Here is a 115,343-nt window from a genome sequence, read left to right as displayed (position 1 = left end):
ATCCTCTTCTGAAGGCAGAGGCTTTGAGGTTGGTTAAGAAGATGCCTAGATGGGAACCTGGCAGGCATCAAGGCGAGTTGAAACGGGTTAGTGTTGTAATTCCGGTAAATTTTACTCGGGAAATGTTGGATAGCTTACAAAATAAAAATGGTATTTTTTGCTATGTAACAGAGGAAATGCCAGTTTTTCCTCATAAATCTCTTCAGGAGTATATTGCGGAGAGAATTGAGTATCCGATAGAGGCTAGAGAGCAAAAAATTGAAGGAAAGGTATTTGTTTCTTTTGTGGTTGATACATCAGGTTTAGTTGATAACGTGAAGGTTATGAAGAGTGTTCATCCTTTGCTTGATGCAGAGGCGATCCGGATCATTCAGGCCTTACCTCGTTGGGAACCAGGTAAAATGAGAGGTGAAAAGGCACGTGTGCATTATGTCGTTCCTGTAAATTTTACATTAGAAAAATAAATTTTGAAATGATTTCTTGTTAATGTGGTCGTATGTCAATGATAATCATGTGTTATAAATTTGATAGATTAATTTATAAAAACAATTGATTTGATTTATAATATTACTTATTCTATATTTGTATCAGAAAAATAAGGAGAATAGTAATTAATAAAAATCAAATAATATGAAAACACTAAATTTAATCGGATTAGACAAAGAGAAATCAAAAGAGTTAGTAAACCATTTGAATGATTTGTTGGCAAATTACCAAATATTTTACCAGAATTTGAGAGGATTCCACTGGAACGTGAAAGGAAGTAACTTCTTCGAGTTGCATGCTAAGTTTGAAGAGTACTATAATGATGCTATCGAGAAGGTGGACGAGATTGCTGAACGCGTACTTACGTTGGAGGGTACCCCGTTACATTCGTATTCCGCTTACATGAAACAGGCTGAGATTAAAGAGGTAACGGGGGTTTCCGACGGGAATCGTTGCGTAAAGGAGATTGTGGGGAATTTGGGGATATTGATCCGAAAAGAACGTGAAATATTGGCTTTGGCCGCAGAAATCGGTGATGATGGAACTCAAGATATGATTAATCCTTACATTTCCGAGCAAGAGAAGAATTTATGGATGCTACGTGCATATTTAAGTGAATAAGTTTAAGTTTTAATTTGTACCTAGAAAGCCGTGCTGATGTCAGCACGGCTTTTTAATTCGATCATGGTGCGATAAAGGGATTGTTTGGTAATTTATTATTGTTATATTTGCAATATATTGCGTAAAAATTAAATCTGATTGCCATGTGGGGATATGTTATAGCTGGAGTAGTGATTTTGGGAAATCTCATCTTCTTTTTTTCTCGTAGGAGAAAAATCTTTATTCCACGAGAGAATATGGAAAATATTATGGCAGAAAAGGTTATTGCCTCTGTCCCCGACATGATTTTCATGGTAGATAACCAGTTTAATATACAAAAAATTTATAATGCAGATCCTGTGAAACTTTCTTTACCGGTGGAGGCATTGATTGGTCGGAATTTGAAGGATTGTGTTGATCCCCCGTTTGTAGACATCGTGATATCCAATTTGCGGGAAGCGTTGATTTCGGATAAAGTGTACGAGGTGGAGTATACCGTGTCGGTTCATGGTAAGATAACCTATTACGAGGGGCGGTTCAAGCGTGTACAGGAAAATTTGGTGGCTTGTTTTGAACGGGATATTACGGGACGGAAAAAGAACGAAGTTGCGATAAAACAGAATCAGCGATTATTGAATGCGGTGCTGGACAATATGCCAATGCCTCTGATCATAAAGGATATAGATGATGATTTGAAGTATGTTTTCTGGAATAAGCAGTGTGAGTTACAGGGTGGATATTCTCGGGAAGAAATTATCGGTAAGACTGATATAGAGGTGTATGGAAAGGAACGAGGCGAGCATTACCGGGATGTCGATTTTAAAATTATTGAAGAAGGAAGTTCTTATCAAGTGCAAGAAGTATACGAGACTCCTGACGGCGAGAGACACGTTTCTATCGTGAATAAAAATGTGGTGTCCAACGATATACACCATTGGTTACTGGCCACTCGCTGGGATATAACAGATCTTATTCGTATACAAGAACAACTTCAAGAGGTGAATCAGCAATTGCGGATGGCTTTCTCGGTTACGAACACGGTTCCGATGATCTGGGATTTGGAAGATGATCTTATCCGGTTTAAATATCCCGAGTTTAAAGTTGAAAATAAAGGTTTTTGTAAAGAACGGGATGGTCTGTCCTCGCTGGAGGCTGTTGATTACATGCATCCGGACGATCGGGAGGTCATGTCCCGGCTTTTCGCAGATATAAAGAATGGACGGATAGATAATTTGCACCGGGAGATTCGTTATGATGTTCTGGGGGTGTATGCAGATTATTATGATTTGTATTTGACGATCGAGAAAAAAGATATTACAGGGAAACCCCTGCGGGTTGTCGGGACGTTACGTAATATAACCGAGAGTAAGTTATACGAGAAAACCTTGATGGAGGCGAAACAGAATGTGGAAAAGATTCAGGAGATCAACCAGCTTATTCTTGATCACTCGAATAATGGATTAGTGTATCTTCACCCGAATTACATGATCGAGTGGGAAAACTTGGCCCAGTATTCCGAGCATCCGCTGGCCGGTAGGTATAAGGCCGGGTTGTGTTGCTACAAAAGCGTGATGCATCGGGATTCTCCTTGTCCGGGGTGCGTGATGCAGAAAGCGTTGGAGACGGGAAAACGGGAAATGAAGGAAGTTACTTTTGATGACGGGTTTACGGTGGAGATCACGGCCACGCCTGTTTATGATATAAAGAACGAGAGGCAGATTCGGGGAGTTGTATTGAAATACGAGGATGTTTCCGAACGCACCCGGGTTGCCAATGAATGGAAACGGGCGAAGGAAGCGGCTGAGATGTCCGATCGGTTGAAGTCGATGTTCCTGTCCAATATGAGTCACGAGATTCGTACCCCCCTGAATGCTATCGTGGGGTTCAGTGAATTACTGGTTAACACGGATGATCCGAAGGATAAAGAGGAGTACATGGCTATTATTAATCGAAATAATGAGTTACTGTTGCAGTTGATTAGTGACATTCTGGATTTATCAAAGATCGAGGCGGGAACGTTGGAGTTTATTTATGATATGGTTGATATAAACGAGATGTTGCGGGGATTGGAAATGAGTTATCGCCAGAAGAATATAGAACATCCTAATATTGATATTTCTTTTACTTCCCATATGGATAAATGTGTTATTTACACGGAAAAGAACCGGGTGATGCAGGTGATTTCGAATTTCCTGAATAATGCGCTTAAATTTACCGACGAGGGACATATCCATTTTGGTTACGAGGAGCGGGAGAATGGGTTGCGTTTCTTTGTTTCCGACACGGGGAAAGGAATTCCTGCGGAAAAGCAAGATGAAATCTTCAAACGTTTTGTCAAATTGGATAGTTTTACAAACGGAACTGGGTTGGGATTAGCCATTTGTCAGACGATTGTCCATAAGTTGGGGGGAGAGATCGGGGTGATTTCCGAGGAAAATCAAGGAAGTACTTTTTGGTTTACCTTGCCTGTTAAACCGGGACAATAGTTCATGCTGACATTCCAAGAGTGTCCTACTTGCTTTCTTGCCCGTGGGTAATTTTTCTTTTATCATCCGAGTAAATAAAAATTGTTAGAGACAAAAGTAGCATTAAAAAAAGGTTTTGTTTTAGATTTTATTATTTTTGAGAAATCAATTCAATGGATGCGATAGGTGGTTTTTAGGTGGTGAATATTTTGTATTGTTGGGTTAATACGATGGAAGATAGTCAGAAATATTATGAAATAGAAATATTGACTAGAGAGTTAAAAGAAGGAAAAGAAGCTGCCTTTGATTACCTTTTCAGAACTCGCTACAAAAACCTGTGTCGTTTTGCAGCCACGTTTGTCGTGCAGTTTGACGTGGCGGAAGACATTGTGCAGGAAGTTTTTGAAAAGATCTGGAAAAAAAGTACTCGGATTGACGAGAGGGCGTCTATTGATAGTTATTTGTTTGTTGCCGTGCGTAATGCTTGTTTTACGTTTTTGAAGAATAAACGGGAACGTGTTGATCTGGAGGATGTGAAACAAAATTTAAAGGTTTCGGAAGAAGTCGTAGAATTTGAAACGCCGGAATTGAACCGTTTGTGGGGAGAGATTGAGAATTTGCCTTTACAATGTAAAGTTGTTTTTAAACTGGTGATTCTGGAAGATATGAAATACAAGGACGTGGCTGACTCGTTGGGAATTTCGGTCAACACGGTAAAAACACAAATGAAAATCGCTTACAAGACCTTGCGGGAAAAATTGAAACAGGAACAATTCTCGTTATTACTATTTCTTTTTGGGATAAAAGAAGATTAAAATCTTTTTTTCAAAAAATCTGTTTTTTCTTCACCCTGTTTTTCATTTTTGAAGTACTCTATGTAAAAATATGAAGATGAAAATAGATGATCGAATATATGAGTTGATTTCCGGAAAGTTGGATGATCACCTGTCACCAATGGAGGAAGCCGAGCTTTCAAGTTGGTTGGCAGAAGATGTGGGACATGAGGAAGTGTATGCCGAGATAAAGAAAATACGTGATCAGGTAAAACTTTTACATCGGGATTTTGCTCCTGATACGGAGAATGTATTAAAACGAGTGAAACGGGGAAGAGGAAGGCAAATAGGTTTCCGTTATTGGTGGAAATATGCGGCTCTCTTTATTTTGCCGTTAGGCGTGGCTTTGGTTTTGTGGCAGGGTATGAAGAATGAGCCGGTGGGGGTACATCGTCAATTTAGTGCAGTTTCTCGTCCGGGGGGAGAACGAGCAATATTGAAGTTGTATGATGGAAAAACGGTTATGCTGGATAGTACAATGAAGAGTTCATTGATCGCTCACGAGGCAAATGTCCGGATAGAGATGGATTCTAATCATCTGTTACGTTATTCTTCACACGATTCTATCGGGATGGCTAATGTCAATAAAAATAATGAATTAATTATTCCTAAGGGTGGAGAGTACCAAGTCATGTTAGCCGACGGGACAAAGGTTTGGTTGAATTCGGCATCACGATTGATATATCCTCAATCTTTCATGGGAAAAGAGAGACGGGTTGTATTGTCCGGGGAGGCTTTTTTTGACGTGGCACATGATGCAGAAAGGCCTTTTATCGTGGAAACATCCCGGATGAACGTGAAGGTGTTGGGTACTCGTTTTAACGTGAATGATTACGATGATAATGAGGAGGTTTCTACCACGCTGGTAAATGGTAGCGTGGAAATTGTTTCAGGTGGTCAGCAAGCGTTTCGACTGGTTCCGGGGGAACAGGCTTATGGGAAAGAAAACGAGTTAGAGAAACGGGAAGTCAATGTTCGTCTTTACACGTCTTGGATCGACGGGAAGTTCTTGTTTAATAACACGGAACTGGAAGAGATTGCCAAGCAGATTTCCCGCTGGTATGACGTGGAAATATTTTTTAGTAATGAAAGCGTGAAAAAGGTGCGGTTCACGGGGGCGATCGTGAAGTTTAAGCCTTTGGATGATTTGGTTCGGATGATCGAGAGTACAAGTCAAGTCCGGTTTAGCGTGAAAGGGAAAACAATTGTAATTTCAGAGTAAATTAAAAATACCGGAAAAGTATAGCGACTTCTCCGGCATTTATAAAAGTTAGCAGTCTTGCCCGACATTTGGCGATAGAGGACAAGACTCATTGTAAACCTTTAAAAAACAAATGTATGAAAAAAAATTGTGATTTGGGGCTTTATCCCCCCAGATGGCTAAAAAATTTTCTTAAGGTTATGCGAATAACAGGGATTTTATGTTTGGTGTGCGTGATGCATTTGTCGGCCGCGGTACATTCGCAGACGGCTCGTATCAACTTGAAAATGAAGGATGCCACGATCGAGCAGGTGTTGAATAAGATTTCAGAATCCACACAGTTGGACTTCTTTTACAGCAACTCTAAGATCGACGTGTCAAAACGGGTGAACGTGGATTTTCTGGATGCCACGATTGAACAGGCGTTACAATTGATCTTCAAAGGGTATGACGTGAAGTTCGAGATTAACGATAACTTCGTGGTAATCCACTACGTGAGGGCGTTGGCTGTAACAGATTCGTTGAAAAAGATTACCGTGAGGGGAACCGTGAAAGATGTGGACGGGATGACGTTACCCGGAGTGACGATTCAAGTGAAAGGAACAACTATCGGTTTCACGACAAATGAAGAGGGCAAATTTGATTTTGATTTGCCGAAGCGAGATACTCTCGTGTTGATTTTTTCATTCGTGGGGTACCAGAAACAGGAGGTTCGATTGAAAAAAGATAATAAACCTTTGAATATCGTGATGAAAAACGATATGGCGGAGATTGATGAGGTGGTCGTGACCGGTATTTTCAACAAGCCGAAGGAGAGTTTCACGGGAGCGGTAACGCATATCACGAAAGAGGATATTATGGCATATGGTAACCGGAATCTGTTACAAACGCTAAACAATATTGACCCGGCTTTCGTAATTCGTGAGAATAACACGTATGGTTCCAACCCGAACGTGTTGCCGGAGATTCAGATTCGTGGTATTTCCGGGTTACCGGATATAACAAACTTACAGACGTATGCCCGGGCAGAGTTGAACCAGCCATTATTCGTGTTGGATGGCTTCGAGGTGACGTTGGAACGGGTGATGGACTTGAATCCATCGGATGTGGAGTCTGTAACGATTTTGAAAGATGCAAGTTCCACGGCTCTTTATGGTTCGCGGGGGGCCAATGGTGTTGTTGTGATTACTTCTTCAAAACCTCGTCAAGGAAAATTACGAGTCTCTTTCTCCGGTGGGATAAATTTGGAGATTCCCGATTTGTCTAGTTATGATTTGTTGGATGCCAAGGAAAAATTAGACTTGGAGGAACGTGCAGGATTGTACAATAGTCCAGCACGTATGGTCCTGTATCGGCAAAATGTGAAATCCATAGCAGAGGGGGTGGATACTTACTGGATTGGTGAACCGGTACGTACAGGTGTAGGGCAGAACTATATGCTGGATTTAGGTGGTGGTGACGAACAATTTCGTTACTCGATGAATTTATCTTACAATTGCGTGGCTGGTGCCATGAAAGGCTCTTTTCGGAATAATTTTAATGGAACATTGGGAATCAGTTATTTACTTAAACAGATTCGTTTCATGAATACGTTCTCTTTAGGATTGAATAATTCGGAAGATAGCCCATACGGGTCTTTTGGTGAGTATGTAACCATGAATCCGTATTGGTATCCTTATGATGAGAATGGGCGTATTGTGAAATCTTTTAATACGTTTGGTTCAACCACGGGGGTGGATGTGATTGCAAATCCTTTGTGGGAGGCTTCTATCAATAAATTTGATAAAAGTAAATACACGAATATCCGAAATACATTCAGGATCGAGTGGGATGTCGTGAAAGGGTTAAAGTTATCCACGAATGTCGGTTATACCACTCAAACAGATAGAAGTGATCGTTTCTCTCCCAAATCCAGTAATGATTTTAATAACACATCAGATCCGGATGCTATGGGTAGTTACACGTGGGAATATCGTGAAATGCGTTCTTGGCAATGGAGTTTTAATGCTAGTTACGGGAACACTTTCGGTCGGCACAGCGTGTTTGCAGGGGTAGATGGGAGCTTGTATGAAACGAAAAATCTAGGGTATATACTATGGTTACGAGGGTTTGCTAATGATAATTTGACAGATATTTCTAACGCTGCCGGTTTTGCTAATGAACGTCCCAGTTCTACGGATACACATTCCAGACAAGCGGGATTCACCGTGACCGGGAATTACAATTACGATAGTCGTTATTTCTTTGATTTTTCTTATCGGTTGGATGGATCTTCATCCTTTGGTTCTCAGAATCGTTTTGCTCCATTCTGGTCTATCGGTTTTGGGTATACGGTTAGTCAGGAAAATTTTGTACTGGAAAATCTTCCTTGGATGAATTTACTTCGTCTACGTTACTCTTACGGGGTGAACAGTGCTTTGCCGAGTAATCCATATCAAGCTTTGACAACCTACGAATATGACCGTGATCAACGTTATAACGGGGATATGGGAGCTTATCTGATGGGACTTGGTAATGATAAATTGCGCTGGCAGGATACCTATCAGCATAATATAGGGGTCGATCTGACATTGTTTAATGAGATATTATCGGTTCAAGGTAACTATTACCGTAAAGAAACGAAAAATTATATTTCTTCATTGGGATTATCCTATTCTCATGGATTCCCAAAATATATGGAGAATATCGGGACTCTTCGGAACGTGGGAGGAGAGTTGAATGTATCTGTAAATTTGTTGCGGAACCAGAATATTATGTGGTCGGTGAGGGGTGCGATGTCTTGGAACAAGAATACGATCGTGACCCTTTCGGATGAAATGAAACGGCAGAACGAGGAAACCGTGAATAATCAGACCGGGGCGTTTGTTTATTTGCAATATAAAGAGGGAGAATCCATGGACGCTATTTACACGTTCATTTCTCCGGGTGTGGATGCTGCCACGGGAGAGGTGCTTTATATGGATCGAAACGGACGGGTTTCTTCTGATATTGATATGTATGCAAAGGTTAAGGTCGGGAATGAGGTTCCGAAGGTAAACGGACGTTTCAGCACGATGTTCCGTTATAAATCTTTCTCTTTGAATACTGGTTTCGAGTTACGGTTGGGAGGACAGAAATTGAATCAGACTTTATTGAACAAGGTGGAAAATGCTTATCCGAAGGTGAATGTTGACAAACGTGTGTTGAGTGAGCGTTGGGAGAAACCGGGTGACGTGACTCGATATAAAGGGTTGAATAATGATAAGAATACGGTTGCTAATAACCGTTTCGTGGCAGATGAATCAACCTTTATCTGGAGAAATATTAATATCCAGTATGATTTCCCGCGTCGGATTTGTAAATATATGCGAATGGAGAGATTGAGTTTGTCTGCTAGCATGATGGATTTGTTGTATATGTCCACGATAGAGCAAGAAAGAGGAACTGATTATCCATTTTCCGTGAAACCGTCGTTTTCAATATCATGTACTTTCTAATTAATTTGAACGTGTTATGAAAAATATGAAGAATTTATTATTGATGTCTTGCTTGATATTCTGCTTGGCGGGTTGTCAGGATTGGTTGACGATTCAGCCGGAAACACAAGTGACAAAAGAAGATATGTTCAAGACACAGGGGGGATTTTATGATGCCTTGATCGGTTGTTATACTTTGATGCGGGATAATTATTCTCCGGATGCGAGTATGGTTGTCGGGGGAGTGGAGTATATGGCCAATCTTTGGATAACGGCTACGGATGGGGGAACGGCTTATGATTTTGCGTCTCATGATTATCGGGCAGACTTGGTTGAGATGAATTTGTCCCAGCTATTTTTGAAACAATACGAGATTATTGCAAACGTGAATACTTTGTTGGAGTATATTGATATTCAGAATAACGTATTGACGGAAGATGAAGAAGACCTGTATAAAGGGGAAGCTTTAGGTTTACGGGCTTTTATCCATTTTGATTTGATTCGTTTGTGGGGACCAATGCCAACTGGGATTGATGGAAATCGGGACTATCTACCTTATGTGACTACGGTTCAATTGGAGAATTATCCGTATTCTAATTATCAGGAATACATGACCCAACTTTGTACAGATTTGGATTCGGCTGAATTGTTATTGCAACGAGTGGACTTGATCGTGGCAAATGATAAGTCAGTATCATATCGGCAAAATCGGATGAATTATTATGCTGTGCTTGGTTTACAGGCTCGGGTACATTTGTGGCTGGGAGAGCATGATGAGGCTTTACGTTACGCCCGATTAGTAAAAGAAGCTACGGTTGCAGGTGAGAAAAAACAGTTTGCTTTGGGGGTTGAAAATGATTTTTTGCGTTATGACAGAGTGTTGTATAGTTGTGAGCAATTGTTTGGAATAAGTCTTGAAGAATTTAATGATAACATGATTGCAGACGGTTCTTATGCTGCTTTTGAACAAAAAAGTACTAATCTGAGTGAATTGTATGCGGCGGAAGATATTCGTTTCCGGTATTTATGGTATACTGATGATGGTGGGGGCCTTCGTTCTTCAAATAAATATGGTAATATGGCGTCATTTGACACCGAGAACCCGGCACCGACTAAAAGTGTTCCTTTGATTCGTTTGTCTGAGATGTATTTGATTATTGCAGAATGTGCCGGTTTGACAGAAGCGAATATGGTATATACTGAATTTTTAGCTTCTCGGGGATTGACGACAACCGAATTGACGGAAAATAATAGACAGGAAATTATTCTACAGGAGTATTTAAAGGAGTTTTATGCGGAGGGACAGATGTTTTTCGTGTACAAACGTTTGGGAACTGTAAATATGCGTTGGTCTTCCAGAATGTGTGGAGAGGACGTTTACGTGTTACCGCTACCGTTACGGGAATTAAGTACGACTGAAAATTATTAAAAGAGAAGAATTATGATACGTAAATTAATATTGTCTTTATGCGTGGGCTTTTGTTGTTTGGCTTGCGAGGAGGCGTTGCCCGATTATAATACAACTTGGAGTGGGGTTCAGTTTGTTTTAGGTCAAACCCTAAATCCCGAAAGATTCAGTTATTCTTTTATTGGGAAAGAAGATACGAGGATGATGGATACACTTTGGTTTACCGTACGACCGCAAGGACTGCTACCGGAAAGAAGTAGCCGGATTAGATTGGAGCAATATGAAGGAAAGGAATGGAAATATATTTATGGGGAGGATGGTGCGATTGCGGATTCTGTATTACGAGTTTTTCCCCATCAGGCAGAAGCGGGAGTACACTATGTAGCTTTTGATGATGAACGAATGGCGGAGCATTTGACTTTGGAGCCCGGAGAGTTGGAGGCTCAAATTCCGGTAATTGTTATGCGGGATAGATCTTTACAAGATACGACATATACTCTCTTTTTCCATATTGTGGATTCGGAAGATTTGAAAGCAGGGGATGAAAAGTATTGTAATATCCAGTTGGGAATAGCCGATTGTCTGACTCGGCCAGCTGCTTGGAATAATTGGTTTTTTGCGGGAACTTGGAGTCAAACTCGTCATGAGTTCATGATTAAGGTGACTGGAGAGGACTGGGATGATGAATTTATAAATACACTTGATCTAGACCAAAAGAACTATTATTTGTATGTGTTCAACCGAGAACTAAAGAAAGAAAATGCGGCACGAGCTGAAGATGGATTACCTCCTCTGAGAGATGATCCTAATGATCCGAACACGGATATTATTTTCCCAACAGTTGCAAATTTTTAAAATGATAAAAGTGAAAGGTATGAAACATATATATTATCTCGTGATAATTTTGATTGTAGGGGTGATGTTTGTCGCCTGTTACGATAAAGATAATACCATTCATCGCATTCCGGATTTAGTAATTGAGAATGTGACTGGTGGTTCCGTGAAAACGGGAGAATTAATTGAGATTACTCCCAAATGCATAATGGGTGGAGAGGAGGTTGAATGTACTTATAATTGGTATCGTTATCGTGATACCGTGCTGGAGTTGATTTCAGAGGATACTCACTTGGAATGGAGAGTAGATACCGTAGGTTCCGTGACATTGGAGTTGGAGGCAACTCATGTTGAAACCGGAATACAAGCTATTCTCACTTTTCAATATGCGATAGTTCCCCGTATCAATAACGGTTGGTTGATTTTGAAAGAGACTATGGATGGAAATACAGACATGGACGTTTCCTTACTTCAAACAAACGGGATTGAATTTGCAGAAGATCAATTATCATTGGCATTGGGTGGGCCCATGAAGGGGAAGCCTGTTTCGCTACTTTCTACACAAAATTACCAGTGGTATAATCCAGAAACAGGAGGACGAGAAGAAAGACAAAACTGTTTAATTCCTGTGAGCGAGAAGGATATTTTGATGTATCGGGTATCTGATGAGAAAGTCTTGGTACAGACCGAAGACTTGTTCTACGAGACTCCAGATTTTACATCAGGTAATATTGAGGCGTTTATGAAATTAGATTATTCTGCCAGTTTGATTTTTGATGGTAAAGTTTATTTGTTATCTTCGGCTGCTTTTATGCCTGCTCTTTTAGGAGATTATCATCTTGCACCTTATATAGTTTGTTGGGGGTATAGTAATCCTATGTTGGTATATGATGAATTAAGTTCTTCTTTTGGACTTATTAAAGCATCAAATATAATGAATACGACAATGGAGATCAAATATTTTGATAATGCTTTTCAGGCGGATGATGATTTACGAATTTCTCCTAGTCAAATGAATGCGGATCTGGTTTATCTTGGACAAACGGATAGGAGTATTCTTACTGATAAGCCTGGATCCGGTACTGCATATGCTTTAATGAAAAAGAAAGGAGATGCCGATAATTTATTGTTATATGGATTAACAGCAGCGGAATGGCCTAATGCGACCTATGGCCCGATCCGTTTTACAAGAACAATTCCCATATCGCGTTGTGAAGCTTTTGCAACAGCTGATTTTTATACAATGCACCAGACTAATAATTTGATTTATTTTATAAAGGATAATCGGCTTTCTTATTACGATATTGATAAAGATGAATTTGTAATGGATATTCATACCTTTGATGGAGAGGTGACTTATTGTAAATATATAGGTAATAATTATGATTACAATGACTCTTCTTGGAATCCTCCACTGTATGATAATCAGTTCGAACGACTTATGGTGGCTACAACTTCGGGAACAAGTTACACGATACATTCTTTTGGCTGGTCAATAAATGAGGGATTGACGCTTTTGCCAGATCAGGAGATAAATGGTGAAGGAAAAGTACGATTTATGTTTTGGTATACCTCTAGTTGGAGGCTTTTTAATAGTATTTATAGATATAGTTAATCATAATGGAGGCGGTTCCCTTTGGTGCGTGCGGGAACCGTTTTATTAAAATTTCTACAGGGATGAATAAAATATTGTATGTTTTTGTAGCATTTTTTATGCTACAAATGGGGGCTTTTGCCCAAACGAATTTCGAGGAATTGACGTTGGCTAAGGCCTTGGAGAAAGCAAAGGCTGAAAATAAATTGGTGTTTGTAGACACGTATACATCGTGGTGTATGCCGTGCAAGTACATGGCGAATACGATATTTCCGAAACCGGAGATGGGAGCGTATTTGAATCCCCGTTTTGTTTGCGTGAAGTATAACACAGAAGAAGGGGAAGGTGCTGAAATTATGAAACGGTATGAGATTTCAGCTTTTCCGACATTTTTGATTTTGAATACAAAGGGGGAGGTACAGCATAGGATTGTAGGAGGGAGTGAGACTGTGGAGGATTTTATCAAACGGGTTGCCGAGGGATTAGATGAGGATAAGGCGATCGGGATTCTTGCGGTGAAATATGAAAAAGGTGATCGGGACGTGAAATTATTAGTGAAATATGCCCGTGCCTTGTTGGCCGTGGATGATCCTTTAACCGTACAAGTTGCGAACGAGTTAATATCTAAATTAAATGATTCGCAACGGGTAGATTCGGCCTACTGGTTTATCTACGAACATCCTGTTCTGACACAAGTCGGATCTCCTAATATGGAGTATTTGCTGGCGAATGCGGAACGTTTTCAGAAAAGTATTGGGGCTGAGCGAGTGAACGAGAAAATTGCGACAGCTTTTGATCTTCAATTGACCAACATGATTACCGGTCGTGACCGCCAGAGTGGCATGGAGGCAATAGATAAGGTCGAGAAAGAGATGGAGAAATACGAGTTTCCGAGTAAATCTCGTTTAAAATTGTTTGTTGAGATTGCCCGTACCCAAAAAAGTGGGGACGTGGAAAAGCTTTTGCAGGTTTGTGAGAAGAATATACCCCAGATTGAACACGAGCATTTATTGGCGATGTTCTTCCCGTTGTCTTTGACGATTAAGCGTAATGGGAATGAAGACCAACAACAAAGAATATTGAAATTGGCTAAGAAACTTCTGGCTGAGACCACAAATGATAAGTTTAAATTCTCGTTAGGGCAGTTCATTCCTTACGCTTTAGAGAAGTAATTTATTATGGAATTATTTAATTAAAAATAATTATGAAGAAGTATTTTATAGTATTGTATGTGTGTTTATTTTCGGCTTGTGTGAATAATAGTAATTTGAGTGATAGGTCGATAGTTTTGTCTCCAGAACAATGTGATAGTATTTTGGTTAAATATTTAGTTGTTGAGGATGATTTGTATAATTTGTCAATTTCAACGGCAGAGGCGGTGGAATTAGGAATTTCTATTGATGCATATGAAAAATTTTGTAAATTAATATGTGATGTTAACGGTACATTAGCAGATGCTAAAAAACGAGGAGTTCCAATTTATCGGATGGATGCTAGAGATTCCGTGTTATCTCGAGTTCCGAGTCAATACCCTGGATACGAGATGCCTTTATGTCAGATGCAACTTCCTGATGGACATAGTACAACTTGTGCTTTTCGAGGTTCTGGTTCGATTGTTGTCGTTGGAGGAGCAGATTCTCCAGTGTGGAGTATAGGTTTTAAAGATTTATTAAATAATAATCGTCAATTTATTCTTACTGGAAGTTATTTCGGGGCAGTTCAAGAGAGAGAGGTCGGATATAATACTATAGATTGTAATATTAAATGGGAATGGGAGGTTACCAAGCTAGCTGGAGATAATTGTAATGCATTCGCTTCTTTTTGGGGAATAAATTGCCTTGGTATAGAAGGTGTCTTACCAGCCGGGATTATATTGGAAGCATATAAGTTTGATCCGACAGGTTATTCTATTCGACTAAAAAATGATTCTTATTATAGTACTTTTCGTTGGGAGATTTATCGTGGGGGAGCGAAGGTTAGTGGTCCAGGAGAGTTAACCATTGGGCAGGAACTTCTTATGTCGAATTGTTCGTATAAACAAAGATATACATTAAGAATTTTGAATTACAATGGGTTGGAGATTGCAAGTGTCATTTTTTATATGTATATATACGGATTTTAGTCTTAACGTTTAATGAAATTATTATGAGTAAGATTATTGCTGTGTGCTTGTTGATAGGTGGAATATTGGGTGGATGTTCTACCGTAAATAGACAACAATTGTCTCCTAAAAAACTTTTTGTAGTGCATATTGGAGAACAATTAACAATAGAACAACAGGGAGAGCGATTAAGATATGGGCGATTGTTAAAACCGGAGGTAAAGGGGGATTCTTTGCAGGTCCCAATTGTACTGGACGTCCCTAAAGAATACATGGATTATGTTACTGGATTTGTTCGATTGGTAAATAGATATCTTCAAAAACTGGAAGAAAATGAAAAAATGATTGTGTTGAATGAATTACGAGCGAGGACTGTTGATAATGCCGTGCTGGGTTCTTGGATTGATAAAAAAAATGGTCGTTATGTGTTGAAAATGAATCGGGAAAATGCTTTGAAAATAGGAATTACAGGAGAAAAATATGATCAAGTGGCGGACAAAGTAAAACAAGTGAATAATCTGATCGGTGAAGAAAAAAGAATTGGAATAGTTGCGAATGAAGTATTGTATCCATCGGTGAGTGTATTTTTTAATCATGGTATTTTTGTTATGATGAAAAAGTCAAATTTGGATAAAACTTTTATGGAAGATCTTGAATCATTGAATTTTTAAGAATACGAGCGTATTGTGTACGTGAAGTTAGTGGGTAACCGAGATACTTGATACTGTGAGTGAAGGATGAGTTTTGTCGGGATTCAGTTGCACGGCTGAGGTATGGTGGTTTTAGAAAGTATAATTCGGGATGTGGTTGTATGTAGGCAAAAGAAAAGATTGAATGTAGTATCAAGGTAAAGCTTTAAATATGAATTATTATGAGCGTTAGGAAAGAATTATTTATTTGGTGTTTATGTTTCCTGTCGGTGTCTTCGTTGGTGTACGGAAGTCCTGTAGATACGACGGGGGTGAGAGTTGGAGACAAATGTCCCGCTTTCACGTTTGAAGATATGAAAGGACAATCTAGGTCGTTAGAAGAGTTTAAAGGAAAATATGTTTTTATTGACGTGTGGGCGTCATGGTGCTATCCTTGTCGAAAGGAATTCCCTCATTTGCAAGAATTGGAAAAGAAATTTGAAGGACAAAATATCGTGTTCGTGGGTATTTCCAGTGATCATGTCGTGTGGCGGTGGAAGGGAGCTGTGGAAAATGGAAAGATGTCGGGAGAGCAATGGTGGGTTGGTAATGATACTTCTTTCATAACGGCTTTTCGAGTAGATCGGATTCCTCGTTTTATCCTGTTGGACCGGAAAGGGTGGGTGTCGCGTTTGGAGATGACACGTCCTTCTGATCCCCGAACGGAAACAATGTTACGACAATTGAAAGGAATAGAAAATGGTCCGTCTGCCCCACGAAAAGCAAAGAAGATTGTCGCCTTGCGGGAGACCGCCTTCGAATTTCAAATGCCGGAGGATGACACCCGGGAAGTCGCGTTGGAAACTTGCGATGGGGGGAGAATGAAGTTGGAACTTGATGGTTCAAACAAGGCCGTTTGGAAAATGGCCCTGTCGGGAGGTGAGTACGGACGCCTTTGGGTGGGGGATAAAAAGTACACGGTATGGGTGGAACCCGGTAAGCCTTGGCAGGCTAAATCCGAGTTGAATGAATTACATTTCGAAGGGGAAGGTGCAGGTATTAATAATTATCTGAACAAGAGGCTTTACCGGGATATTCAATGGCGGGAATACGAACTAGAGGAAGAACCCTTCCGGGTTAGATTGCAAGAGATGGTGGAAGAGCGGGAGGAAGCGTTATTAACAGCCGGGTTAGATGTGAATTTCACAAAACGAGAGAGGGAACGTATTCTCCATGAGCGCAATTACCAGTTGGCTTTTTGGGTAATTATGGGGCATGGTGGGAAACAGGTGTCGGAAAAATCCCGCTCAGAATTAAGGCGTGTGGTCGTTGAGAAAAAAGAAGCTTGGGGAATCTTCGAGTATCCGGAATCCATTAGAAGAGCTTTATTTGCTTTCCACAATCTGGATGGACAAACGGGGGATGCTTATATCTTGCTAATGGATGTGTTGAAAGAGGCGGAAAAGTACAGGGATAAGCGGTTGGTGGAAAATTTAGTGGTGAAGAGTGTCATGGAATACGTGAGAATACATGGTATGGAAAATGCGGAAGGAATGGATCGAATTTTTCGAAAGAGGGTTCATAGACCGGATTATGTTGCGGAATATCAGCGTGTGTATGATGCAAATAAGGTTTTGTTCAAGGGACAACCTGCCGTACCGTTTACTTTTAAGGATATAACAGGAAAAGAAGTGAGTTTGTCGGATTTGAAAGGAAAATACGTGTATATTGATGTATGGGCCACGTGGTGCGGGCCGTGTAATGCCGAGATCCCTCATCTGAAAAAGTTGGAAGAGGAATTTGAGGGGCGCAACATCTGTTTTGTCAGTATTTCTTGTGATGATAGTCAGAAAGCGTGGGAAAGATTTGTTCAAGCGAAACAATTGGGAGGAATCCAGTTACACATGGGAGGCGACAAGAGTTTCATGGAGGCTATTCGTTGCAAGGGGATTCCCCGGTTCCTACTGATAGATCAAGATGGTAAATTTTTAAATGCGAATATGCCACGACCTTCTGATGGGAAAACATTGGAAATATTGAATACTTTGCCCGGATTATAGATTAAATGCGTGTGCTTTATGAACCTGGAATTCTTTGCGTGTAGGAATTCTGGGTTTTGTTTGCGCGGGAATACTTTTTCTTATACTTTTGGATAAAGTCTTATAACACGTTTATGATCACAAAAGAACAGATTGAAATTTTTGTGGCTCAAGCCCATCGGTACGGGGAGGCTCGGCTGATGCTTTGCAGTAGTGGTAATTTATCTTGGCGAGTGGGAGACAAGATGCTCGTTTCCGGCACGGGTTCGTGGTTACCGGTTTTGACCCCGGAGAAAGTCGCCGTGTGTGATATTATGTCCGGGCAAGTGGAAAACGGGGTACGTCCTTCTATGGAAAGTGTTTTTCATTTAGGGATATTGCGGGAGCGCCCGGAAGTAAACGTGGTGTTACACTTCCAGTCGGAATATGCTACGGTGGTGGCTTGTATGAAAAATAAGCCGTCAAATTTTAACGTGACGTTGGAAGTTCCTTATCATGTGGGCGAAGTGGCAGTTGTTCCCTATTATCGTCCCGGCTCCCTTGAATTGGCGAATGCCGTGATCGAGGCGATGAAGGATCATGATGCCGTTTTGTTAAGTAATCACGGACAGGTGGTGTGTGGTCGTGATTTTGATGAAGTGCTTGAACGGGCTCTTTTTTTCGAGATGGCTTGTCGGGTTATCGTTCAGAGCCGGATGGATTACACGGTACTTTCCCGGAAAGATGTGGAAGATTTATGGGAACATCTTTAGAGAAAGGTCGATGAATTTGTAGTTATAAAGTTTTATTTGCATCTTTGTATTAAGTGATGTTCAAAACGGGAGATGCATAACTTTATGGATACAGGTCGATTCATCGAAAGTATTAACAAAAAGCGGGAGAGTGCATGGCAGGAAATGTACCGAAAGTATTATCCTGCGATGTGTAACTATGCATCGAAAATTGTGAAAGACGATATTTCCGCCGAAGATATTGTTCAAGATTGCTTTATTAAGATATGGGATTCCGGAACGCAATTTCCTGATGTGCCTTCGCTGGTCGGTTATCTGTACCGGACAATTTACACACGAGCATTGAATTCCATTCGGGATAAGGGAATTGCACAAGCTTTATATGAAAAATGGGGAGATGCCGTTTTAGATGGGCAAGATGACGAAGTGATTCTGGAACTTGCCGTTGAAGAGGATGTTGTGAATAAATTCTACGAGGCGATAGATAAATTGTCGGAACAGCAACGGCAAGTATTGTTTATGAGTATGGAGGGGGCGAAAGTGAAGGATATTGCGGAGCAACTTGGGATTAGCGAGAATTCCGTGAAAACCCAGAAGAAACGGGCCTATGCGTTTGTTCGCAATGAATTAGGAGAGAGTTTGGCGATGTTGATTTTCATTTTATTCTCGTGAGTGAACGTGATTATTCGATTTTCTTACATAAATTTGTCCATACAATTTAGATGTACTCATGGATGCAGAAGAGGATTTGATTTTAGCTCGTATAAAAAAGCGCGATAAAGAGGCGTTTCGATACCTCTATGAGTATTATTTTGCCAAAATGGTCCTGTTTGCAGAGAGTTATTTATATGATGAAGAAGAGGCAAGGGATTTAGTGCAGGACCTATTCTTCCATTTATGGAATCATGCCGGGACATTACAAGTGGCTACTTCCGTGAAAGCTTACTTGTTCACCTCGGTGCGGAATCGTTGTTTAAATGCGATACGGGATCGGAAGATCAGGGATGAGCATAACAATAAATTGTTTGAGGCACAGCTTTTCTCCGGAACCGAGGATATGGTTATAGACGAGGATGTGCATCGACGCCTTCAAGAAGCTTTGGATGCGTTACCCGATAAGTGTCGGGAGATTATTTTATTAAAAGTGGTGGAAGGAAAGAAGAACAAAGAGATTGCCGAACAATTAAATATTGCCGAGACAACAGTGAAAACTCAGGTACAGCGAGCGTATCGTATGTTGCGTGAGAGGTTGGTTCCCATTTTCCTACTCGTTGAATACTTACAACAAGGTTTCTAAAGATTTTTGAAGAAAATCATATTTCTTGTACTCCGTTTTTCAAATGGATGTGTCTTGTACGTGAATAATTAATTGAAAGTATCATGACAGATGATAGAAGGCACATAAATTGGGATATGATCGTGAGACATCTCATGGATGTTGCTACAGACGAAGAGAGGGAAGAGGTCGAGAGATGGCTGGCAGAAGATGAGGGTAACCGGGAATATTACCGTAAGGCAAAACGATATTTTGAAACCTATTACACGGGGGAAGAAACTCGCGTGGTGGATTCCAAGGGAGCGTGGGATGAATTTGTCGTTTATGCGGATAAATCCCGGAAAACACATATCTGGAGAATGATTGTTAAATATGCGGCAATTCTGTTGTTCCCTCTATGTGTGGGACTTGGTTACTGGTTTCTGGGAAATGATACCCCCCAAACGACCTTCGTCTCGGGGGGCATATCCATTGAGCCGGGAACGACAAAGGCCGTGTTGGTCTTTAATTCCGGTCAACGGGTAAAATTAACGGATTCTATTGCCTTTGAACAAGCGATAGAAAAATTCAAACCTAATGGTCAGGTTGACAAAGCGATAGAATATAATAAAATTATCGTACCTAGAGGCGGTGAGTATAATTTGGTGTTGGCGGATGGCACGAGCGTGATGATAAACTCCGATTCAAAATTAAGTGTTCCGGATCGTTTCGAGGGGAAAGAACGACGTGTTCGTTTGGAGGGAGAGGCATTATTCCACGTGGCTCAAGATGTGGAACATCCTTTTATTGTTGAAACGGATGGCGGTGATGTCACGGTTTTGGGAACCGTATTTAATGTAAATGCTTATTCGGGTGAAGATTATGTACAAACCACCTTGGTAGAAGGGCGTGTCGCTTTTCAAGGAAAAGGGATGACGGAGGCAAGGACAATAGCTCCCGGAGAACAGATTACCTATGATGTCCAGACAAATAGCGTGAACGTGGAAAAAGTGGATACGAGGATATACACGGCATGGACCGAAGGAAAGTGGATAATAGAGGGGGAGCGTTTGGATGAGATCATGAAACAATTGGCTCGATGGTATGATGTTACTGTATTTTATCAAAATGCGGAGGCTAAAGACCTTGTGTTCACCGGGGATTTGGAGAAGTATAGTAATTGTAATGTAATCTTGGATATTATATCCATGACTACGAATGTTGAATTTGAACTGAAAGATAGAGTGATTATTGTGAAAATGAAATAAGAAAAACCGGTAGGTGTTGGTACCACCTAGCCGGTTGCTGTGTCAATTAAATTTAGTAATCTTTACATTAACAAGACAAATGTATGAAAAAAAAACGAGATGATGGCATCCCTGTTAGGGAGGCGTGTGTAAAAAAATGGTTTCTGGTTATGAGATTAATATGTGTTTTTACGCTGTTTCTATTGTTGAAGGTTTCCGGGAATGGATTCTCCCAAAAGAAGATAAATTTAGATCTGGAGCGAGTGAGTATGTTGGAGATTATTCAGGAATTGAGACAACAAACGGGTTACAAGTTTTTTTTCAATCACAATGAATTGAAAAAAGTGAAAGACGTGTCCGCGAAATTTGTTGATGAAGATTTGGAACGGGTGTTGGATGCGGTTTTGGGCAAGGTGAATTTATCTTATCGGATAGAACAAGGAGTTATTATTATTGTTCCGGGAGAGGTGAAAGAGGGGGAAAAAGAGGTTCGCATTGTTGGGAGCGTGACGGATGAGAAGAAACATCCTCTGCCCGGGGTAACGGTTATCGTGAAAGGCTTAACCTTGGGTACGTCAACAGATGTAAAGGGAAGGTTTTCGTTGACACTGCCTAAGATGCAGAATGTGTCGTTACTTTTCTCATTTATAGGAATGGAAACGCAAGAGGTGCAATATACGGGACAGGATTCGCTTCACGTGGTTCTGAAAGAGTCTGCAGAACAACTGGAAGAAGTGGTTGTGAGAACCGGGTATCAGAATATTGATAAACGGAAATTGACAAGTGCCGTGCAAACGATTAGAATGGACGATATAAAAGTGTCGGGAGTAAACACGATTGACCAAATGTTGGAAGGACGTATACCCGGTATGATTTTTATGCAGAATTCCGGACAGGTTGGTGCCGCTCCGAAATTAAGAATACGAGGAACTTCGACCGTTTTGGGTAGTCGAGAACCGCTATGGGTGTTAGATGGGGTGGTTTTGACCGATCCGGTGAATGTTGATCCTGCTCAGATTAACGATTTGGACTTCGTGAACTTGCTGGGTAATGCGATTTCGGGTTTGAACCCGGATGACATCGAACAGATTGACGTGTTGAAAGATGCTTCTGCAACAGCTCTTTACGGGGCAAAAGCGGGTAATGGCGTTATCGTGATCACGACGAAAAAAGGGAAAGCCGGTCCGCCTAGTGTTACTTATTCTGGAACAGCTTCCTATACGAGAAGACCTCGTTACAGCGACCGGGCTATTTACTTGATGAATTCGAAAGAGCGGGTGGATGTTTCGCGGGAGTTGGTAGAACGGGGAGTTTATTACAATAATGTTGATAGTTGGACCGGATACGAGGCCGCGATACAGGATTATTACAATGGGGCAATCGATTATAAAGAGTTCAATCGTTTGGTTGGATATTACGAAACATTGAACACGGACTGGTTTGATGTCGTTTGTCAGGATGTGTTTTCACATAACCACACGTTGAGCTTGTCGGGAGGTTCGGCCAATATCCGTTATTATGCCTCTCTCGGAATGAGCGATGAGAAAGGTGCGATAAAGGGTGAGAGCAATAGACGATATTCGACAACATTAAATTTATCAGCGAATTACGAGCGTTTTGCCGCACGGTTCCAGCTTCAAGGGAATGTATCGAAGCGTGATTACAATCCCTCGGAATTAGGTGTGTTGGACTACGCCTATAATATGAACCGTGCCATTCCGGCTTTTAATCCCGATGGATTTCGTTACCTCTATCAACGAGCATCAAGTGGTTCGATGCCGATGTATGCTTTCAACGTGTTGAACGAAATGGATAATTCCGGGGATGAAACCAACGGAAACGCAATTAATATGCAGGCGCATGTTAGTTACAATGTCATAGATGATTTGAAATTGGAAGGAACTTTGTCTTACGGGGTAAGTAACACAAATCAAGAGATTTATTTTACGGAAGACTCCTATTACGTGCATCAGTTGCGTGCCGAACAGACGGTGCAGAATGATATGTGTCCCATTGGTGGAGAATTACGGAAGAGTGAAGTTCGCAATACTAATTGGATGGCACGTGTGCAAGCGAATTACGCCAAGGATGTGGGAAGAGAAGGTAAGCATAATGTGAGTGGTTCTGCCGGGTTAGAATTGAATTCTCAAAGATACGATGGTTTTAATATTACACGACGGGGGTATCATCGAGATCGGGGTAAATTGTTTTCTTCTATTCCCACGACTTACACGAAATATCATAGTCAATTTATGATTTCCCCAAATGCTTTAGGTGTTATTACGGAAAATTTAACCAATTCGGTGGCATGGTACGCGATGGCCGGGTACGATTATGACAATCGTTATATGTTGAATCTGCATATTCGAGGGGAGGCTTCCAACTTATTCGGATCACGGGCGAATGATCGAATGATGCCGATTTGGGCTTTGTCCGGTCGTTGGAATGTAAAACGGGATATTTTGGAATCTGTTGATTGGGTGGATGATTTGGCATTAAGGGGATCTTTTGGTTATCAGGGGAATATGCTGAGCAACCAGACTCCTAATATGATTATCACGCAAGGAGTTGATTACACTGGGAAATATGGTGAATTTAATTCGAAAGTTGCTCATTACCCGAATCCGGACTTAAGGTGGGAAAAGACGGCATCCACGAATGTGACCTTGGATTTCTCGTTTTTAAAGAATAAGATTAACGGCTCGTTTTCTTGGTATTATAAAAAGACTCGGGATGCATTTCTGACAAAGACTATTTCTGAAATTAACGGTATCAAACAATATGTGGTGAATAGCGGAACGCTTGTAAACAAAGGTATTGAGGTGAGTTTAAATTTCACCCCGATCAACCGTGTCGGTCTTGATGGAGGAAAGAGAGGATTTGTTTGGCGAATTGATCCCCAGTTGGGACAAGTGTTGAACGAATTGGTGAACAGTGCGATAAATAACCGGAATAATGTCTTGCGGGATGAGATTGAGTATGACGATATGTTGACTGGGGACGTGGAGATTGCTGGGGAACCTTTGAATACGTTCTATTCATACCGTTTTAAAGGATTAAGCTCTGTGGACGGTTCCCCCATTTTTTACGGAGCAGAGGATGAATTGCAAGAGGAGTTGTCTAAAAAATACAACGGAATGGAACGAGAAGATGTCTTTCTAGAAGTGATGGAAAGATCGGGACGGCGTGAACCTTATCTTCAAGGAGGAATTTCGAACTATTTAGGGTATCGTAATTTTAGTTTATCGTTTAATTTGACTTATAGTTTGGGGAATAAAATCCGGTTACTGAAATTGTGTACTGAATACGGAACAACCAATCCTAACCCGCATAGTAACTTGCGACGGGAATTTGTGAATCGTTGGAGAAAGCCGGGTGATGAGGAACATACCAATATTCCCGGGTTGAATACCGTTGCAGGAACTCACTCCAACCCGTGGTGGACTAGTGGAACGAATATGACACATCGAATCGCGAATAATATTTACGAGATGTATGACAATTCGGATATTCGGGTGGTGAGTGGAAATTATCTGCGGTTGTCTTCCCTCTCTTTCCGCTACAATGTTGATGAGCGATTCTGTAAGAAGTTAGGTCTCAAGTCGGCTTATATCAACCTGACCGGAACGAACCTGTTTACCATTGCCCATAAAAAGTTACGGGGACAAGATCCTACTCAGTCAGGATCGTCACCGAATGTCAATCTTTCGGTGCGTCCTACTTACTCATGTAATCTTAGTATCACTTTCTAAAATTTGAGCGATGAAAAAAAGAGTTTTAATCTATATTTTAAGTGTATTCACCCTTGGTTGTGTTTCTTGCGGTGATTTTTTGGATGAGTATTCGCAGAATCAACGTTACGCCGAGACTGCACAGGATTTGGACGAGTTACTTAGAGGGGAGTGTTTTATGGCATTTCAGAGTAGTTATTATGTAAGTAGCCAGGAGACGATGAGTTACAGTAGCGGGCTTACGATGAATTATCCTTGGCTACATGTCATGGATGATGATGCGGAAGAATTTGTATCCGGGGGATTACCTTACACGGATAGTTATCCGCGTAACGTGTTGGGTTCTTTTTATCATTGGGGAGCCGACCCGTTTCTGACATTAGAGAACACTCAGTACAAGGATAATGATTGGGAAAAATTTTACAAAAATATAGGTGTGTTGAACTCAATCATTTATATGGCAAATGACTTCCGTTCGAAAGAGGAGGATATTGAGCTATTGAACAGGGTGGAAGGGGAAGCGCGTTTTCTCCGGGCCGGTTACTACTTTTTGTTGGTGAATATTTATGGCATGCCTTATTGCAAGGCCACGGCATCAAAAGATGCCGGAGTCCCTTTGAAAACTTCCGAGCATGTGGAAGATAAATATTTTAGCCGTAGCTCGGTAGAGGCGGTATATTCGCTGATTATCGAGGATCTTCAACGGGCTGCCGTTTGTTTGAAAGGGATCACTCCTTCTTCAACATTGCGAGTAGGAGAAACTGCCGCTAATGCATTACTGTCTAGAGTTTACTTGTACATGGAAAACTACGAGGCTTGTATTGCGGCAGCCAATGAGGCTATGGGCGGAGCTTATTCGGTGATGGATTTGAATAATTGGACAAGCGGGCAAAATGTGGTCTCTTGGACATCACCCGAAACAATTTTCACTCAAGGAGGAAATTCAATGATCCTGACTTTCTTGAGTTATACATCAGGTTGGAGTGGTTCTACCCCGGTTAATCAAGCATTTTCATTTCAAGCGTCAGAAGATTTGTTGGAATGTTATGCTGCAGGGGATTTGCGTAGAACAGCATTCTTTAAGAGTTCTTTACATGCAGCGATACCCGATAAATATAAGACTTGGGTAGACTACAGTGATACGGATGAGGTCGGTATGGATTTTCTGATTCGTTTGCCTGAGGTGATTTTAAATAAGGCGGAGGCGTTGGCGATGTTAAATCGGGAAGGGGAAGCGAAAACCGAGTTGGAAAAACTTCTTTCTAAACGATTTGCTGTTGCACCGTCGGTGACAGAAACGGGGGAGGCATTGATTGATTTTATTCGTGATGAACGCCGTCGTGAACTTTGTTTCGAGGGACATCGTTGGTTTGACCTGCGCCGTTATGCTGTAAATAGCATTCGTCCTCTTCCGGAGAATTTCCGTATTCGTCATCAGAATAATGATTACGAGGCGAATTCAATGACTTGGTATGAAAACGGTTACTATGAATTAAATGCTTACACTCAGGATCATGCCGCTTGGATAGTGCCAATTCCAAATTATGCAATTGAATTTAACAGGGGAGAACTTCAAAATGAGATTCGTCCGAATAGAGAACTTATAAGAAATTGAGTATGAAAAAGAATAATTTCCTTTATATATTATTTTTATCCGTCTTGTTCACGGCTTGTGATAAGGAAGATCATTTGACACCGTCCAATGTTGGTCGAGATTGGTTCACGATAGAGGATTCAAATGATCCGGTAGATCATGCGATTTATCAATTTTACACGGAGACAGGTATTCCCGTGTTTTATAATGATACGATTGGAGAAGAAACTCGTTTTGATCATTGGGGGAATTCTTATACACATTATGAAATCCTGCAATTTGGAAGTTCTTCTCTCGGTGGAACAGAAACACCCAATCCTTTCAGTTCTTACGAGTTGTGTCCGAAAGAGGACGTTGTCGATGGGTTAGAATTCTTACGCGAGGAGATAGTGCCTGTTTTACCTGAGAGTATCAAGATTACTAGTTTCTTGTTGCTGAAATCTTTGACTCCTTGGAACCCGGCGGTGGTAAGTAATGAGGCTTTTAAAGGATTGAATACGGTGCTTATTTCCCGTGTTTCAGAGTTAAAAGATATGAGCGATGCGGAACGTCTGAATATGAAGGGTGCCATTTTTAATGCCGTTCTTGCCACGCCTGTTTCCGGTTATACGGAAGAGTTGGCTGCATTTTATCAGGCAACCCGCAGTTGTTACACGGAGAATTTATACGGTTGTGCCGGTTGGTATTTTTACAATAGGTATGGATTCTCTGACCCGAGAGCCGTTGGCTTCTTGAAGGATCCGAATCCTAGTGATTATGGTAGTATGCCCACGGAGGTTCAAGATGTAGGTATGTATATCAAGGCGATGTTTATTTACACGCCGGAAGAATTTGAAGCGTTGTACGGGACGTTTAGTGTCGTGATGACGAAATATGAAATTATGAAAACGGTATTGCGGGATATCGGGGTCTCTATATAGGTTATCAACTTATTTATAGGATATTACTACTAACTGAGGTTGACTAAAAAGTCCCGATTGTCGTTCAATGAACTCCTCCGGCCTTCGGCCACCTCCTCTATAAACAGAGGAGGAGCTGGTATTTTTTCCCGAAAATGGTGAGTAATCTAGCTCTCCCTCTGTTTATAGAGGGAGTACCCCGAAGGGGGGAGGGAGTTTAAAAAAGGCTTTTTATACAACCTCATGGAAAAAGTGTAGCGCCTTATTGGCAGGAAAAGGATGTTTTGTATTGTATCATTTAGAAAGAACTGAAATGAAAAAATTGTTATTGATTTATGTCGGGATTTTTTGTTCTGTGCTGGCTTTCGGACAGACAAATTTCCAGAAATTGACATTAGATGAGGCTTGTACGAAAGCAAGAGCGGAGAAAAAGCTGATTTTCGTGGATCTTTACACCTCTTGGTGTGCCCCGTGTAAGATGATGGCGGACAAGGTGTTCCCAGATGTAAAGTTAGGAGCGTTTATGAACGAGCGTTTCGTGTGTGTGAAATATGACACGGGAGCTGATAAGGATGGTTCGGAATTGGCGAAGATGTTTAATGTTCAGGCCTATCCCACGTTTTTGATCTTGAACGTGGATAAGGGATTGGAAAACCAGATTGTTGGGGCAACCCTTGAACCATCGGATTTCATGAACCAAGTCGAGGCGGCGCTGAAAGCTTCGCTTGCCAGTTTGGGACAGCAATACGAGAACGGGAATAGAGACGTTTCGTTCCTTACCGATTATTTAAAAGCGTTGTTAACGGCCTCCATGAACGAGAAAGCTCAAGAGGTGTGTGTGGCATTATTTAAGGTATTGCCTGATACAGAAAAATCAAATCGGGAGTATTGGTTTATTTTTAAAGATCAGGCTTTATCTCCGGTGGGTTCTCCTTTCATGGATTTCTTGTTTTCCCATTTTGAACAATTTACCCGGAGCATGGGAGAAGAAAAAGTGTTGAACCGGATCGCTGAAGCCTTCGAGATTAAACTACGTGACATGATCCGTGGACGTGAGCCTATGGATGATTTGGATAAGGTTGCCAAACAGATGGCCCCGCATCATTTTAACTCACGGGAGCGTATGGATACGTATGTCGCTTTGGGGAAAGCTTTGTGTGAGGCCAGAAAGGATAATAGCGAAAAAGGGGTGGAGAAATTACTGGAATTATGCGAGAATGAATTTCCCAAGATTGACGGGGAACATCTGGTGTATTTTTATTTTCCCGTGACAATTTACATTGCCAATGTTGGGACGGAGGCGCAGTATAAACGGGTATGTAAACTTCACGAGTACGTGTATGAACATACCGAGCATAATCCTTTGAAGATAGGCTTGGGAAATATGCTTTCTGGGACGAAGAAAAACAAGTAAGATTAATTTTATAAAAAGAAGGAAATGAAAAAATTATTATCGGTGTTTGTGGGACTATTATGCTCCGTCGCTGTTTTTGCTCAAACAGATTTTCAAGAGTTGTCTTTAGAGGAAGCTTGCAAGAAGGCAAAAACGGAAAATAAACCTATATTCTTGGATTGTTATACCTCTTGGTGTGGCCCGTGTAAAATGATGGCAAATGAGGTCTTCACGCTGAAAGAGGCCGGTGATTATTTTAATAAGAACTTTGTCTGTGTGAAAACGGACATGGAAAAAGGAGGCGGACCGGCTATTGGTAAGCAATACGGTGTTGATGCGTATCCGACCTTTTTGATTATCAATGCGAATGGTAAGTTAATGCATAAAGTGGTTGGAGCGATGCCTCTTGAAAAGTTAATAGAGAGTGTAGAGATCGGCTTAAAAGCCAGTAGTCTTGCTGAATACGAGGCATTATACCAAGCCGGGAAACTGGATTTGACAGAACAAATGGCGTACTGGAAATTACTTTCTGTTTCAGGTGATGTTGTCAAGGCTCAAAGTGTAGGTGATAATCTTTGGGGAAAGCTTACGGAGAAAGATAAATTGAGTGCCGCTTATTGGCCTTTGTTACAATCAAGAGCGACCTCTTTGGAGAGTGAGGAACTGAAATTTGTTTGTGCCAACCGGGGGCATTTTGAAAAGGAGATAGGAAAAGAAGAGGTCGGAGATTTGATTTATAATTCTTTTATGTCGGAATTAAACTTGATGATCGTGTACCAATTGCCCGCAAAGAAATATGATAAGATTCCGGGTATTCGAGATTTACTTGAGAATAACGACGTACCTCGTAAGGATGCACTTTTTAAAATGATAGACTTGGCGGAAGCCCGGGGAAAATATGATGCAACCGGCTTTATGGATGCTCTTGATACAAATTTGGATGTATTGAATGATTCCGAAAAAAGTTGGGTATTTGAAGGTGCAAATCTGTTTATTTCGATGTTCAAAGATAAAGCACAACTGAAGAGACTGGGAGAGATCGCTATTCGTGAAAAAGAATTGATCAGAGACGAGGTCGCTAAAAGCAAGGTTACTAAAATAGCTTTTAACTTTAGACGTGCGGGCAATGATGGGGTATATTGGGAGAATTTGAAGACATTAAGAGAGGTTCTGGCACAAGCTGAAGTGGAAGACAAGTATGTATTTTTGGATTGTCACAACAATGGGCAGACCACAAAGGCGATTGATGATCAACTCTTTACGCAGAAAGAAGTAGAGGATTTACTGAATAAATTTTTTATAAATTACAGGGTGAATCTTGAGGAAGGAGAAGGGGCCAAGGTTATCAGAAGATACGGTATAAATATTCCTAATGTAATGCTTGTGCTTGATAAGGAAGGGAATGTTCGACACATGATATCTAATGTCATGAATGGTAATTTTATCGAACGCGTACAGGAGACTTTCGATGATAATAAAGCTTTTGGTGTTCTTGAGGCTAGGTACGTTAGTGGAGATCGCTCTCCGGAGTTTATGGTCCAATATTTAACGGCATTGAGTAAGGTGGCTAATAGTTCTAAGATGGCCCTTGTTGCCGTAGAGTTATTTGCCTCGTTAAATGACGAACAGAGAACCTCTCCTGAATTTTGGATGTTGTATAATCCTCAATTTTCTGGGATAAGTTCTGAAATGAAGAATTATTTATTTTCTCATCTTCAAGAATTCAGAGAGAAAATAGGTACAGAAAAGGTGGATCAAACTGTTGTCAATCAAATCTATTCTGATCTTTCCAGCGTTCTTTATACTCAGGGATCAAGATATACTGTTGATGATATTAATAATATCATACAATTTATTAAACGTCATGATATACAGGATTCGCAGCAATTACTCTGTATTGCAAATATTACCAAGCTATTTAAGAGTAAGGTTCATAGTGTTAAGGATTATAAGAGAGCATGCAAAGGGTTGAAACCGGAAAATATTCCGTTTGCTGATTTATATGCGAATATTCTTGCCGTGGAGCCGGAAAGAACGGATGAGTGGAACGCATGGGGAAAAGAGATTGTAGAGTCTCTGACAGATCCCGGATATATACAATGGTATAAGCAATTCCTTCAACTCTAAAGAATGTGTGTAGTTGTATGTCAAGCGGATTTTATCGGGAGTTCTATAAATAATTTTGTATTATAACGTGATCACTACCTGATGACAACCGTAAGTAACATTCTCGTTAAACTATTAATATACTTTATGAACCTTATTTTATATAAGGTTCATATAAGGCTTCTATAAGGTATCTATAAGGTTTATGACGGTAGTGTTCAGGTAGTGATCATGTTATAATTATCTTTTTGGGATAGAATCGGCAATAACTTATGACTTATTATAGAATCAATTACGATTGATCCGGGTAAAAAATTGAAATTCCCATCCTCGAGAGTCTTTGTAAAGGGCAAACGGGATGGGAATAAATATTTATTTATTTTTTTCAAAAATATTTGTCACCCGTTTTTTGGGGTCATGTGTTCTATTTATGAAAGACACATGAAAAAAATGAAAAGATGGAGTCAAATATATGAATGGTCCAAAAGAGTCAGGACTTATTTGGAGGAAGATTTTTCCTCTTCGTCTCTTGATGAGGAAAATATTATCGTTCGCCGTGTTACGGAACGATTGTCTGATCCGGATTATCTGCGGGGGAAAGGACTGGAACAAGGGCGTTTCGATGCGGAGGCGGCTTTTAGGAAATTACGACGGAGAAATTCACGTCGGGTTATGATTCGAGTGGGAAGCGTTGCCGCTGTTTTGGTATTGATCGTGGGGATCGTTGTTTTATATAAGGGAAATCTTTCTCAGAAGAAGAACGTACCGGACTTGACACTAGGAGTAATTTCGGCTCTTCAACCGGGAACAAACAAGGCGATTTTGCATTTGGCGGATGGTCGGGAGCTTGTTTTGAATGATGCTTTGCGGGCGAAAATCGAGACAAAAGAGGGCGTGGTGGAAGTGGATTCGATGGGGGTAGTTTATGGAATAAAAGTGGATTCCGTGGCAACGGAAAAGGTGCAGGAATATCACGTTATGACGATACCACGCGGGGGTGAATTTCATTTGACTTTGGCCGATGGAACTCAAGTGTGGCTGAATTCAGAGACGGAATTACGTTTCCCGGTTCATTTTGCGGGGGGAGAGCGAAAAGTGTATCTGAAAGGGGAGGCTTATTTTGACGTGACCGAGGATGCCGCTCATCCTTTCGTGGTGGAGACTTCGATGGGTGATATAAAAGTGTTGGGAACAGCGTTTAATGTTTCGGTTTATGATGAGCGAACGATGGCGGCGACGCTGGAAAAGGGGAGTATTTGTTATTTGAAAGATTCTCGAAAGGGGGTGCTGATCAAGCCGGGAGAACAGTTGGTTTGTACGGAAGGTTCCGATTTACCCGTGGTTCGAAAGGTGAATACCCGGTTGTACACGGCTTGGAAAGATAATCTGTTCTGTTTCGAGGAACAGTATTTGGATCAGATCATGTTGACGTTGGCCCGTTGGTACGATTTTCAGGTGAAGTTTGAATCCGAGGAATTGAAAAAACTGGAGTTATCGGGAACATTGGATAAATATTCGGATATACAGCCTTTATTGCGGTTGTTTGAATTGGGTACGGATGTAAAATTTGAAATTCAAAATAAAGTTATTTATGTGCGGAAAGTAAAATAAAAGGATTCGATTCGCCAGCGACCAAACTATAGAATCAAATCCTTTGTATTTAGAGTTTATAAACCCTTTAAACTGAAACAAAGTTATGAAAAAAAATCCACCTAACGTGTGGGTACGACCACATTGTGTCAGAAAAATGTTACAAGTCATGAAACTAGCTTTACTTTTTGTGGTGTTGTTTTTCACCTCGGCGAGTGCGTTTACCCAACGGGTGAGCCTTTCGGTGAAAGCGGAAACGACGTTGAACGAGGTGCTAAAACAAGTGAAGGATCAAACGGGAGTTCGGATTTTGTATGATGCCGGGAAGATGAAACGTGTGCCGTGTCGGGAGATGAAGATTACCGATATGGAGATCGCGGAGGCATTGAAGCAAATTTTGAAAGATACCCGTTTTGAGTTTTTCGAGGAAGGTGGGGTGTTTATCGTGCGGGAGGCTTCATTACAACAGGCGAAAGTGATTCGTCTTGTAGGAAAGGTGACGGACGAGAAGAAACAACCGCTACCGGGAGTGACCGTTCAGTTGAAAGGATTTTCAGTTGGAACAGCGACAAACGGGGAGGGAAGGTATCAATTGTCTATTCCGAATGCCCCGGAGAAGTTTTCTTTAGTTTTTTCTTTTGTTGGGATGGTTTCACAAGAGATCGTTTATGCTGGGAAAGACACGATCGACGTGGTGATGAAGGAGGACGTGGAGACGTTGGACGACGTGGTTGTCACCGGTTACATGACCTTGGACAAGAGTAAGTACGTGGGAGCGATTAACAAGGTGTATGCGAGAGATATTATGATCCCGGGGGAAAGTACAATTGACCAGATGTTGCAGGGGGTGATTCCGGGAATGGCGGTACGGATAACTTCCGGAATGGTCGGTTCGACTCCTAAGATCAGAATCCGGGGAACATCAACGTTGTTAGGTAGTCAGGACCCGGTATGGGTGGTGGATGGGGTCATCCAGCGAGACCCGCTTCCGATCAGCGAGACGGATGCCTCTCTTTCCAGTGATTTGGATAACCTACGGGATATTGCCGCTAATGCGATTTCTTGGTTGAATCCCTCGGATATAGAGTCGTTGACCGTGTTGAAGGATGCGTCGGCAACTGTCATCTACGGTTCGAAGGCGGCGAACGGCGTGATCGTGATCAACACGAAAAAGGCGCAGTCAGGGTCCGCATCCTTTTCCTATTCGGGAAGTTTCAGTATTGGTCAGCGTCCGCGTTACGGGTTATACAACCAGATGAATTCACGGGAATTGATGGAGTTTTCCAAGGAGATGTACGAGGATCGGGTGCGCTATCCCAGTGCCATATTGCCTATCGGGTATGCCGGGTTGGTTCAGAAGCTGACGAACAAGGAGATTACTCACGAGCAGTTGGAGACGGAGTATAACAAGATGGCAAACAATAACACGGATTGGTTTGATCTTTTGTTTCGTAATTCTTTTAATCACAAGCATAATTTGAGTATTACCGGGGGATCGGAGAAAATAGCCAGTCGAGCTTCTATCGGTATTACCGAGGAAAAAGGCGAGGCCAAGGGAAATGAAGGGAAGACGTTTACCGGTAGTTCGAACACGGTGTTACAGTTGATCCCGAACCTGAGGATTAGCTTGAACCTGAACGGTAGTTACCGGGAGATGTTCGGTTTCGCTTACGGCGTGAGCCCGTTTAGTTACGCGTATAACACGGCGCGGACGATTCCGCTACGTAACGAGGATGGCACGTTGTACTATCACGAGAAATGGGGAGGTTCCAGTACGGCTATTTCTGGGAAGAGCTGGTACGGGTATAATATCTTGAATGAGATAAATAACACGGGGAACGAGAACCGGTCGAAGATGGTGTCTTCGAGTCTTGATGTTTCGTGGAAGATTTTGCCTTATTTGGAGTATCAAGGGTTGGTTTCTTACACGGTGAGTTCCTCGGAGGTGAAGTCGTATGCCACGGAATATTCCAATTATATTACCTCTCTTCGGGGTTACGAGGTGGGTGAGGTGACGGCGAATAGTAATGAAGAGAAGATGACGCAGTTACCTTTTGGTGGTTTACTGGTGACAGAAAATGCCACGACAAACACGTGGTCGGTCCGGAATAGTCTGGTATTTAATAAATTATTCAAGGAAGTGCATAGCGTGACGTTACAGGTGGGATTTGAAGTTTCTTCCAACACGGCGACCGGTTCGAGAAATACACGTTATGGTTATTTGCGTTACCGGGGAGAGGCTTTCGCGTCGGTCCCGACGACCTATACCACGGTGTATAATGCCGTGGCACAACAGAATCCTCTTTTGAATACCATGAGGACCGCGTCATCCGTGACGAACCGGGAGAATAATTATGTCAGCGAGTTTCTGACGGCGGTATATTCTTTTGATAACCGGTATGTCGTGAATTTTAATGCCCGTTTGGATGCGTCCAATCGTTTCGGACAGGATAAGAACGATCGTTTCGAACCGACTTGGTCTATCGGGGCGAAGTGGAGAGTGGGTAGCGAGTCGTTTGCCCGGAACTGGAATTGGATGGAATCTTTGGATATATCCGGGTCTTACGGTTACCAAGGAAATTCGGTGGAGGAGGTGTCTCCTTATTTGATCGCCAGTGACGGTGGATTGAGTCAATTTTATAACCAGTATACGTTGAATATAAAGTATTTGCCTTACGAGAAGCTGGGTTGGGAGAAAACGAAATCTTGGAATGCCAGCGTGGATCTTTCTTTTTTGAAGGGGCGGATGAACGTGGTGTTCAATGCTTACGGGAAAAAGAGTGATGTTATCGCTTCCCGGCAGGTTCCGGGGGAGAACGGGATGTTGAATTCCAGAATTTTCGGAACGGAAATGGATAACAAGGGGTACGAGGTGACGGTTAATTTTATTCCAGTTCGCACACAAGATTGGACTTGGTCATTCTCCGTGAACACGGGAAAAGTGACGAATGAGATTTCGGATAATGAACGAGTGAACAAGTTGGAAGATTTCTTGGACGGTTCGGCGGTCTTGAATGGAAAGTCGTATAATTCATTCTATTCTTTCCGATATAAGGAGTTAAGTCAGGAGAATGGTGAACCTTTGTTCCATAACATGGATATTGAGAAGACGAATGATTTCACGGAGTTCTTGGTGCGTAGCGGGAATTTTGATTCTGATTTCACGGGAGGTTTCAACACGCAGGTGAGGTATAAACGCTTGTCGTTTACCATGCAGTTTGCGATGCAGTTTGGAGGGCAGGATCGCTTGCCAGAGTTGTATACCGGTACGTTGAAAGGTGTTCCGGGGCCGCAGGAGAATGTTTCGCGCCAGTTGAAGAAACGTTGGCGGAAGGCGGGAGATCAGACGAATATCCCGGCGGTACCGAATTATAATAGTGCAAGTTCGTTTGGCTATGTTATGTTACCCGTGTTGTCGGGAACGAGTTCGATGACTCCTTATGCCATGTACAGCCAGTCGGATTTGCGAGTGGCCGACACGGATTTGATCCGTTGCCGTCAAATATCGCTTACGTATAGCGTGGGTGAAAGTATTTTAAGGGTTCTTCACTTGAAGTACGCGAGTATCAGTTGGAGCATGAGTAACCCGTTTATGATTGCTTTTGATAAGGCATGGAAGGGGTTGGACCCGGAGACGAAGGATTGGCCTGCACGACGGACGACGTCTCTTTCTTTGAACGTGACCTTTTAACGAGTGAAACCGATAAACGATATGAAAATGAAAGAAAGAATTTTATTGATAATATGTGCGTTGGGAATCCTGACGACGTCTTGTTCCGATTTTTTGGACTCCAAGTCTCAGGATGAGGTGATTCCTAAAACAACAAAAGATTTTAGTGAATTGTTGTTGGGATCGGGTTATCCTTCTCCCATTAATTCCCATCCCTTGGCCCTGACCGGATATATGGATGATGATGTTGACTCGGATTTGAGAAATAGTATGGCCGGTAGCGATTTGGCTAAAGGGGTTTTTCCGGTTTTCACGTGGCAGAGTGATGCGGAAAGGTACGAGGGATCGATTATGAGCCCGGAACTGGCGTCTACTCCTTATTATTTGATGTATGAGCGGATCAAGGGGTGTAATGCCGTGTTGGATTATATCGATGAGGCTATCGGGACGCAACAGGAGATAAATCATATAAAAGCGGAGGCTTTGTCGGTGAGGGCGTTGTTGTATTTCTGGTTGGTGAATCTTTATGGAGAGCCTTACACGGAGAACCCACAGGCGGCAGGTGTTCCTTTGAAACTCTCTTCTTCGGTGGAAGAGGTTAGCGTGCCCCGTGTAACGGTGGAGCGAGTGTACGAGCGGATTTTGGACGATTTGACGGAAGCGGCGGATTTGTTCGGGACGGAGAGTCGTGTGACCACGGATTTCAGAATTAACCGACCGACGGTGGAGATACTTCTTTCACGGGTGTATCTTTACACGGGAAAATGGAAAGAGGCGGTTGAATCGGCCACGGAAGCGATCCGGATTGGTGGAAAGTTGGCAGATTTGACGGCGATCGAGAAGAATGGTGCTTTTGCTTGTGTCAGGTATTCTTCGCCGGAGGTGACTTGGATGTATGGTGGAGAGGGTATGGGTTTTTATGTTGAGAATGGTTTGAATATGGCAAAAGAGTTGGAGGAAGGTTATGGTGCTAACGACCGACGGGTGGATCTTTATTATGCATATGATGAACTTAGAGGGCATTATTATCTTCAAAAAACGGGGACTTCTGCATCGGGGGACCTTGGGGATGCTCCAAAACAGGCGATACGTCTTTCGGAGGCTTACTTGAACCGGGCAGAGGCTTACGTGTTGTGGGACAATAAGGTGACGGAGGCATTGAAGGATTTGAACGAGTTGCGTCGGAATCGTATCGAGGGGTATTCGGATGTATCGATTAGTGACCCCGTGTTGTTGTTGGAGGAAATTCGCAAGGAACGTCGTTTGGAGTTGGCTAGAGAAGGCCATCGTTGGTTGGATTTGCGTCGTTACGGGATGCCTTCTATTAAGCATACGTGGTTGCCGGGAGAAGGGCTGACTTTGCAGACTTTCGTGTTGAAGGCGAAGGACCCGATGTACACGCTACCATTGCCGGAATCCGTATTGGGTGTGAACCCGGCTTTGACTCAGAATGCTTCGGCGAATACCCCGGAGCGTAAAGCAGAATGATGTATAGGAACGATTAAAAGAATTCATGATGAAAAAAAGATATGTAATAGGTATGTTTATCGGGAGTGTTCTCTTTTGCTCGTGTGCTAAGGACTCGGCACTGGGACCGGATGTTGCACTTGAACGGGATTATGTGTTACCCCAAGGGAAATCCCCGCAGGCAGATGGTAGGATCGTGGATTTGTACGAGAAGTATGGTTCTTATTTCTTGTATGATTTTACCCTGTTGGATTTGAATTGGAATCAGGTGGCTAATTCGACTAGCTATAAGCTGGCTTTGGGTGATCCGGCTTATGCGGGAGATATGTTGGATTTGCTGGGCGAGGTGTGGTTGCAGTTTTACCCGGAAGAGTTCCTGAAAAAGAATTTGCCGTACCGGGTTTTTATGGCAGACACGATTTATCAGGTGTTGAGCTATATGGATCGCCCGATAGAATGTGCGAAAACGGGTGATAATTCGTTGGCTTTCGGTTATATGAATGCGGACACGAAGAAGAAGACGGCTGCCGAGAAGTTGGCGTTGAAGAACACGGTGCAGATGTTGTTTTTTGATTTGTTGCAGGTGCGGAAGGCTGTATCGATACCGGAGGAGTTTTACAAAATCAGCGATTATTCAACGAAAGCAAGCTCTGATCCCAATGATGATGATTACGCACGTAAACGAGGATTCGTGGCAAACCCTCAATACGGGAATGAATGGTGTACCTACGTTAATTGGCAGACAAAGACGTTGTTGCAGTCGGATGATTTGACGTATTTTTTGGCAAGTATTCTTTGCCGGACGTCCACCCAGTGGGCCAGTGATTTGACTTACCCGTTGGTGAAGGAGAAGTATGATATTTTGGTGAATCATTTCAAGAAAGAGTATAATATTGATTTGGCGAAGATAGGTAACAAGACTTACTAGTATCAAGAATTTATAAAGTCCATAAAGTTTGTAAAGTTTATCAAGTGACGGGAACCCTGTAAACGAGGTTTTTGGAGCTTGTAAACTTTATAAACAGGGGGAGTGTTGTCTTTACATTAAGGGAATAGATGTTTGAATTATAAAATTATTGTATGGAAAAATCAGTTGTAAGAGTAGAAAATCTGTCTCATCGTTACAATGTGCAGTGGGCTATCCGGGATATTAATTTCGAGATAGATCAGCGGGGGGTTGTGGGATTGCTGGGATCGAACGGGGCTGGGAAGTCCACCACGATGAATATTATTTGCGGGGTGTTGAAACAAACGCAGGGGGAGGTTTACGTTGACGGTATTAATTTTAGGGAGAATCCGGTGGAGGCTAAAAGGAATATTGGTTTCTTGCCCCAGAAACCACCCTTGTACATGGATTTTACTGTGGATGAGTATCTCACGTATTGTGCGGATCTGCGAATGGTGGATAAGATGGATGTGAAAAAGGCGGTTGACGAGGCGAAAGCCCGGTGCGGGATTTCACATTTCAGCAGTCGGCTGGTACGGAATTTATCGGGAGGGTATCAACAGCGTGTGGGAATCGCGCAGGCGATCGTGCATAATCCCAAGTTCGTGGTGCTGGACGAGCCGACGAATGGACTGGACCCGAACCAGATCGTGGAGGTGCGGCATTTGATTAAAGAGATTGCCGAGGAGCGTTCCGTGCTTTTGTCCACGCATATCCTTTCAGAGGTACAGGCTACCTGTGAAGAAATTAAGATGATAGAACAAGGTCAGCTGGTCTTTTCGGGTACGTTGGATCAGTTTGATAATTATATACAGCCGAACACGATCATGGTAACGTTGGCAAATCCCCCCGCTGAGGCAAGCCTTATTTGGGAGGGAGTGAGTAACGTGGAGAGGGTTACGGATCACCGGTTCCGTTTGCGTTATGACGGATGCCGGGAGACGGCGAGAAGGGTGGCGGAGCAGAGCGTGAACCGGGGCTGGGGATTGGAAGAGTTGGTGGTGGAGAAGAGTTCCATGGACGAGGTGTTTGCTAAATTATCCGGCAAGGCGAATGGTGAAGGGAAAAGATAAGATATAGGTCAAAAGAAATTAAGTATATTATGAGAAGAATATTGAAAATAGCGAAAGCAGAGTTATTTACTTTGTTTTATTCCCCGGTAGCTTGGCTGATCCTTGTGGCCTTTACCGTTCAAGTCGGATTGAAGTTCACGGGGTTGATGGCGGATTTCGTTTACCGGGAAGATATGGGGTTCGGGAATGGATTTTTGACGGCGAATTTGTTGGGGGGTATGTTCGGGTTGTATAACACGGTACAGCAGTATTTGTACCTTTATATGCCTTTACTGACCATGGGGTTGATGAGCCGGGAGTTTAGTAGCGGGTCGATCAAGTTGCTGTATTCTTCACCGGTGACCTCGTCTCAGATTGTCATGGGTAAGTTCTTGGCGATGATGGCTTACGGGTTGGTGTTGTTGGGAACGTTAATCCTGTATATCGGTTACGCGGCTTGCGTGGTGGATAATTTTGCTTTTGCTGAGGCGTTATCCGGTTTGCTGGGGTTGTATTTGTTGTTATGTGCTTACGCGGCTATCGGACTTTTTGTTTCGTGCCTAACTTCCTATCAGGTGGTTGCGGCTATCGGGACGTTGATTATTCTGGCCGTACTGAATTACATGAATCAAGTGTGGCAGGATATAGCGTTTGTTCGGGACATCACGTATTGGTTGTGTCTTTCCGGGCGTACGAACGAGATGATCAGCGGTTTGTTGTGTAGTGAAGATATTTTGTATTTCGTGATCGTGATTTCCATGTTCCTGTTGTTGAGTATCTTGAAATTGCAGTCCACGAGACAGCGGGTTTCTTTTTCCATGGTTTGGGGAAAGTATCTTGGCGTGGTGGTGATTGCGATGTTGTTGGGATTCGTGACGTCTCGTCCCGTGATGATGTGCTATTATGATGCGACGGAGACGAAACGGAATACCTTGACGCCTAACAGTCAGGAGGTCATGAGCAAGTTGGAAGGAGGAATGACGATTACCACGTATGTCAATTTTTTGGATCGGGATTATTATATCGGGATGCCCAATATGGTAAATTCGGATTTGGAGAGGTTTAAGCAGTATTTGCGGTTTAAGCCGGAGATCAAGATGAAGTACGTGTATTATTACGATTCGGTTTCTAATAATCCTTGGTTGGACGTGCGATTTCCGAATACGACGGCAAAGGAGAAAGCAGAGCAATTGGCGGATATGCGTGATTTGAATTTTAAGATGTTTATGGCACCCGAAGAGTTGAAGAAGAAGGTGGATTTGTCGGACGAGGGGAATCGTTTTGTGCGAATCGTAGAACGGGAGAATGGGCAAAAGGCTTTCCTGCGTCTGTTTGATGATATGATGAAGTTCCCGAGTGAGGCGGAGATGGCCGTGACATTTAAACGGTTTACCATGAAATTACCGAAAGTCGGGTTCTTGACCGGACATGGAGAACGTTCGATTGATTCGGACCGGGCGAAGGATTATCTTTTCTTTTCGCAATTGAAGAATTTCCGTTATTCTTTGATTAATCAAGGGTTTGACGTGGAGAATGTTTCTCTTGCCGGAAGTTCGGATATTCCGGATGATATTGAGATCGTGGTGATTGCCGATCTGACAAAGCCTTTGGAGCCGGGGGAACAGGAAAAGTTAGATAGGTATATCGCCCGTGGAGGGAATTTGGTGATTGCCGGAGAGGTGGGAAGACAGGATGTTATGAATCCTCTTGTGGAGCAGTTCGGGGTTCGTTTTTTGCCGGGAGTTTTGGTACAGGTGAAACAGGATATTCAACCGGATTTGATGATCGTGAATGCCACGCCGGAGGCGGGAGAGATGTCTTATTTCTTTCAGGAGATGTTGATCGGCCGGAATGCGAAGATCGTGATGAACGGGGCCGCGGGATTGGCCTACACGGAAGATCGGGGATTTAAGGTGACGGAGATTTTGCGGACAGATACGACCGGATGCTGGAACGAGATGGAGACGAGGGATTTCGTGAATGATAGCGTGATTCTTAATACGGCGGCCGGAGAGGTGGAGGCGATGTACCCGGTGGCACTGGCTCTTTCCCGGAAGGTGGGCGATCGTGAGCAAAGGATTATGATTCTTGGGGATGCGGATTGTATCAGTAATGAAGAGTTTTCTATCCGTAGGAATTTACGGGTGATGACGGCCAATTATACTTTGGTTACAGGTACGTTCTATTGGCTCTCTGATGAAGAGGCGCCTATTGATGTTCGTCGCCCCATGGGAACGGATAATAAGATACACTTGAGCCGGAAAGCGATGCCTTATTTGAAGACAGCGTGTATGGGAATTGTACCCGCTATATTGCTGATTTGGGGCGTGGTGTTGTGGATGAGGAGAAAGCGGAAATAAGTAGTATGGAATTGTCAAGATGTTGTGTGAACCCCCCAAAGTTCGATAAGAGCTTTTGGGGGTGTTTTGTGTTTCTTTGAATTTATGATATATTTTTTGTTTTTTTTGATTGAAAAATCATAGCTTTGTCATAAAATAATGTGGGCAAACAATTATTAGAGATACATGGGTATGCAACCAGAAGAGTTTATAGACCAGATAAATAGAAAGCAAATGCCGGCTTTCCGTGAGTTGTTTGGTTCATTCTATCGCTATCTGGTATTATATGCTATGCGTTATGTGAGACAGCAGGAAGTGTCGGAAGATATTGTGCAGGAGGTTTTTATTGCTATTTGGGAGAGTGATAAAAAGTATAATTCATATCATGGATTCCGGGCATTTTTGTATGATTCGGTCAAAAATCGTTGCTTGAATTATTTAAAGCACCAAGAGGTTGAACGGCGGCATGCAGAGATTTTATTGCAGGAGCAGGATGAAGAGGACGAAGATTATCGGTTAATGCGTGAGGAGATGTACCGGGCGTTGCATCGGGCCGTGGATGAATTGCCGGAGCGTTGTCGGCAGGTGTTCAAATTGCATTTGGAAGGTAAGAAAAATGAGGAAATTGCTCAAGTATTGGAACTTTCCGTGGAAACGGTGAAAACACAGAAAAAGAAAGCGATGTATTTTCTGCGTGAACGATTAGGTAAGTCGTATTGTTTGTTAATTGTATTGAATATCATATCTTTATAAGATGTCGTGCATCTTTTTTGATTATTTTTCAAAAAAAGATGAATTTAGGGTACCTCGTTTTTGTGTCATGGTTGTATATGATGCAAAAATTATGAAATGAAGAATCATTGTCCCGATAGAATTGTTCACTTGTTACAGTTGTACTTGCTTGGAGATATAACCAAGGAGGAACGGCAGGAATTAGAGAAATGGTGTGAAGAGAAGGCTCGAAATAGAAGATTTTTTGAACAAGTTTGCCAAGAGGATTTATTTTCAAAGGAACGGGTTGTTTATGAAAAGATAGATGATAAAAAGGCATTGTATGCTTTTGAAAAACGTGTGGGAAAAGTTTCTCCGAGAGGTATTGGTCGTTGGTGGAAATATGCGGCCGTGTTATTATTTCCTATTTTAGTTGTCGGATCATGGAGGTTGATCCATGAAATGGAGCAAGTTCCTGTAGTGACATCGTCTGTTACACGAATTCAACCGGGGTGTTCACAAGCAGTACTTGTTTTGGATGATGGGCGTAAGGTGTTTTTGAAAGAAGAGGAAGAGGGCGTGATTTCGGAAGATAAGGAGATAACGGTTACCGGAGAAAAAGATCGTTTAGTATATACTTCTTCCGTGGAAAAAGGTATGGATGAGCTTCGTTTTAATGAACTTGAAGTTCCTCGTGGCGGGGAATATAAGGTGAAGTTGGCAGATGGAACATTGGTATATTTGAATTCGGCTACTCGAATTAAATATCCTGTTAAATTTGATGGAAAAGAGCGTAAGGTGTATTTATCAGGGGAAGCTTATTTTGAGGTAACGAAAGATGCAGAACGTCCATTTTTGGTAGAAATGGAAGGCGTGGAGATTCGGGTGTATGGGACTTCTTTTAACGTTAACACTCATCAGGAGGGGAACATTCAAACCGTATTGGTTAAGGGGAGTGTGGGGGTCAAGATTTTGGCATCAGGAGAGGAGAGTATGATAAAGCCTGGGCAGATGGCCGAGTTTAAGCAAGGAAGTCGAAAGATTGATGTGAAAGAGGTAAATGTAGCAGTTTATACGGATTGGAAGGACGGCATTTTCCGTTTTGAAAATCAGAGGTTGGAAGATATTCTCACTGTTTTGTCGAACTGGTATGATGTGGATGTTTTTTATCAAACTGTTTCCGTGAAAGAGCTACATTTTTCGGGGTATATGGAACGGTATAAAGATGTCAGTGTAATTTTGGAGGCGATTACCTTATCAACAGGGGTAACGTTTTCTGTTCAAGGAAAGACGATTATTGTATCAAAATAAAAACGGAAAGTATTTGGCGTACTTCCCGTTTGTAATTAAGTACAACAAAAACTATTTGGCGTAGTTTCTTGTTGAGGTATTAATAACTTTAAGTACAAATGTATGAAAAAAAAACGATTGTGCCAGTCTTTTTTTAAAAGACCATGGCGTAAAATTTTAGTAATTATGAAACTGTTTTTTTTACTCACTTGTTGCTTTACGCTTTCGTTGTCAGCCAATAGTTTGGCTCAACAGGAACGCGTGAGCTTGAAAATGAAGAACGTGGGTGTGGAGAAGTTATTTGATGAAGTTCAACGTCAGACGAAGCTTTATTTCTTGTTTAATATAGAGCAAGTAAAGCAATTGGGAAAGATTTCTTTGGACGTGAACAATGAAACTGTGGAATCGGTGTTGATATCTGTTTTTAAGAATTCAGATTTGACATACGTTTTTAACGGAAATATGATTGTTGTGCGACCTAGGGATGTCCAAGAGGATAAGGAAATAAAGAAGATCGTTATAACGGGAAAGGTTTCTGACGAGAAAAAACATCCTCTTCCCGGGGTTACCGTGCAGATGAAGGGCGTTGCTATCGGAACGGCAACGGACCACGACGGGAAATACTCGTTGACGATTCCGAATGCCCCGAAGAAGTTCACGTTGGTGTACTCTTTCGTGGGTATGGTTACCCAAGAGATTACGTATGCCGGGAAGGATACTATTAATGTCGTGATGAAGGAGGATGTGGAGACATTGGAAGATGTGGTGGTGACGGGTTTTAGTAATATCCGTTCATCTAGTTTTACGGGAAATGCCGTTACGGTAAAAAAGGAGGATCTGCTTAAGGTGTCAAAGACGAACGTGATCAAGGCTCTTCAATCATTCGATCCCTCGTTCCGAATTAAGGAGAATAATCGTTGGGGATCAGATCCGAATGCGTTGCCCGAGGTGTATATCCGTGGTGAATCCGGTATTGGAGTGAAGCAGTTGGAAAGTGATGCATTGGCGAAATCCAACTTGGTGGACAATCCGAATTTGCCGACTTTTATTATGGATGGTTTTGAGGTGAATGTTTCCAAATTATATGATATGGATCCGAATCGGATTGAATCAATCACAATCTTGAAAGATGCGTCAGCAACAGCTCTTTATGGTTCTCGTGCAGCTAATGGCGTGGTGGTGATCACGACGGTAACTCCAAAAGCTGGTAAATTGAATGTTGATTATAATTTTGTGGGAGATGTGATTGTTCCGGATTTGACTGATTACAATTTGTTGAATGCTAGAGAGAAATTGGAAGTAGAGCGTTTGGCAGGTTGCTTTGTGGTGGATGAGAACGATTCGTATACGGACCCTTACAATTTGAAAAAGGAGTACAATGAGAAATTGGCGAACGTGACAAAAGGCGTGAATACTTATTGGCTGTCGAAGCCGTTACAAACCGTGTTTAACCACAAGCATAGTGTGTACGTTGACGGTGGTGGTGAGAATGTACGTTTTGGTATAGAGCTGCTATACGCTAATCAAGACGGTGTGATGAAAGGATCTTTGCGTGACCGTGTAAGTGCCGGGTTCTCACTTCAATATACTTACAAGACGTTTATGTTGAAAAACCAACTATCCTACCAGCGGGTTCGGTCGGAGGAATCACCTTATGGCGATTTTTCTGATTATGCAAAGCAGTTGCCTTACGACGAGTATAAGGATGAGAACGGGCAATATGTCAAAACGATGAGATATTGGGGGACAGGCGGTGATATGAATCGCCCGAATCCGTTGTACGAAGCTGGGTTGAAGAATTTCAACAAATCGGATACAGATGAATTTATTAATAATTTTTCGTTGAATTGGAGCATTGTTAGCGGGTTGTTGTTGAAAGGGCAGTTGAGCTTGACGAAAACGATGGGAGAATCCAAGCGTTTTTATGACCCTCTTTCCCAGCAGCCGGAAAATTTGAATCACTTGTCTGTAGGTAATTTGGCTTCTGGAGCTTTGTATTTGACTCACGATGATGGGTTAACTTGGGATTTGAATGCGACTTTGTCGTACAATAAGGTTTTGAATAATCACATGATTAATGCTTTGGCTGGTGTTAACATGCAAGAGACTAAGTCTGATTCTGATAATGCAACTTACTTGGGATTCCCTTCCGGTGATTTGTCATCTCCGGAGTACGCCAAGGAAATGTACAATAAGACGGATTTTTCTGAGAGCACTAGGAGATTACTTGGTTTTATTTTCTCTGCAAATTACTCATTCAAAGATATTTATTTAGCTGACATATCGTTGAGAATTGATGGATCCTCTGCTTTTGGTGCGGATAAACGATTCGCTCCTTTCTGGTCATTGGGTTTAGGTGTGAATCTACACAAATATAAATTCTTCCAAGATCTTGGTTTTATAGACCAATTGAAGATACGTGGTTCTTATGGGCAAACGGGTAAAGCGAATTTCCCGGCTTATGCGGCACGCACAATGTACTTGATCTCGACCGATAATTGGTACAAAACGGGAATCAGTACAAAATTACAGGCTCTAGGAAATAAGAATTTGACATGGGAAACGACTAACTCGTTGGATGTTGGAGGAGAGGTGACGCTTTTTAAAGGATTGTTGTATGTTAAGGGGAGCTACTACAACAAGCGGACAATAGATTTGATTAATGATGTGACTGTGCCGACTTCTACCGGTTTTACTTCTTATCGCGATAATATTGGAGAGATTTCCAATAAAGGCTATGAATTCGATTTGAGGGTGTCCGCATTCAGTCGGAATGATTTGTCGGTTGTGTTTAATGCGAATTTAGCTCACAATGTCAATCGAATCGAGAAGATTTCAGAGAGTTTGAAAGCGTATAATGAACGAGTGAAAAAAATGTTTGAGGAGTCTTATGCTTGGGATGACCCGGAAAAGGCCTTGCAATCACAACCTTTCCTTCAATATGAAGAGGGTGGCTCGTTAAGCTCCATCTGGGGCGTACGTTCTTTGGGTATTAATCCTGCTGATGGACAAGAAGTTTTCTTGAATCGAGAGGGACGTCAGACGAAAAGTTGGAGTGCATCCGATCAGGTGGTGCTGGGTACGTCAGAACCGACTGTACAGGGAATGTTCGGTTTTAACGTGGTTTACAAACAATTCAGTTTATTTGCGAACTTTATGTACGAGGCTGGCGGACAGCGTTATAACCAAACGTTAGTGGATAAGGTTGAGAATGTGAATGTTTACACGGATAACGTGGACGAACGAGTACTTACTGGCAGATGGAAAAAAGCGGGTGATCATGCGAAGTATAAAGCGTTGACTTCTGGGCGTGATGGCGTGGAGAGTACTAAGCCGACTTCTAGGTTCGTACAGGATTACAATATGTTGTCGTGGAATTCGTTGGAGTTAGGATATGATATGCCTGCCGATTTGACGAAAAAACTGAACTTGAGTATGTGTCGGTTCACGTTGGGTATGACGGATTTGTTGCATCTTTCCAGCGTGAAGCAAGAACGAGGTACCAGCTATCCTTTTGCTCGTACGGTTTCGTTCTCTGTTAAAATTTCATTATGATATGACGCATGACTAAAATTAGATTTGTTATGAATAAAAAGATATTATTTATACTGGTTATGTGGGGAATGCTTTTTTCTTCATGTACCGATTGGTTGGATGTAACTCCCGAAAATTCTATTGAAGAGGCAGACCTTTTCAAGGAGGCTACTGGGTTTCAAAATGCTTTGAATGGTGTGTATGAGCAGATGGCCAGTACTAAATTGTATGGAAAGGAATTATCGTTTGGTATGTTGGATGCTATGGGACGGGTATGGTGTTTGCAGGGTGAGAATTTTTATAATATCAAAAATTACCATTATTATTATCAAGCTGGAACGTTTGCTTACGATGCAAACGATGATATAAAGGAGGCAATTGATGGAGTATGGAGTACGGCTTATACTGCGATTGCCAATTGTAATAACATCATTAGCAATATTGATAAGTTGACGGGAGAGGATTTTCGCACGGGAGAGCCCGAGCGATTGATGATCAAAGGGGAGGCACTGGCTGCTCGTGCTTGGTTGCACTTTGACTTGTTACGGATGTTCGCACCTGCGCCAAGTTCTAATCCCTCAGGATTGTATATTCCTTATGTTAAAGAGTTTCCGTATTATGGAGGGCAGACACCCTTGACGGTGGAGGAGACTATGGAGGCTATTGAGGTGGATTTGAAAGCAGCACAAGAGATGATTATGGCGTATGACACGTTGGATTTGGCACACAGAGCGATGTTAAGTGGCTATAATCGTTTTAAAGGGGATTTTTCAACTGCCGTGTCCGGAAATGATGGTTCTACCGTGGAGATGTTGCCGTTCTATTATTATCGCGGTTATCGAATTAATGCTTTGGCTGTGACAGGATTGATGGCACGTTTTTATAGCTATTGGGGAGGAGACAAACATTCTCTTGCTGCGGCAAATGCACAAAAGGTTGTGGATTTCCTAGTGTATCCCGAGGAGAAAAGACCGGCTTTGGAGTATGTGAGTATTGACGCCCGTTGGAATCCGGATTTCAAATTTTCCGAAGACTTAATTTTTTGCTTGTCTTACCCGACACTGATGACGGATTACACGGAGTTTGCAACTTCTTCTAGTAATGCTTGTTTGACGATCAGTAAATATGATGAAATTTGGAATGATGATTTTGCTGATGCCGGGGACTATCGATTGGTGATGATTTATGATGATCAAGGAGACTATATGCCATTGAAGAATGTACCTTCTAAAACAGGTGATGCGGAGGTACTTGCGAAAATTGAGGATATGGTTCCTATGATTCGTATGAGTGAGATGCACTTTGTGTTGGCAGAGTATTACGCTTCTATCGGTCAATGGGCAAAAGCTGCCGAGTTTATCACTAAGGTACGTGTAGGACGGAATTGTGACGGTTCCGTGGATTTGGGTATCACGGATATGGAAACGTTCAAGGCTCGTTTGTTGGGAGAGGTTCGCCGGGAGTTCTTCGCCGAGGGACAAACTTTCTTTTATTACAAGAAATATGGAGAAAAGCTGATTAAGGATATGAATCTAGATTCATTTGTAGTTCCCACGCCAGATAGTGAAAATATTCATTAATTATTGTAGCAGAAATTATGAAAAATAAAGATATAATGTATACTTTGTTGCTGGGGCTGCTTGCGGCATTGAGTTTAGTGAGTTGCGACAAGCAGGAGATAGAAACATATCATGCGAATCGTTCGTTATTTTTTGAACGTTGGAAACAAACGTCGGCCACTGCTCGGGAACGGATCGATACCGTGGGGTACTCTTTTTCACATTACGTGGGAGAGACAGAGTTGACGCACGAGTTTCAGATCAAGTTGATCGGTGCATTGTTGGAGGAGGACACGGAATACCGGGTGAGCGTGGTGGACTCGTTGACAACTGCTACTGGGGATCAGTATTCGCTTCCGGAAAAACTGATGTTTCATAAGGGGATGGCTTCGGATGTGTTGCCTGTAACGTTGAAAAAAGCTCCGTCGTTGAAAGATAAACAAGTGTATCTAACGTTGCGGTTAGTGGCAAACGAGAATTTTGGTTTGGGTTACACGGGATATTCGGATGTGAAGATTCGATTTAACGATCAAGAAGTAATACCGTTGTGGTGGACACAAGAAGTTACGGATGCATATCTTGGCAAGTATTCTTTCAAGAAGTTGGAGACCATAATTGCTGCTAATGAGGGATTCTCGACATTTGAGGGCCTTAGTGATACCGAAAAACGAAAAATTGCATTGAAAACGAAAGCGTACATCCTCGCCAATAATATCAAAGAAGAAAATGGAGACCCGATGGAGATCCCGATGTATTAATTTGTAAATGGAAAGATGGTATGAAGAAGATATATATAACTTTTTTATTGTTTGTGGTAGCTGTGATGTCCGGTTGCTATGAAGATAAGGGAAATTATGATTACAAAAACATCAATGAATTGGAAATTACTTTCGAGAAACCAACTTATTCGGTGACTTTTGGGGAATCATTGAGTATTACGCCCGATTTCAATCTTGAACTTCCGGAGGAGTCAGACCGCTACACGTATAACTGGTACGTGAACGGGAATATGCGACCGGAGTGGAATCAACGTGATTTTAATTGGGCGGTGGACACTATTTTTAAAGACGGTAAGGTGGTATTGGAGGTGACGGATACCAAATATGGCATCACGTACATGAATCGTGCATCACTTGACGTGGTGGGGATTTTTGAGAATAATTATTCGTGGATGATTTTGTCGGATGTGGAAGGCGAATCACGCTTGTCTTACTTTTCGAATTTGGAGTATGATAGTGATGCTGAAGAGTTTAAAAAAGTGAAGTTCTATGACGATGTTTACGTCATGGCAAATGATGGAAAATTGGGAACAGGTCCTATTGCACTACAGGAGCATTTTCGGGCGCAGGTAGATTATGAGACGATAATCGGTAATGTTTGCGTGTTCCAAGAGAGTGGTGCTGTGGATTTAAGTGGAGAATCATTCGAGAAACAGATTGACATGGTGGAATCGTTTGATGGGGGCGTCTACCCAGCGGGAGCAATTATTTATCCCGGTACGTTCATGGACCGGGTGGATGTACTGGCCGATCAGAAGGGACAGTTGTACTCCCGTTTTCGGGCAGTAGCGACTGTATACAATTCCGAGTATTTCTTGCAGACCCCGCTTTCTTTTGAAGGAGAGACGTTGGAGCAATGTCGGGTGGCCCGTGGATTTTATCGGGCAAATCGTACGGGATATGCCGTAGTGTATGATGGAAAGAACAAGCGGATGCTTTACACGGTGAATAGCGATTATTGGGATGATATTGCTGGAGCCGGCAGATTTGTAGCATTGCCAGCCCGGGGGATTGAGAACACAGAGGAGGATGTGATTGTTCCACTAGATAATATGGAAGGTTACGAGTTGATTAAGATGGGGATGTTTGGATATGGGGCGCTTGAAGATTGGACAAATCAATATGGAATTTATCTATTGTTGAGAGAGGAAAGTACTGATAAGGTATTTTTGGAATTGATTCGTTTGAAGGGATCTTCTGCTCGTCCGGTGCTACAAGAGGTGTTATTACACGAGATAAAAGGGTTGCCAGAGGTGCCGTCAACAGTGACGGTGCCGTTGGATAAGCCGGAGTATGCGTTCTTTGGGGCGGGCAATAATGTCTACTTCCTAGATCTTAAAAACCCGAAGAATTCGGTAGTCTTGTATAAGAGTTTTGGGGCAAAGGTGACAGCAATTAATGCTGAATCAATGTACAACAAACATATGGCTGTGGGGCTTGAGAATGGGGAATTCTACATATTGTTTATTCGTGAAGCCAAAAATGTGGCAGAGGAGAAAAAAGTGCTTTACCCGAAAGGAGCCTATCCGGCAGACCAGAGAGTGGGTCGGATAGTGGATATCCAATATAAGCAATTAGATCATTGGAATTATTAATCAGGGATAAATTAGGATGGGATACTTTTCTTGCAGGTCGTATGTGCCTGCAAGAAATCCCTAATAAAGAGTAAATATGGGAAGTTCGATTGTATCAGTAAAAAATCTGTCTCATCGCTATAGTGTGCAATGGGCGATAAAAGATATTAGTTTTGATATCACTAAGAAGGGGGTGATGGGCTTACTGGGATCTAATGGAGCCGGCAAGTCAACTACAATGAATATTATTTGTGGAGTTTTGAATCAGACAGAAGGGGAAGTTTTTATTAATGGCATTAATTTACGAGAAAATCCTGTAGAGGCTAAAAAGTATATTGGTTTTTTGCCTCAGCAGCCTCCTCTGTATACGGATTTGACAGTGGAGGAGTATTTGCAGAATGCAGCTTTTTTGCGTTTGATGGATAAGTCAGAAGTGAATAAGGCTGTTGATATCGCTTTGGAACGTTGTTCGATTGCGCATTTTCGTAATCGTTTGATCAAGAATCTTTCTGGAGGATATCAACAGCGGGTGGGGATTGCACAGGCCATTGTTCATAATCCAAGTTTTGTGGTGCTGGATGAGCCAACAAATGGACTGGATCCGAATCAAATTGTGGATATTCGTAACCTGATTCGAGAGATTGCGGAAGAACACTCCGTGTTATTGTCTACCCATATATTGTCTGAAGTGCAAGCGATATGTAATGATATAAAAATGATTGATAATGGTCATTTAGTGTTTTCTGGGTCTATGGAAGATTTTGATAATTATATCGCTCCTGATAGTTTTATTATTGAGTTGAATAATTCTCCGGGAAAGGAGGTGCTTGTCCGGTTGGCTCCAAACAAGGGAGTGGAGGCGTTGTCGGAAAACCGTTTTAGAATATTTTTTAACGAGGATAATACGGTTACGGAGAAATATGTTGAAGCGAGCGTAATGAATGATTGGAATTTGAAAGAGCTTGTGGTTGAAAGGTGTAGTTTGGATCAGATTTTTGCACAATTATCCGGAAAAGTAAAATAGCGTGAATATGAAATTAAATAGTAATATAAGACAGACGTTTAGAGTGGCTAAAATAGAACTGAGTTCTATGTTCTATTCTCCTGTAGCTTGGTTGGTGTTGATTATTTTTGCCTTGTTGATAGGGTATGATTATGCAAATGTTTTTGATAGTCAGTTGAGAGCTCAATCTCTGGGTAGCGGATTATGGAATGTGTCGTCTGCGATTTATAATAGTTGGATGACGGGTATTTTAAAACCGATTTTACGTAACCTTTATTTATATATCCCGTTGATCACAATGGGGTTGATGAGCCGTGAGTACCAATCGGGTTCGATCAAGTTGTTATATTCCTCTCCGGTGAAGAACTCTTCAATTATATTTGGAAAGTATTTAGCCATGATGTGTTATGGTGCAGCTTTGATGAGTATTATCGGGTTGAACGTGCTTTTCTCTTGGTTGACAGTTGAAAATTTCCAGATTTCCATGCTTTTGGTCGGAATGTTGGGAATCTATCTTTTGATTTTGGCTTATTCAGCGATCGGGTTGTTTATGTCGACACTTACGGCCTATCAAGTGGTAGCGGCAGTGGGTACGCTGGCGGTTTTAGCTGTATTGAATTTTATCGGAGATGTTGGTCAAGGAATTGATTTCGTCCGAGATATTACTTTTTGGTTGTCAATTTATGGACGTTCGATTTCTTTTATTGAGGGATTACTGCCTAGTGCGGATGTGATGTATTTTTTGATTGTAATCGGATTGTTTCTTTCGCTCTCTGTACTGAAATTAAACACGGAGAAGAAGATCATGTCTTTGCGTACGAAAATTCTAAAATACAGTACGATTATCGTAACGGCGTTGTTGTTGGGTTATTTGACTTCTTTGCCAGAGGCAAAGTTGTATTATGACGGGACTTACACGAAGAGTAACACGTTGTCTCCGGAGAGCCAAGAGGTGATGGAGAAATTAACTCAACCACTCACCATTACAACATATGTGAATATTTTAGCTCCAGATTATTTCGCTGGATTACCTTTTAACCGGAATTGGGATTTTGAACGTTTTGAACGTTATGTGCGTTTCAAACCGGATATCAAGATGAAATATGTATATTATTACCATCATGCAAGTAATCCAGATCTTGATGCACAATATCCGAATATGACTGATGAAGAGCGTGCTAAGGCTCTTTGTAAGATTAGTGATTTGAATTTTAAAATGTTTAAATCTCCGGAGGAGATTGATAAGGTTGTTGATTTAAGTGGCGAAGGCTATCAGTTTGTTCGTATTGCAGAACAAAAAGATGGTAAAAAAGCGTTTTTGCGGTTGTTTAATGATAACCAGCGTCATCCGCGAGAGACTGAAATTACGGCTATGTTGAAACGTTTCGTGGCTAAAGCTCCGATGGTAGCCTTTTCTACGGGATACGGTTCACGGAGTATTAATAATTATGGAGGACGTGGTTTCTATTTATTTGCGAAAGATTTATGGTTCCGTTATTCATTGTTAAATCAAGGTTTTGACACGCGAGAGATTGATTTGGATCACGAGAAGGTTTCAGATGATATTTCAGTGCTTGTTATTTCAGATTTGCGAGAACCTTTATCGGAAAAAGCACTGGCTAACGTGAAGGACTTTATGGCAAGAGGAGGGGATATGGTGATTTTAGGGGAGTATGGAAGAAGTGAAAACATGAATGAATTGACGGCTTCTTTAGGAGTTCGTTTCTCGGATGGAGTATTGGCTTGTCCGAACGAGTTAGGTTCTCCTGTTGTTTTGAGAACGACTTACACGGAGGAGGCTGTTGAGAAACATTCAACATTTGCCCGTATGCGTGATTTTGGATATGGTGTATCGGTGCCTTCATCTTTGGCATTGGATTATTCGGATGTGAAGGATTTTGAGGTTTATCCCGTGTTGGAAACGGGTGATAAGGCTTGGGTCGAATATGAAACGAAAGATCTTGTAGATGGTGATTTCATTTGCAATGCTGAAGCCGGAGAGAAGGAAGGTGTTTATGCAACATTGATATATTTGAGACGTAAAGTTGGTGATAAGGAACAACGTATCGTGATTTCTGGTGATAGTGATTTTATCACGAATGAAGAATTTGGATTGTCACGTCCAGGGATGGAGGTGAATAATATTGAGATTATTTCTGGTTCATTCCGTTGGCTTTCAGATGATGTATTCCCGATAGATACGGAACGCATTGCGGCAATAGATAATCATATTGATCTGTCTCCCGGCTGGAGATTTTGGATTAAATTATTTTTTATGGTACTCTTCCCTCTTTCTCTCGCTATTTCGGGTATTTCTATTATATATAGGAGACAACGTAAGTAGAGCTATAGAAGGTATGTTTTCACATTAAAATTTGAATGTATGTTAAATAAAATAGTGGAGGTTAAACATCTATCTCATAAATATAGTGTAGATTGGGCTATTCGAGATATCAATTTTGCGATAAAGGAGAATGGCGTGTTTGGGTTATTGGGTTCTAATGGAGCGGGTAAATCCACAACAATGAATATTATCTGCAACGTGTTAACACAAACGGAGGGGGATGTTTTTATTAATGGTATAAATTTAAGGGAGCGTCCGATTGAGGCGAAGAAGTTTATCGGTTTTTTACCTCAAAAGGCTCCTCTTCACACGGAGATGACGGTAGACGAATATTTATATCATTGTGCGGATATCCGGTTGATGCCTAAAAAGGAGATTCCTGAGGCGATGGAGAGGGCTAAAGCAAAGTGTGGAATAACACATTTTAGCAAACGACAGATTCGAAATCTTTCCGGGGGATACCAACAACGTGTAGGGATTGCGCAGGCGATTATTCATAACCCTTTGTTTGTGATTCTTGATGAACCGACCAATGGGCTTGATCCGAATCAAATTATGGAGGTTAGACGTTTGATCCAAGAAATCGCAAAGGATCGGGCTGTTTTGATTTCAACTCATATATTACCCGAGGTGCAAGCCGTTTGTGACTATATTATGATGATTGAACATGGACAGAAAGTGTTTGAAGGTACGATTAATGCTTTCAACACGTATATGTCTCCTAGCGCTTTACTTACGATTATGCACAACGCTCCCTCTTCGGAAGAGTTGATGAAGATAGAGGGAGTCGAGCGGGTGGAGCGGTTGACGAATACCCGTATCCGTTTACATTTTAAGGGGGATGATTCGATTATTAGACGGGTGGTAGAACAGGCGGTTTCGAATCAATGGCATTTACGGGAGATTTCTTTGGAGAAGGAGTCCTTGGATAAGGTGTTTGCCAAATTGTCCGGAAAGGATGCGTGACGGGTGTTGATATAATAATACGTTATTTTAAAAGATTATAAGAATGAGAACGATTATACGGATTACAAAATCAGAGCTTCGAGTTCTATTTTTCTCTCCTATTGCATGGCTTATCTTGATAGTTTTTAGTTTTCAGGTAGGTATGGCTTACAGTGATACTCTCGCTTTACAACTTAAAAATCAAGAATTGGGTTATCGGATGTTTGCGGTGACTTCCTCTTTGTTTAGTGGATACACGGGAATTCTTTCCAATTTGTTGGAGAATTTATATCTCTATATTCCGTTGTTCACGATGGGGCTGATGAGTCGTGAATTGAGCAGTGGATCTATAAAATTATTGTATTCGTCACCGGTGTCGAATTTGCAGATTATTTTGGGTAAATTCTTAGCCGTCGTAGTTTATGCTTTGCTGTTGTGTGTGATTTTGATGGGGCCGGTTATCAGTACGTGTATTTCTGTGCAGGCTCCGGATGTCCCGTTGATGTTAACCGGAGTGTTGGGTGTTTTCTTGACGGTTTTGGCATATGGAGCTATCGGGTTGTTTATGTCGACAATCACGAAATATCAAGTTGTTGCTGTAGTGGGGACACTTGCTATTCTTGCCATATTGAATTTCATTGGTGGTGTCGGACAAGAATATGATTTTGTACGGGATATCACCTACTGGTTGGCTATATCTGGTCGCTCGAAAGTGTTTATTGACGGGATGATCAGTTCCAAGGATACGTTGTATTTCGTTTTGGTGATTTTCATGTTCTTAGGACTTTCTGTAATTAAGTTACAAGGAGAAAGATTGCGATTAGCCAAGTGGAAAACTTCGTTGAAATACAGTTTCGTGTTGTTGATAGCGTTGGCCTTAGGATACATCTCGTCTTTACCGAAGTTCAGTATTTATTATGATTCAACGGCAACTAAGATGAACACGTTAACCGAGGAAAGCCAGCAGATTCTTGAACAATTGAAAGGAGACTTGACGATTACCACTTACGTGAACTATTTGGATGAGACCTATGATCGAGGTGCTCCAAGAAATAGAATTGATGATATAGCTCAATTTGAGCAATATTTGCGATTCAAACCAGAAATAAAACTTGAATATGTTTATTATTACGCTAAAGGGTATATGCCCTATGCGAAGGCTGCTTATGATACGATGACCTTAGAACAGATCGTGGAGGATAAATGTCGGTATTCTGGATACAATCCTAAACGTTTTCTACCTTTGGATGAGGTATTAAAGAAAGATGATATTTCTGGAGAAAATGGTCGGTTTGCCCGGGTGATTACTGCTGCGAATGGGAAAAAGGCAATTTTGCGTATTTATCAAGATAATAGTGTTTATCCTTATGAAGCACAGATCTCTACAGCGTTGAAGACTTTACTTCAGGAAGCTCCCGTGGTTGGTTTTGTTACCGGGCATAAAGAGAGAAGTGGCATGGATTTGGGCGAAAAAGGGTACGGGGCTTTTGCGTCGAATAAGACATTCCGTTATTCATTAATAAATAGTGGATTCGGGATACGTGAAATATCATTAGGGCAACCAGTGCCAGAAGATATTGATATTGTGGTACTAGCAGATATGAGAAGTGATCTAACGGAGGAGGAATCTCGTAATTTTGATACTTATTTGGCACGAGGAGGAAATTTATTTATATTAGGAGAACCTAAGCGTCAGAAATTTATGAATCCAGTTGTTGAAAAATTAGGATTACGTTTTGCGGATGGTATTATAGTGTCTCCTTCAGAGATTCATTTGGATGATATTGTTGCTGCGGATATAAAAGAAGGTGCTGCTACGGTTTCAGAAAACTATATCAAGTATTTTCGTAGAGGCTATTCTATCATAACTCCTTCTGCCTGTGCAATCGAGATTTTGGATACGACGAAAGGATTTAAAATAACAGAGGTCTTGGCTAGTGCAAGTAAAGGTTCTTGGATCGAGAAGGAAACGACTGATTTTATTAATGAAAAGTCTGTGTTAAACCCAGATGCTGGAGAGGTGGAACGTTCTAATTCAATCATGTTGTATCTAACTCGTTTAGTGAAGAATAAGGAGCAGCGTATTTTTGTGATTGGAGATGCTGATTGTATTAGTACGTTGGAGCTTTCGCAGAATAGGGCCGGTTTTAGAAGTTCGAATTTTACCTTGATAACGGAAACATTCCGTAATATGTCTTACGAAGAATTTCCTGTTGATGCTAATCGAGTAAATCCCCCTGATGATCAAGTTGTGGTTTCTCAAGATGGAGTCTCTACCATAAAAATAGTTATAATGTGGATTGTTCCACTATTACTTGTGGTTGGTTGTGTTATATTATTGTTTAGAAGAAAAAGAAGATAGAGTTTTAATATTATATCAACGTTCGGAAGAATAGGATGTTTTAAGGATTCATTTGTTGATTTGTAAAAATGAACAAATGAATCCTTATGATTTTTTATATTGTTTGAGAGTTGTGGATATATTTTGGTTTGTGAGAGTTTTTTTAGAGCCGTTTTTTAGAAACTAAATTAACAAAGTTAACAGCTGAAAAGGGAAGAATTAACAAAGAATTAATGTAGATTCATTTTGAATAACAAAATGAGAACTATAATTTTGTTGATGGAAATAGTGCGTGATCTTCAGAGATCAAAAAATTAAATGATTAAAACAATTAGAGATGAAAAAATTAGGATTGATTATTGTTAGTTGTATCTTCTCGCTGTTATCGATGCATACGTTGTACGCGCAGGAACAGGATAAGTTGTTGCAACTATTGAAACAAGAGTTGGCAGCTGATATGCAAGAGCTGCAGAAACAGGAGAATCCTCCCTATCACATGAACTTTAGGGTGATGGATGATCGGACGGTGAATATTTCGAGTTCTTTCGGGGCCACGATGATGTCCGTGGAACAACATTCTCGTTCAATGGTTCCGCAGATTCGGGTGGGGGATACTATTTTGGATAATTTTAAATATAACGCGATGGGGGCCCCGGCAGACCAACGTGGTAATGTACGGGTGGCTTATTTGGGATTGGATGATGAAAAAGGTGCTGATGCAACTCGTCAGGCAATCTGGGCTGAAGTGATGAAACGTTATGATTTTGCAGTGGAGGCTTATCAGAGAGCGAAAACTCAAAGTCAGGTGAGTGTTGCTGATGAGGATAAAGCTCCTTCATTTTCTGCGGCTCCGGTGGAGAAATATTACGAGGCTCCTCTTCCTGCTGAGAAGTTGACGGTTGACCAAGCTGCTTGGGAAAAACGTTTGAATGAAGTTTCTGCGGTGTTTAAAGCATATCCGTTATTACAGTCGGGTGATGTTAGTTTAACGTTCCGGGTGCTTCGGAATTATTTTGTAAATACGGAAGGAACTGAAGTTGTGCAGAATAGAACATATGCACGAATCATGATTAGTGCTTCCATGAAGGCAGAAGACGGTATGGAGTTACCGTTGAATATGTCATACTTTGCATACGATCCGAAGGACCTTCCGTCTAATGACCGGATGATTGCTGACGCTAAGGATATGGTAAAAAGATTGACCGTGTTGCGTGATGCTCCGGTTGTTGATCCTTACACGGGACCCGCTATTTTGTCCGGTCCGGCTAGTGGGGTGTTCTTCCACGAGATTTTCGGTCATCGTATTGAAGGTCACCGTTTGAAAGGTGGTGGTGAAACTTTTAAGAAGAAAGTAGGCGAGTTGGTTTTGCCTGCAGACTTTCAAGTGTATTGCGATCCGACTTTGCGTAGTTATGCCGGGGAAGAGTTGAATGGTTTTTATTTGTATGATGATCAGGGAGTGAAAGCTCGCCGGGTTGATGTCGTGAAAGACGGTATTTTGAGAGAGTTCTTGATGAGCCGCGTGCCGCTGGATGGATTCCCGCATAGTAATGGGCATGGACGTACTGCCGGAGGTGGTGATCCTGTATCCCGTCAATCTAATTTGGTGGTGGAGACAACAGCACCTCACACGGAGGCTGAATTGCGTTCCATGTTGATTGAAGAGGCTAAAAAACAAGGAAAAGAATACGGGTACTATTTTAAAGAAGTAACCAGTGGTTTCACGTTGACCGGGGAAGGTGGTAGTTTGAATTCATTTAACGTGACTCCCTTGGAAGTGTACCGAATCTATGTAGACGGACGTCCGGACCAGTTGGTTCGTGGGGTGGATTTGATTGGAACCCCGTTATCCATGTTCTCTAATATTGTATGTGGAGGTGATGCTCCCAGCGTGTTCACGGGAGAGTGTGGTGCGGAATCCGGTTGGGTGCCTGTAACGGCTAGTTCCCCAATGATTCTGGTAAATAAGATCGAGACTCAACGTAGACAGAAGTCAAGAGATTTACCCCCGATCTTACCGGCTCCGCAGAACAAATGAAATGGAGAATTGAAAACTGAAAATGAATAGATCGAAATCATTGAGGCTTGGAGTTCTTCGGTCGTAAATTTTAAATTTAGAATAAAAATGAAATATATATTATCGATTATATTGTTTTTCCTGTTGGCAGGATCATTATCCGCACAGAATGAGCAGGATCAGGTGATCTTTAAGGCTATGCAGGATGAGATGCAACGTAGTAAGGAGCAATTGATGTTGCCGGGTATGCAGAAACCATATTACTTGTCTTATACTTTGGGACGTACACATCAGTTTGAGGTTGTGGGTGCGTTAGGTGGTGTTACTAATTTTTACGAGTCTCCTTGGAGTGCCGTTGGTGGGGTGCAGATGTTTTTGGGAGATTACGATCATAATAATGATATTAATTATGTATGTGCTTCTGTTCAGGCCGGAATGCCGGAACAGGCTGATTATGATGTAATCCGGAGAAATTTCTGGTTAGGATCAGATGCCATGTATAAATGGTCATTGCAGGCAGGAGCGATGAAGGACGCTTATTTGAAGGCGAACCCGAAGACTGCCGAAGAAACTGCCGTGAAGGATCAACAGAAGGTGGATGCCGTTACCCGGATCGAGGAACCGAAAAATGCTTACACGATTGATAGAGCAAAATTAGAGAATATTGTAGAAGAATTATCTGCTATTTTCAAGGACTATAAGGATATTTATGATTCATCCGTGGCTATTACCGGACAGGAAATGGAAGTGTACAAGTCTACCACGGATGGGGTTGTGCTGAAAGAACCGTTACGTTATGCAAGCTTGGTTGCCTCTGCTTACGTGATGACAGAAGATGGCGTTCGGATTGATGATGCATATTCCGTGCTTGTTGCTCGTCCGGATGATTTGCCTTCTTTGGATGAATTAAAGAAAGGGGTTAAGGCTTTTGCCGATAACTTGATCAAGTTGAAGAATGCGCCAGCAATTACAGAATATTATGCAGGTCCGGTGTTGCTTGAGGATGGTGCTTGTTCATCTGTTTTTATAAGTAACTTCTTGAAACGAGGAGCTCTCTTCGCTTATCGTAAACCCGATACCGACCGGGCTCAACCGATGAAAACGTTAGATGCTCGTTTGGGAATGAAGATTGTAGACAATCGAGTTTCTATCAAAAATTACAGCTCTTTGGATAAGTATAATGGAGTTTCTTTGTTAGGAGCTTATAATATTGATGCTGAAGGTATCGTGCCTGCCAAAGAGATGACTTTGGTTGAAAATGGTATTTTCAAAAGTATGTTGAATGGGTGTACCCCGACTTTGTACGCTCCCCAATCAACGGGTAGTTCTCGTTTCTTGTTGTCCAGTAGCAATGGAATGTTTTCCACGGCTCCGGGTACCATTCATATTGAAGTGGAGAAAGGAACGAAACCGGAAAAGATGAAGAGCGCGCTGATTAAAGCTGCTAAAGAAGAAGGTTTGAAGTATGCTTATATCGTGCGGAGTTTAGCGGGTAAAGCTTCTCGTATCTATCGGGTAGATTTGGATGGTAAGGAAACTCAAGTCCGTTTCGGTGATGTGAGTGGCTTGACATTGATAAACCTGAAACGTATGTTGAATATTTCCAGCAAGGAAAATGTAAGCAATTATATTTTGAACGGTCAATTACTATCTTCTTTAATATACCCGTCTTCAATTTTGGTTGAAAACATCGAGATTAATAAATCAGACGTGAAGAAAGACAAAGAGCAAGTATTGACTTTCCCGTTACAACGGTAAGATTATTTTAAGGTATTAGAACACAGGGAATAAAAAAGAAGCGATCGAATTGTTCGATCGCTTCTTTCATTGGTTACCTGTCTTTATTTAATTTCAATGGTTCTCTCTGCTTTTTTAATCTCTTCCTGAGATAGTTTCGGCAAGTCGATGGTTAGAACTCCGTGTTCAACCCCGGCAGCGATTTTCTCTTTATCCACGTCATCCGGTAAGATCATGGTTTGTTGGAATTTCGAGTATGAGAACTCCCGGCGTAAGTAGCGATGTTCTTTTTGCTCCTCTTTACTCTCGCTCTTTTTCTCCATGGAGATTACTAGATTGTTATCCTCGTCTATGCGAACGTTGAAATCTTCTTTTGTCATACCCGGAGCTGCAACTTCAACTTTATAATCTTTTTCGGATTCGATTACGTTGATCGCTGGTGCGGTTGCGTTTGCTCTTGTCATCCACTCGTTATCAAAGAAATCATTAAAGATACTTGGTAACCAATTTTGAGTTCTTCTTACAGGCATCATAATTTTAGTCTCCTATCTTTAAATTCAACATTATCATTTAATTGGATTCAGGTTCTTTGTGAACCTGCATTCGATTATAGTTAATGCAAAGCACGTGCCAATGGATTTTGAGGACTTTTTGTCACTGATGTTATGTCAAATTTTCAGTGTTTCTGTCAATTAATGACGAGAAAAAAAGCAAGATTAAATATTCAAATTTCTAATAATAATTGTAGCTTTATACCTTATTTTAGCAAGAGGATAGAGTAACTTAATGACAAATAAACATCGTATGAAGAAAAACTACAATTGGGCTAAGGCAACGCTTGTTATGGGTTGTATGCTTGGTTTGGGGTGGCTGGCTACCCCGGTAATGGCACTGGACAGGGACGTGCGGTTAATGGATGAAGATACGACAATTATGGTAGTTGCCGAAGTTCAGCCGGAATTTAACGGGAATTTGAATCAATGGATAGGGGAAAACGTGCAATACCCGGAAGAGGCGTACGCCAACCAAATTGACGGGCGGGTGTTTGTGACTTTTGTGATTGAGAAAGATGGGGTCGTGTCTCACGTGCGAGTGGTTCGTTCTGCCCATCCGCTTTTGGATGCGGAAGCACTTCGGGTGATCTCCGGAATGCCGAAATGGAAACCGGCTATGTCGGGGGGAAAGGCTGTACGTTTTGAAAAGACTTTACCGATCACGTTCAAATATACGCCACAAGAGACCGAGTTGACTTATGAGCAATATTTGAAAAACTTGGAGGAAGAACAGGAAATGCTGAAGAAAGGGGAGAAAATGAGTTTGGAAGATATGGCTCGCCGGGTGAATGCTTTCAAGGAGCAATTGGGGGATGATACCACGTTGCGTAAATTATTGTTGGAAAAGAGTCAGACGATTAAGGGTGAAATTGATAGTACGGTAAAGGCTCAAACAAAAGTGTTGAAGCTGAAAAAGAATGACGTGAAGGAGTTGACAAAAATCTACGAGGACGAGATTAACACGAAGATTCAACTGATTGAAAGTTTGGGAACAGATCAGTTTATCAGTCATTTTGTTGAATCCGAACTTGAGATGAGAAAGATCGAGATGGACAAGATGCTAAAGATTAAAGACCTTTTGAAAGATCGGTTCAAATTGTATTTTGAGAATTATATCTTACGGCATTGATAATATATTTTATTGTATACTAAAGGGGCTGAATTCAGCCCCTTTTTTTGTTGCCACATTGTCAGTTCGGTCGTAACAATGCGTCAGTTCAGAACGTATATCAAAGGTTGGTACGTAGTTTGTATTGACATATTATAGAATGTATAAATTATAAAAGTATGGCCTATATAGATTACTATAAGATTTTAGGAGTTGATAAAAGTGCTTCGCAGGATGATATCAAGAAGGCTTTTAAGAAACTGGCCAGAAAGTATCATCCGGACTTGAATCCGGACGACCCGAATGCCAAGCAACGTTTTCAAGAGATTAACGAGGCGAACGAGGTATTGGGTGATCCGGAGAAACGGAAGAAGTATGACCAATATGGAGAGAACTGGAAACATGCCGACGAGTTTGAGGCCCAGAAACAGCGTTACCAACAGCAAGGCGGTGGAGGTTTCGGGAGTGGAGTTCATTGGTCATCGGAAGGCGGGTTCTCCGGCATGGGCGGGGATGGCGAGTTTTCGGACTTCTTCGAGTCGTTATTCGGTTCCCGTCGGGGTGGAGGAAGGTCTGCCGCGTTCCGAGGACAGGACTACAATGCTGAATTGCATTTGTCATTCCATGATGCCGCACAGACACACAAACAGGTGTTGGCTGTAAATGGTAAAAATATACGTATTACCGTTCCGGCCGGGGTGGCTGACGGGCAAACGATTAAATTGAAAGGACAAGGCGGACCCGGTGTAAACGGGGGACCTGCGGGAGACTTGTATATCACATTCGTGATCGCGGAAGACCCCGTGTTCAAGCGTTTAGGAAACGATCTGTACGTGACGGCTCCTTTAAACCTGTACTCGGCTGTTTTAGGAGGAGAACAGGTGGTGGATACAATGAATGGTAAAGTAAAATTGAAGGTAAAACCCGGAACCCAGAACGGGGCGAAAGTAAGGTTGAAGGGAAAAGGTTTTCCCGTTTACAAGGAAGAAGGAAAGTTCGGTGATCTAATCGTGACTTATTCTGTGGAGATTCCGACAAATTTGACGGAAAAACAGAAGGAGTTATTCCAAGAATTACAAAAACTTAGCTAAAGGGAAGAGTTATGGAAACAGATTTAATTATAGTCAGGGAATACTGTCAGAAAAGTCACGTGGATCCGTTGTTTATCGTGTCTCTGGAAGAAGATGGACTAATTGATATTCAGGTTGTCGATGGTGAACGCTACTTGCTTGGTTCGCAATTACAGGACTTGGAACGATTTGTCCGGTGGCATGAAGATTTGTCTGTCAACACGGAAGGAATCGGTGTTATCCACGAGTTGATGGGACGTATGCACGAAATGCAACAGGAACTGAAGCAACTGCGTCGAGAAGTCCGATTACTTCGAACGAACTATTTGGAAGAAATACTGTAATGTTTCATGAAACATTACAGTATTTTTTAGTTTACTACTTTTGCGTCTGTTCCCAATAAGAAGAACCAAGAAAATAAGCGATATTTTTCAAGATAATTGTATACGGGTGAAAATGCTGTGTTTTTATTATTTGGAGGAATTATTGTGATTATTCCATTTTATTTGTACTTTTATACAGATTGTATGTTCAAATTGTGCTAGAAATGGAAATAATTGAGATTGCCTCTAAGGTGTGGTATAAATTGTACGTGATTCTATTTTGTTGTATTTTGAATGCAGGGATCTTGAATGCGTCGGGGCGGTCGGATGGCAACACGACGGTTTATGCCGTGGCTGAACCTTATTCGTATGATGAGTTTATTGCCATGTTAGACCGGGAAGGAAAGGTCCCATTGGAAAATATTCAGGAAGAGACGGATCCGGCAATCATACAGATGTACGTGGCACAGAAACAACAATTCCTGAGGGGTGGGGGAAGAGCTTTGAAATTGGCACTTGATAGGATGAGTCCGTCGTATAATGTGAGAGCGTCTGCGGGTTTTGTTCGGGAGTACAAGTTGAATAAAGGACAACAGAAAAAATTGGAGGCCGTGTACAAATGGAAAAGCCTTGAGCAAGATAAACTGATAAAGAGAATGGGTAAGAAGGATCTGATGAAAAGATATGCGGAATTATCACCGTTATTCGCTCATTTGAATATCTTGGAAGAGGCGAAAATAAGGGAATGTATGAATCCCGAACAACACGCGTTGTATTTCCGTGATTTGATGGAAGAAATGAGAATCTCCCACCAGCCCGACAATAACGAGCCTTGTTCCTGTAAATGTTTTTATCATCTGAATGTTTCTTTACTGGGAATCGGGGGGATACAGAACTGGATTGTAAGAGAAGTGAAGTACCCGATAATGGCACAGGAGCGTAATATTCAGGGGAAGGTGGTCGTGGGTTTCCTGATCAATACGGATGGGAGTATCTCCGATGTTCACGTGGTTCGAAGTGTGGACCCGAGCTTGGATGCGGAATCTGTGCGGGTCATGCGCCGGTTGCCCTCTTTCGCTCCGGTGATATGTCCGATCCATAAACGGAAAGTAGCTGTTTATTATACAGCTCCGATAAATTTCCAACTTCAATAGTTTTTTGTAAAGTAAAGATAATACTGAATTAAATTGTGTTCTATGGCGTTTGTTATTAGTTGTTTAAGGAAGAAAGGTTTTATGCTTTCGTTATGTTTCTGGGTGCTGTCCGCTAGTGCTTTTGCCCAAGTGTCAATTAGTCGGACGAATTCACTATCGTATGAAAACTATCTTCAAATGCTGGATGAGGAAGCAAAGATTCCTTTGTCGGAGATTCAGGAGGAGGAGAATCCGGAACATTTGAAGGAACGGATGGCATTATATCGTAAAGGCGATAGGGGAACCTATAACTGGCGGTGTATGGGAGTGGAGCGGGCGGATGAATACGCTCCCCTGTATGCGATTGACGTGATCAAGCATGCGGGGTTACAAAAAACGACAGCTAACGTTTTGGAGAGCGTGTTCCGTCATTTTTATGATATGGAAATGAAAATGTTGAAAGAAATCGGACCCAAGAAATTTGTTCATAAATACATCGTTGCTACCCCGAAATTTGCCCATCTGAATATTCTGAAAGAGGCAAAATTACGTGAGGTGATGGATCGAGACGATCATGTTCGTTATTTTATGAAATATATCTTACCTGCCGTTTCCCGTTCCCCCGGTCAGGTGATCGAGAAGGATGAATTTAAATGCGTGCATTACGTGCGAGTACCCTTGTTCGCTCAAGGGAATTTTGCCGTGTGGATTGGTGAGAATGTGAAATACCCGAAGGATGCACTACAAAATAACTGGCAAGGTCAGGTTGTTGTCAGTTTCACCGTGGAGCTTGACGGGTCTGTTTCAAACGTGCAAGTCGTGAAAGGTGGTGCCTACAGCCTTAATGTGGAGGCTGTCCGGATCGTGAAATCAGCCCCGAAATTTATTCCCGCATGGTGTCCGCTCCACCAGAAGTACGTGAGAAGAAGCATGACCGTACCCATCAGTTTCAAATTGCAATAGAGGCCGGTAACGATCACTTCGCCCCGTTGCCCATATCCGCCCGGGCTTTACTTTGCGTCACGAGATAGACTCCCGTGAACACCAGCAAGGCAGCAACAGGTTTATCCCAAGTTAGCTTATCCTGCCCCATGAGAATGGCGAGGGTGGCGGCTACTAGGGGTTGTGCGTAATTGTACATGCTGATTGTCGTGGGGCGGATGCGTTTCAAGGCAATCGGGATGAACAGGTAAGCGAGGAAGGTGGCGAAAAATACCACGTAGAAAAGGCTGGCCAGAGCGCTTAGAGAAGTTTCTGCCGAGAATAGTTTAGCGTTTACCACGTCGTGCATGCTGAACGGGAGCATGAGGATCGTTGAGAACAGGAACATCCATTTCATCAGGGTGACCGGGGAATAGCGCTGGGCGATCGGTTTCGAAATCACGAGATAAGTTGCGTAACTCACCACGCTAATAAAACAGAGCAGGTTGCCCATCAACGAACCGCCGTGTCCTTGGTTTATCGTGTAGGATTGCCAGATGATCAATAGCGCCCCGCAGGCCCCGATCAGTACCCCACCCGCCTTCTTGGAAGTAATCGGTTCTTTTAGAACCAATGCCGAAATAAGCATCACCATCACGGGATTCATCGTGACGATCAACCCGGCGTCAATAGGGGAGGTCATTCCAAGTCCTTCAATGAATGTAAGTTGATTAACAGTTGTACCTAAAATGGCACAAAAAAACAGGATTAGTAAATCTTTTTTACTTACTTTCTCGTTTAAGGTAAATAGGGAAACCGCCCAAAAGGCGAGTGCCCCGAATGACATACGTAGGAACGTGAGGCCTACAGGATCAATCCACTCCGGCATTAAGGTTTTGGCGATAGGAATGTTTATTCCAAAGAGGATGTTCGCAACGAAGATGGCTATGTGGCCATGCCATTTATCTTTTGTCATAGGCTCATGATTCTTATATTGTTATGCGAATGTAAGGTTATTTTTAATATAATTAGATGGGCGTATGAAAAAAAAGAAGATAGGATTATTGCCAAAGATCGTGATCGCGATAGCTTTGGGTATAGCGTGCGGACTTTTCTTCCCCGGTTGGCTGGTAAGAATTTTCTTAACGATAAATGGTTTGTTTAGTAATTTTCTCGGTTTTATCATCCCGTTGTTGATCTTGGGGTTGGTGGCTCCGGGCATTGCCGATTTGGGTAAAGGGGCCGGGAAATTGTTGTTGATAACTGCTTTGCTGGCGTATGGATTTACCCTGTTTTCGGGGTTCTTCACTTACTTTGCCAGTGACTTGAGTTATCCGTGGTTATTGAAAGATGCCGAGTTGCAACCGCTGGAAACGGCGGCGGTGGAACCTTTGTCTCCTTATTTCACGGTGATGATGCCCCCTTTGATGGACGTGATGACTTCTTTGGTTCTGGCTTTCACGCTAGGTCTGGGAATGTCGGTGATTAATGGGGCCACGTTGAAAGGAGCGATGGAGGATTTCAAGGATATTATCAACAAGGTGATTACGGGGGTGATTATTCCTTTGTTGCCGCTTTACATTTTCGGCATCTTCCTGAACATCTCGAATTCCGGACAGGTTTCGGGAGTGTTGGGCGTATTCGTGAAAATCATCGTGATGATATTTTTCTTGACGATCGTTCTGTTGTTTATCCAATTCTTTATCGCCGGGATCGTGTCGAAGAAGAATCCGTTCCGGTTGTTCCGGAATATGTTGCCGGCTTACATGACGGCCTTGGGAACACAGTCTTCTGCTGCGACGATTCCCGTGACGTTGGAGCAAACGATAAAGAATGGTGTCAACCGGGAATTGGCCGCTTTCGTGATCCCGCTTTGTGCCACGATACATTTGTCAGGTAGCACGATGAAAATCGTGGCTTGTGCCATGGCGATCATGTTGATGTCGGGTATGCCGATTTCTTTCGGGGTGATGGCCGGGTTTATTTTCATGCTGGGAATCGCGATGGTAGCGGCCCCGGGGGTACCGGGCGGTGCGATCATGGCGGCTTTGGGGTTATTGCAGTCCATGCTGGGATTTGACGAGACGGCTCAGGGGTTGATGATCGCCTTGTATATTGCGATGGATAGTTTCGGTACGGCTTGTAACGTGACGGGAGATGGTGCGATTGCCGTGATTATGGACCGGATCAACAAGAAAAGTAATCACACGGGGACTCTGGAAGAACTAGAAGAGGTGGTCGTGGTGGAATGATCTGGTATTCAGTCCGATTTAATACATAAAATGAAAATGAATATATGATTACTTCCGGATCACTATCGTGTAAAGCGCTATTAGAACGCTATTAAATCCCTATTAAAACGCTATTATATATAGCGTTTTATAAGTTCTTTTATTGCTTTTTAAAATGATTATATGCAGAATTGATCCGTTAGTAATCATGATTTGTTGCTAAATATATTTATATCGTGAGGATTACATGTTATTAACTGTTGTTTGAAGACAATAGTTTCACGTGGTAGCGTGAATCTAAATGTTAAATTTAAGATATTCAGTTTTTATCTTTATATTTGCACTAGATAGTGGATGCTATTACGTATGTGATTCATAACAGAAGAATTTAAAGCCGGTCTTTTTTAGAGCGAATTCTAGTAAGTTCGTAGCTGATAACTAATAATTTGAATTTATGACAAAGATTAAAGTTCAAAATACAGAAGTGACAGTCATCATTTATGACGATAAGGACTATATTTCCTTGACGGATATGGTACGTAACATCGAAAATGGATTAGCTCTTATCGAGAAATGGCTACGTAACAAAAATACAATAGAGTTTTTAGGTATATGGGAGGAAATGTACAATCCTGATTTTAATTCCCCCGAATTCGAGGGAATTAAAAATGAGGCTGGGTTGAATCGGTTTATTTTATCTGTGAAGCAATGGGTGGAAAAAACCAACTCTAAAGGTCTTATCGCCAAAGCTGGTCGTTATGGTGGAACTTATGCGCATAAGGACATTGCCTTTGAATTTGCTTCTTGGGTTTCTCCACAATTTAAACTTTATCTTTTGAAAGAGTTTCAGCGGTTGAAGGAATTAGAACAAGCTCAACTTGGTTGGACTGCCAAACGTGAACTTTCCAAGATTAACTACCGCATCCATACAGATGCCATTAGGCAGAATCTTATTCCATCAGAGGTAACAATTCAACAGGCAAATATCATTTATGCGAATGAAGCCGATGTCTTAAATGTAGCCATGTTTGGCGTGACAGCTAAAATGTGGCGTGAGCGAAATCCTGAACTTAAAGGAAATATTCGTGATTACGCTTCTATCAATGAACTTATTTGTCTTTCGAATATGGAAAACCTTAATGCTGTTTTCATTGAGCAAGGAATTGCGCAAGGAGAACGGCTTGTTAAGCTGAATCAAGTTGCCATTCAACAAATGCGAATACTGGAGGCTGATGGAAATAGGAAGTTATTGAAATAGTATGATTATTTGTATCTTTGTCTGACACAAAGCGAGCTATTATGACAGAACCTCGGGAAGAAATAGTAAAAAAGGCGTTTCTGCAATTCTTGAACAGGGGATATAAGGCCTGTTCGCTGAAAACATTGGAGCAAGCCACGGGCTTGACCAAGGGCGCTTTTTATTATTACTTCAAGGATAAGAAGGAGATTTTGGAGGCGGGGATGGAACGGTATTTCAGCGTGATGAAGGAGGAGAGTGGGAAGGATGTGGAGCGAGTGGCTTCTCTGCGGGAGTACATTGATCTCGTGATCAAGAATAAAGAGGAGAGTGCCGATGCCTCCCAGAGAGTTTTCGGATGTTTTATACTGGAAGTCTTGTTTTTCCAGCTGGTGCTGGAAGTGGCCCCGATCTTTCCGGAGTTCCGGGAGCGGATATACACGATTTCCAAGAGGCGGTTGGCGAACTGGGAGCGTGCTATCTTGAAGGCTAAGCAAAGCGGGGAAATTCGGGCGACATTGGATACTTCGGTTTTGGCGCGTAACTTGATGTCCGTGTCGAGTAGTATGTTGAATATCGAGTTGGAACAGGCGAATTTCCAGTATATGTTTTCAGATACCCGGATGCAGTTTGAACAATATTATATGTTGATAAAGAAATGAACGGAACGAGAGACACGATTATCGAGACAGCTTTTTTGTTGTTCCTGAAAAAAGGATTCAAGGCGGTTACGCTTACCGACTTGGAGAAGGCCGTGGGGATGACGAAAGGGACGTTTTATTATCATTTCTTGAACAAGGAGGAGGTTTTGAAAGAGGGGGTGACGAGGTATTACCGTATGTTGAATAACCGACGGGCCGAGGAGATGAGCCGGGTACATTCGTTGCGGGAGTTTGTTGACCTGACGATCCATAACTTGGAAAGTATCGGTCATTACGGGGCGAAACGTTTGGATAGTGATATTCCCGAAATTTTGTGTCTATCGCTGATGGTGGAGGTGATTTCCTTGTACCCGGAGTTTAAACAGATGGTGAGTGACACGAAAATCTCGTGGATGTCGAAGTTGGAAGGTGTTATCTTGGAGGCAAAACGAGAGAAGGAGATAAGAGATGACGTGGACACGTCGATTTTGGCAAAGAATTTGCTGAACATAAGCATTGGGTTGATAAATTATATCGTTATGCATCAAGATGTTTCTTATGCTTTATCATCGGTGCGTTACCAGTATGAACAACTTTATTCGTTAGTAAAAGCTCGATAAAGTTTTTACGGGAGTACATACCGAAAAGTATAAATTTGAAGAGACTTGAAGTTAGAATATAAAAACGAGAAAGTGATGAATAGGATTACGGAATGTAAATCTGTATTAAGTTTAATTGTTGTATTACTGTGCTTTATCTTGCAGTCGAATGCGCAGGGGGTGTTAAGTTTGGAGGATTGTCGGCGGTTGGCGATAGAGAACAATAAGAAACTGAAAATTGCAGATGAAGACGTGAAGGCGAGTGAGGCTCAAAAAGCCGAGGCTTTCACGAAGTATTTGCCTAGTATTGACGCTATGGGCGTGTATTTGCGCAACCAGAAAGAGATTAATTTGTTGTCGGATGATGCCCATTTACCTGTCGGGTCGATTGGCTCGGACGGGAAGTTCACGTTTCGTCCCGATCAGTTGATGGTGGGTTCGGACGGGAAGCCGGTGATGGTGAACGGGCAGTATGTCCCGAAGGATTATGCCCTGTTGCCAAAGGAGGCGATGACCGTGGACGAACGAAACTTAGGAATTGTGCAGGTCGGGCTGACCCAGCCGATTTACATGGGAGGGAAGATCAGGGCTTATAATCAGATTGCCGGGTTGTCGGAGCAGTTGGCGAAGAGTAAGCGGTCGCAGGAGTTGCAGAACGTGATTCTCTCGACGGACGAGGCTTACTGGCAGATCGTTTCCTTGGTAAACCGGAAGAAATTGGCGGATAAATACGTGGAGACGTTGACGAAGTTCGTGCATGATGTCGAGTTGATGTACACGACGGGGGTAGCAACCAAAGCGGACGTGCTTTCCGTGCGGGTGAAACTGAACGAGGGGGAGATGGTCCAAACGAAGGTGGACAACGGGTTGAGTTTGTCCCGGATGTTGTTGAACCAGATTTGCGGCTTGCCGACAGACACGATCGTGATGTTGAAAGAGGAGATGGCAGACACGGACGTGGAGGAGGTGCCAGCGGAGAGTTTGGAACGGGTGTATAGCCGGCGTCCGGAGGTGGCGAGTTTGCAGTTGGCCACAGATATATATAAAAAGAAGGAGAAGATTGCTTTGTCCGAGTATTTGCCGACGATTGCTTTAACGGCGAATTATTTGAGTAGCACGCCTTCTTTCTTTGACGGGGTGAGTACGAAGTTCGACGGAATGTGGAGCGTGGGAGTCGGGATTAAGGCTCCAATATTTCACTGGGGGCATCCCGTAAGAGTTTACGTAGTGCGAAGGCACAGACGAACGCGATGAATTATAAGTTGCAGGAGGCAAAGGAGCAGATCGAGTTACAGGTGAACCAGTCGGAATTCAAGATGAAGGAGGTGACGAAGAAGTTGGCGATGGCCCGTAAGAATTTGGAACGGGCGGAGGAAAATCTGAAGTTTGCGAATTTGGGTTTCAAGGAGGGAACAATTCCCGTGCTGAACGTGTTAGAAGCACAAACGGCTTGGTTGACGGCGAATTCGGAACTGATTGATACGCAGATTGAGGCTCGATTGTGTAAGGTTTATTTGGAGAGAGCTTATGGAACGCTGGAATTTTAGATTTATGATACTAGATTTAAGATTAACCCCCTTTAGCTCCCCCTTGCACAGGGGGAGAAACGAATGCGGGAAACCGCCACAATGTAACAAAGTAGCGTGTCCTCCCCCTGAGTAAGGGGGAGTTAGAGGGGGTAGTTTTTCTATTTTAAGTTTTAAACTCTAAATTCTGAATTTTAAATTAATTGTTATGAGCGAAAAGAAAGTAAGCGGGAAGGTATTGATGTTTACAGGGATCGTGATCATCGTATTTTTGGTTGCTATATTCGGGTTTATTTTTTGGGAACCGGTGCCGGAGATGATTCAAGGTGAGGCGGAGGCCACGGAAGTACGGATTTCCGGGAAGGTACCGGGGAGGATTGAGCGTTTTTTAGTGGACGAGGGGGATCAGGTGATGAAGGGAGATACGGTGGCGATTTTGGATAGTCCGGAGGTGATGGCAAAATTTAATCAGGCGCAGGCTGCGGAAGAGGCTGCCCAAGCATTGAGTGATAAGGCTCAGAAGGGGGCTCGCGAGGAACAGAAAACGATGGCCTTCCAAACGTGGAAAAAAGCACAAGCGGCTCTTGACGTGGCAAAGAAGTCTTTTGACCGGGTACAAAAGTTGTTTGAAAATGATGTGGTTTCCGCGCAGAAACGTGATGAGACCGAGGCTAATTATAAGGCGATGCTAGCCACGGAGCAGGCAGCGAAGGCCCAGTATGAGATGGCGAAGAACGGGGCGGAAAAGGAAGATAAATTGGCGGCCGAGGCTCAGGTAAACCGGGCAAGGGGTGCTGTGGAAGAAGTTAGTTCTTATATAAAGGAGACATTTTTGATTTCACCGATTTCAGGAGAGATTTCTGAACGTTACCCGAAGGTGGGAGAGTTGGTGGGGACGGGTTCCCCCGTGATGAATGTGCTGGATTTGGAGGATATGTGGGTGGTTTTTAACGTGCGTGAAGATTTGTTGGGAGACTTGAAGATGGGAACCGTGTTCACGGGGTATATTCCCGCTTTGAACAATAAGGAAGTGCAGTTAAAAGTGACTCACATGAAAAATATGGGTACTTATGCCGCTTGGAGAGCCACGAAGACAACGGGGCAATATGACGCGAAGACTTTCGAGGTGAAGGCCGTTCCCACGGAAAAGGTGGAGGGGTTGAGACCGGGGATGAGCGTGCTGAAAAGAGCTAAAAACTAAAAGCTAAAAGCTAAAAATTAAAAGTTTAAAGTTTAAAGTGAAATCAGGAGTGTTGATTTGTATGGTTGAAATCTAAAATCTAAAATTAAATTATGCGTGAGAATATAAGGGCTTTGGGGGTGTTGATGAAACGGGAGGTCCGGATGTTGGCAGAACGTCGGATCTACTGGTTTGTGATGATCTTCGCACCTTTGTTCTGTTTCCTGTTTTTCATGGATTTGTTGAAAGAGGGGTTGCCGAAAAAGTTGCCTGTGGCCGTGGTGGATGAGGATAATACCACGACTTCCCGTTCTTTGGTGCGTTCGTTGAACACGTTTGCCCAGACGGACGTGGTGATGCGCACGGCGAATTTTAGCGAGGCCCGAGAGGCTTTGCAGCGAGGGGATGTTTACGGGATTTTTTATATCCCGGCGGACTTCCGGCGGGATGCATCGACAGGGGGAGAACCCGTGTTGTCGTTTTACACGAATGATACTTATTTTCTGGCGGGTTCTTTGTTGTATAAAGATATGCGGATGCAATCAAATTTAGCGAATGGAGCGGTTCAACAAACGTTATTGCTGGCGAAGGGAGAGGGCGGGCCGTTGCTCGCCGCTAAGCTGATGCCGATTGTGCTGGATACGCACCCGTTGAATAACCCGTGGTTGAGTTACGCTGTCTATTTGGCGAATTTCCTTTTACCTGCATTCTTGTGTATGTTCGTGATGTTTACCACGGTGTACAGTATTAGCGAGGAGATTAAGCGGAGGACTTCAAGAGAGTGGTTGGAGGCGGGGAATGGTTCTATTATCGTGGCATTGATGGGGAAACTTGTCCCGCAGGCGTTGATTTTCACGGCGATGGGGATGCTTGCTCTTTCCATGTTGTATGGTTATGCTCATTTCCCGTTAAATAGTGGATTTTTCCCGATGTTTCTGGCTATGGTACTGATGATTCTAGCCTCTCAGTGTTTTGCCCTGTTTGTTACGGGGATGACCCGCCGGAGCAGGATCGCATTGAGTGCTTGTGCCTTGTGGGGTGTGTTGTCATTTTCGATATGCGGTTTTACCTATCCGGTGCGTTCTATGCCGGAGCTGGCTCAGATCGGGTCGAATTTGTTCCAAATGCGTCACTATTTTTTGATATACGTGGATCAGGCTTTGAATGGTATTCCGATGATATTTTCTTGGCAGAGTTATGCGGCATTGATGGTATATTTATTCTTGCCGATTTTTATCCTGCCGAAGTTGAAGTTGGATTTGTTGGAGTTTAAGTATTTGCCATAAATCGTTGAAAACGATTTATGGGTTGCAGGTTGGAATGAGTTTGAAATTTAAAATTTAGAGTTTAGAATTTAGAATTTAGAATGAAAAAGACTACCCCCTCTAACTCCCCCTTACACAGGGGGAGAAACGGACGCAAGAAATTGCTACAATGTTTTCAATGTAGCGTGTCCTCCCCCTTGAAAAGGGGGAGTTAGAGGGGGTTAATCTAAAATCAAAAATCATTAAATCTAAAATTGAAATGGGTTTTTGGACGGATATATATTATGTTTTTAAACGAGAGTTTTATGCGGTGTTCCGGGATCATGCCGTGTTGACTTTTTTCGTGGCGTTGATGTTGGGGTACCCGGTGGTCTACACGTTTATTTATAGTAATGAGGTGGCGAGGGAAGTGCCTGTGGCGGTGGTGGATCATTCGAAGTCAGCGTTAAGTCGGGAGTTTATCCGGAATTGGGATGCCACGGCGAGTGTGGATGTGGTGGCCCGTTGTGAGGATATGGAGGCGGCGAGGTTATTGATGTATAAAAAAGATATTTACGGGATTCTTGAGATCCCCTCTGATTTTAGTAAGAACGTGGCCCGGGGGGAACAGGCTCACGTGTCTCTTTATTGTGATATGGGGGCTTTGCTGAATTACAAGGCTTTGTTGACGGCTGGGACTGACGTTTCCTTGGCTATGGGGAAGGATATACAGGTGCAGGGGATGGAGTACGCCACGGTGATCACGGAACAGATTGCGTCTTCTCCAGTACAGATTCAGGACGTGAAGTTGTTTAATCCACAGGGAGGTTTCACTTCTTTTTTGATCCCGGCGGTGTTGATTTTGGTGGTGCAGCAGTCGTTATTGTTGGGAGTGGGAACGATTACAGGGACAGAGCGGGATCGACGTCGGAAAGGATTGTTGTTACCTACGAATAAGCATTTTCGTCATCCGGCACGGGTAGTTTTAGGGAAGGCTTTTGCTTATTTGCCTATTTATTTCGTGATGAGTTATTGGGTATTTTTCATCGTACCTCGTTTGTTCGGGATGACCCAAGTGGGGGAACGGGGGGAGCTGATGTTGTTTTTGTTCCCGTTCTTGCTGGCGTGTACCTTTTTTGCTATTGCCATGTCGTTTTTTAGTCGTGAACGGGAGATGCCTTTCTTGATATTCGTGTTCACGTCTGTTCCGTTGATGTTTATTTCCGGAATTTCTTGGCCGAAGTCAGCAATACCGGAATATTGGGTGTGGTTTGGAAAGTTGTTTCCTTCCTCGTTCGGGATTGACGGTTTCGTGAAAATTAATAATACAGGTGCCACGTTGTCAGAGGTGTTACCTGAATTTTGGGGGTTGTGTATATTGATGGTGTTTTATTTTATTGTGGCATGTTTGTTGTATAAAAGAGAGTGTAAAAAGTTAAAAATTAACATGGTTTAGTGATAAAATTGGAAAATGATGAAAGGTGTTGTATTTTCTTTGCTTGGGTTGATTTTATTGATGTGTGCCTGTGGAAGTTCTAAAACAAAGCAGGAATGCGGTAAGGCTACGGTGCAGGCCGATACGGTGAAAAGTTACCAAGGGGAATTGTCGATTATTTATCCGGGAAAGATCAAGGCGGCTTCAGAGGTAAAGCTGTCATTTCGGGTGGCTGGACCTATTCGGGCTGTGTTGCCGGAAGTGGGGGCTTTCGTGAAGAAGGGGGAGTTGATTGCCGAGATTGATCCGAGGGATTACGAGATTCAACTTTCTGCGACAGAGGCGGAATACAATCAAGTGAAGGAGGAAGCCGGAAGGGTCATCGAATTATATAACCGGGGGAGCGTTCCGGTAAATGATTACGATAAGGCCGTGGCCGGGGTCAAGCAAATTACGGCAAAGTATAATGCCCATAAGAATGCCTTGGCTGATACTCGTCTGACGGCACCTTTCGACGGGTATATTCAGAAAAAATATTATGATTCTCACGAGACGGTGGCCGCCGGTTACCCCGTGGTGTCTATGATTAATAGTAATTATTTTGACGTGGATATCGATATTCCGTCCAGTGATTTTGTACGACAAGATTTGTTCAAGGCGTTTTCTTGTACAATTGATGTGTTTCCGGGACAAGTTTTCCCTTTGGAGTTGATTGAAATTACTCGGAAGGCGAACTTGAATCAGTTGTACCGGATGCGTCTGCGTCTGAAACCCGTGCCGGGAGTGGATATTGCGGCAGGGATGAGCGTGAACGTGACGATCGAGTATAACCCGAACGAAGAGGCGTTGACGGTGGTGCCGTTATCCGCGATGTTCGAAGAAAACGGGGAATCTGCCGTGTGGGTATATAACCCGGAAACTCAACGAGTGACCAAGCGTGTTATCCAGTTGAAAAAGTTACTGAAAACAGGTGAGTTGATCGTTTCCGGAGGGTTGGCTGCCGGGGAGATCGTTGTGTCTGCCGGTGTGCATAGCTTGAAGGAGGGAATGTCAGTAGAATTATTGAAACCAGTTTCTAAAACAAATGTAGGGGGACTGTTGTAATGATCAATTTAGCGGATTATGCATTAAATAATAGGGCGCTGGTAAAGTTTTTTATTGCAGTGCTGGTGATTGGAGGTATTTTTGCCTTTAATTCGATGAGCAAGTTGGAAGACCCGGAAATCAAGGTAAAACAGGCGATGGTGGTTACGGTGTATCCCGGAGCTTCTGCTCATCAGGTGGAGTTGGAAGTAACGGATGTATTGGAGAAGTCGATTCGTTCAATGGGGGCAATCGGTAGTATTGAATCCAAGTCCATGGCGGATATGTCATTGATCACGGTAGAATTGGAGAGTACGGTGAGCCCGGACGAATTGGAGCAGAAATGGGATATCTTGCGTCGGAAGGTGACGAATGCACAGGCCCAAATGCCGGATGGAGTGCGCCCTTCCGTGGTGATGGATGATTTCGGGGACGTGTATGGAATGTTTTATGCCATAACGACAGACGGGGTGGGAGACGAGCAGTTGCTGGATTATGCCCAGTTGGTGAAACGGGAGTTGCAGGATATTGAGGGGGTGCGTCGAGTTGAAATTTACGGAAATCGGACCCCATGTATCAATATCGAGATGATGCAGGATAAGATGGCGAATTTGGGGGTTCATCCGATGGAGGTGTTGTCCACGTTGAACAGTCAGAATAAAACCGTGTATCCCGGTTATTTCAATAGCGGGGATCAGCGTTTGCGGGTGGCTATTAATGATAGTTACAGGTCGATAGATGATATTAAGAATTTAATTATACAGGGACACGAGGATGATCAGTTGCGTTTGCGAGACATTGCGTCTATTACGGAAGGGTATGAAGATCCGGCCCGTAACGGAATGAAGTATGATGGCAAGCAGGCTTTCGGGTTGGCGATTTCCATGGAAAAAGGTGGGAATATTATAACCTTGGGAGAGAAGGTAGACCAAGAGTTACAGCAGTTGAAAGAATCCCGGATTCCAGTGGGAGTGGATTTTCAGAAAGTATTTTTTCAGCCGGATCGAGTAAGGGAAGCCATTAATGTTTTCATGGTTAATCTGGTAGAATCGGTAGTGATCGTGATTCTTGTGCTGATGCTTACCATGGGATTCCGGAGCGGGGTGATTATCGGAACCGGACTGGTGATTATCGTACTGGGCTCATTCGTGGTGCTTTATCTTTTTGACGGGACCTTGCAACGGGTTTCACTGGGTTCGTTGATTGTTGCCATGGGGATGCTGGTGGATAATGCGATCGTGATTGTTGATGGGATACTGGTTGATTTGGAGCGGGGCGTGAAACGTCCAGCTGCGCTGACAAATATAGCGAAAAAGACGGCCATGCCTTTATTGGGGGCTACATTGATTGCTATCTTGGCGTTTTTCCCGATCTTTATTTCCCCGGATACGACGGGCGAGTACGTGCGGGATTTGTTTATCGTGCTGGCGGTATCCCTGTTGTTGAGTTGGGTGTTGGCGTTGACGCATATCCCGATTCACGCGGATCACTCGTTGAAAGTGAAGCCGAAGAAGGCGAATGAGAATTTGTATGATAGTAAGATATACCGGTTGTTCCGGCAGTTCCTTTCTTTTATGTTGTGGCATAAGTCCATGGCAATCGGGGTGGTCGTGGTTTTATTGGCGATTACCGCATTTTTGTACCGGTATATCCCACAGGGTTTCTTCCCGGATTTGAGTTACACGCAGTTGTATATTGAATTTAAGATGCCGGAAGGTACGCGGGTGGAACGGGTAGAATCGGATTTGGCAAGTATAGAGGATTATTTGTTGAGCCGCCCGGAGGTGACTCATGTGACGACGAGTGTCGGCGGGACGCCTGCCCGTTATAATCTGGTGCGTTCTATTGCGGAACCCACGATGAGTTACGGGGAGTTGATCGTGGATTACACGACCCCGGAAGAGTTGAAAGCGTCGATGACCGAGATTCAGGATTACCTGACAGCTCATTACCCGGATGCTTACGTGCGGATGAAACGTTATAATCTGATGTACAAGAAGTACCCGATCGAGTTGATGTTCACGGGTCCGGATCCAGCCGTGTTGAGAGAGTTGACTGCAAAGGCGGAACAGATTATGCGTGACGAACCTGCAATTACTTTGGTGACGAATGACTGGGAGCCGATGACTCCCACGTTGATGGTGGATTACTACCAGCCGATTGCCCGTTCCGTGGGACTTTCCCGTTCGGATGTCGGTTTGTCGATGCTTGCCGCCACGGATGGAATGCCCGTGGGATCTTTCTACGAGGGAGTTCATGCAAAGCCTTTGTACATGAAGAGCGTGAATAGTGAGGGGGAGAAGGTGGAAGCACTTGATAATATTCCCGTTTGGAGTGTGCTGCCTTCGACGGCGGCTTTGAACGAGGAGTCGTTGAAGGGGTTGTTGATGGGAACGATGTCCGGGGAGGATTTGCTGGCTCAAAGTATAGGTTCTATCCCGTTGAATCAAGCCACGAAAGGTATTTCCTTGAAATGGGAAGATCCTGTTGTGCGACGTTATAACGGGCAGCGGGCTATGCGGGCCCAGTGTAATAATGCTTTGGGATACACGGCGGAGAGTGCCCGTTCGCTGATCACGGAGAAGGTGGATACGATTACTTTGCCCGAAGGATATGCTAAACAGTGGTTGGGAGAGCATAAGGCGAGCGGGGAGTCCATGAAATATTTGTTCGGGAATATTCCGTTAGCGGTTATTCTGATGATTGCTATACTGATCATGTTGTTCAAGGATTTCCGCAAGCCGATTATTATTTTCTGTTGTTTACCTTTGGCTGCAATCGGGATCGTGCTGGGTATGTTGATCAGTGGTAAAGAGTTTGGTTTCGTGGCGATTGTCGGTGCATTGGGGTTGGTCGGGATGATGATTAAGAACGGAGTGGTACTACTGGATGAGATCGGGTTACAGATTGCTTCCGGGAAAGATCAGACACAGGCTCTGCTGGATTCTTCTTCTTCTCGTTTCCGTCCGGTGATGATGGCGTCATTGACAACGATATTGGGGATGATTCCGTTGCTGGGTGACGATATGTTTGGCTCGATGGCCGTTACGATTATGGGAGGCTTGTTGGTAGGTACGGTGATCACGTTGGTGTTTATTCCCGTGTTGTACGCGATATTCTTTAAAGAGAAGAAAAGTGATAGTATAAGTTAGAAGATTATTATGAAAGGTCTGTTGATAATATTATTGGTTTTAGGTATTTCTCCGGTAAAAGCGCAGGTTTCTTTGAACTTGGAAAAATGTCGGGAAATGGCTTTAGAAAGTAGCAAGAAGATGTCGATTGCCACGAAACAGGGGGAGAAGGCGGAATTTGAGCGAAAGGCTTATCGTGCGAATTTTTTGCCCAAGCTTTCGGCTACCGGGTTGTATGCTTATATGCAGAAAAAGAGTTCGTTCACGATTGATGGGGGGTATTTACCGACGTTCGTGCCGGATGCAAACGGGGAGTTGGTTTACAATCTTTATATTGACCCGGCGACGAAACTTCCGGTGATGGGAAAGGATGGTTTGCCTCTTTCGGCGCAATATGCTTTTATGCCTGATATTGAGTTGGAGTTAGGGTTACGAGGGGTTTATTCGGCGGGAGCGATGCTAGAACAACCGATTTATATGGGTGGAAAGATTCGTTCAGCCTATCGTATGGCCACGATCGGAAAGGAAATGTCCGAATTGAATAAGCAGTATACCCGTGCGGAGGTGATTACCGAGGCGGACGAGGCTTATTGGCAATACTTGCGTGTCGTGGAGCTGGTGACTTCTGCCCAGAAGTATAAGGCGGTAGTTAATGAGTTAGTGCGGAATTTGACGGATGCTTACGAAACAGGGATGGCTTCCCGAAATGATTTGCTGAAGGCACAGGTAAAGTTGAACGAGGCCGAGTTGATGTTGCAAAAGGCGGAGAACGGGAAGGCTTTGGCAGGGATGAATCTTTGCCGGGTAATCGGGATTGATCTTTATTCGACGATACAGGTGAGTGATTCTTTGTATGATGAGGTGACTCCGGGCGTGTTGAATGCCGGGGAGGGATTACAACAGCGTCCCGAATATAATTTGTTGGAGAAGGATGTGGAATTGAAGGAGAAACAGGTGGCGTTGACCCGTTCTGATTTTTTGCCGGAGGTGGGAGTTTCTGCCTCTTATGGATTTTCGGGGGGAATATCCCTGAACGGGCAGACGGAGGATGTGGCGTCTTTCACGGCTATGGCATCCGTGAAGATTCCGATTTATCACTGGGGTGAGGGCCGGGGAAAGATTAAAGCGATGAAAGCTGAGCAGGAGATGAGTCGATTGAAGAAAGAGGAGATGTCACAAATGATGCTTTTGGAGATTGCACGGGCTCGCTATAATATTGAGGATTGTCACACAAGGGTTATGCTGACCCGTAAATCGTTGAGCCAAGCAGAAGAAAATCTAGGGGTGAGCAAGAATCAGTACGAGGTGGGAATGGAGACGATCACGAACTACATGGAGGCTCAGGCGCAATGGCAAAAGGCGTGGAGTGACTGGATTGACGCAAAGGCGGAATTACGGTTGAGCGAGACGAGGTACTTGAAGGCGACGGGACGGCTATAATTAATAAGGCTTGCCCCAAAAGCAAGCCTTATTAATTATAAGATAAAAGTTAAAAGCTAAAAACTATAAGTTGGGATATGTGTTTGAATTATTTTTTGCAAATAGCGGGAATAATTTTAACTTTACCGTGTCACGTAAAAGGAGTAGTATCGTGCCTGATATAAAAGAAACAACGATAATTCGTCTATTAGAGGCCGGAGATGAGAGATGTATGAAGATGATGTTTGATACTTATTATCAAGCATTGTGTATGTATGTCATGCGTTATTTGATTTCGGTGGAAGATGCGGAAGATATTGTTCAGACGGTGTTTATATCCTTGTGGAATAATAAGCGGGGACAGGTTTTTACAGGATCTTTGAGGTCTTATTTGTTTGGGGCGGTAAGTAAGGCCTCCTTGCAGTTTATGCGGGATAGGGAAAGGATGTATTTCGTGGAGATAGAGTTGCATATTGATGATTTTTTGGAAGAAATGTCTCGTGATCGTGAAGTGGAATTAGAGAAGATGAAAGAATATCTATATGTAGCCATTGAGGATTTACCCGCTAATCCGAAGAAGGTTCTTACCGCGATTGTTTTTAATAATACACCTTATAAGGTGGTTGCCGAGGAGATGGGAATTTCGGTGAACACGGTGAAAACCTATTACGCTAGGGCGCTTCAATCGTTGCGTAAATCTCTTGATGGTAAGACATTTTGTTTTCTTTTCCTCTCGTTCTTTTCTTCTGAAAAATAAATTTTAATTTTTCTTCTTGATTTGTGTCACCCATTTTTAAATTTTGGGAATATGTATAAAAATTATGACACATGGAAGATAAGTCGATATTTGAATTAATTGCAGAATATAGTGCCGGGACGATTTCTCCTGCGGATGCCGAATTACTTCGTGAGAGATTGGAGAGCGATGCGGAGGCTATGCGTTTGTTCCGGGAGATTCGGGAGACGGAGAAGGTGTTGAAATCCGTGCAGGTGCAAGAAAAAATTGACCTTCAGAAGTCGTGGCAACGTCTTGACAGTTCTTTGGCTGGGCTACCTCGAAAAGGACGGAGGCTGTTCTTGACAGTGGGCTCGGTGGTTGCTGCTTCCGTGGCGTTATTGCTGATGTTTGTTTTTCCGTTTACCCGACAAGTGGAACAGCCGGGGACGTTGGTATCACAGGTGGGAATTACTCCCGGAGGAGTAAAGGCTATTTTACAGAGTGAGGATGGAAAGATGATAGATTTAACTTCTTCCACGTCCTCTCATATTGTGACGTCGGATGGTTTGGTGTTAGTGAACGATTCTTTGAAGGGATTAAGGTTTGATCAGAGTAAGTTGGAGAATCAACCGATGAAATATCATACGCTTGCGGTGCCTGTTGGCGGAGAGTATCATTTCACGTTAGCGGATGGAACCCGGGTGTGGGTAAATTCTGCCTCTGAGGTGCGTTTCCCGAATTGTTTCTCCGGGAAAAAAAGAGAAATCTATGTCAAAGGAGAGGTCTATTTGGAGGTGGCTCGTGATGAAAAGCATCCATTTGTGGTACATGCCGGAGAAAATGAGGTACGTGTGTTGGGAACGAGATTTAACCTGACTGCTTATCCGGATGAACAGGAGGTGATTACCACATTGGTCGAAGGAAGTGTTGAGTTTTGGAATGATCAATCAAGTATTCGTTTGAAACCCGGGGAACAGTCCGTGCTGGATCGGGAGACGAATAATCTTGAGAAACAGAAGGTTGACGTGTCTATTTATACTTCTTGGGTTTCCGGTACGTATGAGTATGAACGGATGCCGTTGTCGGATATTACCCGGCAATTATCTCGTTGGTACGACGTACAGTTTGTTTACGAGACCACGGAATTCAGTAATCACCCGTTCACGGGAGTCGTGAAACGTGATCAGTCGTTGGAAGAAGTGTTGTCGATTATTGAGAAAACGACAAATATTAAGTTTAAAATATCAGGGCGAACAATTATTATAAAACGAGCGGAAGATGCAGCGAACATCTCCCGCTCAAGTAATTAATTTCATTGCTTTTTAGCGAAACAATTAAAGTACAATTTTATGAAAAAAAATCGATTAAAAAAACTGCATTTCTTGAAAATAGCAGTTTTGCGACATGGAATTAACAAGAACGTGTTGCTGTTGGGGGTGTTTATGCTGTTTGGTTTGTGGAATTTTGCCTCGGCCCAGACCAAAAGCGTAACATTGGACGTGAAGGATATGCCTTTGCGTGAAGTTTTTAAATTAGTCAAGACACAAACTGGGGCAAATTTTATTTACAGCGAGATCGAGATTCAGAAAGCTTCTAACGTGACGCTCAAGTTCGAGAATTTACCGTTAAAAACAGCTTTGGAAAGAATTTTTAAAGATCAACCTTACACGTTTGAGATTCAAGGTGACATTGTGGTGGTGAAACCTGCTACACAGAAAAAAGTGGTTCAAGAAGAGAAAAAGAAACGTTCGATCAAAGGTCAGGTGCTTGACGAAAATGGTCAACCCATTCCGGGAGCCAATATTTGGCTCAAGGGGACGACGACAGGAGTTCCTTCTGATGTGAATGGGAATTATTCGTTGACTTTTGATGAAAAATATAATGTAATTGTTGTTTCTTTTGTTGGGTATAAATCGGTGGAGAAGGTGATAGGGGATCAGGACGTGATTAATTTTAAGCTTGTTCCGGATGACGAAACAATTGAGGAAGTGGTGGTGACGGGCTATCAAACGATTTCTAAAGAACGGTCTACTGGGGCTTTTGCAAAAGTGTCTTCACAGGTGTTGGAAATGCGACGAATGGATAATCTTTCGTCAGTGCTGGAAGGTCAGATTGCTGGATATTCAGATGGTATTATTCGAGGTGTATCGACCATGAATGCTCAAAAAACTCCGCTTTATGTGATTGATGGTTTCCCCGTGGAAAATACTTCTATTGATGCTAGTGGAAGTGTGACAGAAAATGCTCCAGTGTTAAATATGGAAGATATTGAGAGTATAACTGTATTGAAGGATGCTTCGGCTGCTTCTATTTATGGAGCTCGTGCGGCAAACGGAGTAATTGTTATTACCACGAAAAAGGCCAAACAGGGGAAAACACAAATTCAATTGTCTGGAGTTTTGACAGTGCGTCCTTATTCTTATTACACGGGAAATTTGACGAATTCAGCAGATATTATTGAATTAGAAAAACAGTGGGCTGCCGAAAATCCGGAATTAAATAATGGGATTGATCGAGCGCTAGCAGAGGCGATGAATCGTCGTAATAATTATGCATCTCCCAGTGCGGGAATTAATATATTGCTTGATCTCTATACGAATAAAATTACTCAATCCGAAGCGGATGCTAAACTGTCTGAATTAGCGTCAAGAGGTTACAGCTATTACAAGGATGTAGAAAAGTATGCTAAACGTAATCCATTTTATCAACAATATAACTTAAGTGTGGGTAAAGCAACCGATCGTAATAATTTTATGCTCTCGGCCAGTTATCGCAATAATAAAGAGGAAGATAAATATGCAAAGAGTGATCAGATCGGTTTAAATATTCAAAATTCAATGCAGGTTGTTTCATGGTTGAAGGCTGATGTAGGAGTTTATGTTAATTTTAAAAATGCCACGACGCAGACGTATGATTTATTGAATTCTTACGGGGCCGGTTTTACTGCGAGTCCTTACGATCGTTTGAAGGATGATGATGGGAACTGGATCACGATGCCTTCCCAGTATAAAAAAACGGTACGGGATAATATTGAAAATTACGGGCTGTATGACGTGGATATAACTCCATTGGCAGAGTTAGATAAGCGATTGACAAAGACGAAAGAGTTTATGAGCAGGCTGTTTGCAAAGTTAGAAGTGAAGATTTTGCCATGGTTAACTTATAACACGATGTTCCAATATGAATATGGGGTGAATCGAGTAAAACGTTTGGAAGAAATGGATTCCTATGCGACGCGTGTAATGATTAATAAGTTTGCTACTTACACGGATGGGAATGTGGTTTATAATCTTCCGGCTGGGGATATATTTTATACCCAGAATCATTTTTCCAATGCTTATAATTTCCGTCAACAGTTAAATGTTGATAAAGTGGTTAATGGTGTACATGGTATTACTTGGATTCTTGGTCAAGAAATACGTAATACAAAATTGGAATATAGTAATCTAACCCGTTACGGGTATGACAATGACCTTTTGATGGCTCAATATATTGATGAACCTTTATTAACTCAAGGTTTTTCCGGGCTGATGAATACTTGGGCGTCGTTATCGGCTCCTAGTGCCCAGAGGGAGATGGTGAATCGGTTCGTGTCTTTTTATTCGAATGGAGCTTATTCTTACGATAATCGTTACACGCTTTCAGGAAGTATCCGATGGGATCGTTCCAACTTGTGGGGAACGAATTCGAAGTATCAGAATAAACCGCTTTGGTCGGTCGGGGTTAACTGGAATATTAACCGGGAAGATTTTTTTAATTGCTCTTGGGTAGATATGTTGAAATTGCGAGCTTCTTATGGAATCGGGGGAAATATCGCTAAAAATGCAGCTCCTTATTTAACTGCAAATTATTATACAAGTGCTCTCGTGGGCGGTTTGTACGGGAATATTTCTTCTCCACCTAATCCGAATCTTCGGTGGGAAAAGACGACAACCGTGAATGTTGGTGTGGATTTTTCCATGTTCACGAATCGTTTGGTCGGGTCGTTCGAAGTGTATAACAAAAAGAGTGTGGATTTGCTGGCAAATCAAATGGGAGTACCCACGGAAGGATTTGGTTATTCAACGCTTACATTTAATAATGGGGCGATGCGTAACCGGGGATTTGAGCTAACTCTTCAGGGGGATCTGTTTAGAGAATCTGCGTTTAAATGGAACATGGGATTCCTTTTAGGCTATAATAAGAATAAGGTTACGAAAATCAACGTGGAGGCTCCCGTGTATTTTCTGCAGCTGGATTATCCGGAGGCATATCCTGTGGAAGGAAACTCTTATAATGGAATTTATGCTTATAAGTGGGCTGGTTTGAGTGAGACGGGAGAGCCACAGATTTATGATAAAGATGGTAATATTACTACTACTGATTACACGGATCTAGAAGCAATTCATTATGTTGGAACGACTGTTCCCGAGTATAGCGGTTCGTTCACGAATGTGTTTAATTATAAAGATTTTGAGTTGTCAATTCAGATGCTTTATGCTGGCGGGCATAAGATCCGGAATACGAATATTCCTAAAATCAATATGGGAGATCCATACAGTAACGGGATCATTGACATGACCAGCAAAGATATTCGTAAGCGCTGGAAACAGGCTGGAGATGAAAAGATCACGGATGTACCTTGTTTGCTTTTCTATACGTCACCTGATTTTAATTACGATAGAGAGTCCATTTATAAGGGGGCAGATATTCACGTGTGGGATGCATCGCATATTAAGATTAGTAATATTTCTCTTACTTATAAGATTCCCAATGAATGGGTGAAGAAAATAGGTTTTGGCGGGGCGAGGGTACAGTTTAATATTGAGAATTTGGCAACAATAGCATTTGATCGTAAAGCGGGTTATTTATTAGGGAGTAAGGATAAACCGAATTACGTCTGCGGGCTTTATTTGAATTTTTAATCTTAAAAATGGAAATACGATGAAAAAGCAAATACAATATATAGCGGGAATTATAATTCTTGCGATCGGAATGTTTTTTTCTTCTTGTGATGATTTTTTGAATATTCTGCCGAAAGGAGAAAAGATCCCGACAACGTTAACCGATTTTGATGCGTTTATTCGTAACGAGTCGAATCATTTGAATGATATAACACAAGCAATTAATCTTTTAAATGATTCCTATGTAAAGCCTAGTGCATTGGGGTTCGTGTCTCTGGAGTCTATTAATTATAATTGGATGGAGGATGAGGATCGTATTGCGCAAAATAATTCGGATGAAGGGGCATATTATTATGCGTATACCGCCATCTCGAATTGGAATTTGATTATTAATAGTGTTCCTGATGCTACTGAATGTACCAAGACAGAGAAACAGGAGTTAATTGCGCAGGCGAAAGTATTGCGGGCAATGAATTATTTTTACCTGACGAATTATTATGCTGATGCTTATAATGCTTCTTCGGCCTCTTCAAAATTATCTGTGCCTTTGATAGAATCTGCCGATATGGGAGCTTCTTCCATTCAAGTTACGATTGAAAAAATGTATGAGTTTATATTGAAAGATTTAACGGATGCCTTACCGGCCCTTCCCAAGGAAGGAAAAACGATCCTGCATCCGAATAAAGGATGTGGGTATGCGATGTTGGCACGGGTGTATCTTACAATGGAGAATTATGACGAGGCTTTAGTGAATGCGGAAGAGGCGTTGAAGTGTAATGACAAACTTTTTGATTGGAGAGATTATTATAAGGAAAATAAAGATCAGATTGAGAAACCGGATGATTGGTCTAATAGCTACCCTGCGATTTCCCTGACGAATCCTGAAAACTATATTTTCCGTTATGGGACTAATTCACAGAAGAATGGAGGACAGTCGGCGTTGACCGGTGCATTGACAACTGCTCGGGCTGCTTTGTTTGAGGCCGGGGATGCTCGTTTCGCATCTAAATGGAAAGCGAAGTATGAAGCTCCGGACGATATTTTTTATGGCATTCGTAATGATAAGTTCAATGGGGGTGGTTTGTCCACGCCTGAGATGTATTATATCAAGGCAGAATGTTTAGCTCGTAAGGGTGGTCAAGATAACCTAGACGATGCCATGGAGACGTTAAATGCGGTACGGGAGACTCGTATTTTTAAAGATTATTATACCCCGCTTTCTGCTACTTCTGTTGAGGAGGCCGTGAAATACATTATTCAAGAGAAGGCTAATGAATACGTGCAGACTGGAATTCCTTTCTGGGATGCCCGGCGTTTGAACCAAGACAGTAAATATGCCCGGACGTTAACAAAGGAGTTTAACGGGAAAATGCTCTCGCTTTCTCCAACATCACACTTGTGGACAATGCCATTCCCGCAGGGAGCAACGAGTAATCCCGGTAATGGAACTTTGCAACAGAATGTGAAACGATAATTAAATTGTTGATTTTATAAAAGTAATTGAAATGAGAAAGTCTTTTTTAGTTTTGTTGGTTGGAATGATATTAATTGTGGGTGCTTGTACTCCTAAAGATTCGTTTACTATTCAAGGAAAAATTACCGGCTTGTCGGACGGGACCATTATGGAGTTGGTTCCAGGGGCAACTCATAAACAAGAAAAGCCTGTGGCTGAAGCAATCATGACAAAGGGAGGTTTTTCTTTCACGGGGAATGTGGAAACCCCTCGTTTGTATTATGTTATGGTTCAAGGTATGAATGGTGTAATTCCTGTAGTTGTAGAGAATGGATTACAGGTTTGCATACATGGAAAAGCTGAAAAGCGGGATTATAATGGTCAAATGTTTGTAGAATTTTCAGATATAAAGGTTACTGGTTCACCGGTGCATGACGAATTCCTTCAGAAAATAGATTTTAGAACAAAATTGGATCAATTGTACGAAGATAAGGAGAAAAAACATGCGGATATTAATCGTAAAATAGGGGAAGCGCGAGGAAATAAGGAGCAAGTTCTTTTAGATTCACTTTCTCGTACAGAGGCTTATGCTCAGATGGAAAAAGATGAAGCTGCTTTTTTTGAAAAGGCTGAGGCGGAAATAACAAAAGCCGTTTTGGATAATAAGGATTCGTGGTGGGGACCATTTTTGATGTTGAATTTAATGAATTGGTTTGAGGAAGATCAAAAAGAGTGGTTTGAGGCTTTTTCCCCAGAAGTGCAAAAAAGTTATTACGGGCAAATCGTTTATAAAGAATTGTTCCCGGAAACTCTTGAAGGTAAGAATGCTCCGAGTTTCACAGTAACTGATTCTGGAGGGAAAAAGGTTACGTTACAAGAGCTACAAAAAAATAAGAAATACATACTTGTCGATTTTTGGGCATCATGGTGTGCACCTTGTCGGAAGGAAATTCCTAATTTGAAGGCGCTATATGACCGGTTTGCTGCTAAGGGATTGGGGATAATTAGTATATCTATAGATAAGGATCAAAAAGCGTGGGAAAAAGCGTTATCCGAAGAGCAACTCCCGTGGCCGAATTTCTTGGATGATTCAGGTATTTCTGATGCTTATGGAGTGAAAACGATTCCCGCAATCTTTTTGTTAGATGCAAATGGAAAAGTTTTGTCGATTAAGTTGAGAGGTGAAACTTTGCAAAAAAAGTTAGAAGAACTTTTTCAATAGATTATCTTTCGTGTTGTTTTCGAGGAGATACAAGGGAGAGTCGTCCAGTTGGACGGCTCTCTTGAGTTATATGTTTTTTTATTTGAAAACATATTTGAATGAATTTTGCGATTATCTCTTATTATTAGTACTATTGCATAATAATATGTGGGGCGAATAGTATGTAAATTTTTTAATATTCCAATATCATGGACATTCATAACTTAAAAACCGTTGCTTGTTATAATTCGAGATTGTTGTTGAGAAGTTGGATGTTCCGGCTGTTTTTGTTATTACTTTTTCTGATTGTTATACTTTATCAGGTCTTGGCGCAGACCAATATTTTTTATGGGGTAAATAGTGGATTGGTGACGTTGTCATCTTATCTTCCTCATGAAAATGCTTATCTGTTCACGATCTTACAAATTGTGCCCTTGATCTTTTTGGCAGGGTCTTTTCTTGGGAAAGAGAGGAAAATGGATTCGATGGATACGGTTTACTATCGGCCGGAGAGTAATGCGGACTACGTGGTGGGGATGATGTTGGGATTCACGAAGACTTTTATGACGATGGCGGGGATTTCTCTTGTTATCGGGATGTTGCTGCATATTTTTGCGAGTGAGTCTCCTTTTAATTTCTGGCTTTATCCTTTTTACTGGCTCACGATAATTTTTCCGGCTTTGGTATTTGCCTTGGGTTTCTCTTTCTTCATTCATACATGGGTTCGTCACCGGGGACTTGGTATATTGATTCTTTTGGTGGTATTTGGGGTGTTTCTGTTTCAGTTGGGTAAGGTGCGGGAAGGGCTTTTTGATCCCTTCGGGTTGTCTTTACCGAATGCTTTTTCTGAAGTGACGGGACATCCGGGAATGGCCCTTTATCTTATGCAGCGGGTTTGCTGGTTATTCGTGGGGATGGGGTTTGCTGGATTGGCCGTGTTGATGTTTCAACGCTTGCCGAATCGTCCGGTGAACCGAAAGCGGGTGATGATCGTGGCGATCGGTTGTTTGGTGCTGGGAGGTCTATTCGGGGGAGTTGTCTATATGGCACGGGAGAACGTGGAGAGTGTTCGGGAACTTTATGCCGAAACTTATAATAAATATCAAAAATTCCCGAAAGGAAACGTGGTTTCGAATACCTTGGAGGTGGAGCAAAAGGGAAATGTGCTGTCTGGGAAGAGTACCCTTCTTGTCAAAAATCAGGGGGATCAGGAATTATCGGAAATTATTCTTTACCTGAACCCGGCCTTGGTCGTGTCCGCGATACAAGAAGGTGAGACTGACGTGTCGTTTGAACGGGAGAATCAAGTGATTCGGGTTGCTCGGAAATTGTTACCCGGTGAGGAGGTGGAATTAACCGTGGAGTATCGTGGCGGGATTGATGAGCGGGTGTGTTATTTGGACGTGGATTTTGATAAATTATTTCAATTGCAACCCATTCCCGGGCATAGTTCTACCGCGGGAAAGCGGTTTGCTTTTGTCGGGGATGATTTCACGGTGCTTACCCCGGAATGTCTTTGGTATCCGGTAGCCCAGCCGTTGGTGAATCCGGCATCCCCGTATGATGCTTTGCCCGATTTTACTTCCTACTCCTTACAAGTGGCATCAACAGATGGGCGAACGGTTATTGCTCCCGGAAAGCGGGAGACGAAAGAAGGGCGTGTCTGTTTTACGGGAGATGTTCCTTTGCCCGGGATGGGGCTTTGTATCGGGAATTTTGAAAAGCATGATCTTGTAGTCGATTCTACATTATATGAACTTTATCTTTTTGCGGGGCATGGTAAGCTTTTGCGGGGATTCGAGGAAATTCGTGATTCCATTCCAGCCATCATTCGTGATGCCCGTTATAACGTGGAGGAACAGATGGGGATCACGTATCCTTATTCTCAATTGACTTTGGTGGAGACTCCGGTTTCTTTTTCCGGCTTTGCCCGTCCTAATAAAGGGGGAAGTGAAATGGCCCAGCCCGGTATGTTATTTCTGCCGGAACGGGGGATCGGGATGTGGAATGATTATAAGGCGGAGGTCGCTTTTAGAAAGCGAATGATGCCCGAGATGTCGTCTTTTTATAGTTCTACGGAGGATATGCTCAGTAGTGATCTGACTAGATCGTTATCTTCGATGTTTTTGAATGAGTATCGTTATAACGTGAATCAGGCGAAAGTGTTGTTGTACTCGGTTGTTTCGCCTTCTCTTTTGTGGCGTAATGGGGTTGCCAGTACTAGTGTAGGTAATTTGTACACGATTAGTCCCATGTTTTATGAACAGACTATGGCATTACATTCTGCCGAATATCCGGCAATTAACTCCATACTAACAGATGCGTTGAAGAAATCGAACACGTTTTTTATCTCTTATTCTGAGTTGGATCAAGAGGAACGATTTGTCGGACGTAGTGTGGGTGATCTTTTCCGTGATCGGTTGGATAATCCTTACGAGGTAGCGACTCTGTTACACGAGAGAACTTTGGAACTATTGCGTTTGTTAAGTGTGAGGAATATTCCCATGGAGCAGATTACAGCGTTTTTAGCGACGTTTATTCGGGAAAATCGTTTCCGGCAAGTTGAATTTGATGAGATGAACCGGGAGTTTATTGAAAAGTTTGGGGTTGATTGGATGGACGTTTTGCCCGCGTGGTACGAGAATCGTAAGATACCCGTTTTCTTTGTAAGAGATTTTAAAGTGGAAAATGTTACATCTCAGGAGGACGGAGAAGGTAGTCTTTCCGGTTTCGCTTTCTCGGGAGGTTTTACGATTCGTGATCAAGCAAATAGACGTTCTCGAGTGTCGGTGAATGTCTTTAATGATAGTGATGTTGATGGAGTTGTTTCTTTCGAGGCTCGGGACATGACATTTTCGGGGATGAATTCTCGTCGGCAGGGTCGAGAGGGGGAGAAAGTGGTTACCCGGAATTTTTTGGTTAAGGCAGGCACCGGCATGCAGATTGCCGTGGTACTGAAAGGTATGACATCAACATTTAATACAAATATTTCAAGTAATCTTCCAACAAAGTTTTTCATTCAGGGACTGACGAATATTTCAAAAACGACGGACACGACCGAGTACGTGAAAGATCTGGATCGTTCTTATTTCATGCCGGCCCCCGGGGAGATTATCGTGGATAACGAGGATGAGAATTTTAAATTGATCTCGCCTTCTTCTCGGAAACGGCTACGAAATCTGATTTCTCCTTTGAGTGAGTCGAGGTATGAGATGGGGTCAAATCTCATGATAAGGGAAGGGGTTGAAGTTGTTCCGAGGCACATGATTAGTTCCGAGGCATACGGGTTGAATAAGCTTACTCATGCTTTCATGTTACAGGGGAGTAAAGCGAAGATGGAATGGACTGCCCGGGTTGAACGTGAGGGCGAGTACGAGATTCTGGCGTATATTCCCCCGAAGGTTTTTGTCCATCGGATGGAAGAGCAGGAGAAAGGTGGCCGGGGAAGTGGAATCTTTACTGTTTCGGCTTTTTCTGTTACAGAATCAGAACCGGAAGAGGTAAAGCAATATTATATTGTGGATGTCGGTGGGGAAAAGCAGGAGGTTTCTGTTGATATTAAAGAGCATGTGGGATGGGTTTCTCTGGGGCTATTCCAGTTGCCTGTCGGTGAATGTAAAATCGTGTTGACGGATCAGGGAAACAAGGATCAGGTCCTTCTTGGTGATGCGATCAAGTGGGTCTATAGGGGGGATAAATGATTTTATAGAAACTTTAACACGACCTTTTGAGTATATATACTCGATTTAAAAGTTTATATATATGAATAAGACAGTGTTTTCGGTATTGAAGTGGGCTTCTGTTTCGGGAGTTTTGCTTGTTGCGATGTCTTGTCGGAGGGCTACTCCGGGTTTGGAGATTTCGCAATTGGTGAAGACGGCAGAGGTGCAGAAGTATGATGGGGAGTGTAGTACGACCTATCCCGGGAAGATCAAGGCGGCTTCAGATGTGCAGTTGGCGTTCCGGGTGGCGGGACCTATTCTACGTTTCAACGCTGAAGTGGGGGAGTTCGTGAAGAAAGGGGAAGTGTTGGCGGAGATTGATCCGAGGGATTACAGATTGCAGTACGAGGCGACTAAAGCGGAGTACACGCAGGTAACGGAGGAATCGGATCGGGTGATCGAGTTGTATCACCGGAAAAGTGTTCCCGTGAATGATTACGACAAGGCCGTGGCGGCAAAGCAGCGGATTGCCTCTTTGTATCACGCGAATCTGAATGCGTTGAACGATACGAAGTTGAAGGCTCCTTTCGACGGGTATGTCCAGAAAAAGTTTTTTGACGCTCACGAGATTGTGAATATCGGGACTCCCGTGTTGTCGATGATTAATAATGATTACTACGAGGTAAATATTGATATTCCGTCCAGTGATTTTATTCGCCGGGAGAGCTTTAGGGAGTTCTATTGCGAGGCGGATGTCTTTCCGGGTGTAAAAATTCCCTTGGAATTACTGGATATAACACAACAAGCAAATTATAATCAACTTTTCCGGGTGCGTTTCCGGATGAAACCGGATGAGAAATTGAATCTGGCGGCAGGCATGAGTGTCAGCGTGACCATTCGTTTCGAGCCGGGTCAGGAGGGGCTATCTATTATCCCAATCTCTTCCTTGTTTCAAAAAGAGGATCAATCATACGTGTGGGTGTATGATACCACCCAAACAACCGTGAGGATGAATCCCGTGAAAGTTGTCGAACTGGATAAAGACGGGCAAGTCATCGTGGAATCGGATCTGGCCTCGGGTACAAGGATTGTTTCTGCCGGGGTGAACGGTTTGAAGGAAGGGCAAAAAGTCCGGTTGCTACCCCCCGTGTCCTCTTCCAACGTTGGAAAATTGTTATAGATATTGAAAATTAAATTAACCTGCAACTTGCAACCGGTCAACTTGCAACGTTGCAAAGCAACAAAATACAATGAATTTTACGGAATATGCTTTAAAGAATAGAGCTTTTGTCTACTTCTTTGTTTTCGTTTTGGTTGTTGGGGGGATATACTCGTTTTTCACGATGAGTAAGTTGGAGGACCCGGCGATAACCGTGAAGCAGGCTATGGTGGTGACGGCCTATCCGGGAGCTTCTGCCTATCAGGTGGAGTTGGAAGTGACGGATGTATTGGAGAAGGCGATTCGTTCGATGGGGGACTTGGATCATGTTTCCTCTCGTTCGATGGATGACGTGTCGGAGATTATGGTAGAATTGAGTAGTACGGTTCCCTTGGCGGAGTTGCAGCAGAAGTGGGATATTTTACGCCGGAAAGTCATGGGAGCGCAAGCTCAGCTACCGGATGGGGCCCAACCTTCCATCGTGATGGATGACTTCGGGGACGTGTACGGGATGTTTTATGCCATGACGTCCGATGGTTTTGACTATCAGGAAATGTCGGATTACGCGGAACTGGTTCGTCGTTCCGTGTTGGATATTGACGGGGTGAGCAGTGTGGACGTGTATGGAGAACGTCAGTCCTGTATAAACGTCGAGTTTCTGGAAGATAAGATGGCTAACATGGGTGTGCATCCGGCAGAAATAATCATGACCCTGAACGGGCAGAATAAAACGGTTTACTCCGGTTATTTCGATAGCGGGGAGAAACGGGTGCGGGTGAACGTGAACGGGGCTTACAAGGAGATCGACGATATTCGTAATCTCTTGATCAAGGGACACGAACAGGATCAGATCCGCTTGTCGGATGTGGCTCGTGTTACGAAGGGTTACGTGAAACCGGAACGGGAAGGTTTGTTATATGATACTTTGCCGGCAATAGCGATTTCGATTGCCATGGAGGAAGGTGGGAATATTCTTCAATTGGGAAAAAAGGTGGATGCCAAACTGTCCGAGTTGAAAGAAGATATTATTCCGGCGGGGATTGATTTTCAAAAGGTATTCTTTCAACCGGCACGGGTGAAAAGTGCCATTAACGTCTTCATGGTAAACCTGATCGAATCGGTGGTTATCGTGATCTTGGTGGTCATGCTTTTCATGGGATTCCGGAGCGGGTATATCATCGGGGCCGGTCTCGTGATTGTCGTATTGGGCTCGTTACTCGTGCTGTACATGATGCACGGGACATTACAACGGGTTTCGCTGGCCTCGTTTATCGTGGCGATGGGAATGTTGGTGGATAACGCGATAGTGATCACGGATGGGATTCTCGTGGACTTGAAGAAGGGGATTCCCAAGCCGGCGGCTTTGGTGAATATCACGAAGAAGACGGCTTGGCCTTTGCTGGGAGCGACCACGATCGGGATTCTTACTTTCTTGCCGATATTTTTATCTCCCGATACCACGGGAGAGTATGTCCGGGACTTGTTTATCGTTTTGGCCGTGTCCTTGTGGTTGAGCTGGATTCTTGCCTTGGCGTATGTCCCGATACAGGCGGACCGGGGTTTAAGGGTAAAGCCGGGAGAGGTGGAAGATGAGACAAAAATGTACGATACCCGGGTGTACAAGGCTTTCCGGAACACGTTGCAGTTTTCCGTGCGTCACCGGGTATGGGTGATTGGTTGGATTGTCCTGTTGCTGGTTGTCAGCATCTACCTGTTCCGGTTCGTGCAACAGGGATTTTTTCCGGATTTGAGCTATAATCAGTTGTATATAGAGTATAAAATGCCTTACGGTACGAATCCCCAGACGGTGAAACGGGATCTGGCCTCTATCGAGGAATATTTGACCAGCCGTCCGGAAATTACGGCCGTTACGACCAGTTTGGGAGGAACTCCTTCCCGGTATAATCTTGTACGAACGGTGGCAGAACCCGCTTTAAGTTACGGGGAGTTAATCGTGGATTTCACTTCTCCCGAAACCTTAAAGGCGAATATTGATTCATTACAGGTTTACCTTTCGGAGCATTACCCGGAGGCATACGTTCGGATGAAACAATATAATTTGATGTATATGGATTATCCGGTACAATTTATGATTTCCGGTCCGGACCCGGCCGTGTTGAAACGTTTGTGCGGGGAGGTGGAGGAATTGATGAATGAGGATTCCACGACGATGTTAGTGACGAATGACTGGGGGCCGATGACGCCCGTGCTGAACGTGGATTATTATCAGCCGATAGCTCGCGTGGCGAACCTTTCTAGGGAGGATGTCGGGTTGGCTTTACTGGCCACCACGGACGGGTTGCCTGTCGGGTCATATTACGAGGGAGAGCATGATTTGCCGATTTATATTAAAAGTATGGGTAAAGACGGGTTACGTCCGGGGCGATTGAATAATGTTCCGGTATGGAGCCTCGTGCCTTCGACGAATATGTTGAGTCTGGAAACCGTGAAGGAGTTGATGATGGGAATGATTTCGACGGATGAGGTGATGACGGCCGTCGTGGGTTCTACTCCTTTGAACCAAGCAACCAACGGGATCACCGCCTCGTGGGAAGTTCCGGTGGTCAGGCGATATAACGGGCAACGCTCTATATCGGCACAGTGTAATAACGCACCCGGCTACACGGCAAATGACGTGCGAAATAGTTTGCTGCCCAAGATTGAGAAATTGAATATCCCGCCCGGTTATTCCACGGAATGGCAGGGAGAGTATCTGGCAAGCACGCAATCCAAGCAGTATTTGTTTAAGAACGTTCCGTTGGGAATTGTTTTGGTGCTGGCTATTCTGATCGCTTTGTTCAAGGATTTTAAAAAGCCGCTGATGATTATTCTCTGTTTGCCCTTGGCGATTATCGGGGTTGTTTTGGGAATGTTGCTGGCGGGTAAGGAATTCGGGTTCGTGGCGATCGTGGGAGCCTTGGGATTGGTCGGTATGATGATTAAAAACGGGGTAGTACTGGTAGATGAAGTGGATATACAGATTCGATCGGGGAAAGATCGTTTTCTGGCTCTTCTGGATGCTTCTTCCTCTCGTTTGCGTCCGGTCTTTCTGGCGTCGATGACCACGATCTTGGGGATGATTCCCTTGATTAATGACGATATGTTCGGGGCCTTGGCCGTGACGATTATGGGCGGGTTGTTTATCGGTACGGTGATTACTTTGGTGATCTTGCCGGTGTTCTATTCGTTGTTCTTTAAAATCAAAGCCGAATGATTTTGTGATTTAGTGATTGCCGATTAATGGATTGCCACTCATGGGGCAGAATTTCCATAAATCACTGAATCATTTAATCGGCAATCACAGAATTTTCTAAACTCTAAACTTTTACACTATGCGTTTTATTATATTATCAATCGGGTTGTTATTGGCTTTTGCTCCTTTACGAGCCCAGCGGCAGTTGGATTTAAAGGAATGCAGGGAGATGGCTCTTGAATATAGCAAACAATTGGCTATCGCGGAAAAGCAAAAAGAGAAGGCCGTGTGGACCAAGAAAGAATACGGGGCAAATTATTTGCCGAAACTTTCCGCGTCAGGCTTTTATTTATATCATCAGAAAAAGCAGGAATACAAATTAAGCGGGGGCTATCTGCCGACTTACGTACCCGGTGCCGACGGGAAATTGCAACCCAATGTTGTCATAGGTGCTGACGGGAAACCCGTGATGGGGACGGATGGAAAGCCGGTCTTCCATGAATATGCTTTTCTACCGGACATACCATTATCGCTTTCTTTGAGAGGGGTGTATATGGCATCGGTTCAATTGCAACAACCTTTGTTTATGGGAGGGAAAATCCGGGCGGCACATCAGGCGGCTAAATTTGGGGAAGAGCTTGCCGAGGAAAATATTCGGTTGAATCGTTCGGAAGTGCTTGTCGAATTGGAACAGGCTTACTGGCAATGTGTCCGGGTGCAGGAATTGGTGTTGGTTGCCCGGAAATACAAGTCGGTGGTGAACGAGTTGGTGAAGAACTTGGAAGATGCCCAGCAGGCAGGGATGGCCCCGTTGAATGATGTGTTGAAAGCTCAGGTGAAATATAATGATGCCTTGTTACAGCTACAACAAGCGGAACATGGAAAGCAGTTGGCTCAAATGAATCTTTGTCGTTTAGTGGGACTGGATTTGAATACCGAGTTGGTACTGACCGATTCACTATCGGCCACGATAACGCCCGGTGTGCTGGCGTTGCCGGACGGGCTGGAACAAAGGCCGGATTATAACATGTTGGAGAAACAGGTGGAGATGAAACGGAAGGAGATAAACGTGACCCGTGCCGATTTCCTGCCTCAAGTGGGTGTTTCCGCGGGTTACGGTTATGGCGGTGGTTTGAAATTGAACGGTGATGATTCTAATTCCGGTTCTTTTAGTGCCATGGCATCCGTGGCGATACCTATTTTCAACTGGGGAGAGGGACGGAATAAAGTTCGGGTGGCGAAGGCCGAGGAAGAAATGAGTCGCTTGAATAAAGAGCGATTGGGCGAGATGATGCGGCTGGAAATAGCCGGAAGTCGCTTTAAACTGAATGATGCCCAAACCCGGATACGTTTGACGGAATCCGCCTTGGAGCAGGCAAAGGAAAATCTGAGAGTGTCCGAGGATCAGTATGAGGTGGGAATGGAAAATCTGACAAACTTGTTGGAGGCTCAGGCCCAATGGCAACAGGCTTGGAGCGAATGGGTGGACGCGAAGGCCGCTTTGAAATTGTGTGAATCGGAATACCTGAAGGCGATAGGAAAACTCGAATAATTTTAGATTTTAAATTTGGAACTTATATATGAATTTACAGTAAACCAACTCCCTCCCGGCTTCGCCGTACTCCCTCTATAAACAGAGGGAGAGTTGAAATACTCCCTGTCTTCGGGAAGAGTCACCAGCTCCTCCTCTGTTTATAGAGGAGGTGGCACGAAGTGACGGAGGAGTTTGAGAATGAAAACAAGCATTACCTTAATGGACTGGAAAGTTGTATATAATTACCTTAAATTTTAGATTTTAAATTTCCACCTGCGAGGTCTACGCTTTTTAATCATGAATTATAAATCGTAAATTGTTAATTATGAAAAGGATTGGTTTGATTTTATTGGGGATGTTGATGGTAGGGGTTGTTTCTGCCGAGGTGAAAAAAATCAAGGGAACGGGGTATCTTGTGGTGCATGATCGTCAGGCGGATCAGCCGTTTACCCGTGTTTCCGTTCAGCAGTCGATCACCTTGTATATATCACAAGGAAAAACGGAAGGGATTACCGTGGAGGCGGATGATAATATTATTCCTTATATAAAAACGGAGATAAAGAACGGGCAATTGAATATCTTCCTTGACCCGGAAGTGATTGTTCGGGGATATACGGCAATGAACGTTTCCGTGTCCATGCCTATTATCACGGATATAAACGTGGCGGCTGCCGGGCGTTTGGAAGGAAGTTCGCCTTTTGCCGTGAATAAACTGGAAATCGTGGCATCCGGTGCGGGGAGCGTGAAGTTGGAGGTGAAAGGGAGTGAAGTTGACGTGGAGGCATCCGGTGCCGCGAGACTAGAGCTTAAAGGTGAGGTGGAGCAGTTTGATTTGGAAATGTCTTCCGCTGCCACGCTGAAGGGTTGGGAGCTGCGTGTGAAAGATTGTGATGCTGAGATTAGCGGGGCTGCCAAGGCTGAAGTTTCCATTTCCGGGCAGTTGGAGGCAGAGATTTCTTCAGCTGGTATTCTAATTTATGACGGGAATCCGCGGATTACCAAACAAAACGTGACTGGGCGGGGAACTTTGGTAAAAAGGAGATAGAAGGAATATGATTTCATACTAGATGGTCATGTAATAAGCATACGAGGCGATAAATAGGTTTGCAAATCCAGTACACCCGCGTATTCCACGGGGATGTGACGATTTGTCCCCGGAAAAGTTGTGTTCGGATCGGGTTTATAACTGATCCTGTTAAAATAATGGTATTAAACAGTTATCATACACTTATCCTCTTGTTAATATATACTATACAAGTATAATTATTTGTTATTTTGATAGGAGGGGAATAGGGGCGGAATGGGAAGGGAATGGGAGCGGCTCGCTCTGAAATAGCAATTTGATCATATATTGATAACATTATTTTACATTAGATGGTACAAAAATTTTTCATCTCACCTCTGCATTTTTGAATGTAAAAAGTGAAAAGCGGATAGGGAGCTACCTGCAAATGTAAACTGAATTTTAAGGACTCTCCCGTGTGAATTAGTTTTCTATCCCTAGTAATAGCCTAGACCTTGCCTGTACGAATTTTGGGATAATCCGGCGAGGGGTTCCCGTGTCGAGACTTCTGCTGCTCCGACTGTTCATGACCGGGGTGGCAATCGCATCCTGCGTGATGAGTTGAAGGGTTGCAGCCAGCAAGGGTTCTTCTTTATCTCCCAGTTGGTATTGATGGTGAAATTGCTCCAAGATGGGGAACATGGGGGGTATGCCGCCTTTGACGGATTCTCCCCGACTGTTTCTGTATTCCGTGGAGATCAACATGATATTCCAATTCTGTAAGTCTTTGTCGTTAGGCGTGTAGATGATTCCACCCATATTTTTCCCCATGGTAATGTCGCCAACGACGTTTACTTCCATGTATGGGGATAAGGCACTGATCAGCATTTCGGCGGCTGATGCAGTCACTTTACTCGTGATCACCCACAGGCGTTTCAAGTTTAGACGGGAATCAAGAGGTACCGTCTTGTCAAAATGTTCTTCCAAGCGGGTAGGATCATCAGCGTATTTTTCCTGATATGCTTTATTCCAGCTTTTGTGAATAAGCAGTTCTTCGTTTTCCACGACTTCTTCCGGGGCGAGAAGTGAACATAGTTGTTTCACTGCAAAAATGTACCCGCCTTGATTATATCGTAAATCCAGAATGAATTCGTCAATATTGGCTGATTTTAAGGTTTGGAACACGTGGTTCAGTTGTGCCAACGACGTGTTACCGCGGAACACGAAATCCGTGTAGATCATGTACCCGATTGTTTGGTTCTCCAAGGGAATCAACCCGTAATCAAGTACCGGATCGATCGTGTATGTTTGGGCGGTCAGCTTTTTCGTTTCGTACGGTTCTGATACTTCATCGTTTGATAGCCCGAGAGAAAGCTGGGATGCGTAATATAAGTCCGTGTAATTTTCCGTCGTGATCCTTTCCCCGTCCATGTGAGTGATCAGGTCTCCCCGTTTAAGTCCTGCTTTTGCTGCTGGAGAATTCGGGTGAACGAAATTGACATCCGCGAATATGTAGCCCTCTTTCTCCCAGAAAGTCAAGTTGTAGCCAAAACCTTCGTCATACCCGGAGGCGTCGGCAATTTCTCCCAAACCTTTGGAACTCGTGATGCGTGACCATTGGTCCTCGGGGTATTTCATGGTAGCGAAATATTCCGCCGGGTTACTATCTGGATCAATGTTTTTGTCCTTGACTTCATCCGCCCAAAAGTATTGGTCGGTCATTTTGTCTTTCGTGAACGTGTTAATCCGGACATACGAGTAAGGGCCCGGAGTAGGGCTTACTCCGCGTGAATCCTCACAACTTGATAGGAATCCTGCTAAAATCGAAAAGAAGAATAGTCTATACATAAGTTTATGTCTGATAGTAAGCCACAATATTACGAATTTTTAATGGATTTCCATATGCGATTTTGAATAAAAAGTTTTTGGTAATATTGCATATTTATTCAATATGACTATCCCGATCGTTTTCTTCGTGTTTTAGAGATGGTGAAATTAGTACGTTTTCTTCGTGTGATGCTTGTGGTATTGGGAATGAGTGGCACTTTGCTTGTTGTTTTTATTTCATGTAATATGTTGTTTGATTGTTTGTTGATGGTGGGTGTCAAGGCGTTTTCTTTTCTTTCGGTGAAAAAAATGAGAAAATATTTGTTTTTGCCGCATATTAATGCATATATTTGCACGGTGAATAAATAAATATGCACAATGAGTAATCAAAAAGAATTTGAATGATTTAGATTAAATGGTAAAAAGATGAAGATTGAAGTTGTAGTTGCATCCGAGAAACACCTGTCATACGTGACAGCGATAAACGATGCGATTGATCATGCTGCAAAAGCAAGAGGTACTGGTATAGCCAGAAGAACGAACGAGTATATTGCCGATAAAATCCGAAGTGGAAAGGCAATTATCGCTCTGAATCGAGAGGAGTTCGTGGGTTTCTGCTATATTGAATCATGGGGTCACCAGAAATTCGTGGCGAACTCCGGGTTAATCGTGGTACCGGCGTACCGGGGATTGGGAGTGGCAAAACAAATAAAGGAGGCTGCTTTTCATCTGTCGCGAAGGCGATTCCCGCAAGCAAAGCTTTTCGGCTTGACAACTGGTGAGCAGGTGATGCGAATCAATACTTCATTGGGTTACGTGCCTGTTACTTTTGCCAAACTCACGGATGACGAGGAGTTTTGGGCCGGATGCAAGTCTTGCGTGAATTATGACATATTGCAACGGACGAACATGACCAAGTGTCTTTGTACCGGGATGATTTATGATCCGGAGGTCGTGGCCAGACAACAGGCGGCGGCTAAAAAGGCGGCTAAGGGGAGGTCATTGCCTTTGTTCAAGCATCTGCGTCATGTTGTGGGGGCCACGTTGGCGGTTTGCGGGTTACCGGTTTCTCGCTCTGCCATGAAACATACGGCAAATTTGTAACTTGTAATTTATATTCATGAAAAAAGTAGTTTTAGCATATAGCGGGGGATTAGATACCTCTTATTGTGTCAAGTACCTGAGCGAGGAAATGGGACTTGAGGTTTACACGGCATTGGCGAATACCGGGGAATTTACCCCCGGTGAGCTGGCCGGGATCGAGGAAAAGGCGTATGCCTTGGGGGCGAAGAAACACGTGACGCTGGATGTCACGGGGGAATATTACGAGAAATGTATTAAATACATGATTTTCGGGAATGTTTTGCGTAACAAGACTTACCCGGTATCGGTCAGCTCCAAACGTACTTTCCAAGCGTTGGCTATCGTTCGTTACGCGAAGGAGATCGGGGCGGACGGCTTGGCTCATGGAAGTACGGGGGCCGGGAATGATCAGGTTCGTTTTGATCTTTGTTTTTCCGTGTTTGCCCCGGAAATGGAAATTATAACCCCGACTCGTGATTTGAAACTGAGCCGGGAAGAGGAAATTGCCTATTTGAAATCGAAAGGAGTGGAGCGGGATTGGTCCAAAATGGCTTATTCCATTAACAAAGGACTTTGGGGAACCTCGGTGGGAGGGAAAGAAACATTGAATTCATGGGAATATCTTCCGGGAGAGGCCTATCCTTTTTCTTTGGAGAAGGAGGGTGAAGAGGAGTTGATCTTGTCGTTTGAATGGGGAGAGTTGTGCCGGGTAAACGGTGAATGTTACACGGATAAAATCGAGGCTATCCGCCGGGTGGAGGCTTTGGCCTCTGCTTGGGCAATCGGTCGTGACACCCACGTGGGGGACACGATTGTGGGGATTAAAGGACGTGTCGGTTTCGAGGCGGCTGCTCCGTTGATGATTATTAAAGCCCATGAATTACTGGAAAAACATACACTCACGAAATGGCAGATGTATTGGAAGGAACAACTGGCCAATTGGTACGGGATGTTTTTACACGAGGCCATGTACGGGGAACCTGTTATGCGGAATATCGAGAGTTTCCTAAAAGATACACAACGATACGTTTCGGGTGACGTGCGGGTTCGGATGCGTCCCTATTGTTTCGAATTGTTGGGAGTGCGGTCAGACCATGATCTGATGGATGCCACGTTTGCTTGTTACGGGGAGGAGAACAAGGCTTGGACGGCAGAGGATGTGAAAGGTTTTACCCGGATGTTGTCGATGCCTTTGCGGGTGTATCACGCGGTGAACGAGAAGAGCGAGGAGGGACTATGATCAGAGTGGGTATTGCCGGGGCTGCCGGTTACACCGCGGGGGAATTGATCCGCGTATTAATTTCTCACCCGCAAGTGGAATTACGTTATTTACAAAGTGAATCGCACCGGGGAGAACCTGTCGGACGAGTTCATCGGGATTTGATTTACACGAATTTGAAGTTTTCCGATTTGGATTTGACGGGTATTGATGTTCTTTTCCTGTGCATGGGACACGGGATGTCGGCTCAATTTTTAGAACGGCATCCGGTTCCGGCATCTGTGCGAATCATTGATTTGAGTCATGATTTCCGGTTAAAGTCGAATGCCGGGGATTTTATTTACGGTTTGCCGGAACTGAATCGGGAGCGGATACAAGGAGCTTGGCACGTGGCGAATCCGGGATGTTTCGCGACGGCAATAGAATTGGGGTTGCTACCGTTGGCGAAGAGTGGTTTGCTGCCTGCCCACGTGTCGGTCTTCGGGATTACCGGGGCGACGGGTGCGGGACAGAAACCGACGGAAGAGACGCATTATAGCCATCGGGCGCAGAATCTTTCGGTTTACAAGGCTTTTTCTCACCAGCATTTGGCTGAAATACGGGAAACATTGTCCGGGCAGGATGAAGATGTACAGACGGATATTGCTTTTGTTCCGGTGCGTGGGTGTCATGCCCGGGGGATCATGGTAAATGCGGTTTTCGAGAGTGAACGGGATTTGTCGGAAATCCGATCTGTGTATGCTGCTTGTTACGAGGGACATCCTTTCACGGTGATGAGTGACGAACCTGTTTATTTGAAACAGGTGGTGAACACGAATTATTGTTTTGTCCATATTGAACGGCAGGATCGTAACGTGTTAGTGACTTCCGTGATTGATAACCTGTTAAAGGGGGCATCCGGACAGGCCGTGCAGAATATGAACCTGATGTTCGGATTGGAAGAAACAATGGGTTTGGGTTTGAAAGCCAGTTATTTTTAATTTATTCGAGTATGTTTGATGTTTATAATTTATTGGATATAGAGCCGGTCAAGGCGGAGAAAGCCTATTTCTGGGACCGTGATGGAAATAAATACCTTGATTTTTACGGGGGACACGCCGTTATTTCAATCGGACATTCGCATCCGCATTACGTGGAGTTGGTGACGGGGCAATTGAATCGTATCGGGTTTTATTCAAATGCCGTGAAGAATCATTTGCAGGAGGAGTTGGAGTGGAAATTACGGGAGCTTTCCGGTTGCACGGATTATAATTTGTTCCTTTGTAATAGCGGGGCGGAGGCTAACGAGAATGCTTTGAAACTGTCTTCTTTTGTTACGGGGCGTTCGAAAATACTGGCCATGCACGCTGCCTTTCACGGGCGTACGAGCGGGGCCGTTGCCATCACGGATAACCCGACAATACAGGCACCTTGGAGCCGGGGACATCAAGTGACATTTATCGATTTGAATGACGTGGAGGCTTTGAAACGGGAGTTGTCCGGGGAGGAATATGCGGCTGTCATCGTGGAGGGAATTCAAGGTGTCGGGGGAATCCGGATTCCGACAGGAGAGTTTCTGCGGGCGGCTCGTGAGGTTTGTGATCAGACAGGTACGTTATTGATTTTGGATGAAATCCAGTCGGGCTACGGGCGGAGCGGGAAATTCTTTGCCTATCAGCACGCGGGGATTGAGCCGGACGTGATCACTGTGGCGAAAGGAATGGGCAACGGATTCCCGGTTGCCGGAGTGCTGATTTGCGAGTCGATCAAGGCGGAGAAGGGGATGTTGGGAACGACATTCGGGGGAAATCATTTGGCTTGTGCGGCTGGGATTGCCGTGTTGGATGTGATCAAGGACGAGCAACTGGTGGAAAATGCCGATCGTGTCGGTGGGTATCTGATGGAGCGATTAAAAGTTTTGAACGGGGTGATTGAAGTTCGGGGAAAGGGATTGATGGTTGGGGTGGATATTGATATTCCTCATTCAATTTTCCGTCGTCGTTTGCTGGCGAATCAACACGTGATCACGGGGAATAGCGGGAAGAACACTTTGCGTTTATTGCCCCCGTTGTGTGTTACCCGGGAGGAAGTTGATGAGTTTGTCGCTCGGTTTAAACAAGTAATGAATTAACAGATGAAATGTAAAGTCATAAAAATCGGGGGTGCTTTGATCGAGGATGCGGGACTGCTGAACCGGTTGTGCCGGAAGTTTGCATCGATGACTTCCCCTTTTGTTATCGTGCATGGTGGCGGGACTTTTGCCGGGCAGCTCGCGGAACGATTGGGGATTCCCCGCAAAATGATTGATGGGAGACGGGTGACCGATCGGGAGACTCTGGAAGTCACGGTGATGGTTTATGCCGGGTGGATCAACAAAACGCTGGTTGCTCGTTTGCAGGCTTTGGGAGTGAATGCTTGTGGACTTTCCGGGTGCGACCTGAATCTGGTGAAAGCCGATCGGCGGGAAGGGCAGAGTATTGATTGGGGATATGTGGGGGATGTCCGACTGGTGCGTATGGGGGGGCTCGAATTATTGTTACAAGCCGGGGTGGTGCCTGTTATTTCTCCGATCACGCATGACGGGAAAGGGGTGTTGTTGAATTCGAATGCGGACGGGATCGCGGCGGCGGTGGCGGAGACGCTGGGGATGTGCTATGACGTGGAGTTGATCTATTGTTTTGATAAAAAGGGGGTGTTGACGGATGTCGGGGATGAAGGTTCCGTGATTCCTTGTCTTACCCCGTCTTTGTATGAAAAATATAAGCAAAGCGGGATGATTCATTCCGGCATGATCCCCAAGTTGGATAACGCTTTTAAATCTGTTTCTAACGGGGTGCAGGCGGTTCGGTTGATTCATCCGGATGATTTGGGCCAACCGGATGCGGGAACTAGGATAATATTGGAAAAACAATGGACGCGAGTGGAGCAATAGAACTTTTAAAACAAATTATATCCATCCCTTCTTTCAGTAAGCAAGAAGACAAGGTGGCTGATTTGATTGCCGATGTGTTGAAAAGATATAGGTTCGACGTGCATCGCAAAGGTAATAACGTGTGGAGTCGTTCAAAGAATTTCGATGACGCGAAGCCCACGTTATTACTCGATGCACACTTGGATACCGTGCGTCCTAACGGGATTTGGGACAGTGACCCTTTTACGCCGGTTGTGAAGGAGGGAAAGTTGTTCGGTTTGGGAAGTAATGACACGGGGGGAAGTCTTGTCTCAATGCTGGCGGTTTTTGTTGAATTGGCATCCGGGAGTTTGCCATGTAATCTGATATTCTTGGCATCCGCGGAAGAGGAGAACACGGGGAGTGGCGGGATTCAAAGCGTGTTTCCGGAGCTTGGTCGGGTTGATTTTGCCCTTGTGGGAGAGCCTACGGGAATGTGTCCGGCGATAGCGGAGAAGGGGTTGATGGTGTTGGATGGTTACGCCCGGGGAAAAGCGGGACACGCCGCAAGGGAGGAAGGAGTGAATGCTATTTATGAGGCAATGGAAGATATACATTGGTTTCGTACGTATCGGTTCGAAAAGATTTCGGAATTGTTGGGTCCGGTGAAAATGAGCGTAACGGGGATCGAGGCGGGAACCCTGCATAACATGGTTCCTGCAACTTGTCATTTCATGGTGGATGTACGGGTAAATGAACTTTACACAAACCAGGAAATATTTGATACGATCCGTGATCACGTGAGATGCGATGTGATCCCTCGCTCTTTTTCACTGAACTCATCTTCCGTTTCGCCTTCTCACCCGATGGTGAAACGATGCATCGAGTTGGGGTTATCTCCTTACGGTTCCCCGACGACATCGAATCAGGCGGTGATTCCATGCCCCTCACTGAAAATAGGCCCCGGGAATAGCGCTCGCTCGCACACGGCAAATGAATATATTCGTTTGGAAGAAATACGGGAGGGGATTAAATGGTTTAAATCTATTATTCAATATGTTGAATTATAGTTCTAAACAAGCTAAAAGATAAAAACTAGAGAATGTGTCAAAAGTCATTTTTCAAACTCCCTCCCCCCTTCGGGGTACTCCCTCTATAAACAGAGGGAGAGTTGAAATACTCCCTTTTTTCGGTAAGAGTCACCAACTCCTCCTCTGTTTATAGAGGAGGTGGCACGAAGTGACGGAGGAGTTTCTTGAGGATAAAATACCTTTTGACACACCCTCTAGTTGAAAAGATAAAAGTAGAAAATCAGAAGGCGTTGGCCTTGTGTGGCTGGAATTTAAAATTTAAAATGGAATGAAGCTTTGGGATAAAGGATATGATATAGATGGTTTTACGGAATTATTTACGATAGGGAAAGACCGGGAGCTGGATGTTATGCTGGCGGGGGCCGATGTCATCGGGAATTTGGCTCATTTGAAAATGTTACATACCGTGGGCTTGGTGAACGAGGCGGAATATAAATCTTTGCAGCGGGCATTGGTTGATATTCACGAAATGGTGGAAAGGGGCGAGTTCGTGATAGGAGAGGGAATTGAAGACGTGCATTCTCAGATCGAGTTATTGCTGGTGCGGGAATGTGGGGATGCGGGGAAAAAGATTCACACGGGACGTTCCCGGAATGATCAAGTGTTACTCGATTTGAAGTTATTTACCCGGGAGGCGATATTCGAAACGTTGGAACATATAGAACGTTTGTTTGATTTGTTGATACGACGGGCAGGGGAGAATAAAGATGTGTTGATTCCCGGTTACACGCATTTGCAGGTGGCCATGCCTTCTTCTTTCGGCTTGTGGTTTGGTGCTTATGCCGAATCGCTTGCTGACGATTTGTTGGCGTTGAAGGCGGCTTACGATATGGTGAACACGAATCCTCTTGGTTCCGGGGCGGGGTATGGCTCGTCGATTGCTTTGAATCGGCAAATGACGACTGATTTGCTCGGATTTTCAAGTTTGGCTTATAACGTGGTTTATGCCCAGATGCAGAGGGGAAAGATGGAAAAGAACGTGTTATTCGGGCTGGCTGCCGTGGCGACGACTCTGGGACGTTTGGCTGCCGATGTTTGTCTTTTCGCTTGTAGTAATTTCGGTTTTGTACGTTTGCCGGATAAGTACACAACGGGGTCCAGTATCATGCCGCACAAGAAGAACCCGGATATATTCGAGTTGATCCGGGCGAAATGTAATCACTTGCAATCGCTCCCCATGCAAATGGCTATGATCTGTACGAACCTGACTTCCGGGTATTTTCGGGATATGCAATTGACCAAGGAGTTATTTTTACCCGCTTTTCAAGAGTTGAACGATTCCCTTTTTATGGCTCATCTCGTGTTGCAGGAGATGGATGTGAAACGGGATGTTTTACGAGATCCTCGTTATGCCTATATTTTTTCCGTGGAGGATGTGAATGAACGGGTAATGGCCGGAATCCCGTTTCGGGAGGCTTACCGGGAAATCGGAATGCAAATTCAAGAGGGGAGTTATCGAGATGGGGTACGGGAAATTCATCATACGCACGAGGGAAGTATGGGTAATCTTTGCTTGACGGAGATTAAAAGTAAATTCGAGCAAAGAGTATCTGAGTGGGACATTACTACGGTTCGTGAGGCGATAGAAGGTCTGTTGGGGAACAGGTTATAGGGATTTTTTCCACACTTGTTCCACATTTTTCCACATACTTATTTATTAAGATTACTGTATAAGTAGTTGATTATTTTGTAATTGTATATTCTGTTTTGTGGTGGCATACAATTCTCTATACTATAAGCAAATGGTTGAATGATTAAAATTGATTGGTTATGGGAATTTGTATATTTTTTATCGTAATAGCTATTTCGGGACTTTTGTTACCGCATTTTTTAGCAGAACCTGAAATGAAGTAGAGTGAACCTAATCATCTTGATGATAGACAATTATTAATATAAACACGACGGATATACGTCAATATCCGTTAGTAAGAGCGGGAGTTTTATTCGTGTAGTTGGAGGTTTGAGGAGATTTATTACATTTGTTTCAAGCAGGTATCTCTTTTCCAGAGGGTTACCTGCTTTCTTTTCCTAAATTCCGTTAAAAACTTTTTTGTTTAGTCGATTAAGGCTATTTTCGTGTTAGAAATAAATCGACTTATGGCAAAGATTTTAATCGTGGATGACGATACAACATTTTGTATCATGCTGAGAAAATGGTTGGAAAAACGTGGATTTGAGGTAGATACTGCTTTTTCCTACAAGGACGCTGTAAAACAATTGGATAAAGCAGGATTCGATCTCGTGTTGACGGATTTGCGTTTGCCGGATAAGGACGGGATCGATTTGCTGCGGGTGATCAAGGAGAAAACACCGGAAACACAGGTGCTTCTGATGACAGGGTATGCCGATATACAGACCGCGGTCACGGCGATTAAACTGGGGGCTTTTGACTACGTGGCCAAGCCTGTTATCCCGGATGAGATTCTTAAAAAGTTGCAGGAAGCTTTGAAGTTGGAGGCAGAACCCGTTGCCAAGTCTGTTCCTGCAAAAGCGAAAACGACGAGCTTTTCCTATATAAAAGGAGTGAGTGAAGGTGCCGATCGGCAATATGAATATATTCATCTGGTGGGGCCTACCACGATGACGGTTTTGATTAACGGGGAGAGTGGTACGGGTAAAGAGTATATCGCTCGCCTGATTCACTCGATGAGTAACCGGAAGGACGGGCCTTTCGTGGCGGTTGATTGTGGGGCAATACCGAAGGACCTTGCTGCGAGTGAGTTCTTCGGGCATATTAAGGGTTCTTTCACGGGTGCCGTTACCGATAAACAGGGGTATTTCGTGACCGCATCGGGGGGGACTATTTTCTTGGATGAGATTGGTAATTTGCCTTATGACGTGCAAGTTCAGTTGTTGCGCGCACTCGAAGAGCGTAAAGTACATCCCGTGGGCGGAAATGTTGATATTCCTTTTGATGTTCGTATTATTTCAGCCACGAATGAGAATCTCAAAGAGGCCGTCGCGAGTGGTCGTTTCCGCGAGGATTTGTATCATCGTTTGAATGAATTTTCCATTCAGGCATTGCCCCTTCGGGAGAGAAAAGAGGATATTCTGATTTTTGCCAATCATTTCTTGGATAAGGCGAACGAGGAACTGGGGAAACAAGTGACCGGGTTTGATGAGGAGGTGATGCGTATTTTTAGAACTTACTCGTGGCCGGGGAATTTGCGGGAAATGCGTAATATCGTGAAACGGGCGACGTTGTTGTGTATGGGAAGTTTGATTTCCAAGACCTGTTTGCCCCCGGAGTTGGAGCAAAAGCCCGTGGAGCCTGAAAGGACATCTACAACACGGCGGGAGATGGAAATCGAGCTGATCAAGGATGCCATGCAGAAATGCCGGAACAACAAGAGCGAGGCTGCCCGTATGCTCCAGATAGACAGGAAAACATTGTATAATAAATTAAAAAGTTTCGGTCTGGAGGACTTATGAGATATTTTGAGAGATTATTGACGTGTTTCTTTTTCCAGTAATTGGAGAACATTGTTTCCTTCTTGCAGGATCTTTTCAATACTCTCTCTTATTTTATTTTCCTCTGTATCCAATGGCATTTTTTCCAGGAAAAGCAACGAGGGAATGACATCGTTAATCGCTAGTTGCTTGAACATGGGTAGCATTTTGTGTGCTAACTTGGCAATCTGTTCCGTTTCATGTGATTCCAGATGTTGGGCCAATAGCTGGAAATTGGTCTTGCAATCCGATATAAAAGACCCGATAATTTGATTGGCGGCATCTTTGTCATTGTCGGCAAAGACCATGATCATATCTAAATTGTAAGGGGCGTTTTTATCAGAGGTTTGTGTTGTCGGCTGTTTGGTTTCTATCGCACATCCTAACAGGTCGTTTACCCTGCTATATAGTTGTTCCGGGGTATACGGTTTATTTAGATAGGCTGAAAAGCCGGCTTCTTGATACTCTTTTTCGTGCATATCGTCACGGGCAGACAGAGCAATTACCGGAAGGCTTTTTATTTGTTGGTTTTGGGATTCTCGGATTTGTTGCACGAGTTCGAACCCGTCCATTTCCGGCATCTGGATGTCGGATAAAACAATGTTATAATTCCCTTTTTCCAAACGGGATAGTGCCTCTTGAGGGTGCGTACACGTGTCACACTGGATGCCTGCTTTTCGGAGTAATTCTGTCGTGACGGTCAGTTGAAGAATGTCATCATCGATGATAAAGGCTTTCATCCCTTCATGCCTAACCGGGGGTGAAGAGGGTGTTTCTGTCGGTTGGGATTCTTGTGCTGTGGCCTTTATCAACGGGAATTTAACCGTGAAGGTACTTCCCTCGCCTTTTTTACTTTCGAGGGTTAATTCACCATCAAGTAAATGAACGAGTTGTAATGTGATTGTTAAGCCAAGACCTGTGCCTTCCGCCCCGTTGTTATGCTGCGGGGTTAGGCGGGTGAATTCTTTAAAGATCAGTTCTTGTTCCTCTTCCGTCATTCCCGGCCCGGAGTCTTTGATTACAATGATAAACTGGTCGTCTTTTGTAGGGGAAATAAAGGCGGATAAAGAAACCTTTCCTTCCCGGGTGTATTTTATGGCGTTCGATAGGATATTAACCACGATTTGGCGAACTTTCATGGAATCCCCGAGGTAAAGTCCGTTCAGGGCGTTGCTAATATCGCTTTTCAATTCCAGACTCTTTTGTGCCGCTAGAGGAAGGAAACTATCCGTCGTCTCCTGTAACAGACGTCCCGGGTTATATGGAACCGTGTTGATCTCCATTTTATTGGATTCCAATTTGGAGAAATCAAGCATGTTATTGGCAAGATGCAGGATATGTTCGGCTGTCCCCTTCATGTTTTTGAGAAAATAGTGCTGTCGCTCCTCCAGTTGGGTGTTATTTAGTAGTTCAATGTACCCGATGATGGAGCTTAGAGGGGATTTTATGTCGTGAGTGACAGTCAGCATGAGTTTCTCCCGGTTATGTAGCAACCGTTCCGTGTATGTTTTTGCAGCTTCCAGTTCCCGCCTGTATCGTTGACTTTGCGTGATGTCATTGATAATAAGAACGACGAAGAAGACCACCAGCACACAAGCGATGATCGCGATCCAAGATATGGTTCTGGTGAGATGATGTGTCGTGATTTGCTGTTGTTCCAAGCGAATCATCGTGTTTTCGAGTTCTTCTTTTTCAAGGTCTTTCAGTACTCGCTTGAGGCGTTCCGTGATGTGTTGACCACTTTGGATAACGATCGCCTCTCGCCGGGAGACTTCCGCATCGATCTCTTCCTTTTGCTGCTGGTACTGGCTCCATGAATCCCGAATCACGTTCATTAATGTGTCCGTGTTGTTGTTTGTCGTGACCATACTGAGCGTGTCAACGATGCGATGGAGGGTTGTGTCAACTTTTAGGATGGAATCTCTTTTCGTCCGGAATAATCCTTTTCTTTCCCGGATGATGTAGTTACTGTCAATGACGGTAATGATTTTTTCCCGGAGATCGGGGATGATATCTGCCGAATCTTTGAGCGTGCCTATTTTTTCGATTGTTTTGTTGTAGAAATCCTCTGGGATGTAATATTTTTTGACGTAATACAAGTCTTTCAGATTCTTGATCCGTTTGCCTAAAAGCGTATTTATCGTGTCTATTCGCAGGTTTTGTTCCGAGCTGATGGATAGATTTTTCAAGGTATCCATGTTGTCCTTGATGTCCTCTATCAATTTCATATAGGTGTCAAAATTCTTTTGTGTTCCCGTTTGGGAAAAGGCGATTCCGGTATTTTCTGCCTCGTATAGTTTGGTGAGCGTGTTACTTATGATGAATAGTTTTTGTTGCATGACGATTTCATCATTCCCTTTTTGGGTTAAGGCAATGGTTTGTTTGTAGATAAAGACAATTGCAATTGCTCCTAACAAGAGAATTAGGATATATCCCGTGATGAGTTTGAGTTTGGTAAATTTGAAAGGTCTTTGCATAGCGAACAGATTTATAGCAAATGTATAAAAAAATAGTCAACCAATTAGTAAGGTTGACTATTTTAGACGTGCTGATGTGCTACTCCTTAAAGTTCGTTTTTATAGAATGAATAAGTCTCTTCTATAATTTCCGGTGTTGCGGCATTCAATTGATATAAAATCTCCCGGCAAAATTCCAAAGGGGCAT

General features: G+C 43.2%; 78 protein-coding genes and 1 pseudogene (2 of these 79 cut by a window edge). 74 read left to right on the top strand and 5 right to left on the bottom strand.

The genetic code is table 11. The features are described from left to right. The 40 genes from R8806_RS12935 to R8806_RS12740 all read left to right on the top strand — a co-directional run. On the top strand, window positions 1-464 hold the end of the coding sequence (locus R8806_RS12935; protein WP_151412054.1) for an energy transducer TonB. Its footprint begins 511 nt before the window's first position; only the last 464 of its 975 coding nucleotides appear in the window; the start codon falls outside the window, past its left edge; the stop codon is at window positions 462-464. Window positions 465-630: 166 nt separating this feature from the next. Then, on the top strand, window positions 631-1,107 hold the full coding sequence (locus tag R8806_RS12930) for a Dps family protein (RefSeq protein ID WP_087419436.1): 477 nt from the start codon (window positions 631-633) through the stop codon (window positions 1,105-1,107). Window positions 1,108-1,355: 248 nt separating this feature from the next. After that, window positions 1,356-3,572: a PAS domain-containing sensor histidine kinase gene (locus tag R8806_RS12925; RefSeq protein WP_164719990.1), complete on the top strand. Its 2,217-nt coding sequence runs from the start codon at window positions 1,356-1,358 to the stop codon at window positions 3,570-3,572. A 209-nt stretch (window positions 3,573-3,781) separates the two neighbouring features. Beyond that, a complete protein-coding gene (locus tag R8806_RS12920; protein WP_151412055.1) occupies window positions 3,782-4,366 on the top strand; it encodes an RNA polymerase sigma-70 factor in 585 nt (194 codons plus the stop codon). 76 nt (window positions 4,367-4,442) lie between these two features. After that, window positions 4,443-5,606, top strand: coding sequence for a FecR domain-containing protein (locus R8806_RS12915; RefSeq protein ID WP_167513925.1), 1,164 nt, complete (start codon window positions 4,443-4,445; stop codon window positions 5,604-5,606). Between the two features lie 179 nt (window positions 5,607-5,785). Further along, on the top strand, window positions 5,786-9,061 hold the full coding sequence (locus R8806_RS12910; protein WP_164719828.1) for a SusC/RagA family TonB-linked outer membrane protein: 3,276 nt from the start codon (window positions 5,786-5,788) through the stop codon (window positions 9,059-9,061). Between the two features lie 16 nt (window positions 9,062-9,077). Next, window positions 9,078-10,469, top strand: coding sequence for a RagB/SusD family nutrient uptake outer membrane protein (locus tag R8806_RS12905; protein WP_151412057.1), 1,392 nt, complete (start codon window positions 9,078-9,080; stop codon window positions 10,467-10,469). Window positions 10,470-10,481: 12 nt separating this feature from the next. Beyond that, window positions 10,482-11,303, top strand: coding sequence for a DUF4843 domain-containing protein (locus R8806_RS12900; RefSeq protein ID WP_151412058.1), 822 nt, complete (start codon window positions 10,482-10,484; stop codon window positions 11,301-11,303). A 19-nt stretch (window positions 11,304-11,322) separates the two neighbouring features. Next, window positions 11,323-12,897: a PKD-like family lipoprotein gene (locus tag R8806_RS12895; RefSeq protein ID WP_164719964.1), complete on the top strand. Its 1,575-nt coding sequence runs from the start codon at window positions 11,323-11,325 to the stop codon at window positions 12,895-12,897. A 62-nt stretch (window positions 12,898-12,959) separates the two neighbouring features. Further along, window positions 12,960-14,048, top strand: coding sequence for a thioredoxin family protein (locus R8806_RS12890; RefSeq protein ID WP_164719962.1), 1,089 nt, complete (start codon window positions 12,960-12,962; stop codon window positions 14,046-14,048). 32 nt (window positions 14,049-14,080) lie between these two features. Beyond that, entirely contained in the window at window positions 14,081-14,998 is a 918-nt protein-coding gene (locus R8806_RS12885) for a hypothetical protein (RefSeq protein WP_151412059.1), read from the top strand. A gap of 23 nt (window positions 14,999-15,021) precedes the next feature. Next, window positions 15,022-15,648 carry a hypothetical protein gene (locus tag R8806_RS12880; protein ID WP_151412060.1) on the top strand — a complete coding sequence of 209 codons (627 nt, stop codon included), beginning with the start codon at window positions 15,022-15,024 and terminating at the stop codon, window positions 15,646-15,648. 200 nt (window positions 15,649-15,848) lie between these two features. Continuing rightward, window positions 15,849-17,666 carry a TlpA family protein disulfide reductase gene (locus R8806_RS12875; protein ID WP_229783002.1) on the top strand — a complete coding sequence of 606 codons (1,818 nt, stop codon included), beginning with the start codon at window positions 15,849-15,851 and terminating at the stop codon, window positions 17,664-17,666. Window positions 17,667-17,779: 113 nt separating this feature from the next. After that, a complete protein-coding gene (locus tag R8806_RS12870; protein WP_124316542.1) occupies window positions 17,780-18,397 on the top strand; it encodes a class II aldolase/adducin family protein in 618 nt (205 codons plus the stop codon). A gap of 84 nt (window positions 18,398-18,481) precedes the next feature. Continuing rightward, window positions 18,482-19,048: an RNA polymerase sigma factor gene (locus tag R8806_RS12865; RefSeq protein ID WP_164719615.1), complete on the top strand. Its 567-nt coding sequence runs from the start codon at window positions 18,482-18,484 to the stop codon at window positions 19,046-19,048. Between the two features lie 58 nt (window positions 19,049-19,106). Beyond that, complete coding sequence (locus R8806_RS12860; protein ID WP_124316544.1) at window positions 19,107-19,673, top strand: RNA polymerase sigma-70 factor; 567 nt, start codon at window positions 19,107-19,109, stop codon at window positions 19,671-19,673. An 83-nt stretch (window positions 19,674-19,756) separates the two neighbouring features. Then, the gene (locus R8806_RS12855; protein ID WP_124316545.1) at window positions 19,757-20,899 is read left to right on the top strand and encodes a FecR family protein; all 1,143 of its coding nucleotides are present in this window, start codon (window positions 19,757-19,759) and stop codon (window positions 20,897-20,899) included. Window positions 20,900-21,048: 149 nt separating this feature from the next. Continuing rightward, window positions 21,049-24,630, top strand: coding sequence for a SusC/RagA family TonB-linked outer membrane protein (locus tag R8806_RS12850; protein ID WP_317715693.1), 3,582 nt, complete (start codon window positions 21,049-21,051; stop codon window positions 24,628-24,630). A 10-nt stretch (window positions 24,631-24,640) separates the two neighbouring features. Then, window positions 24,641-26,224 carry a RagB/SusD family nutrient uptake outer membrane protein gene (locus R8806_RS12845; protein ID WP_124316547.1) on the top strand — a complete coding sequence of 528 codons (1,584 nt, stop codon included), beginning with the start codon at window positions 24,641-24,643 and terminating at the stop codon, window positions 26,222-26,224. A 2-nt stretch (window positions 26,225-26,226) separates the two neighbouring features. Further along, the gene (locus tag R8806_RS12840) at window positions 26,227-27,123 is read left to right on the top strand and encodes a hypothetical protein (RefSeq protein WP_124316548.1); all 897 of its coding nucleotides are present in this window, start codon (window positions 26,227-26,229) and stop codon (window positions 27,121-27,123) included. A 292-nt stretch (window positions 27,124-27,415) separates the two neighbouring features. Continuing rightward, the gene (locus tag R8806_RS12835; protein WP_124316549.1) at window positions 27,416-28,516 is read left to right on the top strand and encodes a thioredoxin family protein; all 1,101 of its coding nucleotides are present in this window, start codon (window positions 27,416-27,418) and stop codon (window positions 28,514-28,516) included. A gap of 24 nt (window positions 28,517-28,540) precedes the next feature. Then, entirely contained in the window at window positions 28,541-30,622 is a 2,082-nt protein-coding gene (locus R8806_RS12830) for a thioredoxin family protein (protein WP_151412061.1), read from the top strand. Window positions 30,623-31,051: 429 nt separating this feature from the next. After that, a complete protein-coding gene (locus R8806_RS12825) occupies window positions 31,052-32,212 on the top strand; it encodes a FecR family protein (RefSeq protein ID WP_164719772.1) in 1,161 nt (386 codons plus the stop codon). Window positions 32,213-32,297: 85 nt separating this feature from the next. Then, window positions 32,298-35,882: a SusC/RagA family TonB-linked outer membrane protein gene (locus tag R8806_RS12820; RefSeq protein WP_229783001.1), complete on the top strand. Its 3,585-nt coding sequence runs from the start codon at window positions 32,298-32,300 to the stop codon at window positions 35,880-35,882. Window positions 35,883-35,909: 27 nt separating this feature from the next. Beyond that, window positions 35,910-37,349, top strand: coding sequence for a RagB/SusD family nutrient uptake outer membrane protein (locus R8806_RS12815; RefSeq protein WP_164719775.1), 1,440 nt, complete (start codon window positions 35,910-35,912; stop codon window positions 37,347-37,349). A gap of 25 nt (window positions 37,350-37,374) precedes the next feature. After that, window positions 37,375-38,256, top strand: coding sequence for a hypothetical protein (locus R8806_RS12810; RefSeq protein ID WP_124317616.1), 882 nt, complete (start codon window positions 37,375-37,377; stop codon window positions 38,254-38,256). 152 nt (window positions 38,257-38,408) lie between these two features. Next, window positions 38,409-39,347: an ABC transporter ATP-binding protein gene (locus tag R8806_RS12805; protein WP_151412064.1), complete on the top strand. Its 939-nt coding sequence runs from the start codon at window positions 38,409-38,411 to the stop codon at window positions 39,345-39,347. Window positions 39,348-39,376: 29 nt separating this feature from the next. Beyond that, a complete protein-coding gene (locus tag R8806_RS12800; RefSeq protein WP_124316211.1) occupies window positions 39,377-41,686 on the top strand; it encodes a Gldg family protein in 2,310 nt (769 codons plus the stop codon). Window positions 41,687-41,851: 165 nt separating this feature from the next. After that, window positions 41,852-42,418 carry an RNA polymerase sigma-70 factor gene (locus R8806_RS12795; RefSeq protein ID WP_124316212.1) on the top strand — a complete coding sequence of 189 codons (567 nt, stop codon included), beginning with the start codon at window positions 41,852-41,854 and terminating at the stop codon, window positions 42,416-42,418. 96 nt (window positions 42,419-42,514) lie between these two features. Then, entirely contained in the window at window positions 42,515-43,687 is a 1,173-nt protein-coding gene (locus R8806_RS12790; RefSeq protein WP_124316213.1) for a FecR family protein, read from the top strand. A 165-nt stretch (window positions 43,688-43,852) separates the two neighbouring features. Then, window positions 43,853-47,221 carry a SusC/RagA family TonB-linked outer membrane protein gene (locus R8806_RS12785; protein WP_229783000.1) on the top strand — a complete coding sequence of 1,123 codons (3,369 nt, stop codon included), beginning with the start codon at window positions 43,853-43,855 and terminating at the stop codon, window positions 47,219-47,221. 29 nt (window positions 47,222-47,250) lie between these two features. Further along, window positions 47,251-48,780 carry a RagB/SusD family nutrient uptake outer membrane protein gene (locus R8806_RS12780; protein WP_164719579.1) on the top strand — a complete coding sequence of 510 codons (1,530 nt, stop codon included), beginning with the start codon at window positions 47,251-47,253 and terminating at the stop codon, window positions 48,778-48,780. A 17-nt stretch (window positions 48,781-48,797) separates the two neighbouring features. After that, a complete protein-coding gene (locus tag R8806_RS12775) occupies window positions 48,798-49,517 on the top strand; it encodes a DUF4843 domain-containing protein (protein WP_124316216.1) in 720 nt (239 codons plus the stop codon). A gap of 20 nt (window positions 49,518-49,537) precedes the next feature. Next, window positions 49,538-51,133, top strand: a complete 1,596-nt coding sequence (locus tag R8806_RS12770) for a PKD-like family lipoprotein (RefSeq protein WP_124316217.1) — start codon at window positions 49,538-49,540, stop codon at window positions 51,131-51,133. Between the two features lie 76 nt (window positions 51,134-51,209). Continuing rightward, window positions 51,210-52,136, top strand: a complete 927-nt coding sequence (locus R8806_RS12765; RefSeq protein WP_124316218.1) for an ABC transporter ATP-binding protein — start codon at window positions 51,210-51,212, stop codon at window positions 52,134-52,136. A 7-nt stretch (window positions 52,137-52,143) separates the two neighbouring features. Beyond that, window positions 52,144-54,459 carry a Gldg family protein gene (locus tag R8806_RS12760; protein WP_124316219.1) on the top strand — a complete coding sequence of 772 codons (2,316 nt, stop codon included), beginning with the start codon at window positions 52,144-52,146 and terminating at the stop codon, window positions 54,457-54,459. 39 nt (window positions 54,460-54,498) lie between these two features. Continuing rightward, complete coding sequence (locus R8806_RS12755; RefSeq protein ID WP_124316220.1) at window positions 54,499-55,425, top strand: ABC transporter ATP-binding protein; 927 nt, start codon at window positions 54,499-54,501, stop codon at window positions 55,423-55,425. Between the two features lie 43 nt (window positions 55,426-55,468). Then, window positions 55,469-57,766 (top strand): Gldg family protein, encoded by a 2,298-nt coding sequence (locus R8806_RS12750; RefSeq protein WP_151412065.1) that lies wholly within the window; start codon window positions 55,469-55,471, stop codon window positions 57,764-57,766. A gap of 316 nt (window positions 57,767-58,082) precedes the next feature. Further along, complete coding sequence (locus tag R8806_RS12745) at window positions 58,083-59,783, top strand: TldD/PmbA family protein (protein WP_124316277.1); 1,701 nt, start codon at window positions 58,083-58,085, stop codon at window positions 59,781-59,783. An 87-nt stretch (window positions 59,784-59,870) separates the two neighbouring features. Then, window positions 59,871-61,520: a metallopeptidase TldD-related protein gene (locus R8806_RS12740; RefSeq protein WP_124316278.1), complete on the top strand. Its 1,650-nt coding sequence runs from the start codon at window positions 59,871-59,873 to the stop codon at window positions 61,518-61,520. An 83-nt stretch (window positions 61,521-61,603) separates the two neighbouring features. Here the strand turns inward: R8806_RS12740 and R8806_RS12735 are convergent, their stop codons facing one another. Then, window positions 61,604-62,032 carry an Hsp20/alpha crystallin family protein gene (locus tag R8806_RS12735; RefSeq protein WP_151412066.1) on the bottom strand — a complete coding sequence of 143 codons (429 nt, stop codon included), beginning with the start codon at window positions 62,030-62,032 and terminating at the stop codon, window positions 61,604-61,606. Between the two features lie 271 nt (window positions 62,033-62,303). On the opposite strand from R8806_RS12735, the gene R8806_RS12730 reads away from it, so the two are divergent. The 5 genes from R8806_RS12730 (at window position 62,304) to R8806_RS12710 (ending at window position 66,650) form a co-directional block, all read left to right on the top strand. Continuing rightward, window positions 62,304-63,182 carry an energy transducer TonB gene (locus tag R8806_RS12730; RefSeq protein ID WP_164719586.1) on the top strand — a complete coding sequence of 293 codons (879 nt, stop codon included), beginning with the start codon at window positions 62,304-62,306 and terminating at the stop codon, window positions 63,180-63,182. 158 nt (window positions 63,183-63,340) lie between these two features. Then, a complete protein-coding gene (locus R8806_RS12725; RefSeq protein WP_124316280.1) occupies window positions 63,341-64,252 on the top strand; it encodes a DnaJ C-terminal domain-containing protein in 912 nt (303 codons plus the stop codon). Window positions 64,253-64,263: 11 nt separating this feature from the next. After that, on the top strand, window positions 64,264-64,575 hold the full coding sequence (locus tag R8806_RS12720; RefSeq protein WP_087419485.1) for a chaperone modulator CbpM: 312 nt from the start codon (window positions 64,264-64,266) through the stop codon (window positions 64,573-64,575). 203 nt (window positions 64,576-64,778) lie between these two features. After that, window positions 64,779-65,708, top strand: coding sequence for an energy transducer TonB (locus R8806_RS12715; protein WP_124316281.1), 930 nt, complete (start codon window positions 64,779-64,781; stop codon window positions 65,706-65,708). Window positions 65,709-65,750: 42 nt separating this feature from the next. Then, window positions 65,751-66,650, top strand: coding sequence for an energy transducer TonB (locus R8806_RS12710; protein ID WP_124316282.1), 900 nt, complete (start codon window positions 65,751-65,753; stop codon window positions 66,648-66,650). Window positions 66,651-66,663: 13 nt separating this feature from the next. Here the strand turns inward: R8806_RS12710 and R8806_RS12705 are convergent, their stop codons facing one another. Next, entirely contained in the window at window positions 66,664-67,584 is a 921-nt protein-coding gene (locus R8806_RS12705; protein ID WP_124316283.1) for a DMT family transporter, read from the bottom strand. Window positions 67,585-67,648: 64 nt separating this feature from the next. Here R8806_RS12705 and R8806_RS12700 point away from each other — a divergent pair, with 64 nt between their 5' ends. The 21 genes and pseudogenes from R8806_RS12700 (at window position 67,649) to R8806_RS12600 (ending at window position 101,182) form a co-directional block, all read left to right on the top strand. Beyond that, entirely contained in the window at window positions 67,649-68,860 is a 1,212-nt protein-coding gene (locus R8806_RS12700; protein ID WP_124316284.1) for a dicarboxylate/amino acid:cation symporter, read from the top strand. Between the two features lie 433 nt (window positions 68,861-69,293). Then, window positions 69,294-70,097: a KilA-N domain-containing protein gene (locus tag R8806_RS12695; RefSeq protein WP_124316285.1), complete on the top strand. Its 804-nt coding sequence runs from the start codon at window positions 69,294-69,296 to the stop codon at window positions 70,095-70,097. Window positions 70,098-70,138: 41 nt separating this feature from the next. Further along, the gene (locus R8806_RS12690) at window positions 70,139-70,738 is read left to right on the top strand and encodes a TetR/AcrR family transcriptional regulator (RefSeq protein ID WP_124316286.1); all 600 of its coding nucleotides are present in this window, start codon (window positions 70,139-70,141) and stop codon (window positions 70,736-70,738) included. After that, entirely contained in the window at window positions 70,735-71,337 is a 603-nt protein-coding gene (locus tag R8806_RS12685) for a TetR/AcrR family transcriptional regulator (protein ID WP_124316287.1), read from the top strand. The genes R8806_RS12690 and R8806_RS12685 overlap by 4 nt, the downstream gene beginning before the upstream one ends. 75 nt (window positions 71,338-71,412) lie before the next feature. Next, window positions 71,413-72,863 (top strand): annotated as a pseudogene (locus R8806_RS12680) (TolC family protein). Between the two features lie 187 nt (window positions 72,864-73,050). Then, the gene (locus R8806_RS12675; RefSeq protein ID WP_124316289.1) at window positions 73,051-74,043 is read left to right on the top strand and encodes an HlyD family secretion protein; all 993 of its coding nucleotides are present in this window, start codon (window positions 73,051-73,053) and stop codon (window positions 74,041-74,043) included. Between the two features lie 92 nt (window positions 74,044-74,135). Beyond that, complete coding sequence (locus R8806_RS12670; protein ID WP_124316290.1) at window positions 74,136-75,308, top strand: ABC transporter permease; 1,173 nt, start codon at window positions 74,136-74,138, stop codon at window positions 75,306-75,308. Window positions 75,309-75,546: 238 nt separating this feature from the next. Further along, entirely contained in the window at window positions 75,547-76,722 is a 1,176-nt protein-coding gene (locus R8806_RS12665) for an ABC transporter permease (protein WP_124317468.1), read from the top strand. Window positions 76,723-76,737: 15 nt separating this feature from the next. Next, window positions 76,738-77,805, top strand: coding sequence for an efflux RND transporter periplasmic adaptor subunit (locus tag R8806_RS12660; protein WP_124317464.1), 1,068 nt, complete (start codon window positions 76,738-76,740; stop codon window positions 77,803-77,805). Window positions 77,806-77,807: 2 nt separating this feature from the next. Continuing rightward, a complete protein-coding gene (locus R8806_RS12655; protein ID WP_124317467.1) occupies window positions 77,808-80,936 on the top strand; it encodes an efflux RND transporter permease subunit in 3,129 nt (1,042 codons plus the stop codon). A 9-nt stretch (window positions 80,937-80,945) separates the two neighbouring features. Next, a complete protein-coding gene (locus tag R8806_RS12650) occupies window positions 80,946-82,355 on the top strand; it encodes a TolC family protein (RefSeq protein ID WP_151412067.1) in 1,410 nt (469 codons plus the stop codon). A gap of 79 nt (window positions 82,356-82,434) precedes the next feature. Further along, entirely contained in the window at window positions 82,435-83,091 is a 657-nt protein-coding gene (locus tag R8806_RS12645; protein WP_229782999.1) for an RNA polymerase sigma factor, read from the top strand. A gap of 71 nt (window positions 83,092-83,162) precedes the next feature. Next, complete coding sequence (locus R8806_RS12640; RefSeq protein WP_151412068.1) at window positions 83,163-84,362, top strand: FecR family protein; 1,200 nt, start codon at window positions 83,163-83,165, stop codon at window positions 84,360-84,362. A gap of 39 nt (window positions 84,363-84,401) precedes the next feature. Then, window positions 84,402-87,956 (top strand): SusC/RagA family TonB-linked outer membrane protein, encoded by a 3,555-nt coding sequence (locus R8806_RS12635; protein WP_124317765.1) that lies wholly within the window; start codon window positions 84,402-84,404, stop codon window positions 87,954-87,956. A gap of 19 nt (window positions 87,957-87,975) precedes the next feature. Then, window positions 87,976-89,409: a RagB/SusD family nutrient uptake outer membrane protein gene (locus tag R8806_RS12630; RefSeq protein WP_124317764.1), complete on the top strand. Its 1,434-nt coding sequence runs from the start codon at window positions 87,976-87,978 to the stop codon at window positions 89,407-89,409. A 31-nt stretch (window positions 89,410-89,440) separates the two neighbouring features. Next, window positions 89,441-90,610, top strand: coding sequence for a TlpA disulfide reductase family protein (locus R8806_RS12625; RefSeq protein WP_124317763.1), 1,170 nt, complete (start codon window positions 89,441-89,443; stop codon window positions 90,608-90,610). 188 nt (window positions 90,611-90,798) lie between these two features. Further along, window positions 90,799-94,290: an ABC transporter permease/M1 family aminopeptidase gene (locus R8806_RS12620; protein ID WP_124318175.1), complete on the top strand. Its 3,492-nt coding sequence runs from the start codon at window positions 90,799-90,801 to the stop codon at window positions 94,288-94,290. A gap of 61 nt (window positions 94,291-94,351) precedes the next feature. After that, window positions 94,352-95,431, top strand: coding sequence for an efflux RND transporter periplasmic adaptor subunit (locus R8806_RS12615; RefSeq protein ID WP_151412069.1), 1,080 nt, complete (start codon window positions 94,352-94,354; stop codon window positions 95,429-95,431). 70 nt (window positions 95,432-95,501) lie between these two features. Beyond that, entirely contained in the window at window positions 95,502-98,624 is a 3,123-nt protein-coding gene (locus tag R8806_RS12610; protein WP_124317849.1) for an efflux RND transporter permease subunit, read from the top strand. Window positions 98,625-98,742: 118 nt separating this feature from the next. Next, window positions 98,743-100,155 (top strand): TolC family protein, encoded by a 1,413-nt coding sequence (locus R8806_RS12605; protein WP_151412070.1) that lies wholly within the window; start codon window positions 98,743-98,745, stop codon window positions 100,153-100,155. A gap of 307 nt (window positions 100,156-100,462) precedes the next feature. Next, complete coding sequence (locus tag R8806_RS12600; RefSeq protein ID WP_124318296.1) at window positions 100,463-101,182, top strand: head GIN domain-containing protein; 720 nt, start codon at window positions 100,463-100,465, stop codon at window positions 101,180-101,182. Between the two features lie 441 nt (window positions 101,183-101,623). Here the strand turns inward: R8806_RS12600 and R8806_RS12595 are convergent, their stop codons facing one another. Further along, window positions 101,624-102,988 carry a S41 family peptidase gene (locus R8806_RS12595; protein WP_124318356.1) on the bottom strand — a complete coding sequence of 455 codons (1,365 nt, stop codon included), beginning with the start codon at window positions 102,986-102,988 and terminating at the stop codon, window positions 101,624-101,626. Window positions 102,989-103,393: 405 nt separating this feature from the next. Here R8806_RS12595 and R8806_RS12590 point away from each other — a divergent pair, with 405 nt between their 5' ends. The 8 genes from R8806_RS12590 to R8806_RS12555 all read left to right on the top strand — a co-directional run bounded on the left by R8806_RS12590 (window position 103,394) and on the right by R8806_RS12555 (window position 112,661). Next, complete coding sequence (locus R8806_RS12590; protein ID WP_307720346.1) at window positions 103,394-104,071, top strand: GNAT family N-acetyltransferase; 678 nt, start codon at window positions 103,394-103,396, stop codon at window positions 104,069-104,071. A gap of 16 nt (window positions 104,072-104,087) precedes the next feature. Then, complete coding sequence (locus tag R8806_RS12585) at window positions 104,088-105,290, top strand: argininosuccinate synthase (protein WP_124317603.1); 1,203 nt, start codon at window positions 104,088-104,090, stop codon at window positions 105,288-105,290. After that, window positions 105,287-106,249 carry an N-acetyl-gamma-glutamyl-phosphate reductase gene (gene argC, locus R8806_RS12580; protein ID WP_124317602.1) on the top strand — a complete coding sequence of 321 codons (963 nt, stop codon included), beginning with the start codon at window positions 105,287-105,289 and terminating at the stop codon, window positions 106,247-106,249. Before R8806_RS12585 ends, argC begins: the two co-directional genes overlap by 4 nt. An 11-nt stretch (window positions 106,250-106,260) precedes the next feature. After that, window positions 106,261-107,379: an aspartate aminotransferase family protein gene (locus R8806_RS12575; RefSeq protein WP_124317601.1), complete on the top strand. Its 1,119-nt coding sequence runs from the start codon at window positions 106,261-106,263 to the stop codon at window positions 107,377-107,379. 3 nt (window positions 107,380-107,382) lie between these two features. Further along, entirely contained in the window at window positions 107,383-108,180 is a 798-nt protein-coding gene (argB, locus tag R8806_RS12570; RefSeq protein WP_124317600.1) for an acetylglutamate kinase, read from the top strand. Then, window positions 108,159-109,208 carry a M20 family metallo-hydrolase gene (locus tag R8806_RS12565; protein WP_124317599.1) on the top strand — a complete coding sequence of 350 codons (1,050 nt, stop codon included), beginning with the start codon at window positions 108,159-108,161 and terminating at the stop codon, window positions 109,206-109,208. Before argB ends, R8806_RS12565 begins: the two co-directional genes overlap by 22 nt. Window positions 109,209-109,497: 289 nt before the next feature. Next, window positions 109,498-110,841, top strand: coding sequence for an argininosuccinate lyase (gene argH / locus R8806_RS12560; RefSeq protein WP_124317598.1), 1,344 nt, complete (start codon window positions 109,498-109,500; stop codon window positions 110,839-110,841). 485 nt (window positions 110,842-111,326) lie between these two features. Further along, window positions 111,327-112,661 (top strand): sigma-54-dependent transcriptional regulator, encoded by a 1,335-nt coding sequence (locus R8806_RS12555; protein ID WP_124316855.1) that lies wholly within the window; start codon window positions 111,327-111,329, stop codon window positions 112,659-112,661. 14 nt (window positions 112,662-112,675) lie between these two features. On the opposite strand, the gene R8806_RS12550 is transcribed toward R8806_RS12555, so the two are convergent. Both R8806_RS12550 and R8806_RS12545 read right to left on the bottom strand, forming a co-directional pair. Then, window positions 112,676-115,156, bottom strand: coding sequence for an ATP-binding protein (locus R8806_RS12550; protein ID WP_124316856.1), 2,481 nt, complete (start codon window positions 115,154-115,156; stop codon window positions 112,676-112,678). Between the two features lie 86 nt (window positions 115,157-115,242). After that, window positions 115,243-115,343, bottom strand: the 3' end of a protein-coding gene (locus R8806_RS12545) for a type 1 glutamine amidotransferase family protein (RefSeq protein WP_124316857.1). Its footprint extends 490 nt past the window's final position; 101 of the gene's 591 nt are visible here — the last part of the coding sequence; the start codon falls outside the window, past its right edge; the stop codon is at window positions 115,243-115,245.

This window comes from Butyricimonas faecihominis (genome assembly GCF_033096445.1).
Classification (GTDB): domain Bacteria; phylum Bacteroidota; class Bacteroidia; order Bacteroidales; family Marinifilaceae; genus Butyricimonas; species Butyricimonas faecihominis.
This window is presented reverse-complemented; position numbering and strand designations above follow the sequence as displayed.

Coding starts and splice junctions, on each gene's coding strand:
- R8806_RS12930 (WP_087419436.1), top strand. CDS start 631: ATGAAAACACTAAATTTAATCGGATTAGACAAAGAGAAATCAAAAGAG.
- R8806_RS12925 (WP_164719990.1), top strand. CDS start 1,356: ATGGCAGAAAAGGTTATTGCCTCTGTCCCCGACATGATTTTCATGGTA.
- R8806_RS12920 (WP_151412055.1), top strand. CDS start 3,782: ATGGAAGATAGTCAGAAATATTATGAAATAGAAATATTGACTAGAGAG.
- R8806_RS12915 (WP_167513925.1), top strand. CDS start 4,443: ATGAAAATAGATGATCGAATATATGAGTTGATTTCCGGAAAGTTGGAT.
- R8806_RS12910 (WP_164719828.1), top strand. CDS start 5,786: ATGCGAATAACAGGGATTTTATGTTTGGTGTGCGTGATGCATTTGTCG.
- R8806_RS12905 (WP_151412057.1), top strand. CDS start 9,078: ATGAAAAATATGAAGAATTTATTATTGATGTCTTGCTTGATATTCTGC.
- R8806_RS12900 (WP_151412058.1), top strand. CDS start 10,482: ATGATACGTAAATTAATATTGTCTTTATGCGTGGGCTTTTGTTGTTTG.
- R8806_RS12895 (WP_164719964.1), top strand. CDS start 11,323: ATGAAACATATATATTATCTCGTGATAATTTTGATTGTAGGGGTGATG.
- R8806_RS12890 (WP_164719962.1), top strand. CDS start 12,960: ATGAATAAAATATTGTATGTTTTTGTAGCATTTTTTATGCTACAAATG.
- R8806_RS12885 (WP_151412059.1), top strand. CDS start 14,081: ATGAAGAAGTATTTTATAGTATTGTATGTGTGTTTATTTTCGGCTTGT.
- R8806_RS12880 (WP_151412060.1), top strand. CDS start 15,022: ATGAGTAAGATTATTGCTGTGTGCTTGTTGATAGGTGGAATATTGGGT.
- R8806_RS12875 (WP_229783002.1), top strand. CDS start 15,849: ATGAGCGTTAGGAAAGAATTATTTATTTGGTGTTTATGTTTCCTGTCG.
- R8806_RS12870 (WP_124316542.1), top strand. CDS start 17,780: ATGATCACAAAAGAACAGATTGAAATTTTTGTGGCTCAAGCCCATCGG.
- R8806_RS12865 (WP_164719615.1), top strand. CDS start 18,482: ATGGATACAGGTCGATTCATCGAAAGTATTAACAAAAAGCGGGAGAGT.
- R8806_RS12860 (WP_124316544.1), top strand. CDS start 19,107: ATGGATGCAGAAGAGGATTTGATTTTAGCTCGTATAAAAAAGCGCGAT.
- R8806_RS12855 (WP_124316545.1), top strand. CDS start 19,757: ATGACAGATGATAGAAGGCACATAAATTGGGATATGATCGTGAGACAT.
- R8806_RS12850 (WP_317715693.1), top strand. CDS start 21,049: ATGAGATTAATATGTGTTTTTACGCTGTTTCTATTGTTGAAGGTTTCC.
- R8806_RS12845 (WP_124316547.1), top strand. CDS start 24,641: ATGAAAAAAAGAGTTTTAATCTATATTTTAAGTGTATTCACCCTTGGT.
- R8806_RS12840 (WP_124316548.1), top strand. CDS start 26,227: ATGAAAAAGAATAATTTCCTTTATATATTATTTTTATCCGTCTTGTTC.
- R8806_RS12835 (WP_124316549.1), top strand. CDS start 27,416: ATGAAAAAATTGTTATTGATTTATGTCGGGATTTTTTGTTCTGTGCTG.
- R8806_RS12830 (WP_151412061.1), top strand. CDS start 28,541: ATGAAAAAATTATTATCGGTGTTTGTGGGACTATTATGCTCCGTCGCT.
- R8806_RS12825 (WP_164719772.1), top strand. CDS start 31,052: ATGAAAAGATGGAGTCAAATATATGAATGGTCCAAAAGAGTCAGGACT.
- R8806_RS12820 (WP_229783001.1), top strand. CDS start 32,298: ATGAAAAAAAATCCACCTAACGTGTGGGTACGACCACATTGTGTCAGA.
- R8806_RS12815 (WP_164719775.1), top strand. CDS start 35,910: ATGAAAGAAAGAATTTTATTGATAATATGTGCGTTGGGAATCCTGACG.
- R8806_RS12810 (WP_124317616.1), top strand. CDS start 37,375: ATGATGAAAAAAAGATATGTAATAGGTATGTTTATCGGGAGTGTTCTC.
- R8806_RS12805 (WP_151412064.1), top strand. CDS start 38,409: ATGGAAAAATCAGTTGTAAGAGTAGAAAATCTGTCTCATCGTTACAAT.
- R8806_RS12800 (WP_124316211.1), top strand. CDS start 39,377: ATGAGAAGAATATTGAAAATAGCGAAAGCAGAGTTATTTACTTTGTTT.
- R8806_RS12795 (WP_124316212.1), top strand. CDS start 41,852: ATGGGTATGCAACCAGAAGAGTTTATAGACCAGATAAATAGAAAGCAA.
- R8806_RS12790 (WP_124316213.1), top strand. CDS start 42,515: ATGAAGAATCATTGTCCCGATAGAATTGTTCACTTGTTACAGTTGTAC.
- R8806_RS12785 (WP_229783000.1), top strand. CDS start 43,853: ATGAAACTGTTTTTTTTACTCACTTGTTGCTTTACGCTTTCGTTGTCA.
- R8806_RS12780 (WP_164719579.1), top strand. CDS start 47,251: ATGAATAAAAAGATATTATTTATACTGGTTATGTGGGGAATGCTTTTT.
- R8806_RS12775 (WP_124316216.1), top strand. CDS start 48,798: ATGAAAAATAAAGATATAATGTATACTTTGTTGCTGGGGCTGCTTGCG.
- R8806_RS12770 (WP_124316217.1), top strand. CDS start 49,538: ATGAAGAAGATATATATAACTTTTTTATTGTTTGTGGTAGCTGTGATG.
- R8806_RS12765 (WP_124316218.1), top strand. CDS start 51,210: ATGGGAAGTTCGATTGTATCAGTAAAAAATCTGTCTCATCGCTATAGT.
- R8806_RS12760 (WP_124316219.1), top strand. CDS start 52,144: ATGAAATTAAATAGTAATATAAGACAGACGTTTAGAGTGGCTAAAATA.
- R8806_RS12755 (WP_124316220.1), top strand. CDS start 54,499: ATGTTAAATAAAATAGTGGAGGTTAAACATCTATCTCATAAATATAGT.
- R8806_RS12750 (WP_151412065.1), top strand. CDS start 55,469: ATGAGAACGATTATACGGATTACAAAATCAGAGCTTCGAGTTCTATTT.
- R8806_RS12745 (WP_124316277.1), top strand. CDS start 58,083: ATGAAAAAATTAGGATTGATTATTGTTAGTTGTATCTTCTCGCTGTTA.
- R8806_RS12740 (WP_124316278.1), top strand. CDS start 59,871: ATGAAATATATATTATCGATTATATTGTTTTTCCTGTTGGCAGGATCA.
- R8806_RS12735 (WP_151412066.1), bottom strand. CDS start 62,032: ATGATGCCTGTAAGAAGAACTCAAAATTGGTTACCAAGTATCTTTAAT.
- R8806_RS12730 (WP_164719586.1), top strand. CDS start 62,304: ATGAAGAAAAACTACAATTGGGCTAAGGCAACGCTTGTTATGGGTTGT.
- R8806_RS12725 (WP_124316280.1), top strand. CDS start 63,341: ATGGCCTATATAGATTACTATAAGATTTTAGGAGTTGATAAAAGTGCT.
- R8806_RS12720 (WP_087419485.1), top strand. CDS start 64,264: ATGGAAACAGATTTAATTATAGTCAGGGAATACTGTCAGAAAAGTCAC.
- R8806_RS12715 (WP_124316281.1), top strand. CDS start 64,779: ATGGAAATAATTGAGATTGCCTCTAAGGTGTGGTATAAATTGTACGTG.
- R8806_RS12710 (WP_124316282.1), top strand. CDS start 65,751: ATGGCGTTTGTTATTAGTTGTTTAAGGAAGAAAGGTTTTATGCTTTCG.
- R8806_RS12705 (WP_124316283.1), bottom strand. CDS start 67,584: ATGACAAAAGATAAATGGCATGGCCACATAGCCATCTTCGTTGCGAAC.
- R8806_RS12700 (WP_124316284.1), top strand. CDS start 67,649: ATGAAAAAAAAGAAGATAGGATTATTGCCAAAGATCGTGATCGCGATA.
- R8806_RS12695 (WP_124316285.1), top strand. CDS start 69,294: ATGACAAAGATTAAAGTTCAAAATACAGAAGTGACAGTCATCATTTAT.
- R8806_RS12690 (WP_124316286.1), top strand. CDS start 70,139: ATGACAGAACCTCGGGAAGAAATAGTAAAAAAGGCGTTTCTGCAATTC.
- R8806_RS12685 (WP_124316287.1), top strand. CDS start 70,735: ATGAACGGAACGAGAGACACGATTATCGAGACAGCTTTTTTGTTGTTC.
- R8806_RS12675 (WP_124316289.1), top strand. CDS start 73,051: ATGAGCGAAAAGAAAGTAAGCGGGAAGGTATTGATGTTTACAGGGATC.
- R8806_RS12670 (WP_124316290.1), top strand. CDS start 74,136: ATGCGTGAGAATATAAGGGCTTTGGGGGTGTTGATGAAACGGGAGGTC.
- R8806_RS12665 (WP_124317468.1), top strand. CDS start 75,547: ATGGGTTTTTGGACGGATATATATTATGTTTTTAAACGAGAGTTTTAT.
- R8806_RS12660 (WP_124317464.1), top strand. CDS start 76,738: ATGATGAAAGGTGTTGTATTTTCTTTGCTTGGGTTGATTTTATTGATG.
- R8806_RS12650 (WP_151412067.1), top strand. CDS start 80,946: ATGAAAGGTCTGTTGATAATATTATTGGTTTTAGGTATTTCTCCGGTA.
- R8806_RS12640 (WP_151412068.1), top strand. CDS start 83,163: ATGGAAGATAAGTCGATATTTGAATTAATTGCAGAATATAGTGCCGGG.
- R8806_RS12635 (WP_124317765.1), top strand. CDS start 84,402: ATGAAAAAAAATCGATTAAAAAAACTGCATTTCTTGAAAATAGCAGTT.
- R8806_RS12630 (WP_124317764.1), top strand. CDS start 87,976: ATGAAAAAGCAAATACAATATATAGCGGGAATTATAATTCTTGCGATC.
- R8806_RS12625 (WP_124317763.1), top strand. CDS start 89,441: ATGAGAAAGTCTTTTTTAGTTTTGTTGGTTGGAATGATATTAATTGTG.
- R8806_RS12620 (WP_124318175.1), top strand. CDS start 90,799: ATGGACATTCATAACTTAAAAACCGTTGCTTGTTATAATTCGAGATTG.
- R8806_RS12615 (WP_151412069.1), top strand. CDS start 94,352: ATGAATAAGACAGTGTTTTCGGTATTGAAGTGGGCTTCTGTTTCGGGA.
- R8806_RS12610 (WP_124317849.1), top strand. CDS start 95,502: ATGAATTTTACGGAATATGCTTTAAAGAATAGAGCTTTTGTCTACTTC.
- R8806_RS12605 (WP_151412070.1), top strand. CDS start 98,743: ATGCGTTTTATTATATTATCAATCGGGTTGTTATTGGCTTTTGCTCCT.
- R8806_RS12600 (WP_124318296.1), top strand. CDS start 100,463: ATGAAAAGGATTGGTTTGATTTTATTGGGGATGTTGATGGTAGGGGTT.
- R8806_RS12595 (WP_124318356.1), bottom strand. CDS start 102,988: ATGTATAGACTATTCTTCTTTTCGATTTTAGCAGGATTCCTATCAAGT.
- R8806_RS12590 (WP_307720346.1), top strand. CDS start 103,394: ATGAAGATTGAAGTTGTAGTTGCATCCGAGAAACACCTGTCATACGTG.
- R8806_RS12585 (WP_124317603.1), top strand. CDS start 104,088: ATGAAAAAAGTAGTTTTAGCATATAGCGGGGGATTAGATACCTCTTAT.
- argC (WP_124317602.1), top strand. CDS start 105,287: ATGATCAGAGTGGGTATTGCCGGGGCTGCCGGTTACACCGCGGGGGAA.
- R8806_RS12575 (WP_124317601.1), top strand. CDS start 106,261: ATGTTTGATGTTTATAATTTATTGGATATAGAGCCGGTCAAGGCGGAG.
- argB (WP_124317600.1), top strand. CDS start 107,383: ATGAAATGTAAAGTCATAAAAATCGGGGGTGCTTTGATCGAGGATGCG.
- R8806_RS12565 (WP_124317599.1), top strand. CDS start 108,159: ATGGACGCGAGTGGAGCAATAGAACTTTTAAAACAAATTATATCCATC.
- argH (WP_124317598.1), top strand. CDS start 109,498: ATGAAGCTTTGGGATAAAGGATATGATATAGATGGTTTTACGGAATTA.
- R8806_RS12555 (WP_124316855.1), top strand. CDS start 111,327: ATGGCAAAGATTTTAATCGTGGATGACGATACAACATTTTGTATCATG.
- R8806_RS12550 (WP_124316856.1), bottom strand. CDS start 115,156: ATGCAAAGACCTTTCAAATTTACCAAACTCAAACTCATCACGGGATAT.